Annotated in this window: 117 protein-coding genes and 2 tRNA genes (1 of these 119 cut by a window edge); 66 read left to right on the top strand and 53 right to left on the bottom strand. The window is 71.7% G+C overall.

All coding sequences use genetic code 11. The features are described from left to right. The 3 genes in view from BAY60_RS01320 to BAY60_RS01310 are tightly spaced (at most 33 nt apart) and all read left to right on the top strand, a layout consistent with a single transcriptional unit that may run on beyond the window. Positions 1-341: the end of an isocitrate lyase/PEP mutase family protein gene (locus BAY60_RS01320; protein ID WP_112278988.1), read on the top strand. Its footprint begins 442 nt before the window's first position; only the last 341 of its 783 coding nucleotides appear in the window; its start codon lies off the left edge, out of view; the stop codon is at positions 339-341. Between the two features lie 14 nt (positions 342-355). Then, entirely contained in the window at positions 356-790 is a 435-nt protein-coding gene (locus tag BAY60_RS01315; RefSeq protein ID WP_112278987.1) for a MarR family winged helix-turn-helix transcriptional regulator, read from the top strand. A 33-nt stretch (positions 791-823) separates the two neighbouring features. After that, on the top strand, positions 824-2,128 hold the full coding sequence (locus tag BAY60_RS01310) for an MFS transporter (protein WP_112278986.1): 1,305 nt from the start codon (positions 824-826) through the stop codon (positions 2,126-2,128). Positions 2,129-2,255: 127 nt separating this feature from the next. On the opposite strand, the gene BAY60_RS01305 is transcribed toward BAY60_RS01310, so the two are convergent. From BAY60_RS01305 to BAY60_RS01290, 4 genes are all read right to left on the bottom strand, one after another. Beyond that, positions 2,256-2,879, bottom strand: coding sequence for a superoxide dismutase (locus tag BAY60_RS01305; RefSeq protein ID WP_112278985.1), 624 nt, complete (start codon positions 2,877-2,879; stop codon positions 2,256-2,258). Between the two features lie 175 nt (positions 2,880-3,054). After that, entirely contained in the window at positions 3,055-3,711 is a 657-nt protein-coding gene (locus BAY60_RS01300) for a biliverdin-producing heme oxygenase (protein WP_112278984.1), read from the bottom strand. 64 nt (positions 3,712-3,775) lie between these two features. Then, positions 3,776-4,393 carry a TetR/AcrR family transcriptional regulator gene (locus BAY60_RS01295; protein WP_112278983.1) on the bottom strand — a complete coding sequence of 206 codons (618 nt, stop codon included), beginning with the start codon at positions 4,391-4,393 and terminating at the stop codon, positions 3,776-3,778. Between the two features lie 43 nt (positions 4,394-4,436). Continuing rightward, positions 4,437-5,933 carry a glutamate-cysteine ligase family protein gene (locus BAY60_RS01290; RefSeq protein ID WP_112280636.1) on the bottom strand — a complete coding sequence of 499 codons (1,497 nt, stop codon included), beginning with the start codon at positions 5,931-5,933 and terminating at the stop codon, positions 4,437-4,439. A 224-nt stretch (positions 5,934-6,157) separates the two neighbouring features. Between BAY60_RS01290 and BAY60_RS01285 the strand changes: the two genes are divergently transcribed. The 5 genes from BAY60_RS01285 (at position 6,158) to BAY60_RS01265 (ending at position 11,380) form a co-directional block, all read left to right on the top strand. Continuing rightward, a complete protein-coding gene (locus tag BAY60_RS01285; RefSeq protein WP_112278982.1) occupies positions 6,158-6,961 on the top strand; it encodes a TrmH family RNA methyltransferase in 804 nt (267 codons plus the stop codon). Positions 6,962-6,969: 8 nt separating this feature from the next. Next, positions 6,970-7,596 (top strand): DUF2537 domain-containing protein, encoded by a 627-nt coding sequence (locus BAY60_RS01280; RefSeq protein WP_425466433.1) that lies wholly within the window; start codon positions 6,970-6,972, stop codon positions 7,594-7,596. Between the two features lie 55 nt (positions 7,597-7,651). Further along, a complete protein-coding gene (locus BAY60_RS01275) occupies positions 7,652-8,038 on the top strand; it encodes an MmcQ/YjbR family DNA-binding protein (protein WP_211330160.1) in 387 nt (128 codons plus the stop codon). A gap of 76 nt (positions 8,039-8,114) precedes the next feature. After that, positions 8,115-9,062, top strand: coding sequence for an NAD-dependent epimerase/dehydratase family protein (locus tag BAY60_RS01270; protein ID WP_112278980.1), 948 nt, complete (start codon positions 8,115-8,117; stop codon positions 9,060-9,062). Beyond that, positions 9,059-11,380, top strand: coding sequence for a glycosyltransferase family 2 protein (locus BAY60_RS01265; protein ID WP_112278979.1), 2,322 nt, complete (start codon positions 9,059-9,061; stop codon positions 11,378-11,380). Before BAY60_RS01270 ends, BAY60_RS01265 begins: the two co-directional genes overlap by 4 nt. Positions 11,381-11,462: 82 nt before the next feature. Here BAY60_RS01265 and BAY60_RS01260 read toward each other — a convergent pair whose 3' ends face one another. The 5 genes from BAY60_RS01260 to BAY60_RS01240 form a co-directional block, all read right to left on the bottom strand. Next, positions 11,463-11,963: a GtrA family protein gene (locus BAY60_RS01260; protein WP_112278978.1), complete on the bottom strand. Its 501-nt coding sequence runs from the start codon at positions 11,961-11,963 to the stop codon at positions 11,463-11,465. Between the two features lie 268 nt (positions 11,964-12,231). Next, positions 12,232-13,428 carry an NAD-dependent epimerase/dehydratase family protein gene (locus tag BAY60_RS01255; RefSeq protein WP_112278977.1) on the bottom strand — a complete coding sequence of 399 codons (1,197 nt, stop codon included), beginning with the start codon at positions 13,426-13,428 and terminating at the stop codon, positions 12,232-12,234. Between the two features lie 275 nt (positions 13,429-13,703). Next, the gene (gene sepH, locus BAY60_RS01250) at positions 13,704-14,588 is read right to left on the bottom strand and encodes a septation protein SepH (RefSeq protein WP_112278976.1); all 885 of its coding nucleotides are present in this window, start codon (positions 14,586-14,588) and stop codon (positions 13,704-13,706) included. A gap of 253 nt (positions 14,589-14,841) precedes the next feature. Then, positions 14,842-15,972, bottom strand: coding sequence for a phosphoserine transaminase (gene serC / locus BAY60_RS01245; protein WP_112278975.1), 1,131 nt, complete (start codon positions 15,970-15,972; stop codon positions 14,842-14,844). 44 nt (positions 15,973-16,016) lie between these two features. Further along, a complete protein-coding gene (locus tag BAY60_RS01240; protein WP_112278974.1) occupies positions 16,017-17,384 on the bottom strand; it encodes a serine hydrolase domain-containing protein in 1,368 nt (455 codons plus the stop codon). Positions 17,385-17,514: 130 nt separating this feature from the next. Between BAY60_RS01240 and BAY60_RS01235 the strand changes: the two genes are divergently transcribed. Genes BAY60_RS01235 through BAY60_RS01225 form a run of 3 tightly spaced genes read left to right on the top strand, consistent with a single transcriptional unit; the run spans position 17,515 to position 21,373 of the window. Then, the gene (locus BAY60_RS01235; RefSeq protein WP_245992256.1) at positions 17,515-19,041 is read left to right on the top strand and encodes an MFS transporter; all 1,527 of its coding nucleotides are present in this window, start codon (positions 17,515-17,517) and stop codon (positions 19,039-19,041) included. Next, complete coding sequence (locus tag BAY60_RS01230; protein WP_245992254.1) at positions 19,023-20,735, top strand: SDR family oxidoreductase; 1,713 nt, start codon at positions 19,023-19,025, stop codon at positions 20,733-20,735. The genes BAY60_RS01235 and BAY60_RS01230 overlap by 19 nt, the downstream gene beginning before the upstream one ends. Before the next feature lie 20 nt (positions 20,736-20,755). After that, complete coding sequence (locus tag BAY60_RS01225) at positions 20,756-21,373, top strand: TetR/AcrR family transcriptional regulator (RefSeq protein ID WP_112278972.1); 618 nt, start codon at positions 20,756-20,758, stop codon at positions 21,371-21,373. Here BAY60_RS01225 and BAY60_RS01220 read toward each other — a convergent pair. Further along, a complete protein-coding gene (locus BAY60_RS01220) occupies positions 21,333-21,653 on the bottom strand; it encodes a DUF4333 domain-containing protein (RefSeq protein ID WP_112278971.1) in 321 nt (106 codons plus the stop codon). The genes BAY60_RS01225 and BAY60_RS01220 overlap by 41 nt on opposite strands. A gap of 112 nt (positions 21,654-21,765) precedes the next feature. On the opposite strand from BAY60_RS01220, the gene BAY60_RS01215 reads away from it, so the two are divergent. Genes BAY60_RS01215 through BAY60_RS01205 form a run of 3 tightly spaced genes read left to right on the top strand, consistent with a single transcriptional unit; the run spans position 21,766 to position 23,977 of the window. Beyond that, entirely contained in the window at positions 21,766-22,083 is a 318-nt protein-coding gene (locus BAY60_RS01215; protein ID WP_112278970.1) for a hypothetical protein, read from the top strand. Further along, entirely contained in the window at positions 22,083-23,456 is a 1,374-nt protein-coding gene (locus tag BAY60_RS01210; protein WP_112278969.1) for a putative T7SS-secreted protein, read from the top strand. The genes BAY60_RS01215 and BAY60_RS01210 overlap by 1 nt, the downstream gene beginning before the upstream one ends. Before the next feature lie 23 nt (positions 23,457-23,479). Continuing rightward, on the top strand, positions 23,480-23,977 hold the full coding sequence (locus BAY60_RS01205) for a hypothetical protein (RefSeq protein WP_112278968.1): 498 nt from the start codon (positions 23,480-23,482) through the stop codon (positions 23,975-23,977). A gap of 29 nt (positions 23,978-24,006) precedes the next feature. On the opposite strand, the gene BAY60_RS01200 is transcribed toward BAY60_RS01205, so the two are convergent. Further along, on the bottom strand, positions 24,007-24,651 hold the full coding sequence (locus tag BAY60_RS01200) for a hypothetical protein (RefSeq protein ID WP_112278967.1): 645 nt from the start codon (positions 24,649-24,651) through the stop codon (positions 24,007-24,009). Positions 24,652-24,701: 50 nt separating this feature from the next. Then, positions 24,702-25,853: a citrate synthase 2 gene (locus BAY60_RS01195; RefSeq protein WP_112278966.1), complete on the bottom strand. Its 1,152-nt coding sequence runs from the start codon at positions 25,851-25,853 to the stop codon at positions 24,702-24,704. 284 nt (positions 25,854-26,137) lie between these two features. Between BAY60_RS01195 and BAY60_RS01190 the strand changes: the two genes are divergently transcribed. From BAY60_RS01190 to BAY60_RS01150, 9 genes are all read left to right on the top strand, one after another. Beyond that, positions 26,138-26,440, top strand: coding sequence for an urease subunit gamma (locus BAY60_RS01190; protein ID WP_112278965.1), 303 nt, complete (start codon positions 26,138-26,140; stop codon positions 26,438-26,440). A gap of 11 nt (positions 26,441-26,451) precedes the next feature. Then, positions 26,452-26,745 (top strand): urease subunit beta, encoded by a 294-nt coding sequence (locus BAY60_RS01185; RefSeq protein ID WP_112278964.1) that lies wholly within the window; start codon positions 26,452-26,454, stop codon positions 26,743-26,745. Beyond that, entirely contained in the window at positions 26,742-28,457 is a 1,716-nt protein-coding gene (locus BAY60_RS01180; RefSeq protein ID WP_112278963.1) for an urease subunit alpha, read from the top strand. Before BAY60_RS01185 ends, BAY60_RS01180 begins: the two co-directional genes overlap by 4 nt. Continuing rightward, positions 28,457-29,143: an urease accessory protein UreF gene (locus BAY60_RS01175; RefSeq protein WP_112278962.1), complete on the top strand. Its 687-nt coding sequence runs from the start codon at positions 28,457-28,459 to the stop codon at positions 29,141-29,143. The genes BAY60_RS01180 and BAY60_RS01175 overlap by 1 nt, the downstream gene beginning before the upstream one ends. Then, positions 29,133-29,843 carry an urease accessory protein UreG gene (ureG, locus tag BAY60_RS01170; RefSeq protein ID WP_112278961.1) on the top strand — a complete coding sequence of 237 codons (711 nt, stop codon included), beginning with the start codon at positions 29,133-29,135 and terminating at the stop codon, positions 29,841-29,843. The genes BAY60_RS01175 and ureG overlap by 11 nt, the downstream gene beginning before the upstream one ends. Continuing rightward, on the top strand, positions 29,840-30,580 hold the full coding sequence (locus tag BAY60_RS01165; RefSeq protein WP_112280634.1) for an urease accessory protein UreD: 741 nt from the start codon (positions 29,840-29,842) through the stop codon (positions 30,578-30,580). Before ureG ends, BAY60_RS01165 begins: the two co-directional genes overlap by 4 nt. A 108-nt stretch (positions 30,581-30,688) precedes the next feature. Beyond that, positions 30,689-31,384, top strand: coding sequence for a pyridoxamine 5'-phosphate oxidase (gene pdxH / locus BAY60_RS01160; protein WP_211330158.1), 696 nt, complete (start codon positions 30,689-30,691; stop codon positions 31,382-31,384). 124 nt (positions 31,385-31,508) lie between these two features. Further along, positions 31,509-32,795 carry an MFS transporter gene (locus tag BAY60_RS01155; protein WP_112278960.1) on the top strand — a complete coding sequence of 429 codons (1,287 nt, stop codon included), beginning with the start codon at positions 31,509-31,511 and terminating at the stop codon, positions 32,793-32,795. Between the two features lie 58 nt (positions 32,796-32,853). Next, positions 32,854-34,218: an APC family permease gene (locus BAY60_RS01150; protein WP_112280632.1), complete on the top strand. Its 1,365-nt coding sequence runs from the start codon at positions 32,854-32,856 to the stop codon at positions 34,216-34,218. Here BAY60_RS01150 and BAY60_RS01145 read toward each other — a convergent pair. Both BAY60_RS01145 and BAY60_RS01140 read right to left on the bottom strand, forming a co-directional pair. Further along, the gene (locus tag BAY60_RS01145; RefSeq protein WP_112278959.1) at positions 34,207-35,031 is read right to left on the bottom strand and encodes an MBL fold metallo-hydrolase; all 825 of its coding nucleotides are present in this window, start codon (positions 35,029-35,031) and stop codon (positions 34,207-34,209) included. The genes BAY60_RS01150 and BAY60_RS01145 overlap by 12 nt on opposite strands. 1 nt (position 35,032) lies before the next feature. After that, complete coding sequence (locus BAY60_RS01140) at positions 35,033-35,623, bottom strand: TetR/AcrR family transcriptional regulator (RefSeq protein ID WP_112278958.1); 591 nt, start codon at positions 35,621-35,623, stop codon at positions 35,033-35,035. A gap of 64 nt (positions 35,624-35,687) precedes the next feature. Between BAY60_RS01140 and BAY60_RS01135 the strand changes: the two genes are divergently transcribed. Together BAY60_RS01135 and BAY60_RS01130 are read left to right on the top strand one after the other, a co-directional pair. Continuing rightward, positions 35,688-36,599, top strand: coding sequence for an aldose 1-epimerase family protein (locus BAY60_RS01135; protein ID WP_112278957.1), 912 nt, complete (start codon positions 35,688-35,690; stop codon positions 36,597-36,599). An 11-nt stretch (positions 36,600-36,610) separates the two neighbouring features. Beyond that, a complete protein-coding gene (locus BAY60_RS01130) occupies positions 36,611-37,825 on the top strand; it encodes an amidohydrolase (RefSeq protein ID WP_112278956.1) in 1,215 nt (404 codons plus the stop codon). Between the two features lie 4 nt (positions 37,826-37,829). On the opposite strand, the gene BAY60_RS01125 is transcribed toward BAY60_RS01130, so the two are convergent. Then, positions 37,830-38,975, bottom strand: coding sequence for an acyl-CoA dehydrogenase family protein (locus BAY60_RS01125; protein WP_112278955.1), 1,146 nt, complete (start codon positions 38,973-38,975; stop codon positions 37,830-37,832). 70 nt (positions 38,976-39,045) lie between these two features. Here BAY60_RS01125 and BAY60_RS01120 point away from each other — a divergent pair, with 70 nt between their 5' ends. The 3 genes from BAY60_RS01120 to BAY60_RS01110 all read left to right on the top strand — a co-directional run bounded on the left by BAY60_RS01120 (position 39,046) and on the right by BAY60_RS01110 (position 42,065). Beyond that, on the top strand, positions 39,046-39,642 hold the full coding sequence (locus tag BAY60_RS01120; protein ID WP_245992252.1) for a TetR/AcrR family transcriptional regulator: 597 nt from the start codon (positions 39,046-39,048) through the stop codon (positions 39,640-39,642). Continuing rightward, positions 39,639-40,559 (top strand): carbohydrate kinase family protein, encoded by a 921-nt coding sequence (locus BAY60_RS01115; RefSeq protein ID WP_112278954.1) that lies wholly within the window; start codon positions 39,639-39,641, stop codon positions 40,557-40,559. The genes BAY60_RS01120 and BAY60_RS01115 overlap by 4 nt, the downstream gene beginning before the upstream one ends. A 192-nt stretch (positions 40,560-40,751) precedes the next feature. Beyond that, on the top strand, positions 40,752-42,065 hold the full coding sequence (locus BAY60_RS01110) for a citrate synthase (protein WP_112278953.1): 1,314 nt from the start codon (positions 40,752-40,754) through the stop codon (positions 42,063-42,065). A gap of 127 nt (positions 42,066-42,192) precedes the next feature. Here BAY60_RS01110 and BAY60_RS01105 read toward each other — a convergent pair whose 3' ends face one another. The 4 genes from BAY60_RS01105 to BAY60_RS01090 form a co-directional block, all read right to left on the bottom strand. After that, positions 42,193-43,392 (bottom strand): ABC transporter permease, encoded by a 1,200-nt coding sequence (locus BAY60_RS01105; protein WP_112278952.1) that lies wholly within the window; start codon positions 43,390-43,392, stop codon positions 42,193-42,195. After that, positions 43,389-44,300, bottom strand: a complete 912-nt coding sequence (locus BAY60_RS01100; RefSeq protein ID WP_112278951.1) for an ABC transporter ATP-binding protein — start codon at positions 44,298-44,300, stop codon at positions 43,389-43,391. The genes BAY60_RS01105 and BAY60_RS01100 overlap by 4 nt, the downstream gene beginning before the upstream one ends. Positions 44,301-44,369: 69 nt before the next feature. Beyond that, complete coding sequence (locus BAY60_RS01095; RefSeq protein WP_112278950.1) at positions 44,370-45,923, bottom strand: glycerol-3-phosphate dehydrogenase/oxidase; 1,554 nt, start codon at positions 45,921-45,923, stop codon at positions 44,370-44,372. Next, a complete protein-coding gene (locus BAY60_RS01090; RefSeq protein ID WP_112278949.1) occupies positions 45,920-46,561 on the bottom strand; it encodes a TetR/AcrR family transcriptional regulator in 642 nt (213 codons plus the stop codon). The genes BAY60_RS01095 and BAY60_RS01090 overlap by 4 nt, the downstream gene beginning before the upstream one ends. A gap of 16 nt (positions 46,562-46,577) precedes the next feature. Here BAY60_RS01090 and BAY60_RS01085 point away from each other — a divergent pair, with 16 nt between their 5' ends. Then, positions 46,578-48,197: an FAD-binding oxidoreductase gene (locus BAY60_RS01085; protein WP_112280630.1), complete on the top strand. Its 1,620-nt coding sequence runs from the start codon at positions 46,578-46,580 to the stop codon at positions 48,195-48,197. A gap of 73 nt (positions 48,198-48,270) precedes the next feature. Here BAY60_RS01085 and BAY60_RS01080 read toward each other — a convergent pair whose 3' ends face one another. From BAY60_RS01080 to BAY60_RS01060, 5 genes are all read right to left on the bottom strand, one after another. Further along, positions 48,271-48,840 (bottom strand): gamma-glutamylcyclotransferase family protein, encoded by a 570-nt coding sequence (locus BAY60_RS01080; RefSeq protein ID WP_245992402.1) that lies wholly within the window; start codon positions 48,838-48,840, stop codon positions 48,271-48,273. Positions 48,841-48,908: 68 nt separating this feature from the next. Continuing rightward, positions 48,909-50,009: an S-(hydroxymethyl)mycothiol dehydrogenase gene (locus tag BAY60_RS01075; protein WP_112280629.1), complete on the bottom strand. Its 1,101-nt coding sequence runs from the start codon at positions 50,007-50,009 to the stop codon at positions 48,909-48,911. Between the two features lie 124 nt (positions 50,010-50,133). Then, positions 50,134-51,204: a C39 family peptidase gene (locus BAY60_RS01070; protein WP_112278947.1), complete on the bottom strand. Its 1,071-nt coding sequence runs from the start codon at positions 51,202-51,204 to the stop codon at positions 50,134-50,136. A gap of 8 nt (positions 51,205-51,212) precedes the next feature. Further along, positions 51,213-51,611, bottom strand: coding sequence for a PaaI family thioesterase (locus tag BAY60_RS01065; protein ID WP_112278946.1), 399 nt, complete (start codon positions 51,609-51,611; stop codon positions 51,213-51,215). A 135-nt stretch (positions 51,612-51,746) separates the two neighbouring features. After that, positions 51,747-53,369, bottom strand: a complete 1,623-nt coding sequence (locus BAY60_RS01060) for a long-chain fatty acid--CoA ligase (RefSeq protein ID WP_112278945.1) — start codon at positions 53,367-53,369, stop codon at positions 51,747-51,749. A gap of 326 nt (positions 53,370-53,695) precedes the next feature. Between BAY60_RS01060 and mihF the strand changes: the two genes are divergently transcribed. Continuing rightward, positions 53,696-54,007, top strand: coding sequence for an integration host factor, actinobacterial type (gene mihF, locus BAY60_RS01055; RefSeq protein WP_112278944.1), 312 nt, complete (start codon positions 53,696-53,698; stop codon positions 54,005-54,007). A gap of 30 nt (positions 54,008-54,037) precedes the next feature. On the opposite strand, the gene BAY60_RS01050 is transcribed toward mihF, so the two are convergent. Beyond that, positions 54,038-55,222, bottom strand: a complete 1,185-nt coding sequence (locus tag BAY60_RS01050; protein ID WP_170160292.1) for an isochorismate synthase — start codon at positions 55,220-55,222, stop codon at positions 54,038-54,040. A 131-nt stretch (positions 55,223-55,353) separates the two neighbouring features. Further along, the gene (locus tag BAY60_RS01045; RefSeq protein ID WP_112278942.1) at positions 55,354-56,055 is read right to left on the bottom strand and encodes a 4'-phosphopantetheinyl transferase family protein; all 702 of its coding nucleotides are present in this window, start codon (positions 56,053-56,055) and stop codon (positions 55,354-55,356) included. Between the two features lie 101 nt (positions 56,056-56,156). On the opposite strand from BAY60_RS01045, the gene BAY60_RS01040 reads away from it, so the two are divergent. Continuing rightward, positions 56,157-57,326, top strand: coding sequence for an acyl-CoA dehydrogenase family protein (locus BAY60_RS01040; RefSeq protein ID WP_112278941.1), 1,170 nt, complete (start codon positions 56,157-56,159; stop codon positions 57,324-57,326). On the opposite strand, the gene BAY60_RS01035 is transcribed toward BAY60_RS01040, so the two are convergent. Further along, complete coding sequence (locus BAY60_RS01035) at positions 57,323-57,934, bottom strand: TetR/AcrR family transcriptional regulator (protein WP_112278940.1); 612 nt, start codon at positions 57,932-57,934, stop codon at positions 57,323-57,325. The two genes, BAY60_RS01040 and BAY60_RS01035, sit on opposite strands and share 4 nt — an antisense overlap. Positions 57,935-58,031: 97 nt before the next feature. On the opposite strand from BAY60_RS01035, the gene BAY60_RS01030 reads away from it, so the two are divergent. Continuing rightward, positions 58,032-59,219, top strand: a complete 1,188-nt coding sequence (locus tag BAY60_RS01030) for an MFS transporter (protein ID WP_245992250.1) — start codon at positions 58,032-58,034, stop codon at positions 59,217-59,219. A 126-nt stretch (positions 59,220-59,345) separates the two neighbouring features. On the opposite strand, the gene BAY60_RS01025 is transcribed toward BAY60_RS01030, so the two are convergent. The 4 genes from BAY60_RS01025 to BAY60_RS01010 form a co-directional block, all read right to left on the bottom strand. After that, on the bottom strand, positions 59,346-59,684 hold the full coding sequence (locus BAY60_RS01025; RefSeq protein WP_112278938.1) for a hypothetical protein: 339 nt from the start codon (positions 59,682-59,684) through the stop codon (positions 59,346-59,348). 61 nt (positions 59,685-59,745) lie between these two features. Beyond that, positions 59,746-60,327, bottom strand: coding sequence for a TetR/AcrR family transcriptional regulator (locus BAY60_RS01020; protein ID WP_112278937.1), 582 nt, complete (start codon positions 60,325-60,327; stop codon positions 59,746-59,748). Next, complete coding sequence (locus BAY60_RS01015; RefSeq protein ID WP_112278936.1) at positions 60,318-61,841, bottom strand: AMP-binding protein; 1,524 nt, start codon at positions 61,839-61,841, stop codon at positions 60,318-60,320. The genes BAY60_RS01020 and BAY60_RS01015 overlap by 10 nt, the downstream gene beginning before the upstream one ends. Continuing rightward, positions 61,838-62,581 carry an enoyl-CoA hydratase/isomerase family protein gene (locus BAY60_RS01010; RefSeq protein ID WP_211330157.1) on the bottom strand — a complete coding sequence of 248 codons (744 nt, stop codon included), beginning with the start codon at positions 62,579-62,581 and terminating at the stop codon, positions 61,838-61,840. Before BAY60_RS01010 ends, BAY60_RS01015 begins: the two co-directional genes overlap by 4 nt. 48 nt (positions 62,582-62,629) lie before the next feature. On the opposite strand from BAY60_RS01010, the gene BAY60_RS01005 reads away from it, so the two are divergent. From BAY60_RS01005 to BAY60_RS00995, 3 genes are all read left to right on the top strand, one after another. After that, the gene (locus BAY60_RS01005; RefSeq protein ID WP_112278935.1) at positions 62,630-63,067 is read left to right on the top strand and encodes a GNAT family N-acetyltransferase; all 438 of its coding nucleotides are present in this window, start codon (positions 62,630-62,632) and stop codon (positions 63,065-63,067) included. A gap of 34 nt (positions 63,068-63,101) precedes the next feature. After that, positions 63,102-63,785: a metal-dependent transcriptional regulator gene (locus BAY60_RS01000; RefSeq protein WP_112278934.1), complete on the top strand. Its 684-nt coding sequence runs from the start codon at positions 63,102-63,104 to the stop codon at positions 63,783-63,785. A gap of 246 nt (positions 63,786-64,031) precedes the next feature. After that, positions 64,032-64,358: a transcriptional regulator gene (locus BAY60_RS00995; RefSeq protein WP_112278933.1), complete on the top strand. Its 327-nt coding sequence runs from the start codon at positions 64,032-64,034 to the stop codon at positions 64,356-64,358. A gap of 35 nt (positions 64,359-64,393) precedes the next feature. Here BAY60_RS00995 and BAY60_RS00990 read toward each other — a convergent pair whose 3' ends face one another. From BAY60_RS00990 to BAY60_RS00975, 4 genes are read right to left on the bottom strand one after another with little or no spacing between them, the layout of a single operon-like run. Further along, complete coding sequence (locus tag BAY60_RS00990; protein ID WP_112278932.1) at positions 64,394-65,545, bottom strand: sulfotransferase family protein; 1,152 nt, start codon at positions 65,543-65,545, stop codon at positions 64,394-64,396. 11 nt (positions 65,546-65,556) lie between these two features. Continuing rightward, positions 65,557-66,333 (bottom strand): SDR family oxidoreductase, encoded by a 777-nt coding sequence (locus BAY60_RS00985; RefSeq protein WP_112278931.1) that lies wholly within the window; start codon positions 66,331-66,333, stop codon positions 65,557-65,559. Continuing rightward, the gene (locus BAY60_RS00980; RefSeq protein ID WP_112278930.1) at positions 66,333-67,502 is read right to left on the bottom strand and encodes a hypothetical protein; all 1,170 of its coding nucleotides are present in this window, start codon (positions 67,500-67,502) and stop codon (positions 66,333-66,335) included. The genes BAY60_RS00985 and BAY60_RS00980 overlap by 1 nt, the downstream gene beginning before the upstream one ends. 21 nt (positions 67,503-67,523) lie before the next feature. Continuing rightward, positions 67,524-68,012: a nuclear transport factor 2 family protein gene (locus BAY60_RS00975; RefSeq protein WP_112278929.1), complete on the bottom strand. Its 489-nt coding sequence runs from the start codon at positions 68,010-68,012 to the stop codon at positions 67,524-67,526. A gap of 107 nt (positions 68,013-68,119) precedes the next feature. On the opposite strand from BAY60_RS00975, the gene BAY60_RS00970 reads away from it, so the two are divergent. Then, positions 68,120-68,863 (top strand): 3'(2'),5'-bisphosphate nucleotidase CysQ, encoded by a 744-nt coding sequence (locus BAY60_RS00970; protein ID WP_112278928.1) that lies wholly within the window; start codon positions 68,120-68,122, stop codon positions 68,861-68,863. A 79-nt stretch (positions 68,864-68,942) separates the two neighbouring features. On the opposite strand, the gene BAY60_RS00965 is transcribed toward BAY60_RS00970, so the two are convergent. Beyond that, a complete protein-coding gene (locus BAY60_RS00965; protein ID WP_112278927.1) occupies positions 68,943-69,245 on the bottom strand; it encodes a hypothetical protein in 303 nt (100 codons plus the stop codon). Positions 69,246-69,600: 355 nt separating this feature from the next. Here BAY60_RS00965 and BAY60_RS00960 point away from each other — a divergent pair, with 355 nt between their 5' ends. Together BAY60_RS00960 and BAY60_RS00955 are read left to right on the top strand one after the other, a co-directional pair. Continuing rightward, positions 69,601-70,218: a DedA family protein gene (locus tag BAY60_RS00960; RefSeq protein WP_342769738.1), complete on the top strand. Its 618-nt coding sequence runs from the start codon at positions 69,601-69,603 to the stop codon at positions 70,216-70,218. Positions 70,219-70,321: 103 nt separating this feature from the next. Continuing rightward, a complete protein-coding gene (locus BAY60_RS00955; protein ID WP_112278925.1) occupies positions 70,322-71,176 on the top strand; it encodes a glycerophosphodiester phosphodiesterase in 855 nt (284 codons plus the stop codon). Positions 71,177-71,286: 110 nt separating this feature from the next. Here the strand turns inward: BAY60_RS00955 and recQ are convergent, their stop codons facing one another. From recQ to BAY60_RS00940, 3 genes are read right to left on the bottom strand one after another with little or no spacing between them, the layout of a single operon-like run. Next, on the bottom strand, positions 71,287-73,098 hold the full coding sequence (gene recQ, locus BAY60_RS00950) for a DNA helicase RecQ (protein WP_112278924.1): 1,812 nt from the start codon (positions 73,096-73,098) through the stop codon (positions 71,287-71,289). 32 nt (positions 73,099-73,130) lie between these two features. Beyond that, positions 73,131-73,925 carry an alpha/beta fold hydrolase gene (locus BAY60_RS00945; protein ID WP_112278923.1) on the bottom strand — a complete coding sequence of 265 codons (795 nt, stop codon included), beginning with the start codon at positions 73,923-73,925 and terminating at the stop codon, positions 73,131-73,133. Then, on the bottom strand, positions 73,922-74,677 hold the full coding sequence (locus tag BAY60_RS00940) for an SRPBCC family protein (protein ID WP_112278922.1): 756 nt from the start codon (positions 74,675-74,677) through the stop codon (positions 73,922-73,924). Before BAY60_RS00940 ends, BAY60_RS00945 begins: the two co-directional genes overlap by 4 nt. Positions 74,678-74,911: 234 nt before the next feature. Here BAY60_RS00940 and BAY60_RS37765 point away from each other — a divergent pair, with 234 nt between their 5' ends. Then, entirely contained in the window at positions 74,912-75,121 is a 210-nt protein-coding gene (locus BAY60_RS37765; protein ID WP_281272711.1) for a LuxR C-terminal-related transcriptional regulator, read from the top strand. A gap of 48 nt (positions 75,122-75,169) precedes the next feature. After that, positions 75,170-76,087: an NAD-dependent epimerase/dehydratase family protein gene (locus BAY60_RS00930; protein WP_112278920.1), complete on the top strand. Its 918-nt coding sequence runs from the start codon at positions 75,170-75,172 to the stop codon at positions 76,085-76,087. Between the two features lie 137 nt (positions 76,088-76,224). On the opposite strand, the gene BAY60_RS00925 is transcribed toward BAY60_RS00930, so the two are convergent. Further along, positions 76,225-77,106 carry a Vgb family protein gene (locus BAY60_RS00925; RefSeq protein WP_112278919.1) on the bottom strand — a complete coding sequence of 294 codons (882 nt, stop codon included), beginning with the start codon at positions 77,104-77,106 and terminating at the stop codon, positions 76,225-76,227. A 74-nt stretch (positions 77,107-77,180) separates the two neighbouring features. Here BAY60_RS00925 and BAY60_RS00920 point away from each other — a divergent pair, with 74 nt between their 5' ends. Beyond that, a complete protein-coding gene (locus BAY60_RS00920) occupies positions 77,181-78,335 on the top strand; it encodes a CaiB/BaiF CoA transferase family protein (RefSeq protein ID WP_245992247.1) in 1,155 nt (384 codons plus the stop codon). 11 nt (positions 78,336-78,346) lie between these two features. Here BAY60_RS00920 and BAY60_RS00915 read toward each other — a convergent pair whose 3' ends face one another. Then, positions 78,347-79,381, bottom strand: coding sequence for a sigma-70 family RNA polymerase sigma factor (locus BAY60_RS00915; protein ID WP_112278918.1), 1,035 nt, complete (start codon positions 79,379-79,381; stop codon positions 78,347-78,349). A 78-nt stretch (positions 79,382-79,459) separates the two neighbouring features. On the opposite strand from BAY60_RS00915, the gene BAY60_RS00910 reads away from it, so the two are divergent. Continuing rightward, positions 79,460-80,290: an alpha/beta fold hydrolase gene (locus tag BAY60_RS00910; RefSeq protein WP_112278917.1), complete on the top strand. Its 831-nt coding sequence runs from the start codon at positions 79,460-79,462 to the stop codon at positions 80,288-80,290. 23 nt (positions 80,291-80,313) lie between these two features. On the opposite strand, the gene BAY60_RS00905 is transcribed toward BAY60_RS00910, so the two are convergent. Together BAY60_RS00905 and BAY60_RS00900 are read right to left on the bottom strand one after the other, a co-directional pair. Then, complete coding sequence (locus BAY60_RS00905; RefSeq protein WP_112278916.1) at positions 80,314-80,997, bottom strand: response regulator; 684 nt, start codon at positions 80,995-80,997, stop codon at positions 80,314-80,316. After that, the gene (locus BAY60_RS00900) at positions 80,951-82,246 is read right to left on the bottom strand and encodes a sensor histidine kinase (protein ID WP_112278915.1); all 1,296 of its coding nucleotides are present in this window, start codon (positions 82,244-82,246) and stop codon (positions 80,951-80,953) included. Before BAY60_RS00900 ends, BAY60_RS00905 begins: the two co-directional genes overlap by 47 nt. A gap of 157 nt (positions 82,247-82,403) precedes the next feature. Here BAY60_RS00900 and BAY60_RS00895 point away from each other — a divergent pair, with 157 nt between their 5' ends. The 6 genes from BAY60_RS00895 to BAY60_RS00870 all read left to right on the top strand — a co-directional run bounded on the left by BAY60_RS00895 (position 82,404) and on the right by BAY60_RS00870 (position 86,503). After that, a complete protein-coding gene (locus BAY60_RS00895; protein ID WP_211330156.1) occupies positions 82,404-83,120 on the top strand; it encodes a YqeB family protein in 717 nt (238 codons plus the stop codon). A gap of 88 nt (positions 83,121-83,208) precedes the next feature. After that, entirely contained in the window at positions 83,209-83,601 is a 393-nt protein-coding gene (locus tag BAY60_RS00890; RefSeq protein WP_112278914.1) for a hypothetical protein, read from the top strand. A 129-nt stretch (positions 83,602-83,730) separates the two neighbouring features. Next, positions 83,731-84,408, top strand: coding sequence for a DUF5684 domain-containing protein (locus BAY60_RS37495; RefSeq protein ID WP_211330155.1), 678 nt, complete (start codon positions 83,731-83,733; stop codon positions 84,406-84,408). 179 nt (positions 84,409-84,587) lie between these two features. Then, on the top strand, positions 84,588-85,469 hold the full coding sequence (locus BAY60_RS00880; RefSeq protein ID WP_112278913.1) for a sigma-70 family RNA polymerase sigma factor: 882 nt from the start codon (positions 84,588-84,590) through the stop codon (positions 85,467-85,469). A gap of 85 nt (positions 85,470-85,554) precedes the next feature. After that, positions 85,555-86,025, top strand: coding sequence for a carboxymuconolactone decarboxylase family protein (locus BAY60_RS00875; RefSeq protein WP_112278912.1), 471 nt, complete (start codon positions 85,555-85,557; stop codon positions 86,023-86,025). A gap of 91 nt (positions 86,026-86,116) precedes the next feature. After that, the gene (locus tag BAY60_RS00870) at positions 86,117-86,503 is read left to right on the top strand and encodes a DoxX family protein (protein WP_112278911.1); all 387 of its coding nucleotides are present in this window, start codon (positions 86,117-86,119) and stop codon (positions 86,501-86,503) included. A gap of 172 nt (positions 86,504-86,675) precedes the next feature. Here the strand turns inward: BAY60_RS00870 and BAY60_RS00865 are convergent, their stop codons facing one another. Then, positions 86,676-87,830 carry an epoxide hydrolase family protein gene (locus tag BAY60_RS00865; protein ID WP_112278910.1) on the bottom strand — a complete coding sequence of 385 codons (1,155 nt, stop codon included), beginning with the start codon at positions 87,828-87,830 and terminating at the stop codon, positions 86,676-86,678. A 63-nt stretch (positions 87,831-87,893) separates the two neighbouring features. On the opposite strand from BAY60_RS00865, the gene BAY60_RS00860 reads away from it, so the two are divergent. Beyond that, a complete protein-coding gene (locus tag BAY60_RS00860) occupies positions 87,894-88,844 on the top strand; it encodes a helix-turn-helix transcriptional regulator (RefSeq protein WP_112278909.1) in 951 nt (316 codons plus the stop codon). 40 nt (positions 88,845-88,884) lie between these two features. On the opposite strand, the gene BAY60_RS00855 is transcribed toward BAY60_RS00860, so the two are convergent. Further along, a tRNA-Arg gene (locus BAY60_RS00855) sits at positions 88,885-88,957 on the bottom strand. A 155-nt stretch (positions 88,958-89,112) separates the two neighbouring features. Here BAY60_RS00855 and BAY60_RS00850 point away from each other — a divergent pair. From BAY60_RS00850 to BAY60_RS00825, 6 genes are all read left to right on the top strand, one after another. Next, a complete protein-coding gene (locus tag BAY60_RS00850; RefSeq protein ID WP_112278908.1) occupies positions 89,113-89,763 on the top strand; it encodes a response regulator in 651 nt (216 codons plus the stop codon). Between the two features lie 61 nt (positions 89,764-89,824). Further along, complete coding sequence (locus BAY60_RS00845; RefSeq protein WP_112278907.1) at positions 89,825-90,520, top strand: response regulator transcription factor; 696 nt, start codon at positions 89,825-89,827, stop codon at positions 90,518-90,520. 110 nt (positions 90,521-90,630) lie between these two features. Then, positions 90,631-91,956 carry a sensor histidine kinase gene (locus tag BAY60_RS00840; protein WP_112280625.1) on the top strand — a complete coding sequence of 442 codons (1,326 nt, stop codon included), beginning with the start codon at positions 90,631-90,633 and terminating at the stop codon, positions 91,954-91,956. 145 nt (positions 91,957-92,101) lie between these two features. Continuing rightward, the gene (locus BAY60_RS00835) at positions 92,102-92,899 is read left to right on the top strand and encodes a DeoR/GlpR family DNA-binding transcription regulator (RefSeq protein WP_112278906.1); all 798 of its coding nucleotides are present in this window, start codon (positions 92,102-92,104) and stop codon (positions 92,897-92,899) included. Next, the gene (galT, locus tag BAY60_RS00830; RefSeq protein ID WP_112278905.1) at positions 92,896-94,014 is read left to right on the top strand and encodes a galactose-1-phosphate uridylyltransferase; all 1,119 of its coding nucleotides are present in this window, start codon (positions 92,896-92,898) and stop codon (positions 94,012-94,014) included. Before BAY60_RS00835 ends, galT begins: the two co-directional genes overlap by 4 nt. A gap of 50 nt (positions 94,015-94,064) precedes the next feature. Continuing rightward, positions 94,065-95,405 carry a S1C family serine protease gene (locus BAY60_RS00825; RefSeq protein ID WP_112278904.1) on the top strand — a complete coding sequence of 447 codons (1,341 nt, stop codon included), beginning with the start codon at positions 94,065-94,067 and terminating at the stop codon, positions 95,403-95,405. A 125-nt stretch (positions 95,406-95,530) separates the two neighbouring features. Here BAY60_RS00825 and BAY60_RS00820 read toward each other — a convergent pair whose 3' ends face one another. From BAY60_RS00820 to BAY60_RS00810, 3 genes are read right to left on the bottom strand one after another with little or no spacing between them, the layout of a single operon-like run. Next, a complete protein-coding gene (locus tag BAY60_RS00820) occupies positions 95,531-96,166 on the bottom strand; it encodes a class I SAM-dependent methyltransferase (RefSeq protein WP_245992245.1) in 636 nt (211 codons plus the stop codon). Beyond that, entirely contained in the window at positions 96,145-96,825 is a 681-nt protein-coding gene (locus tag BAY60_RS00815; RefSeq protein ID WP_112278903.1) for a TIGR04282 family arsenosugar biosynthesis glycosyltransferase, read from the bottom strand. Before BAY60_RS00815 ends, BAY60_RS00820 begins: the two co-directional genes overlap by 22 nt. Then, complete coding sequence (locus tag BAY60_RS00810; RefSeq protein WP_112280623.1) at positions 96,822-97,469, bottom strand: glycosyltransferase family 2 protein; 648 nt, start codon at positions 97,467-97,469, stop codon at positions 96,822-96,824. The genes BAY60_RS00815 and BAY60_RS00810 overlap by 4 nt, the downstream gene beginning before the upstream one ends. A gap of 157 nt (positions 97,470-97,626) precedes the next feature. On the opposite strand from BAY60_RS00810, the gene BAY60_RS00805 reads away from it, so the two are divergent. Genes BAY60_RS00805 through BAY60_RS00795 form a run of 3 tightly spaced genes read left to right on the top strand, consistent with a single transcriptional unit; the run spans position 97,627 to position 100,734 of the window. Next, positions 97,627-98,976 carry a hypothetical protein gene (locus tag BAY60_RS00805; RefSeq protein WP_170160290.1) on the top strand — a complete coding sequence of 450 codons (1,350 nt, stop codon included), beginning with the start codon at positions 97,627-97,629 and terminating at the stop codon, positions 98,974-98,976. 7 nt (positions 98,977-98,983) lie between these two features. Continuing rightward, complete coding sequence (locus BAY60_RS00800) at positions 98,984-99,688, top strand: response regulator transcription factor (RefSeq protein WP_112278902.1); 705 nt, start codon at positions 98,984-98,986, stop codon at positions 99,686-99,688. Beyond that, entirely contained in the window at positions 99,685-100,734 is a 1,050-nt protein-coding gene (locus BAY60_RS00795) for a sensor histidine kinase (protein ID WP_112278901.1), read from the top strand. Before BAY60_RS00800 ends, BAY60_RS00795 begins: the two co-directional genes overlap by 4 nt. A gap of 15 nt (positions 100,735-100,749) precedes the next feature. On the opposite strand, the gene BAY60_RS00790 is transcribed toward BAY60_RS00795, so the two are convergent. Beyond that, positions 100,750-101,835 carry an NAD-dependent epimerase/dehydratase family protein gene (locus BAY60_RS00790; protein WP_112278900.1) on the bottom strand — a complete coding sequence of 362 codons (1,086 nt, stop codon included), beginning with the start codon at positions 101,833-101,835 and terminating at the stop codon, positions 100,750-100,752. 133 nt (positions 101,836-101,968) lie between these two features. Between BAY60_RS00790 and BAY60_RS00785 the strand changes: the two genes are divergently transcribed. Continuing rightward, positions 101,969-102,469 (top strand): MogA/MoaB family molybdenum cofactor biosynthesis protein, encoded by a 501-nt coding sequence (locus tag BAY60_RS00785; RefSeq protein WP_112278899.1) that lies wholly within the window; start codon positions 101,969-101,971, stop codon positions 102,467-102,469. 12 nt (positions 102,470-102,481) lie between these two features. Next, positions 102,482-102,682, top strand: a complete 201-nt coding sequence (locus BAY60_RS00780; protein WP_112278898.1) for a hypothetical protein — start codon at positions 102,482-102,484, stop codon at positions 102,680-102,682. 21 nt (positions 102,683-102,703) lie between these two features. Here the strand turns inward: BAY60_RS00780 and mscL are convergent, their stop codons facing one another. The 4 genes from mscL to BAY60_RS00760 form a co-directional block, all read right to left on the bottom strand. Beyond that, positions 102,704-103,105, bottom strand: a complete 402-nt coding sequence (gene mscL / locus BAY60_RS00775; protein ID WP_112278897.1) for a large-conductance mechanosensitive channel protein MscL — start codon at positions 103,103-103,105, stop codon at positions 102,704-102,706. Positions 103,106-103,144: 39 nt separating this feature from the next. After that, on the bottom strand, positions 103,145-103,798 hold the full coding sequence (locus BAY60_RS00770) for an SAF domain-containing protein (protein WP_112278896.1): 654 nt from the start codon (positions 103,796-103,798) through the stop codon (positions 103,145-103,147). 136 nt (positions 103,799-103,934) lie between these two features. Then, positions 103,935-104,288: an FmdB family zinc ribbon protein gene (locus tag BAY60_RS00765; RefSeq protein ID WP_112278895.1), complete on the bottom strand. Its 354-nt coding sequence runs from the start codon at positions 104,286-104,288 to the stop codon at positions 103,935-103,937. A 100-nt stretch (positions 104,289-104,388) separates the two neighbouring features. Beyond that, entirely contained in the window at positions 104,389-105,048 is a 660-nt protein-coding gene (locus BAY60_RS00760) for a 5-formyltetrahydrofolate cyclo-ligase (protein WP_112278894.1), read from the bottom strand. 24 nt (positions 105,049-105,072) lie between these two features. On the opposite strand from BAY60_RS00760, the gene BAY60_RS00755 reads away from it, so the two are divergent. From BAY60_RS00755 to BAY60_RS36965, 6 genes are all read left to right on the top strand, one after another. Next, positions 105,073-105,978, top strand: coding sequence for a UTP--glucose-1-phosphate uridylyltransferase (locus tag BAY60_RS00755; RefSeq protein ID WP_112278893.1), 906 nt, complete (start codon positions 105,073-105,075; stop codon positions 105,976-105,978). After that, positions 105,975-107,246 carry a molybdotransferase-like divisome protein Glp gene (gene glp / locus BAY60_RS00750; RefSeq protein ID WP_112278892.1) on the top strand — a complete coding sequence of 424 codons (1,272 nt, stop codon included), beginning with the start codon at positions 105,975-105,977 and terminating at the stop codon, positions 107,244-107,246. Before BAY60_RS00755 ends, glp begins: the two co-directional genes overlap by 4 nt. A gap of 8 nt (positions 107,247-107,254) precedes the next feature. Then, a complete protein-coding gene (locus BAY60_RS00745; protein ID WP_112278891.1) occupies positions 107,255-107,935 on the top strand; it encodes a GNAT family N-acetyltransferase in 681 nt (226 codons plus the stop codon). Positions 107,936-108,130: 195 nt separating this feature from the next. Beyond that, the gene (gene sepX, locus BAY60_RS00740) at positions 108,131-108,958 is read left to right on the top strand and encodes a divisome protein SepX/GlpR (protein ID WP_112278890.1); all 828 of its coding nucleotides are present in this window, start codon (positions 108,131-108,133) and stop codon (positions 108,956-108,958) included. A 55-nt stretch (positions 108,959-109,013) separates the two neighbouring features. Then, positions 109,014-109,086 (top strand) — tRNA-Ala (locus BAY60_RS00735). 250 nt (positions 109,087-109,336) lie between these two features. Further along, a complete protein-coding gene (locus BAY60_RS36965; protein ID WP_170160289.1) occupies positions 109,337-109,591 on the top strand; it encodes a hypothetical protein in 255 nt (84 codons plus the stop codon). Positions 109,592-109,651: the final 60 nt, after the last annotated feature.

The following is a 109,651-nucleotide window of genomic DNA, read 5'->3' as shown; positions in this document are numbered from 1 at the left end:
TCGACGCACGACCTGGCCCAACGCTCGCGCGGCTCGAACGCTACGTGGCGGCAGGGGCGGACGGTGTCTTCGTGCCGGGCGTCCTGTCACCCGGCGACCTCCGCGCCGTCGCCGCCGGAGTCCCCGCGCCGCTCAACGTGCTCGCCGTGCCGGGCCTGCCGCCGCTCGCCGACCTCGCGGCACTGGGCGTGCGCCGGGTGAGCACCGGCTCGCTGCTGTTCCGCGCCGCGCTGCACGCGGCGGTCGAGGTGGCGGAGGCCGTCCGCGACGGCGGTCAGCTGCCGCGCGAGGTACCCGGCTATGCCGAGATTCAGCGGCTCAGCGCCTCGCCGGGATCGTAAGGTATGCTAAGCAAGTGTCCGACTCTGTGGCCGACAGGTCGCTGGCGAGCCGCCTGCGCCTCGCCGTGGTGCGCCTGAACCGCAGGCTCCGGGCACAACGAACCAGCGAGGACCTGTCGCTGACGCAGATCTCGGCGCTGTCGACCCTGCACAAGTGCGGGGCGATGACGCCGGGCAAGCTGGCGGCGAAGGAAGGCGTGCAGCCGCCGTCGATGACCAGGGTGATCGCGGCGCTCGACGAGGCAGGCTATGTCGAGCGCACCCCGCACCCCACCGACGGCAGGCAGGCGATCGTGTCGATCTCCGGCAAGGGGCTCGAGTACGTGCGCGCCACCATCTCCGCACGAGAGGCCTGGCTGGACGAACGGCTGGCGGAACTGAGCGGCGAGGAGCGCGAGGTGCTCGGCAGGGCCGCCGAGATCATCGATCGGATGGCGGGCCACGGCTGACGCCCCGGCGATCGCGGGAGGCGATTACACGGCGTGAGTATCACGGGTAGCGGCGCAGCGATTCCCCACAGGACCTCTGCTACCCGGGACCCGGTCGCCGGCTCGCCACCACGGCGGGGCACGTTCGCCTCGCTGCGCATCCGCAACTACCGGCTGTTCTTCGGCGGGCAGATCGTCTCCAACATCGGCACCTGGATGCAGCGCATCGCGCAGGACTGGCTGGTGTTCCAGCTCAGCGGCAACGACCCCGTCGCGCTCGGCATCGCCGTGGCCCTGCAGTTCGCGCCCACCGTGGTGCTCTCGCTGTGGGCGGGCGTGCTCGCCGACCGGGTGGACAAGCGCAAGCTGCTCATCGCCATCCAGACGGGCATGTGCGCACAGGCCGTGGTGCTGGGACTGCTCGACGTCACCGAGGTCGTCCTGCTGTGGCACGTCTACGTGCTGTGCGTGGTGCACGGCTGCCTTTCCGCGCTGGAGGTGCCCACCCGGCAGTCGTTCGTCGCCGAGATGGTCGGCCCCGGCCACGTGCCCAACGCGGTGGCGCTCAACTCCTCGATCTTCAACATGGCCCGCATCGTCGGCCCGGCCATCGCCGGGTTCACGATCGTGGCCATCGGCACCGGGTGGCTCTTTCTGGCCAACGCCGCCAGCACGGTCGCCGTCATCGCGGGCCTCGCGCTGATGCGGCCGGGGGAACTGCTGCGCGGGCCCGCCGTCGCGCGGGCGAAGGGCCAGCTCCGCGAGGGGTTGCGGTACGTGCGCGGCCGGTCGGACCTGATGACGGTGCTGGTGCTGGTGTTCTTCGTGAGCACGTTCGGCATCACGTTCTTCGCCTCGCTGGCCATCGTCGCCGCGAACGTGTTCGGCACGCAGGCCGACGGCTACGGGATGCTGTCCACGCTGCTCGCGGTGGGCACGTTCACCGGAGCGCTCGCGTCGGCCCGGCGCGGCAGCAGGAGCAGGCCGAGGGTGGGGGTGCTGCTGGGCTCGGCGCTCGCGCTCGGCGCGCTGGAGATCGGGGCCGCATTCATGCCGACCTACCTGGCGTTCGGCATCGCGCTCGTGCCGCTCGGCGTGGCCACCATCACGTTCCTGAACACGGCGAACGCGCTGGTGCAGACGTCGGTGAGCCCGGAGATGCGCGGCCGCGTGATGGGCCTGTACGTGCTGGTGCTGATGGGCGGGAACCCGATCGGCGGGCCGATGACCGGCTGGATGGCCGAGCAGTTCGGAGGCCGCTCGCCGTTCTACCTCGGCGGCGCCATCGCGGTGCTGGCCGTGGTCGTCTGCGCGCTGGTGCTCTACCGTGCGCGTCGGGACCCCTTGCGCGCCGTATGAGGTTAGGCTAACCTCATACACGTCCGCTTCGTGGTGGGAGCGGCAGTCAGTTCGGGAACGGACGAGGCCCCGCACCGGAGATCTCCGGCGCGGGGCCTCGTTCCTGTGTGGCTTTCCCCGCGCTCCCTCAGGACAGGAGCAGGCCGTTGCGGCCCGCCTTGGCGTCCTCGAAGCGCTTGCCGATCTCGGCCCAGTCGTAGACGTTCCACAGCGCCTTGACGTAGTCCGGCTTGACGTTCTTGTACTGCAGGTAGAACGCGTGCTCCCAGACGTCGGTCATCAGGATCGGCACGGTCGGCAGCACCAGGTTGTTGTGGTGGTCGCGCAGCTGCTGGATGATCAGCTTCTTGCCGATCGGGTCCCAGGAGAGGGCGGCCCAGCCGTTGCCCTGGATCGTGGTGGCCGCGGCCTCGTAGTGGGCCTGGAACTTGTCCCAGGAGCCGAAGCTGTCGTCGATCGCGGCGGCCAGCTCGCCGGTCGGCTTGTCGCCGCCGTTCGGGGACAGGATCTTCCACCACACGACGTGGTTCGCGTGACCGGCCAGGTTGAAGGCCAGCGTGGTCTCCAGGCCGACGATCGAGCCGAAGTCACCCGAGTCGCGGGCCGCGGCGAGCTTCTCCAGCGTCTGGTTGGCGCCGTTCACGTACGTCTGGTGGTGCTTCGAGTGGTGCAGCTCGTTGATCTCGCCGGAGATGTGCGGCTCGAGCGCACTGTAGTCGTAGTCGAGATCAGGGAGCTCGTACGTGGGCATTGGCTCTCCTTCTAGTCGTGTCGACACACAAGTCTCTTGACAGTCGTTGCCGTAGCCAAACCTAGTAGCCACCAGGAGCGCTGGCTAACCGGGGAGCTACGAGTTGACCTTGCTACGTCGAGCTAACTAGAGGTCAAGCCGGTGTTACCACGACCACATCGGCGCCGGGGCGGGCTCAGGCCGCGCGGTACGCGTCGAGGGTGTCGGCGAGGTCGCCGAGGACGTCGATGTTGAGCTCGAAAGCCACCAGCGTCTCGGAAACGACCCGCCGGCGCTCGGCCTCGTCCCACGGCGCGCCGTCCAGCAACGCGCGGTAGCGGGTCCGGAACGCCGAGGGACTGCCGAGGCGCGAGAAGTCGTAGAACAGCGCGCCCGGTCCGGTGATGCCGTGCTCACGCTGCAGCAGCTTGCCGACCACCTGGCCGCCTGCCAGATCGCCGAGGTAGCGCGTGTAGTGGTGCGCGACGAAGCCGCCAGGCCAGTCGAAGGCCACCTCCTCGAGCCTGCGGACGTACCGCAGCGTCGCGGGGACGGGCTCGATCACCGAGCGCCAGTCCGGGCCCGCCAGGAACTCCAGGTCCGCGACCAGGGCGGGGGTGCGGCGCAGTTCGTCCACGACGAACGGACCGCCCACGGGGTCGCCCGCCATCGCGTCACCCGCCCGCTCCAGCGCCGAGTAGATGAAGAAGTACTGCGCGGCCAGCCGCGTGTAGCCGGGCAGCGTGAGCGAACCGTCGAGCAGTGCGCTCAGGTAGCTGGAGTGGTGTGCCCGCTCGTGCACCTGCCGCGTCGACTCGCGCAGGATCTGCGAGAACGCCGTCGCCACCGCCATCACGCCCTCCCCGATGTTCGCGACACCGTGTCAGAAAGAGCGTAGGCCAGATCCGGCGGTTAGGCTACCCTAAATCAGCCGTACCGGCGGGTTTTACTCCAACCGCGCGAAGGACGAACTCCACGGCCGCGCCGATCGCGTCGTCGAGTCGCTCGGGCGGAACCTCCACCGCCTGCCGGGTGCTCAGTGCCGCCGTCACCATCGGTACCACGACGTCCAGGTCCTGCGGGGGCCACCGGCCCGCCTCGATGCCCTCGGCCAGGAGCTCCCGCAGCTGCCCGGCGATCGGGTCGCCGTGCGCGGCCACCCTGCGATACGTCGAGGGCGCGAGCGCCGACGCCAGCGCCGACCCTGGCGGCAGGTGGTACTCGGCCAGCGCGCGCAGCTGGAGCCTGCCGAAGGTCGCCAGTTTCTCCACCGGGTCGGCCACCGCCGCCACGGCGTCCCGCAGCCGCTCGACGTAGCGGGCGGCCTCGTGCTCCACGAAGGCGACGAGCAGATGTTCCTTGTCGGGGAAGTGGTTGTACATCGCCGTCCGGCCGACACCGGCCTGGGCGGCCACGCCGGTGAGCGTGACGGCGTCGAAGCCGCGCTCGTAGAGCTGCGTGCGCAGCACCTCGAACACGCGGGTACGCACCTGCTCCCTGTGCTCGTGCAGCGAGCTCCCGATGATCTTCGGCACGGCGGACCTCCCGGCTGCGGCGGCGCCGTCGGCGCCAGACCCGTCAGGTTACCGGCCAGGCATGCACCGGCTCGCCGGCTTTCGACAGCTCCAGGTAGCGCCCCAGCATCGAGGCCAGTGCCGAGTCGCGGTCGACACCGCGTTCCTCCGCCTGTGCCACCGTCTCCCGCTGCCAGACCGCGCCGTTGCGCCGGGCGAGGCAACGCCGCTCGATCACCCCCAGGTAGCGGTCGGCGGCCGTCTGCGAGACACCCGAGTCGCGCAGCCCCTCGTGTGCCAGCGGCAGCAGCACACGCAGCACCAGCTCGTCGGGCCGGATCCAGCCGATACCCGGCCAGTACAGCTGCGAGTCGAACCCGCGCCGCGCACCCGCGTACAGGTTCTCCTCCGCGGCCTGGAACGACATCTGCGTCCACACCGGCCGCTCCTGCTCCGCCAGTGCCCGCTGGGCCCCGTAGAAGAACGCCGCGTTGGACATCATGTCGAGCACCGTCGGCCCCGCGGGCAGCACCCGGTTCTCCACCCTCAGGTGCGGTGTGCCGTCCACCAGGTCGTAGACCGGCCGGTTCCAGCGCCAGACGGTGCCGTTGTGCAGCCGCAGCTCCGTCAGGCGGGGCACCTTGCCCGCCTCCAGCGCTTCCATCGGGTCCTCGTCGTCGGTCTCCGGCAGCAACCCGGGGAAATATCGGACGTTCTCCTCGAACAGGTCGAAAATGGATGTGATCCACCGCTCGCCGAACCACACCCTCGGCCGCACGCCCTGGTTCTTCAGCTCCTCGGGACGGGTGTCGGTGGCCTGCAGGAACAGCGGGATGCGCGTCTCGTGCCACATCGCCTTGCCGAGCAGGAACGGCGAGTTGGCCCCGAGCGCCACCTGCACGCCCGCCAGGCACTGGGCCGCGTTCCAGTGCGCCGCGAAGTCCTCGGGTCCCACCTGCAGATGCAGCTGGACCGACGTGCACGCCGCCTCGGGCAGGATCGACTCGGCGTAGGTGTGCAGCCGCTCGGGCTCCTGCCCCGGCAGCTCCGTGCCGTCCATCGACAGCAGCGTCTGCTCCCCGCGTGCCGCCAGGATCTGGTCGTTGAGCAGCGAGTACCGCGCGCTGTTGGTCAGCCACTTCTGGTCGAAGTGCTCCGGCGTGAGCGTCGGCAGCACGCCGATCACCGCGAGCACCGCGCCCGCCTGCTCCGCCTTGGCGCCCGCCTTGGCCAGGTAGGTGACGAGGTCGCGCTCCAGCTCCAGCGCCGAATCGCCGTCCAGCGGCCGCGGCGGCACGTTCAGCTCCAGGTTGTGCTGCGACAGCTCGGTCGTGAACGACGCGTCGTCGAGGGCCTCCAGCACGGCGGCGTTGGACATCGACGGCCGCATCGCCGCATCGACGAGGTTCAGCTCGACCTCCAGGCCGATGTGCTTGCGCGGGAACGAGAAGCTGCCCTCGGACAGCATCCGCGCGAGCGTGTCCAGGCACCGCTGAACCTTCCGGCGATACCGCCCCCTGTCCCGTGGATCGAAGGAGTCCGGTGACACGTCCTTACCCATGGCGCATCCCTTGCTGCTCTCCTGCCACGGCTCCCCGAACGCCTTGGCGTTGTCCCCTGCCAGGCCGAAACGGTGGCACACGCAGGGGGCCGGAGCTAGCGGCCAAACTGGTGCCGTCCGTCACCTGGACCTAACGGAGCGCAAGCAACGGCCCTTCGCAGCAAGGGTTACCCAGCATTCGGAGCACCGACTCCCCGGCACGCGGCGGATGGCAGACTCTCCGGGTGGCTGTGTTGATCTACACCGAGGACGTCGAGGACCCTCGGCTCGACGACTTCCGCGATCTCACGACGGCCGACCGCAGGCCCGACCGGCCCGGGGGCCGCGGTTTCGTCATCGCGGAGGGCACGGTCGTGGTGCGCAGGCTGCTCGCGTCGCGCTACCGCGTCCGCGCGCTACTGGGAGTAGAGCGTCGGCTGGCCGAGCTCGCCGACGACCTGCGCGGCGTGGACGTGCCCGCATACGTCACCTCGGCCGGCGTGATGGCCCGGGTCGTGGGGTTCCACCTCAACCGGGGCGTGCTGGCCGTCGCCGACCGCGTGCCGCAGCCGCCGGTGGCCGAGATCGTCGCGGGCGCGCGGCTGCTCGCCGTGCTGGAGGGTGTCGGGGACCACGAGAACCTCGGTGCGCTGTTCCGCAACGCCGCCGCACTCGGCGTCGGCGGGGTCCTGCTCGGGCCGGGCTGCTCCGATCCGCTGTACCGGCGCAGCGTGCGCGTGTCGATGGGTAACGTGCTGCGCGTGCCGTTCGCGCCGTTGCCCGGCTGGCCGGGCGCGCTGGAGGAGCTGCGTGCCGCCGGTTTCCACGTGGCGGCGCTGACGCCCCGTGCCGATGCGGTGGACCTGCGCGGGCTGCCGAACGCCGCCGGGGAGCGGATCGCGCTGCTGCTGGGCGCCGAGGGGCCGGGCCTTTCGGCCGCCGCGCTGGCCGCTGCGGACGTGGCGGTGCGGATCCCGATGGCGGGCGGCGTCGACTCGCTGAACGTCGCGACGGCGGGCGCGATCGCGTTCTACCAGCTCGGCGGGTGAGTTGAGGGGTGGCAGTGGTCGAGGTCGAGCTCAGGGTGCGGGACGAGCGTGCCGTGCTCGTGGGGGGACAGAACGGGCGGGAGGCCGACCCGCGCACCCTGCCGCTGGGCCCGGACCTGGTGGACGCCCTGCACGAGTGGGCACGGGTCGCCGCCGCCGTGCGGCGCAGCGGAGGCACGCGGGGCGGCGAGGTCGTCTCCCGCAGGGGCAGGCAGCTGGCCGTGCGCGTCGCCACGGCGCTGGACGTGCCGGTGAGCTACCACGACCCGCTGACCGAGGACGCGCTCGTGGTGACACCGCCGGAACCCCGGACGCGCGTGCCCGCCGCCGGGTGGCTGTTCGGCGACGAGCCGGAGGAGACCGGCCAGGACGAGCCGGTGCCGTGGGGCACCGGGCTGCTGGTGTCGCTGTTCATCTGCGTGTTCGTGGTCGTGGCGATGCTGGCGCTGGTGAGCGCGCTGGCGGCCGAGACGTCGGCCTGGATCGCGGTCGGGGCCGCGGTCGTGGTCAGCGCGGGGCTGGCCCCGTCGCTGTGGCTCGGGCGCAGGGTGCCGATCGTGCGCTGGATCGTGCTCGGCGCCGCGGCCGGTGTCGTCCTGTCCTGGATCGGCGTGCTGGTCATCGCCCTCGGCTGAACCGGCGGGCATGCGGCATCATCGCACCAGGGGCGGGGAGAGGACGGGTGCGGACATGGCTCAGGACACCACGGGCATCGCCGGCGGTTCCGGCCCGCTGGACCGGGTGCGGGCGCTGTGCCTCGCGCTGCCCGAGACCACCGAGCGGCTCAGCCACGGCGAGCCCACGTGGTTCGTCCGCGGCCGCAGGACCTTCGTGATGTACGCGGAGCGCCACCACGACGACCGCGTGGCGTTCTGGTGCGCGGCGCCTCCTGGCGCGCAGGAGGCCCTGGTCGCCGAGGCTCCCGGCCGGTTCTTCGTGCCGCCCTACGTGGGCCATCGCGGCTGGCTCGGCGTGTGGCTCGACGTGCCCGTCGACTGGGCCGAAATCACCGAGATCATCACCGACGCCTATTGTGTGGTGGCCCCGAAACGGTTGACCGCCGGATTGGGTGGTTGACCCGTTTTCGCAGGTCGGGGCCCAAGTCAGGAACTCACTGAAAGGCTCCATTCGGGGGACAGGTAGTTTGACCTCCATGGCTTCGTCGATCACACCAGACGTGTGTAATGTCGTGGTTACCGGTGGTAGCGGCTTCATCGGCCGCGCAGTCGTCGCGGCGTTCCGCGAGAGAGGCGCACGCGTCACCGTAGTCGACCGCGAGCCTGTGACCGTCCAGGACGAGGGCATCGTCGCCATCCAGGGCGATCTGGCCGACCCGGAGATCCGGGAGCGCGCCATCCTGCCCGGCACGGACGGCATCGTTCACCTGGCCGCCATCACGTCCGTGCTCAAGTCGCGCGAGATGCCGGCCAAGACGTACTCCGAGAACGTCGCCATCACGCACGAGCTGCTGGAACTGGCACGGATGCACGGGGTTCCCCGGTTCATCCTGGCCTCCACCAACGCCGTCGTTGGCGACGTGGGCGTCAGCACCATCACCGAGAACCTCGCTCTCGCCCCGCTGACACCGTACGGCGCCACCAAGGCCGCGTGCGAGATGCTCATGTCCGGCTACGCGGGCGCGTACGGCATGAAGACCTGCGCGCTGCGGTTCACCAACGTCTACGGGCCTGGCATGTCGCACAAGGACAGCTTCGTGCCCCGGCTGATGCGCGCGGCGCTGGCCGGGGAGGGCGTCAAGGTCTACGGCGACGGCCAGCAGCGCCGCGACCTGGTGTTCCTCGAAGACGTCGTGCGCGGCATCCTCGGAGCCTGGGACACCCAGCACGTCGGCAGGGCCATCGTGGGCGCGGGACGTTCGGTGTCGGTGCTCGAGCTCATCGAGACGGTCCGCTCGGTCACCGGCTGCCCGATCCCCGTCGAGCACATCCCGGCCCCGGGCGGGGAGATGCCCGCGGTGGTCGTCGACATCTCGCGCAGTGCCGAGACGATCGGCTACCGGCCCGCGTACGACCTGCCCGCGGGGCTGGCGGCCACCTGGCAGTACTTCCTCGACCACGACAGGCAGAAAGTCTTCGAGTGACCGGGCTGCTCCGTCGTCACTGGCTCCTGCTCGTGCTGCTCGCGGGCGGGATCACGCTGCGCGTGCTTACCTGGCTGGCCTACCAGCCTGCTCTGCTCTACATCGACACCTTCCGGTACCTGAGCAACCTCGAGCAGCTGCGGCCGACGGACCTCAACCCGCTCGGCTACACGGTCGTGCTCAAGGGGCTGCTCGGCCTCGGCGACCTGGCGTTCGTGGCGGCGGTGCAGCACGCCGTGGGCGTGCTCATGGCGCTCGCCCTCTATGCGCTCGCGCTGCGCTACACGAACCGCACCTGGCTGGCGGCGATCGTCACCGCGCCCGTGCTGCTGGACGCCTACCAGCTCCAGATCGAAGAGAACATCATGTCGGAGGTCCTGTTCCAGGTCCTCCTGGTGGGCTTTCTCTGGGCGCTGCTCGCCCGCCGCGAGCCCCGCTGGTGGGGCGCGGCCGCGGCCGGTGTGCTGCTGGCGTTCGCCATCGTCACCAGGACCATCGGCATCACGCTGGTGGTGCCACTGATGCTGCACCTGGTGTTCGCGGGCAGCGCCTGGCGCAGCTGGGCGGGCTGGCGGCGCATCGGGGTCCGGGTGCTGGCCGGTGTCGCCGGGCTGGCCGTGGTGCTGGTCTCCTACGCCGGTTACTTCAAGTCGCAGGCGGGCCACTGGGGGCTCACCGGGGCGCAGACCAGCGTGCTGTACGGGCGTGCGTCGGTCGTCGCGGACTGCTCCCAGCTGCCGCAGGACGACGAGGTGCTGCTGCGGTTCTGTCCCACGGAGCCGCTCGACCAGCGCAAGGGCATCGACTTCTACACCCACTTCCAGTACGGCGATCCGAACTGGCCCCCGGGCGAGCTGCCTCCGGGCAGAACCAAGAGTGAGCTCGCCAACGAGTTCGCCAAGACCGTGATGCTCACCCAGCCGGTGGACTTCACGCTGGCCATCCTCCGTGACTTCGCGAAGAACTTCGCGCCGATCAAGGAGACCTTGCCCAACGACGTGCCAGTCGAGCGCTGGCAGTTCCAGACGACGTACCCGTACTACAACATTGGGGAAGACAGCGTGGAGAGGTTGAACGCGGTCGCGCTCTACTACGACGGCATGCTGCCGGCGACCAACACCGAGCTTGCGGCCTTTCTCCGTGACTACCAGCTGAACGGCGGCTACACCTGGGGCCCTGCGCTGGGCATCTTCGCCCTGCTCGGTCTGCTCGGCGCCGCGGGCGTCGGCAAGGCCAGGCGCTCGGGGCTGCAGGGGGCCGCGTTCCTCGCGACGGCGAGCGGCGGCATCATCCTGCTCGGGTCGGCCGCCTTCGAGTTCTCCTGGCGTTACCAGTTGCCCGCACTGGTGCTGCTGCCCCTTGGCGGCGTGCTGGGCCTGGCGGCGATGCTGGGCTGGGCCAAGCGCAAGCCGGGTTCCACGGGCAGGCGGCCCAAGATGGCCGACTTCCCGGACGACACGGACGCCCAGGCCGTGGCCGACTTCCGGAAGCGCTACGGCGACAGCCCGCTGACGCCGCTCGTGGTCGTCATCGCGGCCTACAACGAGGCCGAGGGCATCGGTGCCGTGCTGCGGGAGATGCCGACCCACTGCGGCGACCTGCCGGTGTCCACACTGGTCGTGGTCGACGGCGCCACGGACGACACCGCCGAGGTGGCCGAGCGCAACGGCGCCTACGTGTGCGTGGCCCAGCAGAACCGGGGCCAGGGCGGCGCCCTGCGCCTCGGCTACCACCTGGCCGCCCTGTGCGGGGCCCGCTACATCGTCACGACCGACGCGGACGGCCAGTACGACAACGGCGAGATGCAGATGCTGGTCAAGCCGCTGCTCGACGGGTCCGCCGACTTCGTCACCGGCTCCCGCAGGCTGGGTTCCGGAGAGTACGACAGCAGCATGCGGTGGCTCGGCGTCCGCGTGTTCGCCTGGCTCGCGACGATTCTGACCATGCGGAAGATCACGGACACGTCGTTCGGTTTCCGGGCCATGCCTGCCGAGCTCGCGACGTCGGTGACGTTGCGGGAGCCGCAGTACCAGTCCTCCGAGCTGCTGCTCGGCGTGATGGCACGCGGCGCCAGGGTGCTCGAGGTGCCGATGAGCATGCGCCTGCGCAACAACGGCAAGAGCAAGAAGGGCCGCAGCCTCAAGTACGGCGCCAACTACGGACGGGTCATGACCGGGACCTGGCTGCGGGAGTACGTGCTGCGGGGCGGGCGTCACCGGCAGACGCCGTCGAAGGCTCTCGTTCCCGCGGACGATGCCGCCCGGCCCGCGGAGGGGGACGGCTCGGCGGGGTCACGCGCCGTGAACCCGCAGGCTTGAGCCGAGGTTGAGCCCCAACGAGAACGCGCCCGCCTGGATCGGCTGATCCGGGCGGGCGCGAACCGAAAGAACGGCGAGTGCGTCAGGTCTTTGCGGAGACGAGGGCGCGAGGACCGGAGTAGACGAACCGGTCGAGCAGCGTGAACTTGAGGATGAAGACCAGCGCGTAGCTGCTCAGGTACGCGACGTCGAGCACGATGATGCGGGTGAAGCCGGAGATCTTCAGCGGCTCCGTGATCATCCCGGCCAATGTCGTGAGGCCGACGGAGGCCAGCGCGCCCAGCCCGATGACGCACAGGTACGGCACGAGCTCGCGCTTGACGTGCGGCTTTCCCTGCCGTCCCCAGGCCCAGCGGCGCGCGATGAAGTAGTTCGGGACGGCACCGGCGACGAAGGCGACGGAGCTGGCGAGCGTCGGGCTCGCCCCGGTCGCCAGGAGGCCGATCAAGGTGACCTGGCTGAAGCCCGTGGCCACCACGGAGCTGGCCCCGGCGCGGAGCAGCCGGGCGAACAACCGCGGCCGTTTGGTGCCGGGCTGGCGCGGCTGAGGCGCGGTGTCGGTAACTGTGCTCACATCCGTCATTGTGCACACCGCCGTTCGAGTGGGTGCAGGCGCATCCCTGGTCTGGCCAATCTGATCACACTGCGCGATCGCATGGGGCGCGCCGCTCCGACCACGGAGGGGTACCCCGGTGTCCGGGCGGTGCAACCACGTGCCCGGCTTGTCCGAAATTCACCGATCGCGGGCCAGGATGGCGCGGGCCGGTGTGCGTGAACCGGAAGAAGAGTGGTCTGGACGTGCACGACTCGCCGGGCGGCTCGCGTGAGCCGCCCGGCGAGTCGCGCGACGGTCATGCTTCCGCCGGGGTGCCGACCTTCTCGGACTTGTCGCTGCTCCACGCCGAGACGCAGGGAATCTTCGACGTGTCACACCGATCGGCGTACTTCTTGGTGATGTCGGTGACCTCGCTCATCAGCCCCTCGCTCAACGTGACCGGGTTGAGTCCGAGGTGGAGGAAGCGGTCGTTGGCCACGTGCAACTCGTTCTCGTCAGCCTCGTTGCGCGGGTTCTCGACGTTCGCGATGGTGGCGCCGGTGCGCTCGGCGATCATCTTCGCCAGATCCCGGACCCGGTGGGTCTCGGTCATCTGGTTCAGGATCTGCACCCGGTCACCCTTCGCGGGCGGGTTGTCCAGCGCCAGCTCGATGCACTTCACGGTGTCCTGAATGTGAATGAATGCCCGGGTCTGGCCACCGGTGCCGTGCACGGTGAGCGGGTAGCCGACCCCGGCCTGCATCAGGAACCGGTTGAGCACGGTGCCGTAGTCGCCGTCGTAGTCGAACCGGTTGATGAGCCGCTCGTCGAGCTGGGTCTCCCTCGTCTGGGTGCCCCAGACAATGCCCTGGTGCAGGTCGGTGACCCGCACCTGGTCGTTCTTGTTGTAGTAGAAGAACAGCAGCTGGTCCTGCGTCTTCGTCATGTGGTAGATGCTGCCCGGGTTGGCCGGGTACAGGATCTCCTGCTCGATCAGGCCCTCACCGGTGTCGATCTTGACGTTGAGGTAGCCCTCGGGGATCTTCATGCCGGCCGTGCCGTAGCCGTAGACGCCCATGGTGCCCAGGTGGGCGACGTGGATGTCGAGGCCGCTCTCCACCACCGCGGCGAGCACGTTGTTGGTGGCGTTGAGGTTGTTGTCGACCGTGTAGCGCTTGTGCCAGCTGCTCTTCATCGAGTACGGCGCGGCCCGCTGCTCGGCGAAGTGCACGATGGCGTCCGGCTGCCAGTCCACGAGGAGGTCCAGGAAACGCTGGTAGTTGCTGGCGACGTTGATGTTGTGGAAGCCGATGTCCTTGCCGGACACCTCTTTCCAGGCGCGCAGCCGCTGGTTCATCGGCCGGATCGGCGTCAGCGACTCGCACTCGAGCTCGATGTCGATCTTGCGCCGCGACAGGTTGTCGACGATGGCGACCTCGTGCCCCTGTGCCGACAGGTGCAGGGAGGTCGGCCAGCCGCAGAAGCCGTCCCCGCCAAGGACCAGTACTCGCATGTTCTTCCTCCTGTTATTCATCCCCGTCGGGGTGGCAGACGCTACCGCTTCGGGTGATGGCGCTACCACCGGGCTATTCTGCGCGACGGCCCTGCCGCCTTGTCATCGCACCTGCCCTGGCCGCCGCAGCGGCCGGTTCGGGTCACGTGCGGGCGGCGGTTCTCAGCGGGGCTCCAAGCAGGACGGGATTGAGATGAGCAGCGCGATGCTAGCACTGCCCAGAGGGGTGGCTCGTGACCGGCCCGTGACCTGGGTAACGGCTGGTGGTGCGCCGGTCACCCGCGCTGGCTGCGGACTCCGAGCAGGACGTCCTCCCAGGCCGGGACGGCGGGGTGGCCCTTCTTCTTCGGCTTGGGCTTCGCGGTGCGTGCGGGCGGCTGCTCACCGGCCGCGCCGGGCTCCTCGGCGGGCACGCGCGGCATCTCGGTGGTGTCGTCCTCGTTGGGTTCCGGGATCGGTGCCTCGATGACGTTGCCGGCCTTGCCTGCGGCCTGCTCGGTGCCGTAGTCGAGCATCTGCTGCTCGTCGGCGGGTTCCTCACCGGCGTCCCTGCGCTGGTCGACGGCGCGCGGCACGCGGTGGGAGTTCGGGTCGAGCAGCGCTTCGGCCAGCTCGTCGAGTGCGGTCACCGTGCCGCCGTGCGCGCCGGGTGAGAACGCCCAGTGCGCGCGGTTCTGCGACCGGCCCGCGCTCCAGCGCAGGCAGACGACCCAGCGGTTGTCGTCGCCGCGCCAGGCGTCCCAGGTCGCCTGCGAGTAGTCCTGCCCGCGTGCCCCGAACGAGTAGGCGACCACCTCGCCGAGCGTCTGCACATCGGGACCGTCCTCGCGCACCGGGTGGGCCTGCTGGGCGAGTTCCGCGGTGCGCGAGCGCTCCAGCAGGACGGGGTAGGCGAAGCGTTCGACCCGCTGCTGGGGGACACCGGCCGCCGAGGCGACCTGCTCGACCGACTCGCCGGCCCGGATGCGGGCCTGGATCTCTCGTGGGCGCATCTGGCTCTCCAGCTCGATCTCGATCTGGCCGAGGCGGGTGGCATCCCCGCGGGCGGCCGCGCGCAGGCGTTCGTCGGCAGGCAGGAGGAACCGTTCGCGGCGCGCGGGGTCTTCGCACACGATGGACTTGCCGTCCTCGTGTAGCCCGACCACCCGTAGCGTTCGCATTCAGGCCTCCCAAGCGCGTTCACCTCTGTGGGTGTCCACGGTAGAGCGGCGCGTCGCCTTGACGGGCGAGGCGCGCCGACTTCTCCGCGTATCCCTTGATGATCTTGCTGGAGACGTCCGGCGACAATCGTGCCGACGCGCCGGGCTGCCCGCATCTCGATAAGGGGAATCTCCCCAATGCGGCATTCGTAGCGCTGAACGCTACGAATGCCGCATTGGGAGCGTTGAACGCTACCAATGCCACATTGGGGAGCTACTTGGCGAGGCGCTCCACGACCCACTCGATGCACTGGGTCAGCGCGGTGACGTCGTCCGGCTCGATGGCGGGGAACATGCCAACGCGCAGCTGGTTGCGGCCCAGCTTCCGGTACGGCTCCACGTCGACGATCCCGTTGGCGCGCAGTGTCTTCGCCACGGCCGAGGCGTCCACGTCGTCGGCGAAGTCGACGGTGCCGACGACCTGCGAGCGCAGCGCGGGGTCGGTGACGAACGGCGTGGTGTAGCCGGTCTTCTCGGCCCACTCGTACAGCCGGGTGGACGAGTCGCGGGTCCGCGAGGTGGTCCAGGAGAGTCCGCCGTTCGCGAGCATCCACTCGATCTGGTCGGCGAGCAGGAACAGCGTCGCCACGGCGGGCGTGTTGTACGTCTGGTCCTTGCGCGAGTTGTCCAGCGCCGTGGTCAGCGACAGGAACTCGGGAACCCAGCGGCCGGAGGAGCCGAGCTCGCCGACGCGGTCGAGCGCGGCGGGCGACATGAGCGCGATCCACAGCCCGCCGTCGGAGGCGAACGACTTCTGCGGCGCGAAGTAGTAGACGTCGAAGTCCTCGGCCTTGACGGGCAGACCGCCCGCGCCGGAGGTGGCGTCGATGGTGACGAGCGCGCCGTCGCTGCCCTCGGGACGGCGGACGGGCACGGCGACACCGGTGGAGGTCTCGTTGTGCGCCCACGCCACGATGTCGGCGCCCTGCTGGTAGGCGATCTCGGGGGCGGTGCCAGGGTCGGACTTGACGACGGTCGACTCGGCGAGGAAGGGCGCCTTGTCCGTGACGGTCGCGAACTTGGACGAGAACTCCCCGTAGGCGAAGTGCTGTGCACGCTCCCGCACGAGGCCGAAGGCGGCGGCGTCCCAGAACGCCGTCGTGCCGCCGTTGCCGAGCACCACCTCGTACCCGTCCGGCAGGCCGAACAGCTCGGCGAGCCCGGAGCGAACACGGCCGACCAGCGACTTCACCGGCTTCTGGCGGTGGGAGGTGCCGAGGACGTTGGCGCCCTCCTTGGCGAGGCTGGCCAGCTGCTCCTGGCGGACCTTGGACGGTCCGCAGCCGAACCGGCCGTCGGAGGGCTTGAGGTCTGCGGGAAGGGTCAACTCAGCGGCTTCGCTCATGCGGCCAGTGTTTCACGTGGCCGGCGGCCGCTGAATGGCGTGGGTCACCGTCCCACGTGGTGGTCGCCCCGCCAGCCCTTGTCGTCCACGCCGCCCGGAATCGGCGCCGCCGGGTCGTACGGCGTCCTGGTGAACACGAACGTCGCGACGTCGAGGTGCGCCGGCCTGCCGCCGCCGTCGCGGTGCACGGTCATCGTCTCGCCCGCGTAGTAGCCGTCGAGCCCGAGCCAGCGGTCGTCGCCGAGCGGGCGGAACCGTGATGCCCTGCCCTGGCCCGCGGCCGGGGTGAGGTCGAGCCAGCCGCTGGGCAGGATGCGCAGGTGGAACGGCGTGGGCCCCCAGTGCCACAGCCCGGTCAGCTCCAGCAGCGCCGGGTCGATCTCGGCGGGCCGCCACTCGCGCGGCAGCGGCGGCTCCTGGGTGTCGGCGATCGCGATGAGGTCGCTGACCAGGCCCAGGATGCTCACGCCCGACGTGGTGTTGGCGAACGCCACTGCGCCCGTCTGGGTGGCCGGGTCGATCAGCGTGCACGCCAGGAAGCCGGGCATCGAGCCGGTGTGGCCTGCCAGCCGCCTGCCGTCGATCTGGACGAGCTGCAGGCCGAGCCCGTATCCGGAGTTCCACGCGCCGCTGTCGTCGATGGCCGCCGCCTCGCGCATCTCCGCGACGGTGTCCGGGTGCAGCACGTCGCCGGTGCGGCCGCCGACGAACGCCGTCCAGCGGGCCAGGTCCGCGGTGCACGACCACAGCTGGCCGGCCGGGGCCATCGCGCCTGCGTCGTGCTCGGGTTCGGGCAGCACGACGTCGGCGAACGGATGCACCGCGCAGCCACGCGCGTGCCTGCCCGCGGGCCGCTCGGTGGTCCTGCTCATGCCGAGCGGGGTGAGCACCTCGGTGCGCAGCGCGTCCAGCCAGCTCGTGCCGCGCAGCCGGGCCACCAGCTCGCCGAGCACGCCGTAGCCGACGTTGGAGTAGTGGAACCTCCTGCCGGGCCGGTGCTTCCACTCCGCCTCGGTGAGGCCGGCGTTGAGGCCGGGCCAGTCGCCGCCTGGCGTGCGCTCCCACCACTGGCCCGGCGACTCCGCGGTCAGCCCTCCGGTGTGCGCCAGCAGCTGCGCGACGGTGACCCGCCCGAAGGCCGTCTCCGGCAGGTGCCGCTCCAGCGGGTCGGCGAGGTCCAGCCTGCCTTCGTCGCGCAGGCGCAGCACGAGCGCGGCCACGAGCGACTTGGTGATGGAGCCGATGCGGTACTGGGTGCGCTCGTCCGGCGGCGCGCCGTCGACGGAGCCACGCGCGCCCGACCAGACGATGTCGCCGTCGCGCACGAGCGTGGCCACCAGCGACGGCGCCCGGCCGTTCGACTGCTCGGTGGCGACGCGGCGAAGCAGGGCGAGCTCGGTGCTGGGCAACATGGACACATTCTGCCGCGCGGGTCGCCCGCCGGTCGGCCGGGAGGTGGACGCGCCGGTCCGACGAAAGGAGGACGCCACGGCGCCGCCCCGTCCCTACGCTCGGCGGAGAGGGAGACCGGGGGAGACGATGGTGAAGGCCGGCACGGCGCGGCGGCGCGGGCGGCAGGACGAGCTGGCGGCGGCGCTGACCCGTGGCCCGGCCGAGGTGCTGGACTTCTTCCTGCCACTCTGGGCGGGCAGCCGGCTCGGTGCCTCGGCCGCGGAGGTGGGCGCGCTCACGGCACTGGAGACACTGGTGTCGTTGCTGGTGCGGCCGCTGGCCGGTGTGCTGGCCGACCGGCTCGACCGCGGCAGGCTCGCCGCGGCCGGTGCCGTCCTCTATGGACTGTCGTTCGCCGGGTACGCCGCGACGCCCGGGCTGGGCCTTGCCTATGCCGCCGCCGTCGCCGGCGGCGCGGGCGGCGCGGTGTTCTGGGTCGCGCTGCGCGCCAGGGCCGGGGAACGGCTCGCCGTGGACAGCGGTGTCTACAGCAAACTGTTCGCCGCCGAGGGCGCGGGAACGTGGATGGCCTTCCTCGTCGCGATGCCGCTGGTGTCGCGCGTCGACTACCGCGGCGTGTTCTGGCTCGGCGCCGCGGCCTGCGCCGCCACGGCCGTCGTGCTCGTGGCCTCCCGGCCGGGGCCACCTCTGTCCACACCCGACGGTGCACGGCTGTCACAGCTGAGCCGCAGGATGCGGCCGGTGCTGCTGCTCGTGGTGCTCACGGCGCTGGCAGAGGGCGGCGTGGCGCTGCTGCTCCTGCTGCACCTCCAGCGTGGCTTCGAACTCCAGCTGGGTCAGATCGCCGCCGTGTTCCTGCCCGGGTTCATCGTCTACAGCACCCTGCCCGGCCACCTGCACGGCATCGTGCGCCGGATCGGCCGCACCCGGGTGCTCTCGCTGGCGCTGGTGTGCAGCGCCGCGTTCGCCGCCGGGTTGTCGGTCGCGCCGAACCCGTGGGTGATCGCGGGCATGTGGGTGTTCTCGGCGGTCGCGTTCGCCGCGGCCATCCCGGTGGAGCAGTCGATCGTCGCGGAGGCCGCGGGGGTGAGCCTCGGCCGCGCCATGGGCGTCTACGAGAGCGCGACCCTGCTCGGCGTCACGGTCGGCACGTTCTGCGCCGGGCTGCTCTACTCCTCGGGGGGAGGCTGGCGCTTCGCCTGCGTGGGCGCCGCCGGGTTGCTGCTCGCCGGTGCCGGGTTCGCGCGCACGGCGGTGCGGCGGGTCGGGGTGGCGGAGTACCCGTCCGAGCCCGCGCCGCCGGACGAACGTGAGCGGCCGGAACCCGAGCCCGAGCCGGTGCCGGAGCCACCGCAGGCGCGGAGCGAACGCCGGTGTCGGCCGGGGTGCGCACGTGGTCCCAGCACGTGGTCCTGTTCGTCGTGGTGCAGGCGGTGCTCGCGGTGCTGGGGTACAGCTGGCCGGTCGAGGCCGTGCTCGGCGGGCCGCACGAACTCTCGTGGCTGTGGAACGACAGCGGCCACTGGCTGCTCGACGCCGGCCGGATCTGGTGCCTCGTCCTGGTGGGTGACACCGTCTGGACCTGGGGAAAGCTGCTGCTGGCGCGCCGTCGTTGACAGTCTGTCTACGATGACAGGATGTCTCACAGCTGGGTGACGGCCACCGACGGCGTCCGGCTCGCGGTGCGGGTGCGCGGCCCGGAGGCGGCGCCGACGGTCGTCTGCGTGCACGGCTACCCCGACAACGCGTCCCTCTGGGACGGGGTGGCCGGCCTGCTCGCCGAGCGGTTCCGGGTGGTGACCTACGACGTGCGCGGCGCGGGCGCGTCCGGCAAGCCAGGGCAACGGACCGCCTACCGGCTCGACCAGCTCGCCGACGACCTCGCCACCGTGGTCGGCGCCGTGCAGGGCGAGGGCAGGGTGCACCTGCTGGCCCACGACTGGGGCGCGATCCAGACCTGGCACGCCGTCACCGGCGAGTGGCTGCGCGGCCGGGTCGCGTCGTTCACGTCGATCTCCGGACCCGACCTCGACCACGCCGCGCACTGGTTCCGGGCCCAGCTGCGCGGGCCGACGCCCCGCCGCCTGCGCCACGCGCTCGGCCAGCTGCTGCACTCCACCTACATCGCGTTCTTCCAGCTGCCTTTCGTGCCGGAGCTGGCCTGGCGCACCGGCCTGCTGCCCAGGGCCATCCGCAGGCTCGACCCAGCGGAGGCCGCGCCGGAGCTCGCCGACGGGCTGCACGGGCTGAACCTGTACCGGGCCAACATGCTGCCGAGGCTTAGCAGGCCGCAGCGCAGGCACACCGACGTGCCGGTTCAGGTGCTCGCCCCGCTGGCCGACCCGTTCGTCACCACGCCACTGCAGACCGAGATCGAGCGCTGGGTGCCCGACCTGTGCGTGCGCCCGGTCGCGGGCAGCCACTGGCTGCCGCGCGCCGACCCGGGTCTCGTCGCCCGCGCCACCACCGAGCTCGTCGACCACGTCGAGGGCGGGCCACAGGCGCGGGCACTGGTCCGCTCCCGCGTCGCGCCGCCGCCACGAGGGCGGTTCCCGGGCAGGCTCGCGGTGGTCACCGGCGCGGGCAGCGGCATCGGGCGTGCCACGGCCGTCGCCTTCGCCCAGCAGGGCGCCGACGTCGTGCTCGCCGACGTCAACCGCGAGGGCCTGGCAGGAACGGCCGAGCTCGTGCGCCGCAGCGGGGCGCGGGCCGCCGAGTACACAGTGGACGTCGCGGACGGCTCGGCGGTGCACGCGTTCGCCGAGGCGGTGCACGACGAGCACGGCGTGCCGGACATCCTCGTCAACAACGCGGGCATCGGGATGGCGGGCTCGTTCCTCGACACCGGCGTGGCCGACTGGCAGCGCATCCTCGACGTCAACCTGTGGGGCGTCATCCACGGCTGCCGCGCGTTCGCGCCACGGCTCGCCGAGCGCGCCGAGGGCGGGCACATCGTCAACGTCGCCTCGATGGCCGCCTACCTGCCGTCGAGGCTGCTGCCCGCCTACTCCACGACCAAGGCCGCGGTGCTCATGCTCAGCGAGTGCCTGCGCGCCGAGCTGGCGGGCAGGCGGATCGGGGTCAGCGCGGTGTGCCCCGGGATCGTGCGCACCGGCATCACGGCCACCACCCGGTTCGTCGGCGCGGACGAGGCCGAGCAGCGGCGCAGGCAGGAGCACAGCAGCAGGCTCTACGCCCGGCGGGGCTTCGGACCCGAGCGGGTGGCGCGTGACATCCTGCGCGCGGTGGAGCGGGACGTCCCGCTGGTGCCGTCCACTCCGGAGGCCAAGCTGACGCTGGCGTTGTCGCGGCTCACCCCGGCCCTGCTGCGGGCCGCCGCCGCCCGGTGAGCGAGCGCAGGCCTCGCCGCATGTCGCGCGAGGCACGCAGGGCGGACCTGATCTCCGCCGCGCTGGAGCTGTTCAGCACGCGCTCGCCCGAAGACGTCTCGGTGGACGACGTCACGGCGCGTGCCGACGTGTCCCGCCCGCTGTTCTACCGCTACTTCGCGGGTGTCCGCGAACTGCACGTCGCGGCCCTGCGGTCGGTGGTGGACGACCTGCTGGCTCGGCTCGACGAGCGCCCGGACGCCGAGCCCGTCGACCGGCTCCGGGCGGCGGTGCGGGCACTCGCCGACGTGGCCGAGCGGCACCGGGCCGGTTATGTCGCACTCGTGCGCAGCGGTTCGGTGATCGCCACCTCAGAGACCGGCGCCATTGTGGACGAGGTCCGCAACCGCGCGGTCGCCGTGATCCTGGAGGACCTGGACATCACCGAGCCGTCGCCGCTGGTGCTCACGACCGTGCGCTGCTGGACCGCCGTCGTGGAGGGCAGCCTGCTCACCTGGCTGCAGGAGCGCTCACTGCCGCGCGAACGTCTCGACGCGTGGCTGGTGGATCAGCTGCTGGCGATGCTGGACGCGACCGGGCGCCACGAGCCGGAAGCGCTCACTTCATCGGCTGGTCGTCCACCTGGACGTCGTACTTGACGTTGCCGCCTTCCGCGGAGGTGACGGTGACCGACACGCCGTAGCGCGTGCCCTGGTGCTCCAGCACGCAGCGTGCCTTCGCGCCCTGCTCGGCGTCGATCCCCTCTGGACAGTCGATGCTCTCCGGGCGCTGACCGACCTGCTTCTCCAGCGCGTCGGCGACGCTGGTCTGCAGGTTCTCCGGGGAAACCTTGTTCTCGGTCTTGACCTCGGCACTGCAGCCCGCGACGGCAAGAGCCACGAACACGGGAACGAGCAGCAGCCTTCGAGTGTCCAGCATGGAAATTACCAACAATCTTCTCGATCTTCGTGACGGGCGCTTGCCGCGGACGCTAGCATGCCCGCTCAGCCTGGGAACGACGTCACCGGAATCGACAGGGGGTGGGACGGGGATGACCGGCTATCGCGTCGACCCGCAGACGCTGCGCTCGGCGGCAGGCCAGATCGCGGACGCCATCGGCGGTGCGGACAAGCTGGAGCTGGAGAAGATCGCCGAGAACGGCAAGGTCTTCGGCAACGACGCGGTGTCCGGCTCGCTCTCGGCGTTCTGCACGACCTGGGAGCTGGCGAAGGGAATTCTGCAGCAGCGGTCGGCCTCGGCGGGTGAGGCACTTGACTCCGCCGCGACGGCGTACGAGAACAGAGAAGACCAGAACACGATGCCGCAGCCGTCGCCGAGTCCCGGCCCCGCGCCGCAGGAGGTGCCCTGATGGCCGAGCTCGGCAGCACCAAGGACCCGAAGGAGCTCGTCCCTGGCGACCCGGAGGCCGTCAACGCCGCCGCCGAGGAGCTGCGGGGCAAGGCGCGCGTCATGCGCACGGTGGCCGAGGACCTCGGCAACATCCGCATCGACGGCTGGGAGGGCCCGGCCAGCAGCGCCTTCTGGGACAAGTTCTCCGGCGAGAAACCCAACTGGATGCTCGGCCACGACGCGATGAACTCCGTGGCCGACACGCTGGGCAGCCATGCCGACACGCTCACCTGGGCGCAGGGCCAGGCAGCCGAGGCCATGGAGCTGTGGGAGCGCGGTGAGGCGGCAACGCGGGAGGCGAGGCAGGAGCACGATGCGCTGGTGGGTGCCGGCGGGCCCCCGGGGGCGGGCCCGGCAGGCCCGGTGCCGGCGTTCGAGGACCCCGGCGCCGGGCTGCGCAAACAGGCGCAGGACATCCTCGACCGCGCGCGCAGGCAGCTGGAGCAGGCGGGCACGAACAACGGCGAGGCCATCGACGCCCAGGGCGGCAAGGGCCCGGACGCGCCGAGCTGGCTGTCGGGACCGGCCGCCTACGTCGAGGAGGAGGGACCCCTCGCCACCTCGGCGAGCTGGGATCTGCGGGAGGGCGAGCAGATCACCGAGAAGGCGCAGCGCCAGCAGGACGAGGGCAGCCGGTTCGCCAGGTACCACCAGTTCGGGCACCAGTTCCCCGAGAACCAGCGCGGCGGCCCCGACGTCAGCGCCAAGCTCGGGTCGTGGCAGGGCGAGGCCAACCTGTTCAAGGCGGACGCCAAGGGCGCGACCCAGCTCGGTGACATCACGCTCGCCGGGTCGGCCGAGGCGAAGGTCGGCGCCGAGGCGCACGCGTCGGCGTCTCTCGGCAGGGACGGCCTGCAGGCCGAGGCGGGCGCCTCGGCAGGGGCCAGCGCGTCGGTCGACGGCTCGGCGCACTACGGTGTCGCCGAGGTCGGCGGCTCCGGCGAGGTGTTCGCGGGCGCCGAGGCCGAGGCGGAGTTGTCGGCGGGCCCGGACGGCCTGCACGCCGGCGCGGACGCGTTCGCGGGTGCCAAGGCCGAGGGCGAGGTCCACGCCGACGTCGGCGGCCTCGGGGCGGGGGCCACCGGGGAGGCGTGGGCCGGCATCGGCGCCGAGGCCAACGCGACCCTGGGCATGCACGACGGCAAGTTCACCATCGGCGGCGAGGCCGGCGTCGCCCTCGGCGTCGGCGGCAAGCTCGGCGGGGAGATCACGATCGACCCGGGCAAGGTCGTCGACACCGCGTCCGACGCAGCGGGGGCGATCGGCAACGCGGCGAGCGGTGCCGTCGACAAGGCCGGGGACATCGCGGGCACCCTGAACCCATTCGACTAGCGCGAGAGACGTGGAGCGTACCGATGGCCACCCAGCTACCCGTGCCGATCGAGTTCGAGCTGCCCGAGGGCTGGACACCGGCGCCGCCGGACGAGGTGAACGCGCCCGGTAGCGCCTTCGTGGCGCTGCACCCGGCCTCCATCGACGGGTTCACCGCGAACATCACGATCGCGGGGCAGCTCTACACCGACGGCACGTCGCTCGACGCCATCGCCGACGAGTCGCTGCGGCGGCTCGACGGCACCGCCGACGTCGTGACGCTGCGGCAGCGCGACATCGTGGGCTCCAAGGACGCCCCGGGCCGCACCCAGGTCGTCGACATCACCACCACGATCGACAACCGGCGGCTGCAGCTCGTGCAGTGCCAGGTGTACCTGGAGTTGCGCGACGAGAGCGACCCGCGGCGGCGCGCGGTGATCGAGCTGGCGCTGACCTGCCGGGACAGCCAGCTCGACGCCGTGCTCGGCGACTACCAGAAGTTCGTCGGCACCGTACGCCCGCAGGCGGGTTCCTCCACCTGACCCCGCGGCCAACACGCGGGCTGGCGCGGTCAGCGCAGGGCTTCGCGCGGCACGCGGTCCAGCAGGTCGCACAGGAAGTCCAGCCCCATGTCCAGCTCGGCCGGGGCGAACCGGTCCTTCTGCTCGTACCAGGCGATGAGCTCGTCGCGTTCGAACCGGACGCGGTAGCGCGGCGCGCGCGGGTCCTCGGCGAGCCAGCGCTTCACCGGCTCGGTGAGCACGTAGGCGGCGAACCGGTCGTCGTCGGTGTTGACCTTGTACTCGCCCGCGCCCTTCGGGGTGAGCTGCAGCGTCGGCCTCGGCGCGGGCAGCCGGATCGCGAACACGCGGAAGTACCGGAAGTACTGCTGCCGCTCGCCGGGATCCTGCATCGGCCTCGGGCTGTACTGGAAGGCGCCGAACTCCCAGCCCCGGTGGGTGCCCGTCACCAGCTCCCGGGACCGCCGCTCGCGCAGGTGCTGACTGAACGGGTAACCGGTGAAGCGGTCGGCGTAGCCGACGTTCTCCTGCTCGAAGATCCAGCCGCGTCCGGCGGCGAGCCGGGCCAGCTCGCCGCCGACCTCCTCGTCGCGCATCGTCTGCTCGCGCCGCCTGCTCCGCAGGAACAACCACGCCACCAGCCCGACGATCGCGGCGAACACCACCACGAACAGGATCGGCGCCAGGGTTTCCATCGCCCACACCCTCCGGCCTCGACATCACGTCACGTCCGGAGGTTAACGATTCACGGGCGGTCGGCCAATGCCGACCAACCCTCCACCTCCTGCGGCGAGCGCGGGCCGGGGCCGACGTACTTCGCCGACGGCCGGACGAGCCTGCCCGTCTTCTTCTGCTCCAGGATGTGGGCGGCCCAGCCCGCCGTGCGCGCCGAGGTGAACATCGCGGGCATCATGTGCGGCGGGACCTGGGCGAAGTCCAGGATCACGGCGGCCCAGAACTCCACGTTGGTCTCGATCGCGCGGTCCGGACGGCGCTCGCGCAGCTCGGTCAGCGCGGCCTGCTCCAGTGCCGCCGCCACCTCGTACCGCTCTGCGCCGAGTTCCTGGCAGGTGCGGCGCAGCACGCGGGCGCGGGGGTCCTCGGCGCGGTAGACGCGGTGGCCGAAGCCCATGAGCCGCTCCTTGCGGTCGAGCAGTCCCTTGACGTACGAGCGGGCGTCGCCGGTGCGCTCGACCTCCTCGATCATCGGAAGCACCCGCGCGGGGGCGCCGCCATGCAGCGGGCCGGACATCGCGCCGATCGCCCCGGACATCGCGGCGGCCACGTCGGCGCCGGTGGAGGCGATGACGCGCGCGGTGAAGGTGGAGGCGTTGAGACCGTGCTCGGCGGCCGACACCCAGTACGCGTCGACGGCCTTGACGTGAGCAGGGTCGGGCTCCCCGCGCCAGCGGATCATGAACCGCTCGGTGATGCTGCTCGCCTCGTCGACGCGCGACTGCGGCACGGCGGGCACGCCGATGCCGCGCGCGGACTGCGCGACGTAGGACAGGGCCATCACGGAGGCGCGGGCGAGCTGGTCGCGCGCGTCGTCGTCGGAGATGTCCAGCAGCGGCTGGTAGCCCCAGATGGGGGCGAGCATGGCGAGCGCGGCCTGCACGTCCACCCGGACGTCGCCGGTGTGCACCGGGATGGGGAACGGCTCGGCGGGCGGAAGGCCGCGGCCGAAGTGGCCGTCCACCAGCAGTCCCCACACGTCGCCGAAACCGACCTTGCCCGCGAGGTCCTCGATGTCGACGCCGCGGTACCGCAGCGCGCCACCGTCGCGGTCGGGTTCGGCGATCTCGGTGCGGAAGGCGACCACGCCCTCGAGGCCCGGCCGGAAACCGTCGTCCGGCTGCTCGGACGGTGTCTGGGTCTGGTTGATCGTCGATGTCACTGGAGTGGACCTTTCGATGCGCGTTCCCCGACAGCGGTCACCCCGTGCGAGGCCCACACGCACAGGTGCCTCTTTGCACGGTTTGCCAAGACTCTGCTCCTCCGGGCCCCGGGGAGCAATCGAAAGATGCGGTGGTTTCGGTCACGATTACGAGAACGATTCAGTGCAGGGCGCCGGGATGGCGAAGATTTTGCTTCCGCGGGCGTGTGCTCGTGTTCGTCAGGCAGGTAAATCCTGTGTTTCCGGCCCCGGTGACCCGCCGAGCGCGGTGATAGACATTCCCCATGCACCTGAGCCCTCAGGAACGGGACAAGCTGCTCGTCCACGTCGCCGCCGACGTGGCCCGGCGCAGGCTGGAGCGCGGCCTCCGGCTGAACCATCCGGAGGCGGTGGCGCTCATCACCGACCACGTCGTCGAGGGCGCGAGGGACGGCAGGACCGTCAGCGAGCTGATGTCGAGCGGCCGGTCGGTGCTCACGCGCGAGCAGGTGCTGGAAGGAGTGCCGGAGATGCTCGACTCGGTGCAGGTGGAGGCCACCTTCCCGGACGGGACGAAGCTCGTCACCGTCCACGACCCGATCGTCTAGGGGGCTGCGGCATGCGACCCGGCGAGATCATCCCGGCCACCGGGCCGGTGGAGTTGAACCCCGGGCGGCCACGCACCCGGCTGCGGGTGCGCAACACCGGCGACCGGCCCGTCCAGGTGGGCTCGCACTACCACTTCGCGGTGGTCAATCCGGCGCTGGAGTTCGACCGCGCCGCCGCCGAGGGCCTGCGGCTGGACGTGCCGGCCGGGACGGCCGTGCGCTTCGAGCCGGGGGTCGAGCGCGACGTCGACCTGGTGCCGCTGGCGGGCCGTCGCGTCGTGCCGGGACTGCGGAGGCACCCGTGACCGAGCTGAGCAGGCAGCGCTACGCGGAGCTGTTCGGGCCCACGACCGGCGACCGCGTGCGGCTGGCCGACACGGACCTGCTGATCGAGATCACCGAGGACCGCAGCGCGGGACCCGCACCGGGCGACGAGGTGATCTTCGGCGGCGGCAAGGTGATCCGCGAGTCCATGGGGCAGGGCATGGTCACGCGCGCGGAGGGCGCGCCGGACCTGGTCATCACCGGCGCGGTCGTGCTCGACCACTGGGGCGTGGTGAAGGCCGACGTCGGCGTGCGCGACGGCCGCATCGCCGGCATCGGCAAGGCGGGCAACCCGGACACGATGGACGGCGTGGATCCCGCGCTGGTCATCGGCCCTTCCACCGAGGTCGTCGCGGGCAACGGCAGGATCCTCACCGCGGGCGGCATCGACTGCCACGTGCACTTCGTCTGCCCGCAGCTCACCGAGACAGCGCTGGCCTCGGGGCTGACCACGATGATCGGCGGGGGGACGGGACCCGCCGAGGGCAGCAAGGCCACCACGGTGACGCCGGGCACGTGGAATCTCGGCCGGATGCTGCAGGCCATGGACGGCGAGCCGGTGAACGTGCTGCTGCTCGGCAAGGGCAACACGGTGCGTGCCGAGGCGCTGCACGAGCAGGTGGCGGCGGGCGCGGGCGGGTTCAAGCTGCACGAGGACTGGGGCACCACGCCCGCCGCGATCGACGCGTGCCTGACCGTGGCCGACGAGACCGGTGTGCAGGTGGCCATCCACACGGACACGCTCAACGAGGCCGGGTTCGTGGAGTCCACCATCGACGCGATCGGCGGCCGGTCGATCAACGCCTACCACACCGAGGGGGCAGGCGGCGGGCACGCGCCGGACATCATCCGGGTCGCGGGGCTGGCGAACGTGCTGCCGTCGTCGACGAACCCGACCCGCCCGCACACGGTGAACACCGTCGACGAGCACCTGGACATGCTCATCGTCTGCCACCACCTCAACCCTGCGGTGCCCGAGGACCTCGCGTTCGCGGAGAGCCGCATCCGGCCGAGCACCATCGCCGCCGAGGACGTGCTGCACGACGTCGGCGCGATCTCGATGATCGGCTCGGACGCGCAGGCGATGGGCCGCATCGGCGAGGTCGTGATCCGCACCTGGCAGACGGCGCACGTGATGAAGCGCAGGCGTGGGGCGCTGCCCGGCGACGGCGCAGCCGACAACCTGCGCGCCCGCCGCTACGTCGCGAAGTACACGATCAACCCGGCCATCGCCCACGGCATCGACCACGAGGTCGGCTCGGTCGAGGTGGGCAAGCTCGCCGACCTGGTGCTGTGGGAGCCGAAGTTCTTCGGCGTGCGCCCGCACGCCGTGCTCAAGGGCGGGTTCGTCGCGTGGGCCGCCATGGGCGACGCGAACGCCTCGATCCCGACGCCGCAGCCGGTGTACGCGCGGCCGATGTTCGGCGCGGCGCCCTCCGCCGCGGCCGCGAGCAGCCTGCACTTCGTCGCCGAGTCCGCGGGGCCGCGGCTCGGCGAGCGGCTCGGGCTCCGGCGCGCGCTCGCGCCGATCCGGGACACGCGTGGCCGCACGAAGGCCGACATGCTGCTCAACGACGCGACACCGGACATCCAGGTCGATCCGGACAGCTTCGCCGTGCACATCGACGGTGAGCTGATCGAACCCGCGCCCGTCACGGAGCTGCCGATGGCGCAGCGCTACTTCCTGTTCTGATGGACGCCCTCGCTCTGGCACTGGCCGACTCCCGCTTCCCCGGCGGCGGTCACGTGCACTCCGGCGGCCTGGAGGAGGTGGTGGCGCGGGGACGCCTCACGAGCGAGCGCGACCTACCGCTGTTCCTCAGTGGACGGTTGCGCGGGGCGGGCGAACTGGCCGCCGTGTTCGCGGCCGCCGCCGCGCACGCCGCGGCCCGGAGCGTCCACAACGGACATTGGACCATGCTCGACGCCGAGCTGGACGCCCGCACGCCCTCGCCCGCACAACGCGCGGCCTCGCGAGCGCAGGGCCGCGGCACCGCGCGCGCGGCCAGGGCGGCGTGGCCGTCGCCGGTGCTCGACGGCCTGGTGGCCGCCACCCCCCGCCCGCACCACCCGGTGATCCTCGGCGCGCTCGCCGGACTCGGCCGCAACCTGCCCCTCGACGCCGCGAGGGTGGCCGCGTACCTGGCGGTCAGCGGGCCCGCGAGCGCCGCCGTGCGGCTGCTCGGCCTGGACCCGCTCGCGGTGAACGCGGCCGTGGTCGCCCTCGCCCCGGCGATCGAGGTGGTGGCCGCGCGCGCCGCGCGGCTGGCGGGAACGGATCCGCGAACCCTGCCCGCGCCGGGGTCTCCGGCGCTCGACCTGCTCGCCGAGGCCCATGCCCGGCAGCACGAGAAAGAGGTGCGTCTGTTTGCCAGCTGAGGACACCGGCCACGGGCACGGCCACGCCCATCCCGTGAGCCTCGATCCGACCGCAGCCGGACCCGACCGGCACGAGGCCGCGCCGTCCGCGGGGCGCGCCTACCGCATCGGCATCGGCGGTCCGGTGGGCAGCGGCAAGACCGCGCTGGTCGCGGCACTGTGCCGCGCGCTGGGTGGCGAGCTGAACCTCGCGGTCGTCACCAACGACATCTACACGACCGAGGACGCCGACTTCCTGCGCAGGGCCGGGGTGCTCGACGCCGAGCGGATCGAGGCCGTGCAGACCGGCGCGTGCCCGCACACCGCGATCCGGGACGACATCACCGCCAACCTCGACGCCGTCGAGCGGCTGGAGGAGCGCTTCGCCGGACTCGAGCTGGTCATCATCGAAAGCGGCGGCGACAACCTGACCGCCGTCTTCAGCCGCGGCCTCGCCGACAGCCAGGTGTTCGTCGTGGACGTCGCGGGTGGCGACAAGGTGCCGCGCAAGGGCGGGCCCGGCGTGACCACCGCCGACCTGCTCGTCATCAACAAGATCGACATCGCGCACCTGGTTGGCGCGGACCTGGCCGTGATGACGGCCGACGCCCACCGTATGCGTGGCGATCTGCCGGTGGTCGCGCAGTCGCTCGTCGAGACGCCGGACGCCCCGGACGTGGCCGCGTGGGTGCGCTCGCTGCTGCCGGCCAGGGCCGGATGAGGGCTCACGCCCGGCTCTCCGCCGCGCTGGACGTCGCGACCGGGCGCACGGTCCTGCGGGAGCTGCACTCGATGGCGCCGCTGACACTGTTCCCCCGGCGCGGCGGCACGGGCGCGCACGTGTACCTCGTCAACGCGGCGACGACCCCGCTCGGCGGCGACGAACTCGCGCTGACGGTACGAGTCGGCCCCGGCGCGAGGTTGCGCCTGTCCGGTGTCGCGGCGACGCTGGCGCTGCCGGGCCCGCACGGCGAGGCCAGTTCGGCGACGTTCGACGTCGAGGTCGGTGAGGGCGGCTGCCTCGACTACCTGCCCGAGCCGACCGTCGTCACGGCCCGCGCCCGGCACACGGCCCTGCTGCGGGCCGACCTCGCCGCCGATGCCCGGTTCCGGGCCAGGGAGACGCTCGTGCTCGGCAGGGAGGGGGAGCGCCCCGGTCAGCTCACGACCTCCACGCGCATCACCCGGTCGGGTACGGCGCTGCTGCACCAGGACCTCGTCGTCGGCGATCCGGTCCTCGACGCGAGCGCCGCGTACCTGGCGGGCCGCCGGGTGCTGGCGACCGAGGTGCTCGTCGGCGGCGCCGACCCTCCGGCCGCCGTCGGCGGCGACTGGTGGGCGCTCACCCCGCTGGCCGCGGGCGGGGCGCTCGCCACGGCCCTCGCGGGCGACGCCGTCACCGCGGCCTCGGATCTGGATCGTGCCCGTGCACACCACCCCGGCTGGGCCCGGGTGTGACGCGTGGCGCCCGTCACCGATCAAGAGGTTTCGCGCGGAGGCCCGAACCCCTAACGTCGGCTGATAGGCGGGATAAGGCCCCACGAGGGCCAGGGCGCGGAGGTTGGTATGCCGGAACTCGACAAAATGGGCAACGGGGTAGCCGACACGGCGGCGGGCGTGGCCGTCCGGCTTCCCGGGATGCGGGTGGCTTACGACGGCGAGGCGTTCGACGAGTCCGCGCTCGCCGGGACCTGGACCGAGCAGCTTCAGCACTGGCTGGACCAGGCCGAGTCGGCAGGCCTTCCCGAGCCGAACGCGATGGTGCTGGCCACGGCCAACGCCGAGGGCCTTCCGTCGTCGCGCACGGTGCTGTGCAAGGGCCTCGACGCCCGCGGCGTCGTCTTCTACACCAACTACACCTCGGCCAAGAGCCACGACCTCACCGTCACCCGGTACGCGTCGGTGACGTTCCCCTGGTATGCGCTGCACCGGCAGGTGACCGTGCGCGGCGAGGTGGAGAAGGTCGGCGCCGAGGAGACGGCGGCCTACTGGGCGTCGCGGCCGCGGGGCTCGCAGCTGGGCGCGTGGGCGTCGCCGCAGTCCCGGGTCGTCGAGGGCAGGCGGGCGCTGGACAACGCGCTGCACGCGATCGAACGCCGATTCGCTGACGTGGACGAGGTGCCGGTGCCGCCGCACTGGGGTGGCTGGCGCATCCGTCCGGACACCGTGGAGTTCTGGCAGGGCAGGCAGGACCGCCTGCACGACCGGCTCCGCTACGTGCGAACCGAGGACGGCTGGCGCATCGACCGCGTAGCCCCCTGACCCGCCCCAAGCTCCCCAATGTGGCATTCGCTCCACTGGATGGAGCGAATGCCGCATTCGCTCCATCCAGTGGAACATATGTGGCATTGGGGAGCTTTCGTTAGCTGCGGTACGCTAACTATTTGTGGCTGAACGGACCGACGCCGGGAGATCGGGAGCACGCAAGGTACTCGGCTCGATCGTCGTCGACAGCAGGCCACTGCGGATACCCGGCTTCCGGCGGCTCTGGATCAGCTCGATGGCCACCGCCATCGGCAGCCAGCTCACGGCCGTCGCCGTGCCCAAGCAGGTCTTCGACCTCACCGGCTCCTCGGGCTACGTCGGGCTGACCGGCGCCTTCGCGCTCGTGCCGCTGCTGGTGTTCGGCCTGTGGGGTGGCGCCATCGCCGACACCGTGGACCGGCGCAAGCTGCTGCTCGTGTCCAACACCGGCATCGCGGTCACCGCCGCGCTGCTGTGGGCGCAGGCGTTCTTCGCACTGAACTCGGTGTGGGCCGTGCTCGTGCTGCTGGGCGTCAACCAGGCGTTCTTCGCGGTCAACATGCCGACGCGCAACGCCGTCGTCGCGCGGCTGGTGCCCGAGCACCTGCTGCCGTCGGCCGCGGCGCTCACCGGCACGATGATGACCTTCGGCGCGGTGTTCGGCCCGCTCGCCGCCGGCGCGCTCATGCCGGTCATCGGTTTGTCGACTCTGTACCTTGTCGACACGATCGCGCTCGCGGCCGTGCTGTGGGCCGTGTGGAAGCTGCCCGCGATGCCCCCGCTGTCCGGGCTCGTCCGCAGGGCCGGGCTGCGCGACGTCATCGACGGCTTCCGCTACATGGCCACCCAGAAGGTGCTGCTCGCGTCGTTCGTCGTGGACATCATCGCCATGGTCGCGGGCATGCCGCGCGCCCTGTTCCCGGAGATGGCCGAACGGACCTTCGGCGACCCGCCCGGCGGCGGGCTGGCACTGGGCTGGCTGTTCGCCGCCATCCCGATCGGCGCCATGCTCGTGGGGCTGATGTCCGGCTGGGTCGGGCGGGTGCGCCGCCAGGGCGTCGCCGTCGTGGTCGCCATCTGCGTGTGGGGAGCCGCGGTCGCGGGCTTCGGGCTGTCGTCGTCGCTGTGGCTGGCCGTGGTGTTCCTCGCCATCGGCGGCGCGGCGGACATGGTCAGCGCCGTCTACCGCATGGCGATCCTGCAGTCGGCGGCCACCGACGAGATGCGCGGCCGCACGCAGGGCGCGTTCACCGTGGTCGTGGCGGGCGGGCCGCGCCTTGCCGACCTGACCCACGGCTGGACGGCCGCGGGCGTCGGCACGGCCGCCGCGGCCACGGGCGGCGGTGTGCTCGTCATCGTGCTGGTCGTCCTCGCCGTGGTGCTGCTGCCCGCGTTCTGGCGCTACCGCGCGGCGTCGGTGAAGTCCTGACGACAGCGCCACCTATCCGGTGACCACCTGCCGGTGCTGGTACGGCACACTTCCCGGCATGGCGGACGCGACCACCTCGCCCGGCACCGAGACCGGGCAGCCCGCGCTGCGGCGCGTGATGGGCTCCAAGCTGCTGCTGTTCTTCGTCGTCGGCGACATCATCGGCACCGGCATCTACGCGCTCACCGGCCAGGTGGCCGGGCGTGTCGGCGGCGCGCTGTGGCTGCCGTTCCTGCTGGCGTTTCTCGTCGCGTTCATGACGGCGTTCAGCTACCTGGAACTCGTCGGCAAGTACCCGAGGGCCGCCGGCGCCGCGCTCTACACCCACCGGGCGTTCCGGACCCGCGTGCTGACGTTCCTCGTCGCGTTTGCGGTCATGTGTTCGGGCATCACGTCGGCGTCCTCGGCGGCGGTGGCCTTCGGCGAGACCTACCTCGCCGAGTTCCTGACCTCTCCGATGCCGCTCGTGGCGATCCTGTTCATCCTGCTGCTCGCGGCGATCAACTACCGCGGCGTCCGGGAGTCGGTCACCACGAACGTGGTCCTCACCTGTATCGAGCTGGCCGGCCTGCTCATCGTGATCGGCGTCGGCGTCTGGGCGGTTCTGGGCGGCGACGGCGAGCCCGCCCGGCTCACCGAGTTCAACACCGAGGACCAGACGTGGCTCGTGGCCATCACCTCGGCCACCTCGCTCGCGTTCTTCGCGATGGTGGGCTTCGAGGACTCGGTGAACATGGCCGAGGAGTGCAAGGACCCGGTGCGGATCTTCCCCAAGGCCATGCTGTGGGGCATGGTGATCGCCGCCACCATCTACATCCTCGTGTCGGTGACCTCGTCGCTGCTGGTGCCCGCAGGCGAGCTGGAGGCGGCCGAAAGCGGTGCACTGCTCAAGGTCATCGACGTCGGTGCGCCGGGGATGCCGAGGGAGATCTTCTCGGCCATCGGGCTGTTCGCGGTGATCAACTCGGCGCTCATCAACATGCTCATGGCCAGCAGGCTCGTGTACGGCATGGCCAACGAGGGCATCATTCCGAAGGCGCTGGGCGCCGTGCACCCGCTTCGCCGCAGCCCCTGGGTGGCGATCCTGTTCACCAGCGCCATCGCCATCGCTTTGGTGTCTACTGTGGACATCAGCGTGCTCGGTGGCACCACGGCGCTGCTGCTGCTCGTGGTGTTCTCCGTGGTCAACATCGCCGTGCTCGTGCTGCGCAGGGAGAAGGTGGAGCACCGGCACTTCCGCGCACCCACGGTGATCCCGGCGCTGGCGGCCGTGTTCTGCCTCTACCTGGCGAGCCCGCTGTCCGGGCGGCCCGCGCGCGACTACGTGGTCGCGGTGATCCTGCTCGGTGTCGGCTTCCTGCTCTGGCTGGTGAACTGGGCCGCCCTGCGGGCCACCGAATCCCGGCGGGCGTCAGCCGAGTGAGCGCCGCAGCTCCACGGGGTCGTGGGCGCAGAACACGCTGACCTCGTCACCGTGTCCTGCCGCCAGCTCGCGCAGGCGCTCCTGATTGCGCAGCCGCGCCTGCCTGTCCGTCTGCACCACGCGTTCGAACACCGCCAGCCCCGGCGGGCAGTGCGGCCGGGCGGCGTCGAGCTGGCCGTGGAAGAAGTACGCGTCGCCCGCGGCCAGCAGCCAGCCGTCGCCGGTGTCGATCGCGACGCCCGCGTGCCCGCGCGTGTGCCCGGCGAGCGGCACGAGCAGGATCTCCGGTGGCAGCCCGGTGAGCGACCGCACGGCGTCGAACCCGAACCACGGCTCGCCGTGGTCGGAGTAGGAGCTGAACTTCGGGCCGTGCGCGAACTGGATCCTGCGGTAGCGACTGCGTTCCCTGGCGTCGGCCGGCTGTTCCAGCGCCCGTAGTTCCCTGGCGTAGAGGTGCACGGTCGCGTCCGGGAAGTCGACGAGGCCGCCCGCGTGGTCGAGATCCAGGTGGGTGAGCACGATGTGCCGCACGTCGGCAGGGTCGAAGCCGAGCAGGCGCACCTGCGCGATCGCGGTCTCGGACTCGGCGGCCACCGGGTTGGTCAGGCGCACGAACGGTGCGCCGAGCCATTCGCGGGGCCGTGTGACGGCGGGCGTGCCCATACCCGTCTCGACCAGCACCAGTCCGGTGTCGGTCTCCAGCAGCAGGCAGTGGCAGATCATGTGCGCGCGGCGCGCCACGCTGCCGGCTCCGTCGATGAGGGCTCCGCCCGGCGGGCGCAGCGTGCCGCAGTTGAGGTGGTGAACGCGCATGTCAGCTCCCTGCTTGGTTCAGTTCCTCGGCGATCTGCGCGGCCAGGTGCTCGCCGACCTGGCGCAGCGGTTCGAGGTCCCGGCGGGTCCTGGCGAGCAGCAGCGCGCCCTCGAGGGAGGCGACGGCCAGGACGGCGAGTCGTGCCGCCCCCGGTGCGGGCACGCCCGCGCCGGTGAGCGCGTCCTCGATGGCCCGCTGCCACGAGGCGTAGCCGTCGGCGCAGGCCTTCCGGATCGGTTCGCTGTCGGCCGCCGCGTCGAGCGCCACCGTCGAGAGTGGACAGCCACGCCGGAAGCCCGATTCGGTCAGTGACTCCGCGAGGTGGTCGAGCACCGCGGCCAGCCCGGCCCCGGGGTCCGCTTCGCCTGCGAACGCCGAGCGCAGCACGGCGCACAGCCGCTGCCCGGAGAGCGCCACGGCCTCGGCGGCCAGCTGCTCCTTGCCGCCGGGGAAATGGAAGTACAGCGAGCCCTTGGGAGCCCCGCCCTCGATGAGCAGCTGGTTGAGCCCCGTGGCGTGGTAGCCCTGCGTGTGGAACAGCTCGGCGGCCGTGTCCAGCATGCGTTCCCGGGTCGCGGTACGTCTGGCCATGGACCACGCTAACGCTGACTATGGCGACCGGTCTAGTAAGTATTTGCTTCGGTACGTTGGCCCCATGGCGAATCCGACCGGGGAACAGTTCGAGCTCACCCGAGGCAGTGCCCGCGCGGTGGTCACGGAGATCGGCGCGGGCCTGCGCGCGTTCGAGATCGGCGGCGTGCCGTACGTGGAGTCCTTCGGCGAGGACGAGCAGCCGCCGAAGGCCGCGGGGCAGGTGCTCGTGCCGTGGCCGAACCGGACCAAGGCGGCGCGCTGGACGTTCGAGGGACAGCCGCAGGAGCTGGAGGTCACCGAGGCCAAACGCGGCAACGCCATCCACGGGCTGACCAGGAACCGGGAGTGGCAGCTGCTCGAACACGCCGAGTACGCCATCACGCTGGCCTGCGACATCGACGGCGAACCCGGCTGGCCGGTGCCGCTGCACACCAGCATCGTCTACGAGCTGGCCCCCCGGGAGCTGACCGTGACACACGCGGTGCGCAACGACGGCGAGCGGCCCATCGGCTTCGGCGTCGGCACCCACCCGTACCTGCGGATCGGCGACGTGCCGACCGACGAGCTGACCCTCACCCTGCCCGCCACCCGCGTGCGGCCCTACGTCGACGAGGCACAACTGCCCTACGCCGAGGAGCAGGACGTGGAGGGCACCGAGTACGACCTGCGCGACGGCAGGCTCGTCGGCACGCTCGAACTCGACACGACCTTCGGCGGGCTCGTGCCCTCCGGCGACGGCAGGCACCACGCGCTGCTCAGCCACGGCGACACCACGCTGGACGTGTGGAGCGAGCCCGACTTCCGGTGGGCGCAGGTCTTCACACCCGCGGAGCTGACCGGGAGGGAAAGGGCGATCGCGATCGAGCCGATGACCTGCCCCGCCGACGCGCTCAACTCGGGCACCGACCTCATCACGCTGGAACCCGGCGAGTCGTGGCGGGGCAGCTGGGGCATTGGCGTCCGGATTCGTTAGCGTAGCGAACCATGGCGAAGGCAATCATTGGCGGCTACGTGGTGCCCGTCGACGGGACCCCGGTCGACGGCGGCACGGTGCTCATCTCCGACGACGGCACCATCGCCGCGGTCGGCACGGAGGCGGACGTCGACATCCCCGACGGCGCCGAGCTGATCGACGCGGCGGGCTCGTGGGTGCTGCCCGGCTTCGTCGACGCACACGCTCACCTCGGCGTGCACGAGGAGGGCGAGGGCTGGTCGGGCAACGACACCAACGAGATGACCGATCCCAACGGCGCCCGCTTCCGCGCCATCGACGGCATCGACCCCTACGAGGTGGGCTTCGACGACGCGCTGGCGGGCGGCGTGACGAGCGTGGTCATCAAGCCGGGCTCGGGCAACCCGATCGGCGGCCAGACCGTGGGCGTCAAGACGTGGGGCCGCACGGTCCTCGACATGCTCTTCGCCGAGCAGGTCAGCGTGAAGAGCGCGCTCGGGGAGAACCCGAAGCGCGTCTACGGCGAGAAGGACAGGACACCGAGCACCCGGCTCGGGGTCGCCGCGGTGCTGCGGGAGGCGTTCACCAAAGCGCGCAACTACGCCGCGCAGCGCGACCACGCCCGCGCCGAGGGCAAGCCGTTCGACGTCGACCTCACCCTCGAACCGCTGACCAAGGTGCTCGACGGCGAGCTGTACTGGGACCAGCACACCCACCGTGCCGACGACATCGTCACCGCGGTGCGGCTTGCCGAGGAGTTCGGTTACAAGCTGGTGGTCAACCACGGCACGGAGGGCCACCTGATCGCCGACTTCCTCGCCGAGCGCGACGTCCCGGTGATCCTGGGCCCGCTGTTCACCACGCGGTCCAAGGTGGAGGTCCGCAACCGCACGCTGCGCTCGGCAGGCATCCTGGCGCGGGCCGGAGTCCGGCTGGCGATCACCACCGACCATCCGGTGATCCCCATCAACTTCCTCGTCTACCAGGCGGCGCTGGCGGTCAAGGACGGCCTCGACCCGGACACCGCGCTGCGGGCGCTGACCGTCAACCCGGCGCGGATCCTGGGCCTCGACGACCGGGTCGGCGCGCTGAAGCCGGGTCTCGACGCCGACGTGGTGGTGTGGTCGGGCGACCCGCTCGACGTGATGAACCGCGCCATGCGCGTGTTCGTGCGCGGCCGCGAGGTCTACCGGTTCGACGAGGCCGGCGGCGAGGGCATCGTGGCCGAGCGCCGCTACCGGGAGTGAGGCGTCACGCCGTGCGCAGCGCCCGCGCGATGACGAGCCGCTGGATCTGGTTGGTGCCCTCGAAGATCTGCGGCACCTTCGCCTCGCGCATGTAGCGCTCGACGGGGAAGTCGCGGGTGTAGCCCGCCCCGCCGAGCACCTGCACGGCATCGGTGGTGACCTTCATGGCGGCGTCGGTGGCGACGAGCTTGGCGATGGACGCCTGGCGCTGGAACGGCAGCCCGCGGTCGCGGCGCCGGGCGGCCTCCAGATACGTCGCCCGCGCCGACTCCACGGCCGCCGCCATGTCGGCGAGCAGGAACTCCACGCCCTGGAACTCGATGATCGGCGAGCCGAACTGCGTGCGCTGCTTGGCGTAGGCGACGGCCTCGTCGAGCGCGGCCTGCGCGAGGCCCACCGAGCACGCGGCGATGCCGAGCCTGCCCGAGTTCAGCGACTCGAGGGCGATCCGCAGCCCGGCCCCCTCCTCGCCGAGCAGCCGGTCGGCGTCGACGCGGGCGTTGTCGAAGAGCAGTTGCGTGGTGGTGGAGGCCGTCAGCCCCATCTTGCGCTCGGGCGGCGCGGCCGAGAGCCCGGGCGTGTCCCGGTCCACCAGCAGGCAGCTGATGCCCGTGCCGCCGTCGTCCGACGTGCGCACCATCGTGGTGTAGAAGTCGGCCTGCCCGCCGTGGGTGATCCAGGCCTTCGCGCCGGTGACGAGATAGGCATCCCCCTCGCGGCGGGCCCGCGTCGACAGCGCCGCCGCGTCGGAACCGGCGTGGCTCTCCGACAGCGCGTAGGCGCCGAGCAGGTCGCCGCCGAGCATCGCGGGCAGCCAGCGCTCGCGCTGGGCCTCGGTGCCGTGGTGGGCCAGCGCGAAGCACGACATCGTGTGCACCGACAGCCCCACGCCCACCGACATCCACGCGCTCGCGATCTCCTCGAGCACCTGCAGGTAGACCTCGTACGGCACGTCGCCGCCGCCCCAGCGCTCCGGGTAGGGCAGTCCGAGCAGCCCCGACTTGCCGAGCAGCCGGAACTGCTCGCGCGGGAAGCGCTCGGCCTCCTCGTACTCCGCCGCGAGCGGGGCCAGTTCCTCGCGGGCGAGCTCGCGGGTGAGTGCGAGCAGGTCCTCGGCCTCGGTGGTGGGCAGCAGTCGGTCCGCGGGCATCGTCGTCTCCGGGGTGAGTACTGAAAACAGTACTGTGGTGGCTTGGCGAGTACTATCATAGGCTAGCCGGGTGCCCGCCAACCAGTCCAGAGCCCGCAGGCAGCCGACCGCCCGGCAGCGGGCGCTGCTGCGGGAGCTGGAGGAGCTGTTCCTCGCCGAGGGGTTCGTCGAGTTCACCCTCGACGACCTGGCCGCGCGGCTGCGCTGCTCCAAGTCCACCCTGTACGCGCTGGCGGCGAGCAAGGAGCAGCTCGCGGTCAAGGTGGTCGCGCACTTCTTCAAGGGCGCGGCCGAGCGGATCGAGCAGCGCATCGAGGGCATCGGGGACGCGCGGAAGACCATCGAGGTGTACCTGGCGGGCGTCGCCGACGAGCTGAAGCGCGCCTCGGAGGCGTTCATGGCCGACGTGGCGGCGTTCGAGCCGGCCAGGGCGACCTACGAGCTGAACTCGCAGGCGGCCGCCCGGCGCATCCGCTCGTTCATCGCCAAGGGCGTCGACGACGGAGTGTTCCGGGATGTGCACTCGGCGCTCATCGCCGAGCTGGCGACGCTGCTCGTGGAGGCGATCCAGACCGGCGTGGTCCGGGCGCGGACCGGCGTCTCGGACGCGGAGGCGTTCACGGCTCTGTCAGGCCTGCTGCTCGAAGGGCTAGCATCGCGGCCGTGATTGTCTCCGGAGGCGAAGCCCTCGTCGATCTCGTTCCCGCCGAGTCCACTCCGGACCTGCTGGCACCGCGCCTCGGCGGAGGCCCGTACAACGTGGCGCTGGCCGCGGCCCGGCTCGGCGTGCCGACCGGCTTCCTGTCGCGGATCTCCACCGACCGTTTCGGCGACGCACTCGTGGAGCGGCTGCGCGCGTCCAACGTGGACCTCGCGCTCGTGCAGCGCGGCGAGCAGCCGACCACGCTGGCGGTCGTCGCGCTGGAGGAGGACTCCAGCGCGCGCTACAGCTTCTACACCGAGGGCACCGCCGACCGGCTCGTCGCCGATCCCGGTCCGCTGCCCGAGGCCGTCACGACACTCTGCGTCGGCACGCTCGGCATGGTGCTGGAGCCCGGCGCCGGCGTCTACGAGGCCGTGCTGCGCCGGGAGGCCGAGCGGGGCGTGCTCACCGCGCTCGACCCGAACATCCGGGCGGACATGATCGCCGACGCCGGCACCTACCGGGCGCGGTTCCTCTCTTGGCTGCCGCACGTGCGGCTGCTGAAGGTCTCGGTCGACGACGCCGAGTGGCTGGCGGCCGGTGCGGGTGTCGACGCGGCCGTGAAGGCGTGGCTGGAGGCCGGGGTGACGGCCGTCGTGCTCACCAGGGGCGCCGAGGGGCTCTCCGCGTGCACGGCCGCGGGCGAGGTGGCGAGCGTGCCGACCGTGCCGGTGGAGGTCGTCGACACGATCGGGGCGGGGGACACCGTGCAGGGTGCGCTGCTGGCCTGGCTCGAACAGCGCGGCGTGCGCGACCTCACGACGCTCGGTGCCGCCGACTGGGCCGAGGCGCTGCACTACGCCGCCGCCGCGGCGGCCGTCACCGTGTCCCGCAGCGGCGCCGAACCGCCGACGGCTGACGAACTCGCTCCGGGCGTGTGAACCTGATCGCAAACAGTTAGCTGTGGGTAACACCACGGCTGCGAAAAGGGCGCCTTCTGGACTAGCGTAAGGAGGAATTCATACCCCAGCGGGGCGGTGTGCGACGAGGTCCACGGGCCTCTCGCGTACGAACGCGGTGACCAGCGAAACCTGCGGTCACCACCGGCCCGTGTGACCGTGAGAGGCATTTGCATGTCCGACGCGACTGCGGCGCAGTCCGGGGGCGAGAACGTCGTACTCCGCCTGCCCAGCGGCGAGCACGAGTTGAAGGTCGTCCGTGCCGTCGAGGGTGCCCCCGGCATCGAACTCGGGAAGTTGCTGGCGCAGACCGGCTACATCACTTTCGACCCCGGTTTCGTCAACACCGGGGCGGCTGCCTCGGCCATCACCTACATCGACGGCGACCAGGGGGTGCTGCGCTACCGGGGCTACCCGATCGAGCAGCTGGCGCAGAATTCGACGTTCATCGAGGTCTCCTACCTGCTGATCTACGGCGAGCTGCCGACGCAGGCCCAGCTGGACGACTTCACGCAGAAGATCAACCGGCACACCCTGCTGCACGAGGACCTCAAGCGGTTCTTCGACGGCTTCCCGCGGGACGCGCACCCGATGCCGGTGCTCTCCAGCGCGGTGTCGGCACTGTCGACCTTCTACCAGGACTCGCTCAACCCGTTCGACGAGCCGAACGTGGAGCTGTCCACCGTCCGCCTGCTCGCCAAGATGCCGACGATCGCGGCCTACGCCTACAAGAAGTCGATCGGCCAGCCGTTCCTGTACCCGGACAACTCGCTCGGCCTCGTGGAGAACTTCCTCCGGATGACCTTCGGGCTGCCCGCGGAGCCGTACGAGATCGACCCGACCGTGGCCAAGGCGCTCGACCTGCTGTTCATCCTGCACGCCGACCACGAGCAGAACTGCTCCACGTCGACCGTGCGGCTCGTCGGCTCGTCGGAGGCCAACCTGTTCGCCAGCATCTCGGCGGGCATCATGGCCCTGTTCGGCCCGCTGCACGGCGGCGCCAACAGCGCGGTGCTGGAGATGCTGGAGGGCATCAAGGCCGACGGCGGCGACGTCAACAAGTTCGTCGAGCGGGTCAAGAACCGAGAGCAGGGCGTGCGCCTGATGGGCTTCGGGCACCGGGTCTACAAGAACTACGACCCGCGCGCGAAGATCATCAAGCAGACCGCGGACGAGATCCTGGCCAAGATCTCCGGTGGCGACGAACTGCTCGACATCGCGAAGCGGCTGGAGGAGCGGGCGCTGTCCGACGACTACTTCGTCGAGCGCAAGCTGTACCCGAACGTCGACTTCTACACCGGACTGATCTACCGGGCGATCGGTTTCCCGACGCAGTTCTTCACGGTGCTGTTCGCGCTGGGCCGGCTTCCCGGCTGGATCGCGCACTGGCGCGAGATGATCAACGACCCGGCCACCAAGATCGGCAGGCCGCGGCAGATCTACACCGGCGAGAAGCAGCGCGAGTACAAGCCCATCACGGAGCGCTGACCACGTACGAGCTGTGTTCCCGGCACAGGCCACCATCCCGTCTCGTGCGGGGTGGTGGCCTGTGTCACGAGCGCAGAACTCGCGGGCCTGGACGCAGGACTCGCGGGCCTGAGTGCAGGACTCGCGGTCAGCCGCGCAGGGCGTCGGTGAGCCGGACCCTGCTGCCGGTGCGCAGGACGGCCGCCCGGTAGACGCGGCCACCGAGCCACGTCAGCGCCGTGATGGCGGCGAGAGTGAGCACGAGCGCCACGGCGATCTCCAGCCCGCCCGCCGCGCCGGTGGCGATGCGGCCCGGCATCAGGATCGGCGAGAGCAGCGGCACGAGCGACAGCACCACCGCGAGCGTGCCGTCCGGCTCCTGGATCACCGTGAACCCGGTGATGAAACCGATCAGCAGCACGATCGTCACGGGCGTGAGCACCGCCTGCATGTCCTCCTGCCGCGACACGAGCGAGCCCGCCGCCGCGAAGACGGTGGCGTAGAGGAAGAAGCCGAGGATGTACCACAGCAGGCCCCACAGCAGGGTCGTCGTGGCCACACCGGTGATCGTCAGCACGCCCGTGGCGCTGGCCATCGCGAGCCCGGCCACCCCGATGATGAACAGCTGCGTGAGCCCGACGAGACCGAGCCCGATCACCTTGCCCAGCAGCAGGTGCCACGGCCGGACGGTGGACAGCAGGATCTCCACGACCCGGCTCGACTTCTCCTCCACGATGCCCTGCGCGACGAGCGAGCCGTAGCTCGTGATGCCCATGTAGAGCAGGAACAGCATCACCAGCGCCACCACGGTGCGCTGGCCGGGGGCGGGGTCCGGCTGTTCCAGGGTGGACACCTGGACCCGGGCGGCGTTGACCTCACTCATGACCTCGGCGGGCACCTGGCCTGCCTCCACGAGCTTGGCGTCCAGCACCTCCTGCCGTGAGATGCCGTTGAGCAGCGCGCGCAGCGGCGCGTCCAGCTCCGACTCGACGGTGACGCGCAGGTTCGCCGGGCTGCCCGCCACCAGCACGTCCAGCTCGCCCTCGGAAACCTGGGCACTGCCCTGCGCCGCGCTGGGCACGCGCTCCACCTGAAGCTCCATGCCGACCTGCCCGGCCCCGGCGCGCAGTGGCTCGGCGATGGCCGCGGCCTGCCCCGTGAGGCCGACCGTGGTGGTGTTCTCGCGGTTGAACAGGTTCGCCTGCAGCAGCAGGTAGCCGACCATGACGGCGAGGATGACGAGCGTGCCGACCACGAAGCCGCGAGTGCGCAGGCGGGTGTTCAGCTCCCGCTGCGCGACGAGTCGCACGGCGGTCGCGGGCGGGACGGAGCGCTGGTTGCCGTTCACTGCTCGCTCCCCTGGGTGACGGCGTTGCGGAACAGTTCGGTGAGCGGTGGCCTGCGGCGGGTGAACTCCCGCACCGGCCCGGTCGCCAGTGCCGCCTCGAGCACCGTCTGGTCGTCGGCCCCGGGGCTCAGCTCCACCACGGTGCTGGTCCCGTTTTCCGACACGACGTGCACCCCGGGCAGGGCGGCCGCCCAGCCGGGCGGTGCCTGGGGCGCGGTGACGGTGAGCTGCGTTGCGGCGCCCTCGGTGAGCTCGTCGACCGTGCCTGCCGCCACCATCCGTCCACTGCGGATGATGCCGACGCGGTCGCACAGGCGCTCCACCAGGTCGAGCTGGTGGCTGGAGAACACCACCGGCACCCCGGTGGCCGCCTTCTCCCGCAGCACCTGGCTCATCACGTCGACGGCGATGGGGTCGAGCCCGGAGAACGGCTCGTCGAGCACCAGCACGTCGGGGTCGTGCACGAGGGCGGCGGCGAGCTGCACCCGCTGCTGGTTGCCCAGCGAGAGCTTCTGCACCTCGTCGTGGCGCCGCTCGGCCAGCCCGAGCCTGGCGATCCACGTCTCCGCGCTGCGGTGTGCCTCGTTGGGCGCCAGCCCGTGCAGCTGGGCCAGGTAGACGAGCTGGTCGAGTACCTTCATCTTCGGGTACAGGCCCCGCTCCTCCGGCATGTAGCCGATGCGCGTGCGCATCTCGTACGTCACCGGGCGCCCGTCGAAGCGGACCTCGCCGGAGTCGGCGGCCAGCACGCCGAGCACGATCCGCATCGCGGTGGTCTTGCCTGCCCCGTTGCTGCCGACGAAGCCGAACAGCTCGCCCGGCCGGACGTCGAACGAGACCGCGTCCAGCGCGACGACCTCGCCGAACCGTTTGGAGAGCCGGTCCAGCACCAGCGTGCGGTCAAGCATGAAACCCCTCTTCGCTCAGGCGACCCCCAGACCTTAGCCCCGCGCGATGGCGCGGAACCGAACAACTCGTCACGGCGTGCCGACGAGCCCGTTCAGCGTGCGCTCGACCAGGTCGGTCACCGTGGCCCTGGCCGCCTCGGCGTGCTCGGGGACCAGGCCGAGGCGGGTCCTGCGGTGCAGCACGTCGTCGGCGTCGAGGGCGCCCTCGTGCCGCACGGCCCACACCACCTCCGCCGCCGTGACCTCGCAACCGGGAAACAGCGGGCGGCCCAGCTCGGGGTCGACCTCGCCCAGCGCGGCGACCCTGGGCGCCTCGGTGCCGTACCGGCCCACCAGCCGCGGCTCGGCCTCCACAACGGACAGTTCCGGGCGCGAAGCGGCGCCGAACAGCGGCAGCTGTGCCGTGCGGCACTCCCGCGCGGCCAGCCCCGCGGCCCGCACGGCCGCGTCCACCGCGTCCTGCGCCATCCTGCGGTAGGTGGTGAGCTTGCCGCCGACGATCGTGACCACGCCCGTGTGCTCGTCGGTGAGCACGGCGTGCTTGCGCGACAGGTCGGCCGTCCTGCCGGGCGAGTCCAGCAGCGGGCGAAGGCCCGCGAAGGTGCCCAGCACGTGGTCGCGGGTCAGGGGTGTGGCCAGCGCCGAGGATCCGACCTGCAGCAGGAAGTCCACATCGGACTCCGGTGCCGTCGGCACGTCGGGCGGCTCGTCGCCGCTCAGTGGTTCGTCGGTGATGCCGAGGTAGGTCACGCCGTGCGGCTGCGGCAGCAGGAACACGAACCGGTTGCGCTCACCGGGCACGGGGACCATCACCGCCGTCTCGCCGAGCCCGGTCCTGGCCGTGTCCAGCACCAGGTGGGAGCCGAGCGAAGGGCGCAGCCGCACCGACGGCACGAGCCTGCCCGCCCACACGCCCGCGGCGTTGACCACCTGCCTCGCCCGCAGTTCCACCCGTTCGCCGGTGAGCTCGTCGCGGGCGAGCACCCGGTCGGAGGCCACGTCCGTGGCGGTGAGCCGGGTGAGCACGCTGGCCCCGTGGGCCGCGGCCGTTCTGGCCAGTGCCACCACCAGCCGGGCGTCGTCGGTGAGCGCGCCGTCGAAGGACAGCAGCGCGCCACGCAGGCCCGCCGGGCGCAGACCGGGTGCCAGGGCGAGCGCCTCCGCGGCCGGGACCGAGCGGGGCCGGGGCAGCAGTGCCGACGGCGTGCCCGCCGCCCTGCGCAGTGCGTCGCCCGCGTGCAGCCCGGCGGCGGTGACCAGTCGTTCGGCCCTCGGTGTGTGGTCGTAGCAGGGGAACAGCTGCGCCAGCCCGCGGGTCAGGTGCGGCGCCGTGCGGGTGAGCAGGATGTGCCTCTCCGCGGCGCTCTCCCTGGCCAGGGCGACGTCGCCGTTGGCGAGGTAGCGCAGGCCGCCGTGCACGAGCTTGCTCGACCAGCGCGACGTGCCGAACGCCAGGTCGTGCGCCTCCACGAGCGCCACCGACAGCCCGCGGGAGGCGGCGTCGAGCGCGATACCCGCGCCCGTGACCCCGCCGCCCACCACGACGATGTCCACGCGCTCGCCCGAGGCCAGTGCGTCCAGCTCCCGCGCCCTCCTGCGGGCCGACAACGAGGCCCTGATCATGGCTTCAGCGCCCCGGTGAGCAGGTGCCGCAACTCGTCGAGCAGGGCATCCTCGCCGACGTCCGCGGTGGCGGGCCGCAGTGACAGCACGAAGGACTGCACCACGAGCAGCACCGCGCGCACCTGCGCGGCGACGTCGCCGCGCCGCACGGAGCCGTCCTGGTGTCCCGCCACGATGAGCGAACGCAGGACCTCCTCGGCGAGGCGCTGCGTCGCGCCGAGGCGCTGCGTGATGTAGGGCAGCACCAGCTCCGCGTCGACGTCGAGCACGGTGCGCATCAGCGGGTCGGCCACCAGGGCGCGCACTCCGGCGACCGCGCTGCGCACCAGCCGGTCCCGCGCGTCGCGGGCGGTCCGGACCTTCGAGGCGACGCCGCGCAGCAGCGAGCCGAACTCGCGGGTCATGAGCGCGGCCAGGATGCTGCGCACGTCCGGGAAGCGGCGGTACAGCGTCATCCGGCTGACCTTCGCGGTCCGCGCGATCTCGGCCAGGGTGGTACGCCGCACACCGGCCGTCAGCACGCACTGCCTGGCCGCGTCGAGCAGGACGTCGTCGGGGACGCGGCCGGGCGCGACCCGGTCCCGGCTGCCTGCGAGCGCGCTCTGCCGCCGCGGCGCGGTGTGACGTTCGGCTTGCATGTGTCACACTTTAGTGGTGAACGACATCGCCGACCACCGGATGCGGGCAGCGTGGACGCGCGACGGCGCCGCCGCGACCGAACTGGCCCCCAGGGCGGTGCGCTGGCTGACCCAGCGTATCGGCCGGTGCGTGCCCGGCGCTCCGGTCGCGCCCGACTCGGCTCTGCTGGTCACGCCGTCCCGGTTACCCGGCCCGGCCGCGGAGAAACTCGCCGTGATCGTCGGCCCCGAGCACGTGCTCGACGATCCCGGCGAGCGGCTCGCGCGCAGCGGGGGCCTTTCCTACCTCGACCTGCTGCGCCGCAGGCACCCCTCGGCGGGCCTCGACGTGCCCGACGCCGTCGTGCTGCCCGCCGACCCCGGGCAGGTGCAGCGGGTGCTGGACGTGTGCGTCGAGCACGACATCGCGGTGGTGCCGTTCGGCGGCGGCACGTCGGTCGTCGGTGGCGTCAACGCCCTGCGCGGCGGCAAGGACGCGGTGCTCGTGCTCGACCTGGAGCGGCTCGACCGGCTGGTGTCGGTGGACCCGGTGTCGCGGATCGCCGTGCTGCAGGCCGGGGTGCGCGGGCCGGACGCCGAGCGGATGCTGTCGCTGCACGGCCTGACACTCGGGCATGTCCCGCAGTCGTTCGAGCGCGCGACCATCGGCGGGTTCGCCGCCACGCGTTCCGCGGGGCAGGCGTCGTCCGGCTACGGCCGGTTCGAGGACATGGTCGAGAGCGTGCGGCTGGCCACCCCGAAGGGCGAGTGGCGGCTGGGGGTGGCCCCGGCCTCCGCCGCGGGGCCGGACCTGCGCCGGCTCGCGGTGGGCAGTGAGGGCACGCTCGGCGTCATCACCGAGGTCGCCCTGCGGGTGCGCCCGATCCCGGAGAGCGAGCGGTTCGAGGCGTTCGCGGTGGACGGCTGGGACCGTGGCCTTGCCGCCGTGCGGCATCTCGCCCAGCGCGGACTGCTCGCCGACGTCACGCGGCTGTCCGATGTGGACGAGACCGATTCGGCACTGGCACTGGCGGGGAACTGGAAGACGGCGCTGCTGCGCCGCTACCTCGCCGCCCGGGGTCTGGCCGAACCATGCCTGCTGGTCCTCGGCTGGTACGGCGAGTCGGTGCGCAGGCGCCGGGAGGCGGTCCGCAGCCTGCGTGCCGCCGGTGCCGTCGGGCTCGGCCGGGCGCCCGGCGAGGCGTGGCGGCGGAGCCGGTTCGCCGGCCCCCGGCAGCGGGACGCGCTGCTGGAACTGGGCGTGTGCGTCGAGACGCTGGAAACGGCGGCGCACTGGTCGGATCTGGGCGCGTTGTACGAGCGGGTGCGGGCCGCGCTGCGGGAGTCGCTGGACCGGCCGCTGGTGCTGTGCCACGTCTCGCACGCCTACGAGACCGGCGCCTCGCTCTACTTCACCGTGCTCGCGGCCCGCGACGAGGCCGACCCGATCGGCCAGTGGCAGCGCGCGAAACACGCGGCGAGCGCGGCGATCGCCGACAGCGGGCTGGGCACCATCTCGCACCACCACGCCGTCGGCGCCGACCACGCCCCGTACCTGGCCGCCGAGATCGGTGACCTGGGCGTGGCCGTCCTCACCGCCGCCAAGCGAGCCGTTGACCCCACCGGCATCCTCAACCCGGGCAAACTCCTCCCCTAACCACCGCCTCGCCCCAAGCTCCCCAATGCCACATTTGTTCCACTGGATGGAGCGAATGCGGCATTCGCTCCATTCAGTGGAGCGAATGCCGCATTGGGGAGCTTTGGACGTCGGTGTCGAGGCCGTGGGTGGTGGCTGGTTCCCCGGCGAGGTGGAGGGCTTCGTGCTGCGGCACGTCGGCGGTGCGCACCGGGGCGCCGTTCACGAGCAGGGGCATCCGTTCGGGACCCGCCGCCACGTAGGTGTACACCCGCTCGAGCCGGGTGCCGTCGTCCAGCCGGACGTCGCCGGTGCGCAGTTCGGCGAGGTCGTAGCGCACGCCGCGGCCCTCGCAGACGTCGAGCACCGCAAGCTGCTCCGGGGTCGCGAACCACACCGCGTGCCATTCGGTGATCCCGGGCGCCGCGGCGAGCGTCGCGGGCCGCTGGCCGTCCCGTGCCCGCAGCCCGCTCGCCCACACGGCGGCAACGCCCCGGCACCGCGCCCGCGCGACGACCACCTCGCCGGTCAGGCCGAGGTGCTCCCGCAGCCACGTGATCTTCGAAGGGCAGACGTTCGAGCCGTACGCGAGCACGGGGATCCGGGTGGCGCGCCAGCCTTCCGGCGCCGTGTCCAGGGGATGGCCCGCGCCGTCCCGGTGCACGAACGAGGTGTCCGGCCGCGCACCGGGATACGGATCCGCGGGGAACTCCGCGTCGGTGAACAGCACCGCTAGTCGAACACCACCACGCTGCGCAGCACGTCGCCGGTGTGCATCCGCTCGAAGGCCTGCTCGACGCCGCTCACCGGGATGCGCTCGGTGACGAACCTGTCCAGCGGCAGCCTGCCCTGCAGATAGAGGTCCACCAGCATCGGGAAGTCCCGCGACGGCAGGCAGTCGCCGTACCAGGACGACTTCAGCGAGCCACCCCGGGCGAAGAAGTCGATCAGCGGCATGTCGTCGAGTCGCATGTCGGGCGTCGGCACGCCGACGAGCACCACCGTTCCGGCGAGGTCGCGCGCGTAGAAGGCCTGCTTCCACGTCTCCGGCCTGCCCACGGCGTCGATCACCACGTCCGCGCCGAACGAGCCGGTCAGCTCCTGGATCGCCTCGACGATGTCGTCGTGGCTCCTGCCCCGCACGTTGAGCGTCGCCGTGGCCCCGAAGCCGGTGGCCCACTCGAGCTTGCGGTCGTCCATGTCGACGGCCACGATCGTCGTCGCGCCGGCAAGACGGGCGCCCGCGATGGCGGCGTCGCCGACGCCGCCGCAGCCGATGACGGCCACCGAGTCGCCCCGCGTGACCGCACCGGTGTTGATGGCCGCGCCGATGCCCGCCATCACCCCGCAGCCGAGCAGCCCGGCCACGGCGGGTTCCACGCGCGGGTCGACCTTGGTGCACTGTCCGCTGTGGACGAGGGTCTTCTCCAGAAACGCCCCGATGCCCAGCGCGGGGGAGAGCGCCGTGCCGTCGGCCAGCGTCATGGGCTGGGCCGCGTTGAACGTCGAGAAGCAGTACCAGGGCTTGCCCTTCTTGCACGCCCGGCAGGTTCCGCACACCGCGCGCCAGTTCAGGATCACGAAGTCACCCGGCTCCAGGTCCGTCACGCCCTCGCCGACCTGCTCGACATGGCCCGCCGCCTCGTGGCCGAGCAGGAACGGGAACTCGTCGTTGATGCCGCCCTCGCGGTAGTGCAGGTCGGTGTGGCACACCCCGCAGGCCTTGACCGACACCACCGCCTCGCCCGGCCCCGGATCGGGCACCCGCACCGTCTCCAGCGACACCGGCTCGCCCTTGGCGCGCGACACCACGCCCTGCACCTCGTACGGCAACTCCGCCACGTCCTTTCGGCCACACTGACGCTCCAGCCGCAGCTTGCCACGGACCATGCGGTCATGGCGACATCCGCATGGGTTTACCCACGCCCGTTGCGATCAGCGGAAACGACCTTGCGGGTCACGGGTGGATGAGGTAAACGACGCCGCCGGGTCCGCTCGCGACGCGGCCGTCGGCGGTGCGGCGCCTCGTGCGCTGCCAGACCGTCTCGAACCGTTCCCGCCGGTACACGGTGCGTACGGCGTCCACGGCCGGGTCGTTGACGATCACGTCGCCGTCCGCGGTGAACCCGGTGACCACCATCAGGTGACCCGCGGTGCCGTACGGCGCGCCCAGCTCGTCCGGCAGGAACGACTGGGAGGTGACCACCGGGACCCCGCGCGCGACCCAGGTCTCCAGCTCGGCCAGCGAACGCAGCCGCGTGACGTGCGCCCGCAGGCCGTGGTGCGCGGCATAGGCGGCGTTGAACGGCCAGTTGCCGGTGCCGCCGTAGGCGTGGTCGTAGGTGTGCCGGGCCGCGTGCGCGACGGCCGGGTCGGGATAGCCGTGGGGCAGCCACGCCAGCTCGCCCGCGCCGGGGCCCCGGCCCCAGTACCCGACGACCATCGCCGTCGCCGCCGGGCTGCACCAGCTCTCTCCGCCACCGCCGTACTCCGGGTAGGCGCCCCGGTGCACGTTCTGCGCGTACCGGGGCACGGCCAGCTCGACACCGCAGGCAGGCCCCGGCGGTGACACCGGCACCTCGAACCGTCCCGGCACCCGTGAGGTCATCGCGCCGGCGGCCCGCAGCACCGGCGTTGCCGCACTGCCCGGCGCGCGCAACAGGGTCACCCGCAGCTGGTAGGCGCGCAGTCCGGTGCCGGGCTTGGCGGTGAGCGTGTCCACGGTGACCGTGGCGTGCGCGTCGTCCTGGCCCGCGATGCTGGTGCGGGTGATGTCGCCGTCCCCGTAGGCCCACTCACCGAGCGCGTACCAGCCGGTGCGCTCGCCGGACGACGTGTCGGCCCGCGCCTCGACCCGCAGCCACGTGCCCGGGGGCGTCGTCGCGTTCCACGAGGCGATGAGCTCGGTGGCGTCGAAGCCCGGCGCGTGCACCGGCGAGGTCCATCGCCGGTGCTCCTCGCCGGGTGCGAGCGTCTCGCCCACGGTCCAGGCGTGGTCGTCGACGTGCGCGGGCTGCCGTTCGCTCAAGGCGGGTTCTACAGGACGGACTGGCTCTGCGTGACCTTGGCGGCCAGCCTGCCCGCGTCGTCGTGGATCTCGGTCTCCACGACGATCACCCGGCGGCCCGCATGCAGCGCGCGCGACGAGGCCGTGGCGTAGCCCTCACGGATCGGGCGCAGGAAGCTGGTCCGGGACTCGATGGTCGTGGTGCCCTGTGCACCTTCGGGCAGGTTGAGATACGCGCAGACGGCCGCCGTCGCGTCGGCGAGCGACATCAGAGTGCCGCCGTGCAGCACGCCGCCCTGCGTGCACAGGGACGGCTCCCAGGCGATGCGGCTGCGCACCACGTCCTTCGAGGCCTCCAGTGCCTCGACGCCGAGCCGCTCGGTGAGCGGCATGGTCCGGTGGAAGAGCTTGGTTGCCTCAGCGTCCATACCCAGACCTTGCCGCGTCCCGGGCGGCGAGTCGATGACCTGCCAGGTAATGGCGCACCGCCGCGTACCGAAGGGCACCTTCGGTACGTGGTGGGTACCCAGGGTGCCCTTCGGCTGCCGGCTCGTCGTGGCGCGTCAGAAGTGGGCGATGTCGAGCTTGCCCTCGGTGTGGGCCGCGCGCAGGCGCTTCTTGTCGAACTTGCCGACGCTGGTCTTCGGCACCTCGTCGACGAACGTCCAGTGCTCGGGCAGCTGCCACTTGGCGACCTTGTCCTTGAGGAACTCGCGCAGCTCCTCGGCGCTGACCTGCTGGCCCTCGCGCACCACCACCGCCACCAGCGGGCGCTCGTCCCACTTCTCGTCGGGCACGCCGATCACGGCGGCCTCGGCCACGGCCGGGTGCGACATCACCGTGTTCTCCAGGTCCACCGACGAGATCCACTCGCCGCCGGACTTGATGACGTCCTTGGCGCGGTCGGTGAGCGTGAGGAAGCCGTCCGGGGTGATCTTGCCGACGTCACCGGTGCGCAGCCAGCCGTCGCGGAACTTCTCCGGGTCGGCGTCGCCGTAGTAGGAGCCCGCGATCCACGGGCCCGCGACCTCCAGCTCGCCGACGCTCTCGCCGTCCCACGGCACCTCGTTGCCGTTGTCGTCGATCAGGCGGGCGCGCACCGACGCGGGGAAGCGGCCCTGCGTGTAGCGGTAGGCCCAGGCCTCGTCGCCGGTCACGCCAGCGGGTGTGCGCGCCACACTGCCCAGCGGCGAGGTCTCGGTCATGCCCCACGCGTGCAGGATCGGCACGCCGTAGCGCTCCTCGAACGCGTGCATCATCGCGGGCGGCGCCGCCGAGCCGCCGACCACGACCTCGCGCAGGTGGGAGATGTCCTGCGGGTTGGCATCCAGATACTGCAGCAGGCCCTGCCAGATGGTCGGCACCGCGCCCGCGAAGGTCGGCTTCTCCGCCGCGAGGATCTGGGCGATCGGCTCCGGCTGCAGGAACCGGTCCGGCATGACCATCGACGCGCCGACCATGAACGCCGCGTAGGGCATGCCCCACGACATCGCGTGGAACATCGGCACGATGACCAGCGACTTGTCGCTCTGGTCGATTCGCATGCTGTCGCTCATGCACACCTGCATCGAGTGCAGCCAGATCGAGCGGTGCGAGTACACGACGCCCTTCGGGTCGCCGGTGGTGCCGGACGTGTAGCACATCGCCGCGGCCGAGCGCTCGTCGACGACCGGCCAGTCGAACGTCTCCGGCTGCGCGGCCAGCAGCTCGTCGTAGGCGTGCACCTGCACGCCGTCGGGAGCGTCCAGCGCCGAGGCGTCGCCGTTCGCGACGATCACGTGCCGCACCGTCTTCATCTGCGGCAGCTGCTTGGCGAACAGCGGCACGAGCGTGCCGTCGACGATCACCACGTGGTCCTCGGCGTGGTTGGCCACGAACACCAGCTGCTCGGGAAACAGCCGGATGTTGAGGGTGTGCAGCACGGCGCCCATCGCCGGGATGGCGAGGTAGGCCGCCAGGTGCTCGGCGTTGTTCCACATGAACGTGCCGACCCGTTGGTCGCCGGTCACCCCGAGGCCGCGCAGCGCGTTCGCCAGCTGGGCGGCGCGCCTGCCGACCTCGCCGTAGGTCTGCCGCCTGGCTCCCGAACCGGTCCAGGTGATGACCTCGCTCTCCGCGTGCAGGGTCGAGCCGTGCCGCAGGAGGTGGGCGAGTGACAGCTGGTCGTCCTGCATCGTGCTCAACATCGTGGCTCCCGCTGGTGGTTCGGCTGTGAACTGGGTTACGCGCGACTTTAGTGGGGTGTCGGCGGGCTCGGCATGTGCTGAGTGCACAACCGTTACGCAGGGCGGTTGGGCTGTTCCGTGCCGTCCTGAGCGGCCCGGAACGGCCCTGACCTGCGTGGCCCGGTTGGGGGGTCATTGCGTGTCGATTTCGCGCAGCCGGGGGTGGTGGCGTTTACTGGTCCTCGTGGTAAGCGACGGCCTGGCCAGCGCTTGCTGTTGCAAGCACCTGGGGACCTGGGTTGTCGCCCGCGGTCACGCGGGACACCCGAGAAGAAAGGATTAGTACGTTGGCTCTGCCTACGTTGACTCCGGAACAGCGGGCGGAAGCCCTGGCCAAGGCGGCCGAGGCTCGCAAGGCGCGCTCGGAGCTGCTCGCGTCCATCAAGTCCGGCAAGGAGAGCATCGACAAGGTGCTCAAGCGTGCCAAGGACGACAAGACCGTCGGCAAGACGAAGGTCACCCAGCTGCTCAAGGCGGTGCCCGGTCTCGGGACGGTGAAGGTCGCCGCGCTCCTGGAGCAGGCGGGTATCGACCCCGACCGGCGGGCGGCCGGCCTCGGCGAGCGCCAGCGCGAAGCGCTCATCAACGCGCTCAAGTGAGTGCCACGCCCGTGAGGGGTTAGCCGGAGCTCACCCGCGTCCGGCGTGCGCCGGGCCGGCACTCGAGGACACCTCGGCTAACCACTCACGAGGCAGGCCCATCGCGCCGAACAGGGTCGCGAACTTGGCGGTCGTCTCGTCGAGCTCGGCCTGCGGGTCGGAGTCCGGCACGATGCCGCCGCCCGCGTACAGCCGCAGCGACCGCTCGGCCACCTCGGCGCAGCGGATGGACACCGCCCACTCGCCGTCCCCACCGGCATCCACCCAGCCGACGGCGCCCGCGTAGTACCCGCGCTGGAACGGTTCCAGCTCGGTCACCAGGGCGCGCGCCGAATCCGTCGGCGTTCCGCAGATCGCGGGCGTGGGGTGCAGCGCGGCCGCGAGCCGCAGAGCGGTGATGTCCGCGTCGATCAGCTCGCCGGTCACCGTGGTGCCCAGATGCCACATGGTCGGCGTCGACACCAGGTCCGGCACGGCGGGCACGTCCAGCTTCCGGCAGAACGGCCGCAGCGCCTCGGTGACGGCGTCGGTCAGCACGGCGTGCTCGATGTGGTCCTTGCGGGAGGCCAGCAGGGCCCTGCCGTTCTCCGCGTCCTCGACCGGGTCGGCCGAACGCGGCATCGACCCGGCGTGGGGGTGCGACACCACCTGGGTGCCCCGCCGCGACAGCAGGAGCTCGGGGCTCGATCCGACGAGGGTGCGCGCGCCGGGCAGTCCCGCGGCAAAGGTGTAGCCACGCGGGTTGTCCAGCACCAGGTTCACCAGGATGGCCTCGGGCGACACGCCGGTGTCGAACTCCAGGTCGAGTGCCCTGGCCAGCACCACCTTGCGCAGGCCGCGCTCGCCGAGTGCGGCGACGGCCCTGGCCACCGCGTCGCGGTGCAGGACGGGTTCGGGCACCGAGCGCACTCGCGACGGCGTGCCGACCTCCCTGCGCGGGAGCGTGGCCGCCGCGGGGTGCGCAGGGCCGGTGACGTGGGCCGTCGCGGGCACCACCATGCGTCCCGGCGTGCCCGCGCCGCTGTCGAAGGGCAGCACGCCCATCGCGATGGGCGGGTCCGACTCGGCGAGCACCGCGTGGACCCGCTCGCTGAGGGCGGCCTCGTCGGTGCCGGTCAGCTCCTGGGCCACGCCGGCGCCGGCCACGGTGCGCCGCTCCGTGGCGAGGAAGAAGTCGCCTCGCCGGTAGTCGTCGAGCAGTCGCACCGCGTTCATTGCCTCCATTGTCCGCCCGGGCGAGCGGGTACCCGCCGTTAGCCGCACCACACCCGGTGCCCGTCGCCGTCCGGTCGGTCCTTCTCGCGAGCGCGCGCGAGCGAGTCGTCCGGACTTCCGTACAGCACGTGTCACAGCCCCTGCTCAGGCTTCCACCAGCGCTCGCTGACGGTCAGCTCGTCGCCGGTCAGCACGGCCACGGCGGCCCGGTAGCCCTCGCCCGGGTCGAGGTCGGCCATCCGGGTCCTGCCCGGCGCCAGCGCGCGGTCCTCGGAACGGGTGAGCCGCGGCGGTTCGCCGGGGCCGGACATGGTGAGGCTGCGCAGCGGGATCCGCAGCCCGCGGCCGGTGGCCTTCATCACCGCCTCCTTGCGGGTCCAGTAGGTGAAGAAGGCGTCGGCGCGGGCGGCCGGGTCCAGGTGGGTGAGCGCGGCCCGCTCGGTGTCGTTCAGCGCGTAGCCGAGCAGCGAGTCGTCGGCTCGTCTGCTCGCGGTCTCCACGTCGAGACCGACGGCGGGCCCGCTGGTCAGGGCCACACCGATCCGCTCGCCGGAGTGCGAGATGGACAGCGTCAGCGGGGTGCCGGGCAGCCTGGGCGGGCCGTGCTGCCTGCCGCAGTCGGCGCACCGGGCGTCGAACTCGACCGCACCCGCCGCCAGCCCGAGCCGCTGCCCCGCGATCGTCTTGGCGAGCACCCGGCCGGTGAGGAACCGCCGCTGGTCGGGCTCCCTGCGATAGGTCTGGTACCGCTCGCGCTCGGCGTCGCTGAGCAGTGCCAGGAACTCGGCGGGCTCGGCGACGGGCTCGGCCCACCACACCTCGCAGTCGATCACGGCATCGAATCTACGGCCAGCCACAGGGGTGCCACCAGGGCCGCCGTGCGTTACCGTAGGACTAAGCAACCGCTTAGTAAGCCGAGGGAGTCTGTGCGGCGATGGATTTCAGCCTGAGCGTCGAAGAGCGCGAGATTCGTGACTGGGTGCGTACGTTCGTCCAGCGGGAACTGCTCCCGCGGGAGCAGGAGGTGCTGCGCAGGGAGCGTGCCGGGCAGCCCGGCCTGACCTCCGACGAGCTGGAGGAACTGCAGCTCAAGGCGCGCGACTCCGGCTTCTGGGGCGTGCAGACGCCGGAGGAGTACGGCGGCATGGGCCTGTCCGCCGTGATGACCGCCCTCCTCGAGGCGGAGCTGGGCCGGACGTTCGTGCCGTTCCGCTTCGGCGGCGCCGCCGACAACATCCTTTTCTACGCCAACGAGGAGCAGAAGCAGCGCTACCTGCTGCCCACCATCGAGGGCAAGCGCAAGTCGTGCTTCGCCATCACCGAGCCCGGCGCCGGGTCGGACGCCAAGGCCATCCGCACCACCGCGCGCAAGGACGGCGGCGACTGGGTCATCAACGGCGAGAAGACGTTCATCACCGGCGGCAACGAGGCCGACTTCGTGATGGTGTTCGCCATCACCGACCCGGAGAGGGGTGCCAACGGCGGCGTCACCTGCTTCCTCGTCGACCGCGACATGGGCTGGCGTTCCGAGTACATCGACACGATGGGCGAGTGGGGCCCCGCGGCGCTGGTCTTCGAGGACGTCCGGGTGCCGGAGAGCCAGATCCTCGGTGAGCTGGGCCAGGGCTTCAACCTCGCGATGCAGTGGATCGGGCGGGGCCGCTACCTGCTGCCCGCGCGTGCCATCGGCTCGTGCGAGCGGCTGCTGTCCATGGCCATCGAGCACGCGAACACGCGGGAGACCTTCGGGGCGCCGATCGCCGAGCGGCAGGCCATCCAGTGGATGATCGCCGACTCCGGTGTGGAGATTGAAGCCCTGCGCTGGCTGGTGTTGCACGCCGCATGGCAGGTCGACTCCGGAATGGACTCCCGGCACGCCCAGTCGATCGCCAAGCTCTACGGCGGCGTCAAGGCCAACGAGATCGTCGACCGCGTGCTGCAGATCCACGGCGGGATGGGTTACACGCGCGAGCTGCCCATCGAGCGCTGGTACCGCGAGCTGCGGCTGCTGCGCATCTACGAGGGCACCGACGAGATCCAGCGGCGCACCATCGCCCGCAACCTGCTCAAGGGCCACGCCAAGGTCGGCGGCGCCCTGGGCTAGGTTCCCGGCGAGTCTCCCCGGTCCGGGATCGGGCCCAGTGCGTCGATCGCGGCGTCGATGGTGCCGGCCAGCCGCGCGGGGTCGTGGCCGGCACGTTCGCGTACGCGCAGCCCGAGGACCGTCGTGAACAGCAGTTCCGTGGCCGCGTCGACATCGAGGTCGGCGGCGAGTTCACCGTCTCGGCAGCCGCGGCGCAGCACGGCCGCGATGGCCTGGCGGGTCACGTCGAACGCGGCTTCGGTCCGCCGTCGCACCTCCGGGTCTGTCGTGCCGAGTTCGGTCGTCGTGTTGACCACGAAGCAGCCGAGGCCGGTGTGCTGGTCGTCGCCGGTGACCAGCCACTGCAACCACGCTCGCAGGACGTCCCGGCAGGGTCCGGTGTCGTTCAGGCGGGCCTCGGCCTCCGCGGAATCCGTCGCGCGGTAGTGATCGAGCGCGCGGAGGAACAACGTGTGCTTGTCGCCGAAGGTGCGGTAGAGGCTGCTGGGTGTGAGCTGCAGTGCGCCGCCGAGGTCGCGGACCGAGGTGGCGTGATAGCCGAGGCGCCGGAACAGTGCGGTCGCCCGGGCCACCACTTCCTGCTCGTCGAACTCGCGTGGGCGTGGCATGCCCCACAGCCTACCAAGATTGTGGAGCGATCGTTCCCGTACTAGCGTCACCCCGCATATGGGAACGATCGTTCCCGAACCTGGAGGGAGAGCGCCGGTGACGACTACTTCCGACCCGACGGCCGGGGATCGGCAGACCGACAGCTGGCTCGCGGTGGGCGTGGTGGCCTTCGGGACGTTTCTGCTGGTGACTGCCGAGCAACTGCCGATCGGTCTGCTGATGCGGGTCGGTTCGGAGCTGGAGGTCTCCGCGGGTGCCGCCGGCCTGATGGTGACCGTGACCAGCATCGTCGCGGGGCTGGCCGCTCCGGTGATCCCGGTTGCCGTGGGCAGGATGGACCGGCGGTGGTTGCTCGTCGGGCTGATGGGCCTGATGACGCTGGCCAATGTGGTCTCCGGCGTCGCGCGGACCTTCGAGGTGCTCATCGCCTCCCGTGCCGTGGTGGGAGTGGCGATCGGCGGATTCTGGGCGGTCGCGGGCGGTCTGGCCGTCCGCCTGGTGACCGCTCGCCGGGTACCGCAGGCCACCGCCGTGATCTTCGGTGGAGTGGGAGCGGCGAACGTCTTCGGCGTGCCGATCGGCACGTTGCTCGGTGATCTCGCCGGATGGCGCGTCGCGTTCGCCACGCTGAGCGGCCTCGCGCTGGCCGCGTTGATCGCCCTGCTCGCGATGTTGCCGCCGCTGGCCGCGTTGGAACCGGTCCGACCCCGGCAGCTGGTCGGCCAGTTCCGCGATCGGGGCGTGCGCGTCGGCATCGTCGCGACGTTGCTCGTCGTGACGGCCCACTTCGCCGCTTACACGTTCGTGAGCCCTGTGCTGCAGGACCTGTCAGGCGTCCGTGCCGACCTTGTCGGGCCACTGCTGTTCGGGTTCGGCCTCGCCGGCATCGCAGGCAACTTCCTCGCCGGTGCCGCGGTGGCGCGCCGACTCCACCGGACGGTGCTGGCGATCGTCGGTGCGCTCGCCACGGTGCTGCTGCTGTTCCCCCTGCTGGGCGTGACGGTGGTGGGCGGGATCGTGCTGCTGATCGCCTGGGGGCTGGTGTACGGCGGGGTGTCCGTGAGCCTGCAGACGTGGATGATAAAAGCAGCGCCACGGGCCGTCGAAGCCGCGACCGCGCTGTGGGTGTCGGTGTTCAACCTGGCGATCGGTCTTGGCGCACTGTCCGGGGGCCTGGTCGTCGACGCTCTCGGCCTCGAGCGCGTGCTCTGGTTCGGCGGTGCGTGTTTCGTCGTGACCGGGCTCGCCGTGTGGACGGTTCGCACTGTGGACAGCCTCCGGTGAGGCCGCCGGGGCTCGCCCTCGGCCACCGGTGCGGACGTGCGCCGCCGGGTTTGCTGCTCGAATTTCGTGGGTCGCGCCGTGGGGGCACGCCGGTGCCTGCCCCCACGGCGAACTGCGTCTGCCGAATCAGGACGAGGACACCGGGCGGCGCTGCTCGCGCAGTGCGAGCGGCACGCCTGCCAGATCCTCCTCGTTGCACAGGATCTTCAGGTTGTAGTACGGGAACCCGTCCCGGTCGTCGTAGTCGAGGTGGACGGCGAGTACGTCCACGGGCTCGCCGAGCCACTGCTGGGCCTGCCTGAGCCAGCCTGCGCAGCGCTCGAGCGCTGACGGCAGATCGTCGTCGCGGAACTCGACCGGGCGATAGGGGACGTCCTGTACCTGGTCACGAGGGTCGGAGGGGAGTGGAAGGCCCGGGGCGACCCCCGCGTCGTTGAGTTCCAGCTTGATGGTTTCCTCACTCACCCCACGAGCGTCCCTCAGCAGCGGCGCGGGGGCAAGCGCGGGGTTCGCCACGACACAGGCCCTACCCCCGGTCGGGGGCGCCCAGCACGCGCATCGCCAGCTGGACGTAGTGGCCTGCGAGGTCGTCGAGCGTCAGCGCACCTCGCGGCGAGTACCACCTGGCCACGCCGTTGCACATCTCCAGCAGCGCGATCCTGGTGACGCCGGGCTGTTCGGTGTGGAAAAGGCCCGCCCGCAGCCCCTCGTCGATGGCATCGGACCACAGCTGCTCGTAGCTGTCGCGCAGCTGCACCACCGAGCGCCGCAGCCGTGGCGAGAGCACACCGATCTCGTTGTCCACCACCCGCGTCTCGTTGGGCTGCCGGGCGTGGGTCATGACATGCAGGGTGACCAGCCTCGTCAGCCGTTCCGCCGGATCGGTGACGCCGTCGATCGTCGCCTTCGCGGTCTCCAGCAGCCTGCCGAGGCAGTCCACCATGATCTCGGCGAGCAGTTCCTCCTTGGTGCCCATGTAGTGGTACAGACTGGCCGACGACAGCTTCGCGGCCTGCGCGAGGTCGCGGATGCCCGTGCCGTGGAAACCCTTGGTGGCGAACAGTTTCACCGCGGCTCTCCGGACGCGTTCCCGGCTCGCTACCGCCATCTGTCCTCCACCCGGTCGTAGGCGCCGTCGCGCAGGTCGGCGCCGGCCCTGCGCAGCTCGCCCTTGGCCACGCGCTCCGACGGCGTCATCGGCAGCGACTCCACGAAGGCCCAGTAGCGCGGCACCTTGAAGTAGGCCAGCTTGCTCGCGCAGAACTCGGCCAGCTCCCGCGGCGGCACGTCATCGTCACACACGACGTAGGCCTTGATCTCCTCGCCGCGCACCTCGTCGGGCACCGCCAGCACCGCGGCCGCGCGCACGGCAGGATGCAGCAGCAGGGCCCGCTCCACCTCGTCGGCGGAGACGTTCTCGCCGCTGCGCCGGATCATGTCCTTGGTCCGGCCCACGTAGAACACCCGCCCCTCGGTGTCCATTCTGGCCAGGTCCCCGGTGTGGAACCAGCCTCCCCGGAACGCGCGCGCCGTGGCCTCGGGGTCGGCGTGGTAGCCGTGCATCAGCCCGATGCCCCGGATGAGGAGCTCGCCGGTCTGCCCGCGCGGCACCGGGGCGCCGGACTCGTCGGCGATCATCACCTCGCGGTTGGCCGAGGGCCTGCCGATGCAGCCGCTGCCCACCAGTTCGTCGTGGTCGCCGGGGTACATGCGGATGTCTCCGCCGGTCTCGGTCATCCCGAACGCCTCGAACCACGGCACCCCCCAGCGGCGCTCCAGCTCCGCGTGCAGCTCCCTCGGGATGGCCGACGCCGTGATCGCACGCACCCGGTGCCGCCGGTCGTCGGCGGACTCGGGCATGCGCAGCAACAGGTTCGGCATCAGGCCGAGGCAGTAGAACCACGTGACGCCGTGTTCGCGGACCTTCGCCCAGAACGTCGAGGGGTGAAACCGGTCGAGCACCACCAGCGTGGCGCCCGAGGCCAGCCCCGCGGCGACGTTCCACTGCGGATCGATGTAGTGGAACGGTTGCGCGGTGAGCAGCACGTCACGGTCGGTGAGATGCGGGAACTCGGCGGTCAGATCGCCCGCGAGCGCCGTCCAGTACCGGTGCGGCAGCACGCAGCCCTTCGGCGCCCCGGTCGTGCCCGACGTGTACTGGATGTTGGTCGGCAGCTCCGGCGCGGGTTCGAACGCCGGGGCCTCGCCCGCGGGGGTGAGTTCGTCGACGGTGAGCACCCGCTCCAGCTCGGTCTGCGGGGCGATGCGGCCGAGCAGGCCGGTGAACTCCGCGGCTGCGACGGCGAACCGGGCACCGGAATGGCCGAGCACGTGGGCGCCGTCCAGTTCCTGGTAACCGGTGTTCACGGGCACCAGCACGGCGCCGAGCCGGGCCAGTGCCAGCCACAGCAAGGGGAACTCCGGCTGGTTGCGCAGCATCACCGCCACGCGGTCGCCGGGTCCGGCGCCCAGTGCGGCGAGTGCCGAGGCCAGCTCCTCGCTGCGCCGGCGCACCTCCGCGAAGGTGAGCCGCTGCCCGGTCTCGTCGAACACCCACGCGGTCCTGTCCGGCCAGCGGCGCGCGGCCTCGCGAACCAGGCCGGTGAGCGTCTGCGGGGTCATCCGGTGCGGAACCTCTCCGTGGCCTGCGCCACCTCGGGGGTGTGCTCGGTGAGCAGGGCGTGGCTGACCTCCAGCTCCAGCGCGGCGTCCACCGCGCTGTCGATGCCGCGGTCGAGGGCGCGTTTGGCCAGGGTCACCGCCGTCGAAGGGCGATCGGCGATCCGCTTGGCCCAGCTCACCGCCCGCTCCAGCAGGTCGTCGCGCGCCACGAGCGCGTTGACCAGGCCCATTCCCTCGGCGGTCTGCGCGTCGATCCGCTCGCCGAACAGCAGCAGCTCCTTGGCCCTGAGCGGCCCGACCAGCAGCGGCAGCAACCGCGAGGCCGCGCCGGTGACACTCAGCCCGAGGCCGGTCTCGGGAAAGGCGAACACCGCGTCGTCCGAGGCCAGCACGAGGTCGCAGCCCAGCGCGAACTCGGCGCCCGCGCCGATCGCGTAGCCGTGCACGGCGGCGATCACTGGCTGCGGGAGCGCGCGCAGAGCCCGTGTCACGTCCTGTAGCCGTTCGAGCCTGGCGCGTGAGTCGCCCTCGGGTTCGGGCGCCTTGAGGTCGTGTCCCGCGCAGAACGCCCGCCCTCTCCCCGCGAGAACCACGGCCCGCACGGAGCCGTCGTCGGCTACGGTTGCCAGCGCGGTGAGCAGGTCGTCGACCAGCTCCGGCGCCACGGCGTTGAGCCGGTCGGGCCGGTTGAGCCAGACGAGCGCGACGCCGTCGTCCACGGCGAGTTCCACGGTCCTCATGCGGGGCAGCCTAGACGACCCGATCGAACGATCGATAGGGTTCACGGCATGGTTCGTGACGCGGTGCCCGGCGACATCGACGAGATCTGCGCGCTCATCGAGGAGCACGCCCGGTACGAGGGCAACGACGAGCTGAAGCTCGACCGCGCCGAGATGGCGCGGCACCTGTTCGGTCCCGACCCCAAGGCGTGGGTGCTGATGGCCGAGCACGGTGGTGAGGTGGCGGGCATGGCGTTCTGTTCGTGGAGCTTCTCGACGTGGGAGGCACGGCCCGGGATCTGGCTGGACGACATCTTCGTGCGCCCCGCGTACCGGCGGCACGGCCTCGGCCGGGAACTGCTGCACGAGCTGCGGGCACGCACCACGGGCCGCATCGAGTGGGACATGCAGGAGGGCAACGAGCGGGCCGCGGCCTTCTACGCCCAGCTGGGCGCACGGCCGGTGCCGGGCTGGATCCGGTACCGGTGGCGCCCTGACGCACCGTGACCAGGCACGCGGCCGGACCCGTATCGTATGGCGTATGGCTGATGAGTCGAACCGGCGGTCGTCCTCGGTCGAGGACTACGTACGGGCGATCTACGGCCTGGCTGAGCGCGGTGAGGCCGTCACGAACACGTCACTGGCCAGCAGGCTGGAGGTGAGCCCGTCCTCGGCGTCCGGCATGGTGACGAAGCTGGCCCAGCAGGGCCTGGTGGCGCACGTGCCTTACCGCGGCATCGAGCTGACCCCCGAGGGGCGGCTGCTCGCGCGGGCCGTGCTGCGCAGGCACCGGCTGATCGAGTCCTACCTCGTGTCGGAGCTCGGCTACACGTGGGACGAGGTGCACTCCGAGGCCGACCTGCTGGAGCACGTGGTGTCCGACCGGCTGGTCGAGCGCATCGCGGCCAAGCTCGGCAACCCGGTGCGCGACCCGCACGGCGACCCGATCCCGGCCGTGGACGGCAGCGTCGAGGAGCTGTCGACGCGGCTGCTCGACGACCTGCCCGCCGGTGCGGTGGGGGAGATCGCGCGGGTGTGGGACACCGATCCCGAGCTGCTGCGATACCTGGCCGACCACGAGATCGAGCTGGGCAAGCGCATCGAGGTGGTGGAACGCCAGCCGTTCGGCGGACCCATCGTCGTGCGCATCGGCCAGCCCCCGGAGGACGCCACCCACGCTCTGGGCAAGGAGATCGCCCAGGCCCTGTCGGTCGCCCTCCGCTGACGTTCGCTCACCCACCGCCCGGCGAGCCGAAGGGCACCTTGGGTACACGTGCCGTACCCAAGGGCACCCTGGGCTCGGTGGCGGACTCGGCGAGTCCTGTGTGGACACTTTTCGGCGAGGTGCCGGTGGACCGCGTGTTTCATTGTCATGGCGCCGAATGTGCGACGCCAGGTGGGGTCCTTAGCCCCTTACGCTGCCGCCACCGCTCCCATACGCTGCTGCGGTCCCTCGATGGCGGGAGCGACGATGACCGGTCAGCCAACACAGCACACGGTCCGGGGGGAGCAGGCCGCGTACGAGCTCGAGTCGCTGCTGGCGACCGGGCCGTTCGCCGCGGCGTTGCGGGCGGCGATCCGAGCACGTGGCCTCGGACTCGAACGAATCCAGTACCGGCTGCGCCGCAGGGGTGTGCCGGTGAGCCTCGCGACACTGAGCCACTGGCAGTCGGGGCGGTGCCGCCCCGAGCGGCCCGGGTCCCTGGCCGCACTGCGGTACCTGGAGGAGGTGGTGGACGTTCCGCCGGGCTCGCTGCTGAGACTGCTGTCCGTGGACGAAGCCGAGGTGCGCCGATGAGGCGCTGCGCCGGTGTCACCGGCCTGCCCGGCCGTTCAGCGCCGGGCCCTCGCGCCGGGTGACGTGCCGGCGAAGCGTTCGCTCACCTGCTCCTCGGTGAGGCCGAAGTCGGCGAGCCGGTAGCTGTGCGAGGGCCGGGCCGTGCCCGTCGTGCTCGCCGCGTGCAGCCGGCGCATGGCGGTCGCGGCCTCGTCCGTGAGCGGGAGATCGAAGTGGTCGTAGATGGCGGTCACCGTGCCGATCGGGTCGGCGACGAAGTCGGAGTAGGCCACGTCGTAGAAGCGCGCCGGGTCGTGCCGCTGCCGCTGCTCGGTGAACGTCTCCAGCCCGCGCGCCCACAACTCCAGCTGGTCGGCCCCGACGACCTCGCCGCGGAACGTCTCCGACCAGCCCTGCGAGGCGCGCGCGTTGAGGCTGCAGACCGACGCGATGGCCGTGTGCGGCTCGCGGTGGGTCTGGATCACCAGCGCGTCCGGGTACACGGCGAGCAGGGCGTCGAGGGCGAACAGGTGGCTCGGGTTCTTCAGCACCCAGCGGCGGCCCGCGTCGGGAAGGCCGATGAGCTGCAGGTTGCGCCGGTGCCTGCGGTAGGCCGGTGTCCAGTCCTGCCCGGCCAGCCACGCCGAGTACGTGGAAACGTGGGCGAGGCACTCGAACGACACCGAGCGCAGCGACTGCCGCAGCAGCTGCCAGCACTCCTCGACCTGATCGGCCGACATCGCGTGCACGCCCATGAACTCGGGATGCTCGTCGTGGTAGCGCTCGTAGCCCTGCTGGATGCGCTGGAACACCGGGTTGTCCGGCCACGTCTCGCGCGGAGGGCGGGGCTGCGGGACCTCGGTGAGCCACACCTCGAGGCCCTGGTGCGCGGGGTCGGCGGTGAGCAGCCGGTGCAGTGCGGTGGTGCCGGTGCGTGGCAGACCGGTGACGAAGATGGGCCGCTCGATGGGCACGTCGGCGTGCTCGGGGTGGCGTTGCCACGCGGCCTCGCTGAGCAGCCGGGCTACCAGTGCGCCGCGCAGGAACGCCCGCTGCACCTTGGCGCCCAGCGGCGTCAGCCCTGCCTCGCGCTCGTAGGACTCCAGCAGCACGGCGAGCCCGTCGGTGTAGTCGTCGGGGCCGAAGTCGTCGAGCCCGGTGATCTTCGTCGCCGAGGCGTGCAGGTCCGCGACGGTGCCGACACCCATGTCCGCTCCCCTCAGTGGTGGTACTCGCCGCCGTTCACGTCGAGACACTGGCCCGTGACCGCGCGGGCCAGCGGAGAGGCGAGAAACACCACGGCGTCGGCGATCTCGTCCGGCTCCGGCAGCTTGCGCAGGTCGATCGTGGCGGCGGTCTCGTCGTAGACCTGCTGCGGCTCGACGCCGCGTTCCTTGGCGAGGTAGGCGAAGTACCACTTGAGGTGCCCGGCCCAGATGTAGCCGGGCGCCACCGAGTTCACACGCACGCCTTTCGGTCCGACCTCGGTGGCCAGGCTCTGCGCGAGCGCCAGCAGGCTGGACTTGGCCATCTTGTACGCGCCGAAGGTGCGGCGGGAATGCCGCAGCACCGCGGAGTTGATCATCACGACGGAGCCGCGGGACGCTTCGAGCGCGGGCACGAACAGCCTGCTCAGGCGCAGCGCGGCCAGCACGTTGGTCTCGAACCCGGTGCGGACGGCGTCCAGGTCCACGTCGAGCAGGTCGGTGATCGGCGGGATCGCGAACGCGTTGTTCACCAGAGCGTCCACCCGGCCGAAGGAGTCCAGTGTGGACTCCACGAGCCGGGTGCACGCGGTGTCGTCGGTGATGTCGGTGGGCACGGTGACCGCGCGCCTGCCCAGGTCGGTGACCTCCTTGGCCACCTTCTCCAGCCGAGACTCGGTGCGCGCGGCGAGTGCCACGTCGGCGCCCGCGCGGGCGCACTGCACGGCGATCGCCCTGCCCAGCCCCGCCCCGACGCCGGAGACCACAACCACCTTGTCCGCGAGCAACATCAGCCGAGCATCCTGTCGGCGACGGCCTCCTGCCGGGCCGCGATGCGGGCCGTCCACTCGTCGGCGGTGACGCGGGCGTGGTCGTAGTGCGGCAGCAGCCGGGGCAGGTCGGCGACGTTCACGATCTCGACGCGCGGGCCGTCCTCGGAGGTGAGGTCGCGGGAGAGCCGCTGCCAGCGGATCTGCACGTAGCCGCGCCGGTGGCCGAGCCGCTCCAGCCAGTTGGCCACGCCGGGGTCGCGCTCGCTGACGACGAACCGGAGCATGCCGTCGGGGTCGACGCGGGCCTGGTCGGCGGTGAGGCTCGTCTGGTGGTTGACGTAGTCGAGCGAGATGTACCACATGCTGCCGAGCTGGATGCCCTGGTACGGCGCGTCCGAGGCCGGCACGGTGACGATCATCGCCTGGTCGTCCGCCAGGTCGTAGTGGCCTGCGGAGGAGAACTGCGTGGCCAGCCCGCCCGGGGTCCTGCGCGGCTCGGTCATGGTGTTCACGGGCAGCTTCAGGTAGTACCACTCGGGGAACGCCAGGAACGTCCGCAGCCTGCTGAGCAGGATCTTGCCCGCGACGCCGAAGCGCTTCTCCAGCGTGTCCCTGCCGATGGGCGGCGGTGCGGTGCCCGCCCGGTCGGCGCGCCGGATGCGCAGCGTGCCCCGCCGTTCGCGACCCCAGTCGCTGTACACCTCGCGCACGACGAGCATCGCCGAGCCCTCGCCGAGCACGAAGTAGCCGGGGCCGGCCTTCGCCGCGTCCGGTCCGAACCGGATCTCGAACGTGCCGTCCCCGGCGATGTCGAACGCACGGTCGTCGAACGCGGTGAGACTGTCCGGCACCTCGACCGGCGAGTAGTCGCCGTTCAACACCTGGAAGCTCAGGTCGCGGGTGGTTCCCCGGGTGCCCGTGACGACGTACTCGGCGCTGTCGCGCAGGTAGGAGTGGAAGTACAGCGCGTCCGGATTGTCGAGGCCCATCTTGGTGTAGGGGCCGGTGGACTGGGTGAAGTACGGGTAGTCGCGCTCGTAGGCCCACGCCAGCTGCAGCGAGGCGCGGATGCTGCCCGCGAGGTAGTCGTAGCCCTCGAGAAGGTCCTGCTCGGTGCTGATGTGCGGTGCCTCGGCGATGACCTTCTCGGCCTCGACCACGGCGTCGGCGAACGGCTGAGTGAGCACCGCGCAAGACTAGAACGTGTTCTATCCGTTGGTCAACGTCGTGGAGGCCCACCGGTTGGCGGTGAGCTGAAAGCTCGGCAGGTCGTCGAGTGAGAGCATGGCCTCGTAGGTGCGCGTGTAGCCGGTGTGCGCGATCCGCCACGCGCCGTCGGAGCAGCGCCGGTAGCGGTCCTCGTAGAACGCCGCGCCCTTGATGACCACGCGGTGCTCGGTGGCGATCACCGTGTCCTCGAAGCACCAGGTGCCCTGCGCCGTGTCGCCGTCGATATCGATCTCCGGTTGGGCGGCCATGTGCACGGTGATGATGTCCGGGCCGAGCTTGTCGCGCAGGAAACCGAGGATCTCGTCGCGGCCGGTGAAGGTCAGCGGGTCGCCGTAGGTGGGCGTGCCGTAGCCGGCCGTCGCGTCGGGGGTGAGCGTGTCGGCCAGCTCGTCCCAGCGCTTGAGGTCGACGCAGCGCAGGTAGCGGTGCTTGACGCGTTTGATCTCTTCCAGTGCCGTGAGGTCCATGGCGTCCAGCTTCCGCCGAGAGCCTCCGCGTGGCAAGAACTTGTTCTATTTCGGTGCTCGATGCCCCCGGCGGTGGCCGTGGCGGCGCAGCTTGGTTTGCTTGACCGGTGAGCACCGACGCACGAATCGCAGCGCGGCTCGCCGAGGAAGCGGGACAGCTCCTGCTCCGGGTGCGTGCCGGCGCGAGCGACGACGACCCGAAAGCGCTCGGCAAGCGGGGCGACGCGGAGTCCAACGCGCTGCTGCTGGAGCGGCTCGCGGCCGAGCGGCCCGGCGACGCCGTGCTGTCCGAGGAGTCCGCGGACGACCCGGCGCGGCTCGGCGCCGAGCGGGTGTGGATCATCGACCCGCTCGACGGCACCCGGGAGTTCGGCATGCCCGGCCGGGTGGACTGGGCGGTGCACGTGGCGCTGTGGGAGCGCGGTCGCGGCATCACGGCCGCTGCGGTGGCGCAGCCTGCGCTCGACGCGGTCTACGCCAGCGACGATGCCAAGCCCGGCCCGCACCACGGGGGTCGCTCGCGCATCCTCGTCAGCGACAGCCGCCCGCCCGCGTTCGCCGACGGTGTGGCGCGGGCGCTGGATTCCGACCTGGTGCCGATGGGCTCCGCGGGGGCGAAGGCCATGGCGGTCCTGCGCGGGGAGGCCGACGCCTACGTCCACGCGGGCGGGCAGTGGGAGTGGGATTCGGCGGCTCCCGTCGGCGTCGTGCTCGCGGCAGGCCTGCACGCCTCGCGCGTCGACGGCTCCCCCCTGCGATACAACGAAAGCCATCCCTACCTGCCCGACCTGGTGATCTGCCGGCCGGATCTGGCCACCGCGCTGCTGGCCGCCATCGCCGACGCCTCCTGAGGGCCCCGTCACGGCGAGTGCCCCCAAGGCCGGGCGGCCTTGGGGGCACTCGCGGGAGTGTGTGCGAAGCGCTGCCGGATCAGTGACCCTGGACGGCGCAGATGTCCGGAGCGGTGGACTCCGCCTCGGTCGCGCCGCCGGGGGACAGCAGCGGGATGCCGAGGCCGTTCAGTGCGTCGGTGGCCTGCACGCCCAGCACGTTGACCTTGTTGTCGCAGACGCCGACGTTGTTGTCGTTGAGGACGTCGTTGACGTTGACCAGGCCGACCTGACCGCTGCCATCGCCGTGCCCGTCGTCGCCGCCAGTGGTGGCAAACGCCGGCGAGCCGAGCATCATCAGTCCAGCAGCGGCGGTCGCGACGAATGCAGTCTTCTTCAACACCTTTGTGGTTCCCCAATCGACTCGTTTTTCACTTCACGGTCGTGCGAAAAGCGCGACACGGCCGAAGCTACGCGCCTCGAGCCGGTTGTGAAGAGTTGTCAGTCGCGGCCCGCGTTCCCCCGGACCAGTGATGACGCACATCACGATGCCAGGAGGTTTGACACAGGGTGACTCGGTGATCTGCGACGACCATTTCCACTCGTTCACCTGACGTATCACCGTTCGCGGTGCGGAAAATGCTCCGGTGTTCACATTTCGTTTGTTTTCTGCGCATTCGGTGACGGGCGGAGCCCGGAACGAATGGCACGATAGGATGACGCCGAGGCCCCGAAATTGAAGGGAATTCGCAACCGTGGTGACGGATCTGCTCGAGTGGCTGAGAAGCCTGCCGCCCGGGGCCCTGCTGGCCGCCGCGGGCCTGCTCGTCTTCGGCGAGTGCACGGTCGGGCTGGGCTTCATCGCACCGGGCGAGACCGGCCTGTTCATCCTGGGCACCACGGTGACGAGCACGTCGGAGTTCCTGCTCATGTGGGGCGTCACCACCGCCTGCGCGGTGGCGGGCGACTCGGTCGGCTTCGTCATCGGCAGGGTGCTCGGCCCGAAGCTGCGCGAGACCCGGCTGGTCCGCAACCACGCCGCGAACGGCTGGGACCGGTCGATGGACGTGCTGCGCAGGCGGGGCACCTTCGCCGTCCTGATCGGGATCTTCCTTCCGCTGCTGCGCGCGGTCATGCCCGCCGCCGCGGGCGCGTCCCGGCTCGCACTGCGCAAGTTCCTGCCTGCCGTGGCGATCGGCGCGGCCGGATGGTGCGCGCTGCACGTGGCCCTCGGCATGGCGGCGGGCGCCGCCGCCCAGCAGATCGAGCAGGCCGTGGGCGCGGGAAGCTGGATAGTGCTCGGCCTGCTGGTGGCCGTGGTCGCCACCGTGGTGCTGGTCAAGCGAAGGCGGACCCGGCACACGGGCCGGAGCTGACGCCGGCGCGTCGGCGGCCCGACGGCTCGCGTTCGCCGGAGTGTCATCCGGCGCCGACATGCTCGGCGGGACCCGGTGTCCCGATTCGAGTGGAAGGTCCCCGATGCGAACTGCCGTCCTTGCCCGCCGAGCCCTGGCCTGCCTGCTGAGCCTGCCGATCGCCGCCGGACTGGCGGCCGTGCCCGCCGCGGCCGCCGACCCCGCCGGCGTGGAGGTCATCGCGCACCGCGGATCGTCGGGCATCGCCCCCGAGAACACGCGGGCCGCCATCCGCACCGCGATCAAGCAGCGTGCCGACTTCGTCGAGATCGACGTGCAGCGCAGCAAGGACGGGCGGCTCGTGAACTTCCACGACTGCACGCTGGAGCGCACCACGGACGTCGAGCAGCGCTTCCCCGGACGCGCGTCCTACCGGGTCTCGGACTTCACCTGGGCCGAGCTGCGCACGCTCGACGCGGGATCGTGGTTCAACGAGCGGTACGCGGGGGAACCGATCATCACCGTCCGGGAGGTCATCGAGCAGGTGCGTGGCAGGACGGGACTGCTCGCCGAGATCAGCCCGTGCGCCCACTACGACGGGCTCGCCGAGGACCTGGACGCCGAGCTCCGTTCGGTGCCCCGCTACCTGGAGCGTGCCGTCGCGAGTGGCGAGCTGGGCGTGCAGTCGTTCCTGGTCGAGGACGCGCGGCGGTTCGCGCAGCTGCGGCCCGAGGTTCCGGTGGGGCTGCTCGACGCCGACCGGCCCACCGAGGCCGAGCTGGTGGCCCTGGGCACGTGGGCCGACGCCGTCAACCCGCAGCACACGGTCACCGACCGGGCACTGGTCGACCGCATCCACGAGCTGGGCATGGAGATCAACGTGTGGACGGTCAACGAGCCGGGAGCCCTGCGCACGATGGCCGGGCTGGGCGTCGACGGCATCATCACCGACTATCCGCAGTTGCTGACACAGCGCTGACCGGGCGAACGTGCGACCCGGGCCCGCGAGCGCAGAACTCGCGGGCCTGAGTGCAGGACTCGCGGGCCTGAGTGCAGGACTCGCGGGCCTGAGTGCAGGACTCGCGGGCGTCAGCCCTGGACGGCTTCGAGTACCTGCTCGCCGTATCTGGCCAGCTTGTTCTCGCCGACGCCGCTCACCGAGCCCAGCTCCGACAGCGAGCCGGGGCACTCGGTGGCGATCTGGCGCAGCGTCGCGTCGTGGAAGATCACGTACGCGGGCACGCCCTGCTCCTTCGCCGTCGCCGCCCGCCAGGCGCGCAGGCGCTCGAACACGGGCCTGGCGTCGTCGGGCAGCTCGGTGCCCTCGGTACGGCGGGCCTTGGCGGTCCTGGCCCCGGCCTGCTTCTTCGGCTCCCTGCGCAGCAGCACCTTCCGCCCTCGGAAGAGCACCTCGTCGCTGGCCTCGGTGGTGACCAGGGTGCCGTAGTCACCCTCGACGGCCAGCAGCCCCTTCGCCAGCAGCTGGCGCACCACGCCGCGCCACTCGGGCTCGGAGAGATCGTCGCCGACGCCGAACACGCTGAGCGAGTCGTGGTCGTGCTGGATCACCTTGGGCGTCCTGCGGCCCAGCAGGATGTCGATGAGCTGGCCCGCGCCGAACTTCTGCCGCCGCTCGCGCCGCAGCCGCACCACGGTGGAGAGCAGCTTCTGCGCGGCGACCGTGCCGTCCCACGACTCGGGCGGCGACAGGCACGTGTCGCAGTTGCCGCAGGGCTCGCCGCTCTGCCCGAAGTAGGCGAGCAGCTGCACGCGGCGGCAGTCGACCGTCTCGCACAGGGCGAGCATCGCGTCGAGGTGCGCGCCCAGCTTGCGCCGGTGCGCCGCGTCGCCCTCCGAGGAGTCGATGAGCTTGCGCTGCTGCACGACGTCGGCGAGGCCGTACGCCAGCCACGCCGTGGAGGGCAGGCCGTCCCGGCCCGCGCGGCCGGTCTCCTGGTAGTAGCCCTCCACCGACTTGGGCAGGTCGAGGTGCGCGACGAACCGCACGTCCGGCTTGTCGATGCCCATGCCGAAGGCGATGGTGGCCACCACCACGAGCCCCTCCTCGCGCAGGAACCGCGCCTGGTGCTCGGTGCGGGTGCGCGCGTCCAGTCCCGCGTGGTAGGGCAGCGCCTCGATGCCGTTGCGGACCAGGAACTCCGCCGTCTCCTCCACCGAGCGGCGCGAGAGGCAGTAGACGATGCCCGCGTCGCCGTTGTGCTCGGTGCGCAGCAGGTCCAGCAGCTGCTTGCGCGGCTCGTTCTTCGGCACGATCCGGTACTGGATGTTCGGCCGGTCGAAGCTCGCCACGAAGTGCTTGGCGTCCTCGAGCTTCAGCCGCGACGCGATCTCGGCGTGGGTCGCCTTGGTGGCCGTGGCGGTGAGCGCGATGCGCGGCACCTCCGGCCAGCGTTCGTGCAGGCCCGACAGCGCGAGGTAGTCGGGGCGGAAGTCGTGGCCCCACTGCGACACGCAGTGCGCCTCGTCGATGGCGAACAGCGACACCGTGCCCCGGTCGAGCAGCCGCACGGTGGCGTCCACCTTCAGCCGTTCCGGTGCCAGGTACAGCAGGTCGAGCTCGCCCGCGAGGAACTCCGCCTCCACCATGCGCCGTTCGTCCGGGTCCTGTGTCGAGTTGAGGAACCCGGCGCGCACGCCAAGCGCGCGCAGCGCGTCCACCTGGTCCTGCATCAGCGCGATGAGCGGAGAGATCACCACGCCGACGCCGTCGCGGACGAGCGCGGGAATCTGGTAGCAGAGTGACTTGCCACCGCCGGTGGGCATCAGCACGAGTGCGTCGCCACCGGCGGTGACATGGTCGATGATCTCTTGCTGGCCGTCCCGGAACGAGTCGTACCCGAAGACCCGGTTCAGTACCTGCAGCGTCTCGGGGGAGGTCACCGGGCGATCCTAGCGAGCCGGCTCCGGCGCGGTCAGTCCCGAAAGAACCCGGCGATCACGGGCGCGTGGACCTTCGCCTTCACCATGTGGGTCTGTCCGGGCACCGTGCGGTACGTCGCGGTGGGCAGCACGTCCGCGAGTCCCTTGGCGCCGTTGCGGATCCACGCGGGGCTCTTGCCGCCGTCGGCCACGAGGACCGGCGCGGTGATCGAGGTCCACCGGTCGGCGGGCAGCGGCTTTCCGCGCTGGAAGTCCTGCACGAACGCCAGGTCGTAGGGCAGTGTGTGCGCGATGCGCTTGAGCTTGGGCCACACGGGTAGCAGCCGCATCAGCACGATCGCGAACGCGGGCACCTGCACCAGTTTCATGAACAGCGTCACCGCCTCCCCCGGCTTGCCTTCCGCGAGCGCCGTGTCCACCTGCTCGTCGAAGTCGTCGGGCGTCGGCGTGCGCGTGTCGTCGACGATGAACGGTGGCTCGTAGAGGGCGAGCTTGCGCACGGGCAGGCCGTGGTTGGCGGCCTCCAGCGCGAGCACGGCACCGGAGGAGGCGCCGAACACGGACGCCGAGCCGCCTGCCTCCTTGATGAGCGCGTCGAGGTCCTCGATCTCCCGCTCGATGGAGTACGGTCCGGTGTCGCCGCTGTCGCCCCGGCCCCTGCGGTCGTAGGTGTAGACGGTGAACTCGCTCGCGAGTTCCCTGGCCACGGCCGGCATCGGGCCCTGGCCCCGGTAGCACATGGCGCCGTCGACGAGGACCACCGCCGGGCCCTGCCCGATGCGGTCGTAGGCGATTCTGGTGCCGTCTGCGGAGGTCACGGTGTTCATCGGGAGTCCCTTCCGGAGAGTGTGTCGATGAGCCACGCCTGCCAGGCGCGCTCCGCGGTCGTGGTGTCCACAGTGGAAAAGAGGTGGTGTCCTGCCACCATCGGGCCGTGGAAGCCCTGCAGGAAGCGGTACATGCCCCCGGGTGCCACGATGCCCAGGGTCTGGGAGTTCACGGAGTAGACGTGGCCCTCGATGTGCTCGCCGTCCACAGTGAACCGAGCGGTGTCGCCCACCGCCGGGTCGTCGCCGAGGCCGACCGCGCGCCGCAGCGCCGTCCAGGCCGAGGTCCAGTCGGCGACCGGCGGCCCGAAGGCGGTGACGGGAGTGGCCGTGCGGCCCGCGAAGTGGCTGAGGTAGGTGGCGAGGGTGTGGAAGAACAGTGCGTTGCCCTTAGTCATGGCCTCGAACTCGTCGGCCCAGTCGTCGCCGGGGATGAAGCCGCTCGTCGCCAGGCGCAGGGCGGTGCTGCCGCCCGCCCTGCCCTCGATGAGGAACTCGAAGGCGACGAACCGCCCGTCCGGGGCTTCGGGCGAGCCGTAGGCGAGGCGCCTGCCTGGCTCCCAGGCGGTGACGGCGAACGACGGCGTGTACCCGCCGAAGAACGTGCGCACCGTCCCGCCCTGCCCGGGCTCGACCTCGTTGCGCCCCATGAACCACGAGTCGATGCCCGGGCCCGTGGCGATCGCGTCCCACACCTGCTCGGGGGTCGCGGCAACCTCGACCTCGTCCCGGCTTTCGAATGAGTGGCCCATCTGCGTCCTCTCCTTCAGCTGCTGACGGAACCCACTCTGCTACCGACAACTTTTTTTGTCAAGACTCGATCGGTTGTCGGTCGAACGATGTGCTGCACGCGGCTTGAAACGCTTCAGACTGTCGGTGCTTTCTGTCGGCTATCGGAGCTTGACAGTGGGCGGTCGAGGACGCAGGCTACTGGAAAGCGCGAGTTTGAAACGATTTATCGAGCTCGAGCCAGGGAGAGCGGCGTGGTGATTGCCAAAGAGGGCGTGGCGCTGAGCGAGGACGACATCGTCCTCCTCCGGATGCTGGCCAGCGGCCTGCCGATCGAGGCGATCGCCCGCCGGCTGGGGCTGTCCGAGCGGACCGTGCGCAGGCGGATGCGCGCCGTCTGCGACCAGCTCGGATTCCGGACCCCCATCGAAGCCGTCGTCTGGGCGGCCCGGCAGGGCCTGGTGTGACGCGAAAACGGCGGCACCGCACGGTTCGGCGGCTGTTACCGTCCGGTCATGAGGGTCTTCGTCACCGGCGGCACCGGGGCTATCGGCCGCCACGTCGTGCCGGAACTGCTCCGGCGGGGCCACGACGTGACCGCGCTGGCCCGCACCCCGGACAAGGCCGCCGCGCTGCGGGAGCAGGGCGCGGAGCCGGTCTCGGTGTCCCTGTTCGACCGCGAGGGGCTCACCGAGGCCTTCGCGGGCCACGATGCCGTGGTGAACCTGGCGTCGTCGTTGCCGTCCATGGTGAGGTTCCTCAGTCGCCGGGCCTGGGAGCCGAACAACCGGATCCGGCATGAGGGCTCGGCGACCGTCGTCGACGCCGCGCTGGCCGCCGGAGTGGGCCGGGTCGTGCAGGAATCGGTCAGCATGCTGTACCGGGACGGCGGCGCGGAGTGGGTGGACGAGGACTCGCCGGTCGACCGGTACCCGGCCGCGGTGGGCAACCACGCGGCCGAGGCGAGTGCCCGCCGGTTCACCGAAGCCGGCGGCACCGGCGTCGTCCTGCGGTTCGGCTGGTTCCTCGGACCGGGCGCCGCGCACAGCGAGCAACTGCTGGCGCTGGCGAGGCGGCACGTGGCCGCGAGCATCGGCCCGCCGCACACGTTCGTCTCCTCGATCCACGTCGCGGACGGGGCCACGGCGGTGGCCGCCGTGCTTGAGGCACCCGCGGGCACGTACAACGTCGTGGACGACGAACCGCTCACCAAGCGCGAGTACGCCGACGCACTGGCCCGGGCGGCGGGCGCGACGCCGTGGCTGCGGCCACCGGGCAGGGCGGCGCTGCTGCTCGGCGACCGGCTGACGTCGCTGACCCGGTCGCTGCGGGTCAGCAACGCCCGGCTGCGCTCGGCCACCGGCTGGCGGCCGAGCCATCCGAGCGCACGGGAGGGCCTGCTCGCCACGGCGCGCACGCTGTGGGCGGGTTAGCGAGGTGGCCAGACTGACCGTCGCGACGTGGCGGCGGCGAGCCGAAGGTGACCTTGGGTACGTGGTGTGTACCCAAGGTCACCTTCGGCTCGCTGGCCATCGTGCGGCCATGGCCGGCGAGGCACTCCCGCTGAGCGCTACCGGCGTTCGAGCCGGGCGAGCGCACCCGACTCCAGCGCCACCCACAGCGCGCCGTCCGGCCCGACGGCGATGCCGTGCGGCTCCGAGGAGGTGGCGGGCAGGCCGTACTCCTCGATGCGGCCGTCGGCGGTGACGCTGCCGACGCGGTTGGCGCCCCACTCGGTGAACCACACGGTGCCGTCCGGGGTGGTCACGAGGGCGTGCGGCCGGGAGGCACGGTCCGGCAGCGGGTACTCGGTGACCTCACCGTCCGGTGTGGACCGTCCGAGCTTGCCCGCGAGTATCTCGGCGAACCACACGGCGTCGCCGGGGCCGTGGGTGATGCCGACCGGGCCCGCCGACTCGGTGGGCAGCGGGTACAGGGTCACGTCGCCGTCGAGGGTGATGCGGCCGAGGGCGTTGCCCTGGTTCAGCGTGAACCACAGCGCCTCGCCGGGGCCCGCGGTGATCATGGCGGGGAACCCGCCCTCGCCGGGCAGCGGGAACTCGGTGACCTCGCCGCTGGTGGTGATGCGGCCGACGCGACCCGCGTTCATCTCCGTGAACCACAGCGCGCCGTCCGGACCGGGGGTGATCCCGAACGGCCCGGAGCCCTCGGCGGGCAGCGCGAACGCGCTCACCTCGCCACCGGTGGTGATCCGGCCGATGCGGCCCGCCTGCGTCTCGGTGAACCAGAGCGCGCCGTCCGGCCCCTCGACGATCACCGATGGCTGGCTGCCGGCCGGTTCGAGCTGGTAGCTGGTGTGCTCGCCGGTGGGGCTCATCCGCCCGACGCGGCCGCTGCGCGCCTGGGTGAACCACAGGGCGCCGTCCGGGCCCGTGGTGATGCCGTAGGGATCGGCGCCCTCGCCGCCGACGGGGTGCTCCGTGATCAACATGTCCGCCACGGTCTCACCCTAGGAATCGGGGCAACCGGATTTGCCGCGCCGGGGCCGGGCTAGCTTGGCCCACCGTGACCACGGGGAAGGATCGGCAGGGCCTGCCGCTGTCCGGTGTGCTGGTGGCCGACTTCGGCCGCGTGCTCGCCGCGCCGTACGCGACGATGCTGTTCGGAGACCTCGGTGCCGACGTCGTCAAGATCGAGGATCCAGCCACGGGCGACGACACCCGGGCGTGGGGGCCGCCGTTCGCCGGCGGCGAGGCGACGTACTTCCTCTCGGTGAACCGGAACAAGCGCTCCTACGCGGCCGACCTGCGCGACGAGCGCACCCGCGAGCGCGTGCGGGAACTCGTGCGCCGCGCCGACGTGCTGGTGGAGAACTTCCGGCCGGGCACCATGGCCCGCCACGGGCTGGCCTACGAGGACGTGCGCGCGCTCAACCCGCGGATCGTGTACTGCTCGGTGACCGGGTTCGGCGCGGGCAAGGGCGCGGCCCTGCCCGGCTACGACCTGCTGGTGCAGGCGGTCGGCGGCCTGATGAGCGTCACCGGTCCCGAGCCCGGCACGCCGGTGAAGGCGGGGGTGGCGCTGGTGGACGTGCTCACCGGGCTGCACGCCGCCGTCGGCGTGCTCGCGGCCCTGCGCGAGCGCGACGTCACCGGCGAGGGCCAGCACGTCGAGATCAACCTGCTCGCGACGCTGCTGTCGAGCATGGTCAACCAGAGCGCCGGCTACACCATGGCCGGGCAGGTGCCGGGCATCATGGGCAACCGGCACCCCTCGATCGCGCCGTACGAGGTGTTCGGCACGGCCGACCGGCCGCTGGTGGTCGCGGTCGGCAACGACCGGCAGTTCGCCGCGCTGTGCGAGGGCCTCGGCGTGCCGTTCCTGGCGCGCGATGCCCGGTTCGCCACCAACGCCGACCGGGTGGCGCACGTCGGGGAGCTGTCCGCGCTGCTCACCGAGCAACTCGCGCCGCGAACGGCCACCGCGTGGTTCGACATCCTCACCCCGCTCGGCGTGCCGTGCGGGCCGGTCAACGACCTGGCGTCGGCGTTCGAGCTGGCCGAGAGCCTGGGGCTGAACCCCCGGGTGCCGCTCGGGCCCGGCGGCCTGCCGGGCGTCGCGAACCCCATCGGGCTGTCCCGCACGCCCCCGGCCTACGACGCCGCACCGCCCGGCCTTGGCGAGCACACCCGCGAGATCGAGGACTGGCTGGACTCCTGAGCCCCGGCGGGTCAGGCCAGTGCGGCGGGCAGCGCGAACAGCGGAAACCACCCGGGATCGACGAACGACGTGATGCCCGCGATCCGCTCGCCGCGCACGGTGAACACGTTGATCGACCAGGCGGCGTGGGCGCCCGCGGCGTCGTTCCACAGGTAGCAGGCGACGGCGGGCTGGCCGTTGGCGCTCGTGGGCAGGTGCCGCCAGCTGCCGCAGCTGGTGAGCGGAACCTGGACGGCGAAGTCGGTGACCGCCTCGATGCCGCCGTACCAGTGCGGCATCGGGGGCATCGACCACGTGACGTCCTCGGTGAGCAGGGCGACCAGCGCGTCGGCGTCACCCCGCTCGAGCGCGGAGGCGTAGCCGCGCACGATCTCGCGCAGCCGCGTGTCGGGCAGCGTGCGCAGGGCCTGCTGCTGGGAGCGGGCGGGCACCCGGTCGGCGATGCCCTGGCGGGCCCGCTGGAGAGCGCTGTTCACCGACGCCGTGGTGGTGTCCATGATCGCGGCGATCTCGGCGACGGTGAAGCCGAGGACGTCGAAGAGCAGCAGCGACGCGCGCTGGTTGCCGGGCAGGTGCTGGCAGGCCGCGACGAACGCCAGCTCCACGGCCTCGCGCTGCTCGTAACGGGCGTCCGGGCGGTCACCGGGGAGCCCGGTGTCCGGGTACGGGCCCAGCCACGCCACGTCGTCGCGCCGCGCGGTGCCGGGCACCGCGCGCTCGCTGGCGGGCCCGAGGTCCATCGGCAGCGCCCGCCGCCCGCGGTGCTCGACGGCGTCCAGGCAGGTGCGGGTGGCCACCGTGTACAGCCACGAGCGCAGCGAGGCACGGCCCTCGAACCGGGCGAGGCCCCGCCAGGCGCGCAGCAGTGCCTCCTGCAGCGCGTCGTCGGCGTCGTGGGGCGAGCCGAGCATGCGGTAGCAGTGCGCGTGCAGCTCCCGGCGCAGCGGCTCGACGAGCCGGGTGAACGCCGACTCGTCGCCCTTCCGGGCGCGGTCGACGTCCGGGTCGGTGGCCGTGCCCGCGGGGCCGGAAGAAACATCGCTCACAGCCGATGATTCTGCCCCACGAGGGGAGTCACTTCCCGCGAGAACGCACGAATCTGCCCGTTCACCTGGAGGGATCCCATGAACCAGCCGCCGAGCGCCACCGTCACCGCGTCCACCCTGGCCGTCCCCGGAGCCGAGCTGTACTACGAGGTGCGGGGCGAGGGGCCGCTGGTCGTGCTCGTCGCCGCGCCGATGGACGCCACGGCGTTCGCGCCGCTGGCCGACCTGCTCGCCACCGACCACACGGTGCTCACCACCGACCCGCGGGGCATCAACCGCAGCTCCGTGGACGACCGTGACCAGGACGCGACGCCGGAACTGCGCGCCGACGACCTCGCGCGGCTCATCACCCACCTCGACCGGGGTCCCGCGGTGGTGCTCGGCTCCAGCGGGGGCGCGGTGAGCGTGCTGGCGCTCGCGCAGCGGCATCCGGAGACCGTGCACACCGTCATCGCGCACGAGCCGCCGCTGAACGAGCTGCTGGACAACCGCGAGGAACTGCGGGCGAAGGAGGAGGACATCATCGCGACGTACTTCGCGGGCGACGTCCTCGGCGCGACGAAGAAGTTCCTCGCCCTCGCCAGGATCGAGCTGCCGGACGAGGTGGTCGAGCAGATGTTCGGCGGCCAGCGGTCGCCGCAGCAGGTCGCCGACGACGACTTCCAGTACGCGCACATGCTGCGCCCGACGGTGCTGTGGCGGCCCGACATCACCGCGTTGCGGGAGGGGCCGGTGCGGGTTCTCGTCGGCATCGGGGAGGAGTCGGCCGGCCAGCACTGCGAGGACACGTCGAAGGCCCTCGCGGCGCTGCTCGGCATCGAGCCGACGATGTTTCCCGGCGACCACATCGGCTTCGCCGAGAACCCGGACGCCTTCGCCGTTCGCCTGCGCGAGGTGCTGCCGGACTGAGCCGGGCCGGGATCGCCGGCGGCTCAGTGGCCTGCCGGGTCGGCGTCGTGCACGAGCAGGGCGAGCTGGATCCGGTTGGTCAGGTCCAGTTTGGCCAGTGCGCTGGAGATGTGCGCCTTGACCGTGCCGACGGACAGGTAGAGGCGCTCGGCGATCGCGGCGTTGGACAGCCCCTCGGCCACGGCGACGGCCACCTCGCGCTCCCGCTCGCCCAGCAGGGCCAGGCGCCGCCGCGCGCGTTCGGTGCGCTCGTCGGCGCCGGTCGCGGCGACGCGGTCGATCAGCGTCCGCAGCACCGACGGCGACACCACCGGCTCACCGGCCGCGGCGCGCCGTACGGCGTCGACAAGCTGCTCGGGGTCCGTGTGCTTGAGCAGGTAACCGGCCGCACCGGCCCGCAGCGCGTCCACGACCGTGGTGTCGGTGTCGAACGTCGTCAGTACCAGCACGGCGGGACCGCCCTGCTCGTCGCGGGAACGCACCGCCCTTGTCGCGGCGATACCGTCCACATAGGGCATGCGCACGTCCATGAGGACCACGTCGGGAGCGAGCCTGGTCACGGCGTCGGGGACGTCCGCGCCGTCGCCGATCTCGCCGGCCACCTCGATGTCGCCCGCGCCCCGGAACAGCAGTCGCAGCCCGGTGCAGACCAGCGGGTCGTCATCGACGAGCAGCACCCGGACCGGCGTGGTCCTCGGCTCGGTCATGCGGCCATGGTAGCCAGGCGCGCAGCACGAACCGGCCCTGCCTCGGGCCGTGCGTCAGCGTCCCTCCGTCGAGGTTCACCCGCTCGGCCAGCCCGGCCAGCCCCACCCCGGCCCCGGCACCACCGGTCGCGGGCGTGCCCTCGGGCAGCGTGTTGGTGACCTCCACCTCGAGCCCGTCGCCGGGGGCGCCGGCCACGCGGACCGTCACCTCACCGCCGGGCGCGTGCTTGCGGGCGTTGGTCAGCCCCTCCTGCACGAGCCGGTAGGCGGTGCGCTGCACCTGCGGCCGCAATGACCCGGTGCCGGTGGGCAGCGGTGTCTCGAACGTGACCAGCTGGCCCGCCGCCCGCGCCTCCTCGACGAGGCGGGGCAGCTCGCGCAGCCGTGGTTGCGGCGTCAGCGTGTCCTCGGGGTCGCCCGAGCGCAGCACGTTCAGCACGTCGCCGAGCTCGGTGAGGGCCTGGTTGGCGTTGTCCCGCATCACCGACACCGCCTCGCCCATCTCGGCGGGGTCGAGCGCAGGGCCGGTGCCGGTCTCGGCCTGCGCCGTGCGGTACGCGAGCGCGCCCGCGTGCACGGACAGCAGCGAGATGCGGTGGGCCAGCACGTCGTGCATCTCGCGTGCGATGCGCTCGCGCTCGGCGCGCCGCACGTCGGCCAGCCGCAGCTCGTGCTCGCGCCGCTGCCGTTCGGCGTCGCGGTGCAGGCTCACCATGAGCTGCCGCCTGCTGCGGATGGCCACCCCCCACACCAGCGGGGTGAGGAACATCAGCAGGACCACCGCCACCGTGGCCGGCCGCGACATCCCGGGCTCGGGGTTCAGGTACCCGAACGGCACCGAGGCAGCCAGATACGGGGCGGTGGCCAGCGCGGCGACCTGCCAGCGGCGGTGGATCGCGACCGTGAGAATGGCGGCCAGCGTCGCGCCGGTCGCCGTTCCGGAGATCAGCAGCGCGGGCAGCAGCGCCCACACGAGCGCGACGGGAAACCGGCGGCGCCACCACAGCGCCAGGCAGGCGGCCAGCCCGATCCACGGATCCACGTCGAGAAACCACGCGGGCTGCTGATCGGCGTAGGAGGGCGGGTAGCCGCTCCACTCGACCGCCCAGAACGCCAGTGCGCCGGCGAACAGGGCCGCATCGGCCACCCGGTCGCGGGCCGTGTGGCCGGGCCGGACCGCGCCCGGGTCGCGGAACACGGCCAGCTCACCGGGCAGCCAGCGTGCGGAGTGCCCTCTGTCCGGACTCATGTCTCGGCAGCCTATGGGGTGTGCGTCGCCGACGTCGCCTGCCGATCGGCCGGGAGACGTGGCCACCCGGCCAGGTCCGCTGGCCGGGTGACGGATGTGCCGGGCCGCCTCGCCCGGCGAGGCTCACCGCATGGTCGACGGTGAGGGGAGCAGCCTGATGACGTCAGCGGGGAAGCCGGGCCGGGAGGTGACCGTGATCGCGCCGAGCCCGGTGCTGCGCGTCGTGTACTGGACGGGGTTCCCGCTCGCGGGCGCCGGAGTGGGCTGGCTGCTCACGTGGCTTGCGAGCTGGGCGGCGACGCTGGAGTGGGTGCCGTTCCAGGGACCGCTGCGCCTGCTCGACTCCCTGGCCGACCCGCTCGCGCTCGCCGGTGCCCTCCTGCTGGGCGGCGGCGCCGGGCTGGTGGTGGCCTACCTCGGGGACCGGGAACTGCTGGCGGTGACCGTGAGCGGGCAGGAGGCCGTGCTCGGGGCGGGGGCCTCGGCCCGGCGCGTGTCCCGTGGCGAGGCGAGCGCGGTGTTCTTCGACGGCAAGGATCTCGTGGTGCTGGACCGGTCGACGGCCGAGCTCGCCCGGGTGAAGGGCGACCTGGGGCGCCGCGAGCGGGCGAAGGTGGCGGACGCGTTCCGCGCGCACGGCTGGCCGTGGCACGCCGAGGGCGACCCGCACCGGCCTGCCTACCGGCGCTGGGTGGAGGACATGCCGGAGCTCTCGGCGAGCGCGCATGCGCTGTTCCGGGCGCGGCAGCGGGCACTCGAACGCCGGGACGCCGACGACGCCGCGCAGCTGCGAGCCGAGCTCGGCAGGCTCGACCTCGTGGTCACCGACGAAGGGCAGCGGCAGTTCTGGCGGCGGGCGGACGGCGGGCGGTGAGACTTCTCCGCCGGAGGTGTCGATTTCAGCGGTCGCGGTTCGACGTACCGGTGACGGCATCACACAGCCGTACCGGGAGGAGACGACGATGTCCGAGCAGATCACCGCAACCGTGCAGGCCCTGCCCGCCGCCGTCCACCCGGACTACGCCGACGTGCGCGATCGCAGGCTGGCCGAGACACTGACCGCCGAGGACGCCGCCGAGCTGACCGGTTTCGACCCGCTGGAGCGGCTGACCTGCCGCACGCACCGGCGTTGGGTGCACGAGTGCATCTCCAGCAGGCTGCACGTCTTCGCGGTGACGGGGCATCGCTGGTGCCGCCGGTGCGCGAGCGAGGCGAGTGTCGCCGTCGACGAGCTGACCTGGCAGGTGCGGGTGAGTTGTCAGCGGTGCGGTCAGGCCCCCGAGGGCGCGGCTACCCGGCAGATCGTGCGCACCTGCCGGGCGAGCATGGCCGCCGCACGGGGCTGTGCCGCCTGAGTCGGCGGGCCGGCCGCGGTGGCGTTGATGACGAGATCGTGATCGGAGATTCCGCCCATCGGCACGTGCCGAGTGGACAGAGCCGTTACCCTGGTGCGTCGTTCGACGTCGAGGCGGGGGAAGCACCTGATGCAGCAGTACGAGTACGAGGTGAGCGCGGAGCTGAGCACCGGCGCTCTGATCGCGATCATCGTGGTCAGCCTGGCCATCACGGTGTTCATGATCGCCGCGATGTGGCGGCTGTTCACCAAGGCGGGGCAGCCGGGCTGGGCGGCGATCGTGCCCATCTACAACACGATCGTGCTGCTGCGCATCGTCGGCAGGCCATGGTGGTGGTTGCTGCTGATGCTCATCCCGCTGGTCAACTTCATCATCCTGATCATCGTCTACATCGACCTGGCGAGGTCTTTCGGCAAGGGCACCGGCTTCGGTGTGCTGATGGTCTTCTTTTCCTACGTCTGCATTCCGATTCTCGCCTTCGGCAGTGCCCGTTACGTCGGCCCCGCGGGCGGTGACGGCGGCGGCCAGCCCCGTGTTCCCGAGCCGCCCTACCCGCCGCAGCAGTACCCCGGTGGGCCCTACCAGCAGCAGTACCCGGGTCAGCCGTATCCGGGACAGCCATACCCCCAGGGTCAGCAGTACCCACAGGGACAGTATCCGCAGGGGCAGTATCCGCAGGGCCAGCAGTATCCGGGCCAGGGTTACCCGCCGCCGCAGTACCCGGGCCAGCAGCCGTACCCCGGCCAGCCGCAGCCGGGGCAGTATCCCGGTCAGCAGTATCCGGGACAGCAGAACACCGGCCAGTGAGCCTATGAGATCGGTCCGTCCGAAAACGACGGATGATCGGAGCCCCGGAACCGACGCCGCGCTTGCGGCTTCGACGCCTGCCCAGGCTGTGGACCCGTCAGGATGGTCGCCGAGCGGTTACCTTTGCGCCTGCGGGCCCGTCATCTGCATGACGGAGTTCGCGCAGGGAAGGTAACGACATGACCGGATCGGGTATGCACGAAACGCTGGCGGGGGCGTTCGAACAGCAGCGCGGGCGCCTGGTGGCGGTCGCCTTCCGGATGCTTGGGTCGCGCGCGGACGCCGAGGACGCGGTGCAGGAGGCGTGGATCCGGTTGGCGCGGCAGGACGCGGCCGAGATCGACAACCTGGCCGGCTGGCTGACCACCGTGGTGGGCCGGGTCTGTATCGACGTGCTTCGCTCCCGCAAGGCCCGGCCCGAGCTGTCGTATGAGGACCGGCTGCCCGAGCTGGTGGTGGCCGTGGACGACGGGGCGGCACCCGAGGACGACGCGATGCTCGCCGAGTCGGTCAGTATGGCACTGCTGGTGGTCCTCGAGACGCTCACACCCATCGAACGGATGGCGTTCGTGCTGCATGACATGTTCGCCGTGCCGTTCGCCGAGATCGGCGAGATCATCGGCCGGTCCGCCAGTGCGTCCAAGATGCTCGCCAGCCGGGCCCGCCGGAAGGTGCGGGGCGCGTCGCTGCCGTCCGAGCAGCGGCGGCACCAGCGCGCCGTGGTCGACACCTTTCTCGCCGCGGCGCGCGAGGGGGACTTCGAAGGGCTCCTGCGGCTGCTCGATCCGGACGTGACCTGGCGGACGCTGCACCCGCAGGGCGTGCTGACCACGGTCGGGGCGGCCGAGGTGGCCGAGGCGGTCGTGCGCGGTATGAAGGCGATGACCTCGTCGCTGGCGGTCCTGGTCAACGGTGAGCCCGGTTTCGTGGCCTGGGGTGCGAACGGCAAGGTGCTCGGCGTGGCGGCGTGCACCGTGATCGACGGCCGGATCGTCGAACTGTTCACCGTGAGCGACCGTAAGCGCCTCGACGCCATGGGCCTGCCCGCCCGACCCGAGTAGTGCACATCGCGCACAGGAGTCGTTACCTCTTGCCGGAGTACTTCGTCGTAGCGGTGCAAGCAACCGAAGGCGAAGGAGACCCAGGATGGAACAACGGATCAACCCCATGGCCAACGAGCTCGGAGCCACGGTCGCCAAGTACGTCATCTCGGCGAACAAGGTCATCACCGACTCCGCGCTGCCGAACACCGTGCAGGAGCTGGTGAACATCCGCGCCAGCCAGATCAACGGCTGCGGCGGCTGCCTCGACATGCACACCAAGGACCTCGCGGCCGCCGGTGAGAGCACGGTGCGGATCAACCTGGTCGGCGCGTGGCGGGAGACGACGGTCTACACCGAGGCCGAGCGGGCAGCACTGGAACTCACCGAGCAGGGCACCCGCCTCGCCGACTCCAGCGGCGTCACCGACCAGGCGTGGGCCAACGCGGCCAAGCACTTCGACGAAGACCAGCTCATGGCCCTGGTCGCCCAGATCTGCCTGATCAACGCCTTCAACCGGCTGAACGTGATCACCCGCACGCCCGGCGGCGACTACCAGCCCGGACAGTACGCCTGACCCGGGCATCCACCCCAAGCTGCGGGCGGGCCAAGGACCTGGGTCCGCCCGCGGCCGCCAGCCCCCAGGCAATCTGCGCAGGAGACGACTCATGAACATGGCATTGTGGATCGCCGCAGGCCTGATGGCCGCGGTCTACCTGGTTTCCGGCTTCGGGAAACTGCTCGTCCCAAGGGAGAAGATGGCCGCGATGGGTAACGCCTCGCGCTGGGTCCTCGACTTCCAGCCCGCCACCCTCAAGACCATCGGGACACTCGAGATTTTCGGCGCGGTCGGGCTGATCCTGCCCGCCCTGCTCGACGTCGCGCCGATCCTGGTACCACTGGCGGCCAGTGGCCTGGTGCTGATCATGACCGGTGCCGTGATCGTGAGGGTCCGCCGCGGCGAGACCAAAGCCGCACTGGGCGACGGGGTCTACCTCGCACTGACCGCCTTCGTGGCGATCGGCCGCTTCGCAGTGGAACCCTTCACCGGCTGACCAGCACAACGCCCGGTCGAGGCGCGACGAGAGTGGGCTGGCGGACTCGCCCAGGCGACGCTTCGGCCGAGTCTCAAGGGTGTCCAGGACTGCCGGAGTCGGTCCTGTGGAACCCGGCGGGGACGAGCCGGACCGCGGCGCCGACCTGACCGAATCGGCGCCGCGGGTGGTGTCAGCGCAGCTTGCCGAAGAACTCCCGGACGTCGTTCACGAGCAGATCGGGGGCTTCCATGGCGGCGAAGTGGCCGCCACGGTCGAACTCGGACCAGTGCACGATCGTGTGTTCGCGTTCGAGCGTGCGGCGGATGGACACATCCAGGGGGAACACCGCGACGCCGGTCGGCACGGTGGAACGCTCGCGCGCACTCCAGGCTCCGGCGTGCGCGGTCTCGTAGTAGCTGTTGGCCGAGGAGCCGGCGGTGCCGGTCAGCCAGTACACCATCACGTTGGTGAGCAACTGGTCCCGATCCACCGCCTCCTCGGGCAGTTCCGAGGCCGGATCGGTCCACTCCTTGAACTTCTCGACGATCCAGGCCAACTGCCCCACCGGGGAGTCGTGCAGCCCGTGCGCCAGGGTCTGCGGCCGGCTGATCTGGATCATCGCGTAGCCGGACCCCTCGGTCTTCAGATACGCCAGGTGCTCGAGCCGGGCTCGCTCCGCCGCGGTCAACTCGCCCACCTCGGGTGGGCCGACCTCGGCGAACGCGGAGAGCCCGTTCGCGTGCACGCCGACGACGTTGCCGGGGTTGAGGCGGCCGAGCCCGGGGCCGATGACCGCGCCGGTGTCGCCGCCCTGCACGCCGTAGCGGTCGTAGCCGAGCCGGTGCATCAGCTCGGCGAACGCCCCGGTCGCCCGGTTGATGTCCCAGCCGGCCTCGCGGGTCGGTCCGGAGAAGCCGCTGCCGGGGTTCGACGGGATCACCAGGTGGAACGCATCCGCCGGGTCGCCGCCGTGTGCCCTGGGGTTGGTCAGCGGGCCGATGACGTTCAGGAACTCCACGATCGAACCGGGCCAGCCGTGGATCAGGATCAGCGGCAGCGCGTCCGGCTCGGGCGAGCGCACGTGCAGGAAGTGGATGTTCTGCCCGTCGATCTCGGTGGTGAACTGCGGGTAGGAGTTCAGCTCCCGCTCGTGGACTCGCCAGTCGTAGCCGTCGCGCCAGTACTCGGCCAGACCCTTGAGGTAGCTCACCGGCACCCCGCGGCTCCAGCCCACATCGGGCAGATCCGCGGCCCACCGGGTCCTGGCGAGCCGGTCGCGGAGGTCGTCCAGGTCGGACTGGGGAATGTCGATGGTGAAAGGCCGGATCTCACTGTCGTGTGTCATGCCGACAACGCTAGAAGCCGGTTAGGTCAATTTCGGTCCTAGGTGCATGACAGACTTCAGGCCATGCGGGAAACCTCGGCACGACTGCTGCGACTGCTCTCCCTCCTGCAGGCTCGACGCGACTGGTCCGGCGCTGAACTGGCCGGGCGCCTGGAGGTCACTCCACGCACCGTGCGCCGCGACGTCGACCGGCTGCGAGACCTCGGCTACCCGGTGCACGCGACCGCGGGCACCGCCGGCTACCGGCTCGGGGCCGGCGCGGACCTGCCGCCGCTCCTGCTCGACGACGACGAGGCCGTCGCCGTCGCGATGGGCCTGCGCACGGCCGCCGGTGGTTCGATCACCGGCATCGAGGAGACCTCGGTGCGCGCACTGGCCAAACTCGAACAGGTACTGCCCTCCCGGCTACGCCACCGGATCAACGCTCTGCAGACGATGACCGTGCCGATGACCAACACCGGCCCCACCGTCGACCCGAGCACCCTCACCGCCGTCGCCGCCGCCTGCCGTGACTCGCAGCGCCTGCGCTTCGACTACCGCACCCATGACGGAACCAGCGCCATGCGCACCACCGAGCCGCACCGGCTCGTGCACGCGGGCCGGCGCTGGTACCTCATCGGCTGGGACCTCGACCGACAGGACTGGCGCACCTACCGTGTGGACCGCCTCGAACCGCGCACGCCCACCGGTCCCCGGTTCACGCCACGCACGCCGCCAGACCCCGACCTCAGCGGCTACACCTCGCGGGCGATCTCCACCGCTGCCTACCGCTACCAAGCCCGATTCACCCTGCATGTCAGCGCGGAAACCGCGGCAGAGCGCATCGCTCCCACCACCGCGACGCTGGAGCCGATCGACGAGCACAGCTGCACCCTGCGAGCCGGATCCAACTCGCTCGACGAGTTGGCCATCTACGTCGTGACCAAGGGGTTCGACTTCCAGGTGCACGAACCCCCGGAACTCGTCGAGCACATCAGGACGCTGACGACCCGCCTCGCCCGCGCGACGGACTAGGACCGCTGCCGGGTCGGGGCCAAAGCGTGACCAGGGTTTGCGCCCCCGGGAGGATTCGAACCTCCGACACCCGCTTTAGGAGAGCGGTGCTCTATCCCCTGAGCTACGAGGGCTGGTGTTGTACCCCGACAGCTTAACCCGTTGCCTCCGGCGAGGGTGAGGCAGACCTTGACTCCGGGCGCGTTGCTCACTGTAATACCCCCACTACCAATGGGTAACTTGAATCGGATGCGGTGATCCCGCTCCGCAGGCAGCCGGAGGCGATCGTGTGATCAAGGTGATGCTTGCCGACGACGAGGAGCTTGTGCGCTCGGGCCTGCGCGCCATGATGTCGGTCGCGCCGGACATCGAGGTCGTCGGCGAGGCCGTCGACGGCCGGTCGGCGGTCGAGATCGCGCGCCGGTCGGCCCCCGACGTCGCGCTGCTGGACATCCGCATGCGCGCTCCGGACGACGGCATCCGGGCGCTCCGCGCACTGCAGGCGCTGCCCGAGCCGCCGGTGGCCGCGATGCTCACCACTTTCGACATCGACGAGTACGTCAGCCTCGCCCTGCGCTTCGGCGCGAACGGATTCCTGCTCAAGGACATCGAGCCCGCCGTGCTGGTGCGGGCGGTGCGCGACCTGGCCCGGGGCGGGGCCGTGCTGGATCCCAGCGTGGCCGCCCGCATGGTCAACGCCCACCGCGACGAGCAGCGTGCCGCCGCCCCCGCGCGCAAGCTGCTCGCCTCGCTCTCCGAACGCGAGCGCGAGGTCGTCGGGCTCATCGGGCAGGGCCTGTCCAACGCCGAGATCGGCGGCACGCTGCACCTGTCCGAGGCCACCGTCAAGGGCTACGTCTCCGCCGTGCTGTCCAAGATCGGCGCCGCCAACCGCGTGCAGGCCGCCCTCCTCGCCTACCGGGGCGGCCTGGTCGACTGAGCGGGTGACGGCGTGGCCACGCGTTAAGGCCCGTCTCAGCTCACCAGGTAAGACTGGTGGCATGCGCATTCTCGTTGTCGACGACGACCGGGCGGTCCGGGAGTCCCTGCGGCGCTCCCTGGAGTTCAACGGTTACCGCGTCGAGGTCGCCAGCGACGGGGCGCAGGCCTTGGAGAAGGTGGCCGCCGACCGGCCGGACGCGATGGTCCTCGACGTCATGATGCCGCGGCTCGACGGGCTGGAGGTGGCGCGACGGCTGCGCAGCACCGGCGACGACCTGCCGATTCTCGTGCTCACGGCACGCGACACCGTCTCCGACCGGGTGTCCGGGCTGGACGCGGGCGCCGACGACTACCTGCCGAAGCCGTTCGCCCTCGAGGAGCTGCTCGCTCGCCTGCGGGCGCTGCTGCGCAGGGCCAACGCCGAGGCGCAGGCCGCCGCACAGGGGTCGGAGACGCTCACCTTCGGCGACCTCAGCCTCGATCCGGGCACCAGGGAGGTCAAGCGCGGTGACCGGTCGATCAGCCTGACCCGCACCGAGTTCGCCCTGCTCGAACTGTTCATGTCCTACCCGAAGCACGTGCTCACGCGGGGCCGGATCCTCGAGGAGGTGTGGGGCTACGACTTTCCGACCTCGGGTAACGCGCTCGAGGTCTACGTCGGCTACCTGCGCCGCAAGACCGAGGCCGACGGCGAGCCGCGGCTGATCCACACGGTGCGTGGCGTGGGCTACGTGCTGCGGGAGACGCCGCCGTGACGGAAGCTCCGACCGCCCCGGGGGGCTCCGTATCCGGGCATCCCGCGGGCGACGGCGCCGGGCCCGCCCCCGGCGGCACCGCGCGGCGGTTCTCCCTGCGTACGCGGGTGATGCTGTTCGCGGCCATCTGCGTCGGCTGTGCGGTGGCGCTCGTGTCGCTCGGCGCCTACCTGACCGTGCGCGGCAACCTCTACCAGCAGTTCGACGACAACCTCATCGAGCGGGCCACCGCCGCCGCCCGCAGCCCCATGGTCAGCGACGAGTTCCAGCGCATCCCGAGCGCCTTCCTGGTGAGCAGCGACATCGAGATCGGCGTGCTCACGGCGACGGGGCGGATGATCCACCCGGACAACAGCAGCCCGCCGCCCTTCGGCGACCGCGAGCTGGCCGTGGCCGTGGGCTCGGCCGAGTCGTCGCTGCGCACGGACCAGGCGACGGACACGCGGGTCATCGCACTGCGGTGGGGTCCGGGCCAGGCGTTGGTGCTCGCGCAGTCGCTCGGCCCGCTGAAGCAGACGCTCGGTGACCTCTCGCTCGTGCTGTTCTTCTTCGGCGGCGCGGGCATCGTCGTGGCCACCGCCGCGGGCACGGCGGTCGCCCGCGCCGCCCTGCGCCCCGTCGAGCGGCTGACCTCGGCCACGGAGCGGGTGGCACGCACCATGGACCTGCGGCCGATCCCGGTCAGTGGTGACGACGAGCTGGCTCGCCTGACGCACAGCTTCAACACCATGCTGGCCGCGGTCGCCGAGTCGCAGGAACGCCAGCGCAGGCTCGTCGCCGACGCGGGTCACGAGCTGAGGACCCCGCTGACGTCGATGCGGACGAACCTCGAGTTGCTGCTCGCCGCCAGCCGCGAGGGCGCGCCGGCGCTGCCGGAGGAGGACCGCAGGGAGATCGAGGCCGACATCCGGGGCCAGCTCGACGAGCTGACCCAGCTCATCGGCGACCTGGTCGAGCTGGCGCGCGAGGACGAGCCGCGCACGGAGGCCGAGCGGGTCGACCTGCTCGACGTCGTGGAGCGCGCGCTCGACCGGGCGCGTCGCAGGGCTGGGGAGATCGAGTTCGAGACCAGCCTCCAGCCGTGGGTGCTCGCCGGCGACCCGGCCGCACTGGAGCGGGCCGTGCTCAACCTGCTGGACAACGCGGTGAAGTTCTCCCCCGAGGGTTCGAAGGTTCGCCTGGCGCTGCGCCAGCTCGGTGACGGCACCGCCGTGGTGGAGGTGGCCGACGCGGGCCCCGGCATCGCCGACGAGGATCTGCCGAAGGTGTTCGACCGGTTCTACCGCTCCTCCGAGGCGCGCACCCTGCCCGGCTCCGGCCTGGGCCTGGCGATCGTCAAGCAGGCCGCCGAACGGCACGGCGGCACCGTCTACGCGGGCCGCAGCCCCGAGGGCGGCGCGTTGATGACCATCCGGCTGCCCGGCCTCCCCGGCTGACCCGGTAGCGAGCAAGGGACCTTTACTCCCGCCAACCGAGAGTAAAGGTCCCTTGCTCCCGCTCCGGGGTGGGCGCAGGGGCGGGGGGATGTTTGTTCGTGTAGGATTTTGTGTAGTTGAGGTGTGGTCGCGGGACGGAGTTAGCGTGCTGGCGCGGCAGCGGCAAGCAGTCATCCTGGAGGAGGCGCGGCGGACCGGAGCGGTCCGGGTGAGCGACCTGGTCCAGCGGCTGGGTGTCTCCGACATGACCGTGCGCCGTGACCTCGACGTCCTCGCCAGCCGGGGGCTGGTGGAGAAGGTCTACGGCGGCGCCACGTCCGTGGCCGCGCCCAGCACCGACGAGCCCGGCTTCGAGGCCAAGTCCGTCCGCCAGCGCGCGCAGAAGGAAGCCATCGCCTCCGTCGCGGCCGGGCTGGTCCGGCCGGGCACGGCCATCGGCATCTCCGCCGGCACCACCACGTGGACCCTGGCCCGCGCGATCGAGGGCATCCCCGACCTGACCGTCGTCACCAATTCCATCCGCGTCGCCGACGTCCTGCGTGGCTCCGGCCGGCACGACCGCACCGTGGTGCTCACCGGCGGCGTCCGCACGCCCTCCGACGCGCTCGTCGGCCCGGTCGCCGTGCACAGCCTGCGCAGCCTGCACCTGGACGTCGTCTTCCTCGGCGTGCACGGCATGGCCGAGGGCCCTGGCTTCACCACGCCGAACCTCACCGAGGGCGAGACCAACCGCGCACTGGTCGAGTCCGGCCGCAGGCTGGTCGTGCTCGCCGACAACACCAAGTGGGGCACCGTCGGCATCTCCACCATCGCCGACCTCGACGAGGCCAGTGTCGTCGTCAGCGACGACGGGCTGCCCGACGACGCGTGCCGTGCCCTGTCCGACCACGTGGGCGAGCTGATGATCGCGCCCGTGAGCAAACCGTCCGGAGTCGACGCGTGAACACGAACAAGACCGTCCGCAAGACCGTTCGCCACCTTGCCGACGGCCGCGAGATCCTGTATTTCGACGACAGCCCCCATCCGCCGCCGCGCGACGCGGTGGACGAGCGCGACCTGCCGACCGTCGCCGCGGCCTCGGAGATCCGCCGCGACCCGCTGACCGGTGAATGGGTCGCCATGGCCGCCCACCGGCAGACCCGCACCTACAAGCCCCCCGCCGACCTGTGCCCGCTGTGCCCCACGCGGCCCGGCAAGCCCAGCGAGGTGCCCGAGCCCGACTACGACGTGGTCGTGTTCGAGAACCGCTTCCCGTCCTTCGCCCAGGCCGTGCACGGCGAGCGCACCACCGTCGACGGCGCGGGCATCGTGCCCCTCGCGCCCGGCAAGGGACGGTGCGAGGTGGTGTGCTTCACCAGTGACCACGACCGCTCGTTCGCCCGGCTGAGCCCCGCCCGCGTGCGCACCGTCGTCGACGTCTGGGCCGACCGCACCGCCGATCTGTCCACACTGGATGGTGTCGAGCAGGTCTTCCCGTTCGAGAACAGGGGAGAGGAGATCGGTGTCACGCTGCACCATCCGCACGGGCAGATCTACGCCTACCCGTTCGTGACGCCCAAGACCGAGCTCATGCTGCGGACGGCGAGCGCCTACCGCGCCGAGCACGGGCGGCACGTGCTGGGCGACGTGCTCGCCGCCGAGCGCCGCTCGGGCAGCCGGATCGTCGCCGAGGGCGGACACTGGACGGCCTTCGTGCCGCCCGCCGCGCGCTGGCCGGTGCAGGTGCTGGTGGTGCCGCACCGTCAGGTCGCAGACCTCACCGAGCTCTCCGCTGTCGAGCGCGACGACTTCGCCGACGTCTACCTGCGCGTGCTGCGCGGCTGCGACGCCCTCTACGGCAGGCCGCTGCCCTACGTCGCGGGCTGGCACCAGGCGCCCGTGCACGGCGACCGCGAGCTCAGCTGGCTGCACCTCGAACTGTTCTCCGTGCTGCGCGCCAAGGACAAACTCAAGTACCTCGCGGGCTCCGAGTCCGGCATGGCGGTGTGGGTGAACGACGCCACACCGGAGCAGATCGCCGAGCGGCTGCGCGCGGCGGCCGAGCCTCTCACGCGGTAACCACAGCAACGGTTCAGGCTGTTCTCAGGCGGGTGTCGCATGATGAGGTCATGACCGAGAACGACCCCAACGCTGCGGACAAGCCCGGAACCCCGCCCTCCGGAACCCCGGAGCAGGGCGGCTGGCCGGCACAGGAGCCGAGCCCGTGGTCGGCGCAGGGCCAGGCGACCCAGCCGGGCCAGACCCCTCAGGGCGGTCAGACGGGCTACGCGTACTCCGGCTACCCGTACCAGCAGGGCCAGGCCGGCTATCCCACAGCCATGTACCCGGTGCAGACCGAGGCCGCGAGACAGGACAAGCAGCGCGGCGGACCGGCCAAGCTGGTCGCCGGGGTCGCGCTCCTCGCGCTGCTGGTCGGCGGCGGCGCCGGTGTCGCAGGCGGGTACCTCGCCGCCGAGAACACCTCCGGCGGAGGCAACACCGTCAACGCGCTCGACACCACCGCACCGGCCAAACAGACCAACAACGCTCCCGAGGGCAGCGTCCAGTCGGTCGCCCAGAAGCTCACCCCGAGCGTGGTGCAGCTGCAGGTTCAGGGCGCGGGCGGCGGCTCGGAAGGGTCCGGCTTCATCATCAGCAGCGACGGCTACATCCTGACGAACAACCACGTCATCGAGAGTGCCGCGCAGGGCGGCAACATCACCGTGGTGTTCCAGAACGGGGACAAGGCCGAGGCCAAGGTGATCGGCCGCGACCCCACCACCGACATCGCCGTCGTGCAGGCCCAGGACGTGCGCGACCTGCCCACCGTGGAGCTGGGTCGCTCCGACGACCTGCAGGTCGGTGAGCAGGTGGTCGCCGTGGGTTCGCCGTTCGAACTGGCCGGCACCGTCACCGCCGGCATCGTCAGCTCGCTGCACCGGCCCGTCACCGCGGGCGGCCAGGGCGACCAGACCACGGTGATGGACGCCATCCAGACCGACGCCGCGATCAACCCCGGCAATTCGGGCGGCCCGCTGGCCAACATGGCCGGGCAGGTCATCGGCATCAACTCGGTGATCTACAGCCCCGGCTCGTCCTCGGGACTCGGCCAGTCGGAGGCAGGCAACGTCGGCATCGGTTTCGCCATCCCGATCGACCAGGCCCGCAGGACCGCCGACGACATCATCAAGTCGGGCCACGCCACGCAGACCTACATCGGCGCCACCGTGGGCGACAGCCCCTCCGGCGGTGCGGCCATCGGCGAGGTCCAGCCCGGCAGCCCCGCGGAGAAGGCCGGACTGAAGGCCGGCGACGTCATCACCAAGATGGACGACCGGGTCATCGACGACGCCAACACGCTCGTCGCCGCGGTCCGCACCAGGGCCCCCGGCGAAAAGGTGACCTTCACCCTGCAGGGCGGCAAGACCATCGAGGTCACCCTCGGCGGCCAGCCGGTGCCCAGCAACTAGCGACACCGCAGACGCTCGGCCGCGGGACGCGGCCGAGACCAGCTCGAGCCGGGGAGACCCGGTGACACCGGCCACGCGCAACCGTGTCCCACCGGTTGCGCGTGGCCTTTTTCGCCTCGCGCCGTTCACGCGTGGGTGAGTTCGGCGAACCAGCGGCGGCCGTGCGGCGCCGACCAGCGCACCGTGAGCCCCGCCCGGCCGGCGGTCTCGTCGACCGCGTCGGCCCCCAGCCAGGCCCAGCGGAACCAGCCGCTTCCGCCGCCGCTGCTGCCCACCCGCACACGTTCCGTGCGCAGGCCCCGCCCCGGCGGCTCCAGCTCCACGACTGCCGTGCCCCCCGCGGCCAGCAGCTCCGCGGCGCGGCGCAGCAGGCGTGCCGGCTCGCCGCCGATGCCGATGTTGCCGTCGGCCAGCAGCAGGTGCCGCCACCGGCCCTGGCCCGGCACGTGGCCGAACACGTCGCGGCGCAGTGCCACCGCGCCCCGCCGCACGGCCAGCCGCACCGCGGTCGGGGAGCTGTCGATGCCCAGCGCGGCCACGCCCCGCTCGCCGAGAGCGGTCGTCAGCCGCCCGGGGCCGCACCCGACATCGAGCGTCGGGCCCGTGCACCGGTCGAGCAGCATCTCGTCGCCGCTGCCGGGGTCGCGCCGCCAGCGTTGGACGGGCAGTTCGATCCGCTCCCCGCCCGGCAGCTCGAGCCAGCACCGCACGCCGAGCAGTCCCGCGTCGAACTCGCCGCTCACCGGGTCACGGCCTGCCACGACACCGCCCGCAGGGCCGCGGCGAACCGGCCGTCCGGCGCGGCGGCGGCCACGAGCTCGGCGTCGGCGATCGTGTCGACGTCACGCAGTCGTGGCGCCTCGCTCAGCCGCAGCCCGGAGCCCTCCAGCGCCGCGCGGGTGCGTGCGGCGGTGTCCCGCCGCGACATGGGCACCCGATCCAGCACCGAGGCCCGCGCCGGGTCACGCAGGCCCAGCGCCCACCAGCCGCCGTCGGCCGCGGGGCCGAGCACGCCGTCGGCGCTGACCAGCTCGTGGGCGACGCTCGCGAGAAGCCGGCCGGTGACCTGCGGGGTGTCCATCCCGATCTGCACCACAGGCAGGCCCGGCAGGGCGGCCGCCGTGTCGGCGTGCGCGTGCGCGAGCCTGGCTCCGAAGCCCTCGCCCCGCTGTGGCAGCACGGTGCACCGCGCCAGCGCCCGTCCCACCTCGTCGCGCCGCGCCGCGGAGTCCAGCGCGCCGGCCAGCGCGATCACCGGGGCGGCGTCCGGCAGCGCGAGCACCGCATCCAGCGTGTCCAGCAGCGACGCGGCGGCCAGGTCGGCGGCCTGCCGCGGTGTCACGGGCGGGCACAGGCGCGTCTTCGCCTCCCCGGGCACCGGCGCCTTCGCGACCACGAGCACGGCGTAGCGGGCGCTCATGCGCGCCAGACCCGGGCCATGTCCCTGGCCGCGCGGGCCGTGCCGCGCAGGGACCCGGACACCTTGGATACGGTCCCGTCGGCGCGCGGACCGTAGGCGACCTCGAATTCCCGCACGCGCCAGCCCGCGTCGGCCGCCCGCACGAGCAGTTCGAGCGGGTAGCCGAAACCACGGTCGGCGACGCCCAGCTCCAGCAGGGCGTCGCGGCGCACGGCCCGCATGGGCGCGATGTCGTGCACGCCGAGTCCACGACCGCGCAGCAGCGCCGAGAGCAGCACGTTGCCCGCCCTGGCGTGCCACGGCCACACCCCGCGGGCCGTCGGCCTCCGCCTGCCCGCTGCCAGCTCCGCCTCGCCCGCGCGGACCGGCTCGGCCAGCCGGGGCAGCTGCGCCGGGTCGAGCGAGCCATCCGCGTCGAGGAAACACACCACGTCCGTGGCGGCCGCTTCGAGCCCGGTGTGGACAGCGGCGCCATACCCGCGGTGTGGCTCGGTGAGCACCGTCGCGCCCAGTTCCGCGGCCACCTCCGGGGAACCGTCGGTGGAGCCGTTGTCCACCACGATCGCCCGGAAACCGGGTGGCAGTGCCCTCAGCACGCACGGCAGGGCGGCCGCCTCGTCGAGACAGGGCAGGATGACGTCGATCGGATCAGCCCTCACCCGATCCAGGCTAGGTCCACGGTGGACAGTCGGAAACCCCGCGACGCTTACGAAATTCTGACGAGCGCGGCAGACCTTACCGAGTTCTGACGGTCTGCTCTACCCGGCTGCGGTCCCGGCTGTGCCGGGCTATCGTGCGGCGGTGGTCGACACCTCCACGGCACCGTCCCCTGCCCGCAGAACGCTGCGCCCGCGCGGTGATCTGCTCGCCGTCGGGCTGGTGGCGCTGCTGGTGGCCGCGGCGATCGTGGTCGGGCACGTGCTCAACCGCCCCGGTTCCGGCGTGGTCCTGTGGGCGAAGGCGGCGCCGTTGTACGGCGGCTGGGTCGAGCACTACGGCCCGGGCACGGTTCCCGCCGTCCTCGTCGCCGCCGCTGTCGTGCTGTGGGGTCCCACGCTGGCGCAGCGGCTCGGGTTCGGGCGGCTGCTCGCCGCCGGTTACCTCGGCGCGCTCGCCTGGATGTTCGCCCTGGCGCTGATCGATGGATGGACCCGCGGGTTCGCCAAGCGGATGGCGACCCCGCACGAGTACCTCCACGAGGTGCCGCGCATCACCGACATCCCGGCGATGCTGGAACAGTTCTCCAGCCGCATCCTCACCAGCACGCCAGGGCACTGGACGACGCACGTCGCCGGGCACCCGCCGGGTGCCACGCTCGTGTTCGTGTGGCTCGACCGGCTCGGGCTCTCGGGGGGCACGTGGGCGGCGGTGTTCTGCGTGGCCGTGGGCGCGCTCGTGGCGGTCGCCGTACCCGGGACGCTGGCCGCGCTGGGCCGCACCGAGGCCGCCAGGGCCTGCTGGCCGTTCGTGGTGCTCTTCCCCGGTGCCGTGTGGATGGCGGTGTCGGCCGACGGCATGTTCGCCGGCATCACCGCGTGTGGCATCGCCCTGCTCGCCTGCGCTGTGCGCTGGTTCGGGCAGGGCCACCGGGCGGCGGTTCCCGCGGCACTCGGGGCGGGGATCATCCTCGGCTTCGGTCTGTTTCTCTCCTACGGGCTGCTGCTGCTCGGTGCCGTCGCGCTCGGGGTGGTCGTGGCGGGCCGCAGCGTGAAGGCGCTGGTCTGGGCCGCGGCCGGGGCGGCCGCGGTGGTGGCGACGTTCGCGCTGTCCGGGTTCTGGTGGCTCGACGGCTACCACCTGGTCGTCGAGCGGTACTACGAGGGCATCGCCTCGCGCAGGCCGTACGCGTACTGGGTCTGGGCCAACATCGCGGCGGTCGCCATCGCGGCCGGGCCTGCCGTGGTGGCGGGTGTGCGCAGGCTCCGCGGGTGGACACCGGTCGTCGCTCTGGCTGGTGCCGCGCTGCTCGCGATCGCGGCCGCCGACCTTTCCGGGCTTTCCAAGGCCGAGGTGGAGCGAATCTGGCTACCGTTCGCGGTGTGGCTGCTGCCCGCCACGGCACTGCTGCCACCCGCGTCGCGCCGGTGGTGGCTCGCGGGACAGGCGGCGACCGCGCTGCTGGTGAACCATCTGGTGCTGACGATCTGGTGAGGGCGTGATGACCGAGCAGGGTGGCCTCGTGCTCGTCGTCGACGACGACGAGACGGTGCGCGACGTGGTGCGGCGGTATCTGGAGGTCTCGGGCTTCACGGTGGAGCTGGCCGGAGACGGCGCCGAGGCGCTGGAGCGGTTCGCCGCGCGGCGGCCGGACCTCGTGGTGCTCGACGTGATGATGCCCGGCATGAGCGGGCTCGACGTGTGCCGCACGCTGCGGCAGAGCAGCGAGGTGCCGGTGGTGATGCTGACCGCGCTCGGCGAGGAGGAGAACCGGATCGCGGGCCTGCAGCTCGGCGCCGACGACTACGTGACCAAGCCGTTCAGCCCGAGGGAGCTGGCGCTGCGGGTGGCCTCGGTGCTGCGCCGCGCCCGGATGACCGCGCTGGAGCCGCCGGGCGCGGCCCTCACCGACGGTGAGCTGCGGCTGGACCCGGCCGCCAGGAGCGCGACGTTGCGCGGGGCGGAGCTGGCGCTGACCGCCCGCGAGTTCGACCTGCTGGCCTTCTTCCTCGCCCACCCCGGCACGGCGTATTCCAGGACCGACCTGCTGGAACGGGTGTGGGGCTGGGACTTCGGCGACCAGTCCACGGTGACCGTCCATGTGCGGCGGCTGCGGGAGAAGATCGAACGCGATCCGGCCAACCCGGAGCGCGTCACGACGGTGTGGGGCGTCGGCTACCGCTACAACCCGGTCGTGGCGTCATGATCGAGCCCGACGAATCCTTCGCGGCGATGCTGGAGCACGCCTGGCACATCCTGCCGGTCGCGCTCCTGTTCGCCATGCCGGTCGCCGTGGCAGGCGGCCTCGTCCTCTACTGGCTGCGGAAGGGCTCGCTGGCCAGCACGCTCACCGTGCTGGTGCTCGTGCCGCTGCTGGCGACGCTCACCGGCGTGCTCGGGGTCAGCGGGTTCATGTTCGACACGGCGCTCACCACGATGCTGCTGGTGTGCGTGCTGGTCGCGCTCGTGACGGTGCCCGCCGCGATCGTGCTCGGCCGGGTGATCGCCCGGCGCAGCGTGTGGGAGCGGGAGGCGCGCGAGCGGGAACGCGCTGCCGAGGCGTCGCGCAGGGAACTCGTGGCGTGGATCAGTCACGACCTGCGGAGCCCGCTCTCGGGCATCCGGGCGATGGCGGAGGCCCTTGCCGACGGTGTGGTCGCCGAGCCGGACGAGGTCGCAGGCTACGCGCAGCGCATCAACGCCGAGGCCACGCGGCTGTCGGTCATGGTGGACGACCTGTTCGAGCTGTCCCGGATCACGGCCGGCGCGCTGCGGCTGAACCTGACGGCGGTGCCGCTGCGCGAGGTCGTGAGCGACGCGCTGGCCGCGCAGACCCCGGTCGCCGAGCGCAAGCGCGTGACGGTGCGCGCGGACGCCAGCGAATGGCCCGTCGTCGCCGGGAGCGACCCGGAGCTGACGCGGATCGTGCGCAACCTCATCTCCAACGCCATCCGGCACACCCCGCCCGACGGCACGGTCGCCGTGCAGATCGGTGTGGACGGCCGCGAGGCGCTGCTCGCCGTGGACGACGGCTGCGGCGGCATCCCCGAGGACGAGATCGGGCGCGTGTTCGACGTCGCCTACCGTGGCACGCAGGCGCGCACCCCCGAGCCCGCGGGGACGTCAGCAGGCGGCGGGCTGGGCCTGGCCATCGTGAAGGGTCTCGTCGAGGCCCACCGCGGCCGCATCGGGGTGCACAACCACGGCCGGGGCTGCCGGTTCGAGGTGCGCCTGCCGCTGGCCGTGCCCTGACGGGGCCGGGCCTGCTCAGGCCGTGACCGGACGCGCCCGGGCCGAGGTGACCGGCTCCCGCAGCGCCGCCGTGGCGAACTCCGCGATGCCCTCGGCGAACCCGGTCCGGGCCGTGAACCCGAGCAGGGTCGACGCCCGGGCGGGGTCGGCCACCACGTGCCGTACGTCGGCCGGGCGCGCACCGCCCACCACCCGTGGCGCTGGACCACCGCAGGCCTCGGCAAGCGCGGTGGCGAGGTCGCCCACGGTGCGCGGTTCGCCGGAGCACACGTTCACCGGCGTCGGCTCACCCGGCGTACCTTCGGCACGCAGCGCCAGCAGGTTCGCCCGCGCCACGTCACCGACGTGCACGAAGTCGCGCAGCTGCCTGCCGTCCTCCAGCACGGTCGGCGCCTCCCCGCGGCGCAGCGCCGAGCGGAACAGCGAGGCCACACCCGCGTACGGGGTGTTCTGCGGCATTCGCGGTCCGTACACGTTGTGGTAGCGCAGTGCCCACACCGTGCCGCCGGTCTGCCTGACCCACGCCGCCGCCAGGTGTTCCTGGGCGAGCTTGGTGGCCGCGTAGGTGCTGCGAGGCCGCAGTGGCGCGTCCTCGGGCACCAGCTCCCAGCCGAGCGGCCGGCCGCACTCCGGGCATCCGGGATCGAAGCGCCCGGCGTCCACATCGGATCGCCGCCGGGCCGCGGGCGGCACGATGCCGTGCCGTGCACACGCGTACCTGCCCTCGCCGTACACCACCATCGACGACGCCAGCACGAGCTTGCGCACGCCCGCCTCGAACATCGCCGCGAGCAGCACGGCTGTGCCGTAGTCGTTGTGCCAGGCGTAGGACGGCGCGTCGCCCGGATCCACGCCGTGCCCCACGACCGCCGCCTGATGGCAGACGGCGTCGACCCCGGTGAGCAGCTCCCGCAGCAGCGCGCCGTCGGTGACCTCTCCGTGGACGAACCTGTGGGCGCCGGTGTAACCGGGCGCTGCGCCGTCTCCGTGGGCCGTGGGCACCAGCCCGTCGAGGATGATGGGCTCGCAGCCGGACTCGGCGAGCAGGTCGGCGACGTGGGATCCGATGAACCCGGCTCCGCCGGTGACGAGAACGCGCACGGAGCCGACGTTAGGCCCGGTCAGCCGGACCCGCAGCCCGGCGGGAGCGGCCGTAAGCGTTCGGTCACATCTGTCGTCTCACCTCCCCTGTGCCGCCGCGATCCTGCGTGACGGCTCCACTACGGTGTTGCTCATGGAACGGAGTGCACAGCGGCTCGGCCGCGCTCTCGTGGTGATCGTCGACGACCGTGCGGCCCAGGGTGAGAACGAGGACACCGCGGGTCCGCTCGTGACCGAGCTCCTGGAGGAGAACGGCTTCATCGTCGACGGCACGGTGGTGGTTCGCGCGGACACGGTGGAGATCCGCAACGCGCTCAACACGGCCGTCATCGGCGGGGTGGACCTGGTCATCACCGTCGGGGCCACCGGCGTCTCGCCCAGGGACGTCACCCCGGACGCCACGGCGGGCGTGCTCGACCGGCCCATCCCCGGCATCGGCGAGGCCATCCGTTCCTCGGGCCTTGCCGCGGGCGCCGTCGACGCGGGCATCTCGCGCGGGCTCGTCGGCGTCTCCGGCAGCACCCTTGTGGTCAACCTGGCGGGCTCGCGGGCCGCGGTCCGCGACGGCATGGCCACCCTCTCCTCACTCGTGCCGCACGTCATCGACGAGCTGTCCGGCCTCGACGAGAGCTGAGGACCGCGCCGGATGACCAGCGACCGGAGGGACCAACGCGGGCGCGACGACGAGCCCGCGCGGCCCTCCCGCCGTCCGGACAGGACCAGCCTCGACGACGTCTTCGGCGACGTGCTGCCCGACACCACGTCGGACGAGCGCGGGCCCGCTCCGGACCGGCGGGCCACCGACGACTGGTACCTGGAGAACCGCCCGCCCCACCACGGCGGCTGAACGGGCGAACCCCCGGCACGCTCAGTCCCGGACGCGCTGTTCGCGCAGCAGGTCCCTGATCTCGGTGAGCAGTTCGACGTCCGTCGGCTCCGCGGGACCCGGCTCCTCGCCGCGCTTGCGACGATCCTGCAGCTTCTGCAACGGCAGCACGAAGGCGAAGTACACGACCGCGGCGATGATGACGAAGTTGATCGCCGCGTTGATGACGTTGCCGAAGTCGAGGAACGTCGAGTCGTTGCCGCTCAGCAGGTTGAAGCCGAGCCCGTTGGCCGCGTCCGAACCGCCGATCGCGTTGATCAACGGCTGGATCAACCCTTCCGTGAACGCCGTGACGATCGCCGTGAACGCGGTGCCGATCACCACGGCCACCGCGAGCTCCACGACGTTGCCCCGCATCAGGAAGTCCTTGAAGCCCTTCAGCACACGCACTCCTCTCCACAAAGGACACCGGCAGCCCCGGCGCTAGCGGAGGGTAACGGTCAGAGGTTGCGCGAGTGAAACCGCCGCCAGCGTGGCGGCATCGTCGGCGGGCACGGCCAGGAGCACGAGCGGGCCCTCGTCCCCGGACGCGGGGCCGGCCCTCGCGGCTGGCGCGCCGTCCACCACCGTGAGCACGGTGGCGGCGCCGCCCAGCACCTGATCGCCCTGCTCGGCGGCATCGAGCGTGACCACATGGACCTCGGTGCCAGCGTGCAGCAGGCGTGCGACGCCGGGATCGGCGAGCCGGACCGGCACGGTCGTGGTACCCGGTGGCGCCGACCGTGGGCCGAGCAGCCGGGCATCGGACAGGAGTTCACCCGTACGGGCGAGGCCGGCGAGTGTGCGGCCCTCGACCGCGGTGGGATCGGTCAGCGCGCCTGCCGGGCGCAGCGACCGCGGCACCTGGATGATCTTGACGTCGGACCGGGTCAGCGTGGCGCCGAGCGGCAGATCTCGCGTGGCGGCGAGCGCCGGAGCACGGGGTTCGCCGCCAGCTGCAGCGGGATGGGCCGCGAGCACGGCCGCGGCCAGTAATAGGACGACAGCGAGCGCCCTGCGTGCGAGCGTGGCCGGATGGCCGCGGCGCAGTGGCAGGAAACGGTGTTGCCCACGGTGTCGGCGCGGCGAGTCGTTCATCGCTTCCCCCTCGTCGGCTGAGCGAGGGCGGACTGTCCGCTCCTCGCTCAGCCGACGCTAGGAGTGCCGATGTGAGCCGGGAAAGCGACGAACCGCAGACCTGTGGACAACCGGGGGCCTGTGGACAACTCCGGGATCAGGACGCCGCCGCGCTCGCGGTGGTGCTAGACGTGGAGGAGGTCGACGACGAACCGGAGTCGGAGGACCCGGAGGAACTGGAGGTGGTGCTGGACGACGAGTCCGACTTCGCCGAGCTGTCCTCGCTCTTGGCGGAGCCGTTCGAGCTGGCGGAGGAGCTCGACGACTTCTTGTCGGAGCGCGAGTCGGTGCGGTAGAAGCCGCTGCCCTTGAAGATGACGCCGACGGATCCGAACAGCTTGCGGAGCCGGCCGTGGCATTCGGGGCACTCGGTCAAGCTCGGGTCAGAGAAAGACTGGACCACCTCGAACTGGTGGTCGCACTCCTTGCAGGCGTACTGGTAGGTCGGCACAGGGGCTCCTTCAGGCGTTGGCACTCGACTCCTAAGAGTGCTAACCCAATTTTGCGGGATGACATTCCCTTCGCGCAATCGAGGTGGATCTCACATCTGATCAGGCGGTGGCGCCGTCGCCGGCCAGGCGGACCACGCCGTACCCGGGGGTGAGGGCGGCCGTCATCCGCACGTCGTGGGGGTCGGCGGGCAGTCGTTCCACCAGCTCGTCGTCGCGTACCGCGGCCATCAGCTCCGTGCCCGGCGACGCCAGTACCAGCGACCGGTCGTAGTAGCCGCCGCCACGGCCGAGCCGCACGCCGCGCCGGTCGACACCGAGCGCGGGTACGAGAACGAGCCCAGCCTCGGCCACCCCGGCCGGCCCGAGCCGGGGTCCGGAGGGCTCCAGCACGCCCCGGTAGGGGCCCGCGACGAGAGAGGAGGTGCCCGTGTACTCGGCCCAGTCCAGCGGGCCCGGCGTGTCCGGAATCACCGGAAGCAACACCCGCGCGCCCCCGGAACGGAGCACGTCGAGCAGGGCGATCGAGCCGGGTTCCGGCCCGAACGGCACGTAACAGCACACGGTGAGTCCGGCACGTTCCGTCACCAGTCCGGCCGCGGTGTCGGCCAGTGCGCGGGCCTCGACCACCTGCTGCTGGGCGGTGATCGCGCTCCTGCCCGCCGTCAGCCGAGCCCGCCATTGCCTCTTGTCGAGCTGGTCGGTGGCACCCCCGGGTGTGTCCGAGCCCTCCGGTGGTCTGTCATTGCCTGTCTCACCCATCGGACCAGGCTAGGCTTTGCGGCCATGACGGGCGCTACGAGTGACGAGACGTTCCGAACCGCCATCGTTCCGGCCGCCGGCCTCGGCACCAGATTCCTGCCGACCACGAAGGCCGTGCCGAAGGAACTGCTGCCGGTGGTGGACACGCCGGGCATCGAGCTGGTCGCGGCCGAGGCTGCCGAGGCCGGCGCCAAGCGCATGGTGATCGTCACGTCGCCGGAGAAGAAGTCGGTCGTCGACTACTTCCAGCGGCAGCCGGAGCTGGAGGACACGCTCGAGCGCAAGGGCAAGAGCGCGCTGGTGGAGAAGGTCCGCCGCGGCCCCGGCCTGCTGGACGTCGAGGTCGCCATCCAGGAGCAGGCGCTCGGGCTCGGCCACGCCGTCGCGCAGGCGGAGCCGAACCTGACCGACGAGGACACCGCGGTCGCCGTGCTGCTGCCCGACGACCTCGTGCTGCCCACCGGCGTGCTCAAGCGGATGGCCGCCGTCCGGGCCCGCCACGGCGGCAGCGTGCTGTGCGCGTTCGACATCCCGAAGGAGCAGATCTCGCCCTACGGCGTGTTCGACGTGTCCGGCACCGATGACGAGGACGTCAAGCGGGTGCACGGCATGGTCGAAAAGCCGGCGCCCGAAGAAGCGCCCTCGACGTTCGCGGCGGCGGGCCGGTACCTGCTCGACCGGGCGGTCTTCGACGCGCTCGGCAGGATCACACCGGGCTCGGGCGGGGAACTGCAGCTCACCGACGCCGTGGCCCTGCTGATCCAGGAAGGGCACCCGGTGCACATCGTCGTCCACCGCGGCGGCAGGCACGACCTCGGCAACCCGGGCGGGTTCCTGCGGGCGGCCGTGGACTTCGCGCTGAGTGACCCGGACTACGGCCCGGCGCTGCGCGACTGGTTGACCGAACGAATCGAGAACTCCGACTCATGACCGAGCGCGATCCGACCACCGCCGAGGCCCCGGAGGCGACCGACTTCCGGTCGGTCGAGGCGCAGGTCGCCCTCACGCTGGATGCCGCGGTCAGGCCGCGCCCGGTGCGGGTGGCGATCTCCGAGGCGCAGGGGCTGCTCTGCGCGGAGGAGGTCGTCGCCGAACACGCCCTGCCGGGCTTCGACCAGGCCGCGGTGGACGGCTACGCGGTCCGCAGCGTCGATGTCCGCACGGCGGGGCAGGAGCCGGTGCAGCTGCCGGTCGTCGGGGAGATCCCGGCGGGGTCCCGGCAGCCGCGCAGGCTGCAGCCCGGCCAGGCGGTGCGGGTGGCGACCGGCGCGCCGCTGCCGACGCTCGCCGACGCCGTGGTGCCCACGGCCTTCACCGACGGGCACCAGGCCAAGGTCACCGTGCATCGCGCGGTGCCCTCGGCCGGATACGTGCGCCGTACCGGCGAGGACGTCCAGATCGGCGACGTCGCCGTGCGCACCGGCGACACGATCGGCGCCGCACAGGTCGGCCTCCTGGCTGCGGTCGGCAGGTCGAAGGTGCTGGTCTACCCGCGTCCGAGGGTGTCCATCATCTCCGTCGGCGACGAGCTGGTGGACGTCGACCGCACGCCGTCGGTCGGCCAGGTCTACGACGTCAACTCCTATGCGCTGGCCGCCGCGGCCCGCGACGCGGGCGCCGAGGTCAGCAGGGTCGGCATCGTGCCGCTGGATCCCAAGCGTCTGCGGGAGACCGTCGAGGGCAGGCTGCTGATGTCCGAGGTCGTCGTGGTGGCCGGTGGCGCGGGCGGCAGCGTCGGCGACGAGGTGCACGCCGCGCTGGCCGACCTCGGCGAGATCGACCTCGCCCGCGTCGCGATGCATCCCGGTTCGGTGCAGGGCTTCGGCAGGCTCGGCCCGGATTCGGTGCCGACGTTTCTGATCCCGGCGAATCCCATGAGCGCCCTCGTGGTGTTCGAGGTGCTGATCCGGCCGCTGATCAGGGCGGCGAGGGGCACCCGCAACCCGCACCGACGGATCGTCGAAGCCCGCCTGCTGTCCCCGATCACCTCGACCAAGGGCCGCCGCGGGTTCCTGCGGGGGCAGTTGCTGCGCGACGAGAGCAACGGCGAGTACCTCGTGCAGCCGCTGGGCACGTCGGGCGCACATCTGCTCGCCTCTCTTGCCGAGGCGAACTGCCTGATCAACGTGGACGAGGACCTTGTCGAGGTCGCGGCGGGAGAGCAGGTCAAGGTGACGTTCCTGGCTCAGCGCGCGTAGCGGTCGCGATGGCCTCGCAGGTGTACGGCGCGGCGTACGGTGCCGAGCCCCGTCATCCCGGCTGGCCGGCGAAGCTCGGTCCGCTCGTGGTCCGAGCCGGGACCGTCGCGCTCCGCGCCGTCCGCCTGCGCGACGGCGGCGAGTGGAGCCGGATCCGGCTGCGCGACCGCGAGTACCTCGAGAAGTGGGAACCAACCGCGCCCGGACCGTGGGCCGAGCGCAACGCGCAGTGGTCGTGGCCTGCCCAGTGGGCCTCGTTGCGTGCGCTGGCCCGGCGCGGGCAGTGCCTGCCGTTCGTGATCACCGTGGACGGGGCGTTCGCCGGGCAGATCACCATCGGCAACGTCATCCGGGCCTCGCTGCGCTCGGCCTGGGTGGGTTACTGGGTGTCGTCCGAGCTGGCCGGGGGAGGCGTCGCGACGGCGGCGGTGGCGCTGGTGACCGACCACGCCTTCGCGGCCGCCGGTCTGCACCGGCTGGAGGCGACCGTCCGCCCGGAGAATGGTGCGAGCCTGCGTGTGCTCAGAAAGGCCGGATACCGGCAGGAAGGGTTGTTCCTGCGTTATCTCGACGTCGCCGGGGACTGGCGTGACCACCTCAGTTTCGCCATCACAGCAGAGGAAACCGGCGCAGGTCTGGCCGAGAAACTCGTCGCGGAGGGGCTGGCCCACCGCCCGAATCCGCGTTAACACCGCGTGAGTTTTTCCCCTGATTTAGTGAACGTTTTCGCGGATCCACCCGGCGAGCCTCCGGGTTTTCTGTTACTCCTGTGACTAGCGTGACGACAGTCAGAGTGAGAACGGGAGTGGGGCGGCCACCTGAGACGACCTCGGCCGCGCGGTTCCACGACGACGGAGAGCAGTAGTCGGGGGAGGTGACGGGAGATGCCCAGCTCGTTGATCATCGTGGCGCTCGCCGCGGCCTGGCTTGTCGTCCTCGTTCCCATGATCGCGCGTAAGCGCCAGGAAGTAACGCAGACCACCGATTCGGCCCTGGCCGCCCGGGTCGTGCGGAGCGGGAGTGCGCGCAGCGAGAGGCGGAAGGAGTTCGCCGTGTCCCGAGACACGATGCCAGCCGACGAGCTGCCCGACGAGGACGAGGACCTGATCGACTCCGACTACGACGAGGACCTCGACGACGAGTTCGACGAGCCGGAGCCGGAGCCGGAGCCGGAGCGCCACCCCGAGCCCGGGCGCGAGCCGGTCGCCGAGGAGGGCCCCGCCCGCCCGTACCGGCCTGGCCGCGGTGGGTTCGACCCCGAGGCCGCGGAGATCGCCGCGCGCGCCAAGTACGCCTTCCGGCAGCGGGTCGTGCTCGGTCTGTTGCTGGTCGTCGTGGTGACCGCCGTCGTCGCCGGGTTCGTGCTGCCCGTGGTGTGGTGGGCGCACGGTCTCGTCGACGTCTGCCTGATCGGCTACCTCGGCTACCTGCGCAGGCAGGTGCGGATCGAGGAGGAGATCCGCCAGCGCAGGCTCGCGCGGCTCAACAGCGCGACGCAGACCCGCCGCGCGCCGCGCCGCCCCGAGCCGGTGGAGGACATCGAGGTCAAGACCCCGCCGCCGCGCAGCGTCGTGGGCGCCGAGCGCAAGCCCGTGCCGACCTCCCGAATCCGCAGGTCCGCCGTGGTGGTCGATCTGGAGGACGAGGACCCGGCCTTCCACGAGCTGGACGACCCCGGCCAGCTGCCGTATCGCAGGGCGGCCGGGGAGTAGGACCCCCCGCTCGATGGGCATGGCATGATTGCTATGCTCATCGAGCAACCAGCAAGGGGCTGTAGCGCAGTTGGTAGCGCGTCTCGTTCGCATCGAGAAGGTCAGGGGTTCGATTCCCCTCAGCTCCACCCTAGGGGTCTTACTAGAACAAGTGCCTGAATGAAGGCCACGAAGTAGGACCGCGACGCCTGAAGGCGAGCAAGGACCACCCGCATTGCGGGTGGTCCTTTTGATTGTGCCCTCCGCGCTGGTTGCTGCGGTCCGCTGACCTTGGATGGCGTGGAGCTCGGCGAAGGGCTCACGGAGCTCACCCTCTGTGATCTTGTCGTCCTCGATGTAGAGGGTGTGGAAGATAGCTTGGTTGAGTAGGCGGCGCTGTTGGTCGTTGCAGCGTCGGTACAGCTGGTCGGGCTGTTCGAGGAGGGCAAGGCCGGCGTTGACGAGCTGGGCGCTGTCGGTGAGGTCGGCGTTGGCTGTGTGCAGGCGCTCCTCCAGCCGGCGGCGCTCGCGGGCGATGTCGCGCAGCTTCTCCTTGACTTTGGTCTGCGGCAGCGTGCTGTCGGCTGCGAGGTCGATCAAGTTCTCCTCCTTCGTGTCGAGTTCCTTGAGTTGTGCGGTGATCTGCTTGCGTAGCAGGCGTGCGGACTTTTCCTGCTCGCCGAGCACGGCATCGATCTGGTCGCGCATGTCAGT

This window comes from Prauserella muralis, assembly GCF_003202285.1.
Taxonomy (GTDB): Bacteria; Actinomycetota; Actinomycetes; order Mycobacteriales; family Pseudonocardiaceae; genus Prauserella_B; species Prauserella_B muralis.
This window is presented reverse-complemented; position numbering and strand designations above follow the sequence as displayed.

What these genes read in the sequence shown, in the direction of transcription:
- BAY60_RS01305 (WP_112278985.1), bottom strand. Translation starts at nt 2,879, where the DNA reads ATGCCCACGTACGAGCTCCCTGATCTCGACTACGACTACAGTGCGCTC.
- BAY60_RS01300 (WP_112278984.1), bottom strand. Translation starts at nt 3,711, where the DNA reads ATGGCGGTGGCGACGGCGTTCTCGCAGATCCTGCGCGAGTCGACGCGG.
- BAY60_RS01290 (WP_112280636.1), bottom strand. Translation starts at nt 5,933, where the DNA reads ATGGGTAAGGACGTGTCACCGGACTCCTTCGATCCACGGGACAGGGGG.
- BAY60_RS01275 (WP_211330160.1), top strand. Translation starts at nt 7,652, where the DNA reads ATGGCTCAGGACACCACGGGCATCGCCGGCGGTTCCGGCCCGCTGGAC.
- BAY60_RS01270 (WP_112278980.1), top strand. Translation starts at nt 8,115, where the DNA reads ATGGCTTCGTCGATCACACCAGACGTGTGTAATGTCGTGGTTACCGGT.
- BAY60_RS01260 (WP_112278978.1), bottom strand. Translation starts at nt 11,963, where the DNA reads ATGACGGATGTGAGCACAGTTACCGACACCGCGCCTCAGCCGCGCCAG.
- BAY60_RS01255 (WP_112278977.1), bottom strand. Translation starts at nt 13,428, where the DNA reads ATGCGAGTACTGGTCCTTGGCGGGGACGGCTTCTGCGGCTGGCCGACC.
- sepH (WP_112278976.1), bottom strand. Translation starts at nt 14,588, where the DNA reads ATGCGAACGCTACGGGTGGTCGGGCTACACGAGGACGGCAAGTCCATC.
- serC (WP_112278975.1), bottom strand. Translation starts at nt 15,972, where the DNA reads ATGAGCGAAGCCGCTGAGTTGACCCTTCCCGCAGACCTCAAGCCCTCC.
- BAY60_RS01240 (WP_112278974.1), bottom strand. Translation starts at nt 17,384, where the DNA reads ATGTTGCCCAGCACCGAGCTCGCCCTGCTTCGCCGCGTCGCCACCGAG.
- BAY60_RS01230 (WP_245992254.1), top strand. Translation starts at nt 19,023, where the DNA reads ATGTCTCACAGCTGGGTGACGGCCACCGACGGCGTCCGGCTCGCGGTG.
- BAY60_RS01225 (WP_112278972.1), top strand. Translation starts at nt 20,756, where the DNA reads ATGTCGCGCGAGGCACGCAGGGCGGACCTGATCTCCGCCGCGCTGGAG.
- BAY60_RS01220 (WP_112278971.1), bottom strand. Translation starts at nt 21,653, where the DNA reads ATGCTGGACACTCGAAGGCTGCTGCTCGTTCCCGTGTTCGTGGCTCTT.
- BAY60_RS01215 (WP_112278970.1), top strand. Translation starts at nt 21,766, where the DNA reads ATGACCGGCTATCGCGTCGACCCGCAGACGCTGCGCTCGGCGGCAGGC.
- BAY60_RS01210 (WP_112278969.1), top strand. Translation starts at nt 22,083, where the DNA reads ATGGCCGAGCTCGGCAGCACCAAGGACCCGAAGGAGCTCGTCCCTGGC.
- BAY60_RS01205 (WP_112278968.1), top strand. Translation starts at nt 23,480, where the DNA reads ATGGCCACCCAGCTACCCGTGCCGATCGAGTTCGAGCTGCCCGAGGGC.
- BAY60_RS01200 (WP_112278967.1), bottom strand. Translation starts at nt 24,651, where the DNA reads ATGGAAACCCTGGCGCCGATCCTGTTCGTGGTGGTGTTCGCCGCGATC.
- BAY60_RS01190 (WP_112278965.1), top strand. Translation starts at nt 26,138, where the DNA reads ATGCACCTGAGCCCTCAGGAACGGGACAAGCTGCTCGTCCACGTCGCC.
- BAY60_RS01185 (WP_112278964.1), top strand. Translation starts at nt 26,452, where the DNA reads ATGCGACCCGGCGAGATCATCCCGGCCACCGGGCCGGTGGAGTTGAAC.
- BAY60_RS01175 (WP_112278962.1), top strand. Translation starts at nt 28,457, where the DNA reads ATGGACGCCCTCGCTCTGGCACTGGCCGACTCCCGCTTCCCCGGCGGC.
- BAY60_RS01165 (WP_112280634.1), top strand. Translation starts at nt 29,840, where the DNA reads ATGAGGGCTCACGCCCGGCTCTCCGCCGCGCTGGACGTCGCGACCGGG.
- pdxH (WP_211330158.1), top strand. Translation starts at nt 30,689, where the DNA reads ATGCCGGAACTCGACAAAATGGGCAACGGGGTAGCCGACACGGCGGCG.
- BAY60_RS01150 (WP_112280632.1), top strand. Translation starts at nt 32,854, where the DNA reads ATGGCGGACGCGACCACCTCGCCCGGCACCGAGACCGGGCAGCCCGCG.
- BAY60_RS01145 (WP_112278959.1), bottom strand. Translation starts at nt 35,031, where the DNA reads ATGCGCGTTCACCACCTCAACTGCGGCACGCTGCGCCCGCCGGGCGGA.
- BAY60_RS01140 (WP_112278958.1), bottom strand. Translation starts at nt 35,623, where the DNA reads ATGGCCAGACGTACCGCGACCCGGGAACGCATGCTGGACACGGCCGCC.
- BAY60_RS01135 (WP_112278957.1), top strand. Translation starts at nt 35,688, where the DNA reads ATGGCGAATCCGACCGGGGAACAGTTCGAGCTCACCCGAGGCAGTGCC.
- BAY60_RS01130 (WP_112278956.1), top strand. Translation starts at nt 36,611, where the DNA reads ATGGCGAAGGCAATCATTGGCGGCTACGTGGTGCCCGTCGACGGGACC.
- BAY60_RS01125 (WP_112278955.1), bottom strand. Translation starts at nt 38,975, where the DNA reads ATGCCCGCGGACCGACTGCTGCCCACCACCGAGGCCGAGGACCTGCTC.
- BAY60_RS01110 (WP_112278953.1), top strand. Translation starts at nt 40,752, where the DNA reads ATGTCCGACGCGACTGCGGCGCAGTCCGGGGGCGAGAACGTCGTACTC.
- BAY60_RS01100 (WP_112278951.1), bottom strand. Translation starts at nt 44,300, where the DNA reads ATGCTTGACCGCACGCTGGTGCTGGACCGGCTCTCCAAACGGTTCGGC.
- BAY60_RS01095 (WP_112278950.1), bottom strand. Translation starts at nt 45,923, where the DNA reads ATGATCAGGGCCTCGTTGTCGGCCCGCAGGAGGGCGCGGGAGCTGGAC.
- BAY60_RS01090 (WP_112278949.1), bottom strand. Translation starts at nt 46,561, where the DNA reads ATGCAAGCCGAACGTCACACCGCGCCGCGGCGGCAGAGCGCGCTCGCA.
- BAY60_RS01065 (WP_112278946.1), bottom strand. Translation starts at nt 51,611, where the DNA reads ATGGACGCTGAGGCAACCAAGCTCTTCCACCGGACCATGCCGCTCACC.
- BAY60_RS01060 (WP_112278945.1), bottom strand. Translation starts at nt 53,369, where the DNA reads ATGTTGAGCACGATGCAGGACGACCAGCTGTCACTCGCCCACCTCCTG.
- BAY60_RS01050 (WP_170160292.1), bottom strand. Translation starts at nt 55,222, where the DNA reads ATGAACGCGGTGCGACTGCTCGACGACTACCGGCGAGGCGACTTCTTC.
- BAY60_RS01040 (WP_112278941.1), top strand. Translation starts at nt 56,157, where the DNA reads ATGGATTTCAGCCTGAGCGTCGAAGAGCGCGAGATTCGTGACTGGGTG.
- BAY60_RS01035 (WP_112278940.1), bottom strand. Translation starts at nt 57,934, where the DNA reads ATGCCACGCCCACGCGAGTTCGACGAGCAGGAAGTGGTGGCCCGGGCG.
- BAY60_RS01020 (WP_112278937.1), bottom strand. Translation starts at nt 60,327, where the DNA reads ATGGCGGTAGCGAGCCGGGAACGCGTCCGGAGAGCCGCGGTGAAACTG.
- BAY60_RS01015 (WP_112278936.1), bottom strand. Translation starts at nt 61,841, where the DNA reads ATGACCCCGCAGACGCTCACCGGCCTGGTTCGCGAGGCCGCGCGCCGC.
- BAY60_RS01010 (WP_211330157.1), bottom strand. Translation starts at nt 62,581, where the DNA reads ATGAGGACCGTGGAACTCGCCGTGGACGACGGCGTCGCGCTCGTCTGG.
- BAY60_RS01005 (WP_112278935.1), top strand. Translation starts at nt 62,630, where the DNA reads ATGGTTCGTGACGCGGTGCCCGGCGACATCGACGAGATCTGCGCGCTC.
- BAY60_RS01000 (WP_112278934.1), top strand. Translation starts at nt 63,102, where the DNA reads ATGGCTGATGAGTCGAACCGGCGGTCGTCCTCGGTCGAGGACTACGTA.
- BAY60_RS00995 (WP_112278933.1), top strand. Translation starts at nt 64,032, where the DNA reads ATGACCGGTCAGCCAACACAGCACACGGTCCGGGGGGAGCAGGCCGCG.
- BAY60_RS00990 (WP_112278932.1), bottom strand. Translation starts at nt 65,545, where the DNA reads ATGGGTGTCGGCACCGTCGCGGACCTGCACGCCTCGGCGACGAAGATC.
- BAY60_RS00985 (WP_112278931.1), bottom strand. Translation starts at nt 66,333, where the DNA reads ATGTTGCTCGCGGACAAGGTGGTTGTGGTCTCCGGCGTCGGGGCGGGG.
- BAY60_RS00975 (WP_112278929.1), bottom strand. Translation starts at nt 68,012, where the DNA reads ATGGACCTCACGGCACTGGAAGAGATCAAACGCGTCAAGCACCGCTAC.
- BAY60_RS00955 (WP_112278925.1), top strand. Translation starts at nt 70,322, where the DNA reads ATGCGAACTGCCGTCCTTGCCCGCCGAGCCCTGGCCTGCCTGCTGAGC.
- BAY60_RS00945 (WP_112278923.1), bottom strand. Translation starts at nt 73,925, where the DNA reads ATGAACACCGTGACCTCCGCAGACGGCACCAGAATCGCCTACGACCGC.
- BAY60_RS00940 (WP_112278922.1), bottom strand. Translation starts at nt 74,677, where the DNA reads ATGGGCCACTCATTCGAAAGCCGGGACGAGGTCGAGGTTGCCGCGACC.
- BAY60_RS00930 (WP_112278920.1), top strand. Translation starts at nt 75,170, where the DNA reads ATGAGGGTCTTCGTCACCGGCGGCACCGGGGCTATCGGCCGCCACGTC.
- BAY60_RS00925 (WP_112278919.1), bottom strand. Translation starts at nt 77,106, where the DNA reads ATGTTGATCACGGAGCACCCCGTCGGCGGCGAGGGCGCCGATCCCTAC.
- BAY60_RS00910 (WP_112278917.1), top strand. Translation starts at nt 79,460, where the DNA reads ATGAACCAGCCGCCGAGCGCCACCGTCACCGCGTCCACCCTGGCCGTC.
- BAY60_RS00905 (WP_112278916.1), bottom strand. Translation starts at nt 80,997, where the DNA reads ATGACCGAGCCGAGGACCACGCCGGTCCGGGTGCTGCTCGTCGATGAC.
- BAY60_RS00900 (WP_112278915.1), bottom strand. Translation starts at nt 82,246, where the DNA reads ATGAGTCCGGACAGAGGGCACTCCGCACGCTGGCTGCCCGGTGAGCTG.
- BAY60_RS00895 (WP_211330156.1), top strand. Translation starts at nt 82,404, where the DNA reads ATGACGTCAGCGGGGAAGCCGGGCCGGGAGGTGACCGTGATCGCGCCG.
- BAY60_RS00890 (WP_112278914.1), top strand. Translation starts at nt 83,209, where the DNA reads ATGTCCGAGCAGATCACCGCAACCGTGCAGGCCCTGCCCGCCGCCGTC.
- BAY60_RS37495 (WP_211330155.1), top strand. Translation starts at nt 83,731, where the DNA reads ATGCAGCAGTACGAGTACGAGGTGAGCGCGGAGCTGAGCACCGGCGCT.
- BAY60_RS00880 (WP_112278913.1), top strand. Translation starts at nt 84,588, where the DNA reads ATGACCGGATCGGGTATGCACGAAACGCTGGCGGGGGCGTTCGAACAG.
- BAY60_RS00875 (WP_112278912.1), top strand. Translation starts at nt 85,555, where the DNA reads ATGGAACAACGGATCAACCCCATGGCCAACGAGCTCGGAGCCACGGTC.
- BAY60_RS00870 (WP_112278911.1), top strand. Translation starts at nt 86,117, where the DNA reads ATGAACATGGCATTGTGGATCGCCGCAGGCCTGATGGCCGCGGTCTAC.
- BAY60_RS00865 (WP_112278910.1), bottom strand. Translation starts at nt 87,830, where the DNA reads ATGACACACGACAGTGAGATCCGGCCTTTCACCATCGACATTCCCCAG.
- BAY60_RS00860 (WP_112278909.1), top strand. Translation starts at nt 87,894, where the DNA reads ATGCGGGAAACCTCGGCACGACTGCTGCGACTGCTCTCCCTCCTGCAG.
- BAY60_RS00845 (WP_112278907.1), top strand. Translation starts at nt 89,825, where the DNA reads ATGCGCATTCTCGTTGTCGACGACGACCGGGCGGTCCGGGAGTCCCTG.
- BAY60_RS00840 (WP_112280625.1), top strand. Translation starts at nt 90,631, where the DNA reads ATGCTGTTCGCGGCCATCTGCGTCGGCTGTGCGGTGGCGCTCGTGTCG.
- BAY60_RS00825 (WP_112278904.1), top strand. Translation starts at nt 94,065, where the DNA reads ATGACCGAGAACGACCCCAACGCTGCGGACAAGCCCGGAACCCCGCCC.
- BAY60_RS00815 (WP_112278903.1), bottom strand. Translation starts at nt 96,825, where the DNA reads ATGAGCGCCCGCTACGCCGTGCTCGTGGTCGCGAAGGCGCCGGTGCCC.
- BAY60_RS00800 (WP_112278902.1), top strand. Translation starts at nt 98,984, where the DNA reads ATGACCGAGCAGGGTGGCCTCGTGCTCGTCGTCGACGACGACGAGACG.
- BAY60_RS00795 (WP_112278901.1), top strand. Translation starts at nt 99,685, where the DNA reads ATGATCGAGCCCGACGAATCCTTCGCGGCGATGCTGGAGCACGCCTGG.
- BAY60_RS00785 (WP_112278899.1), top strand. Translation starts at nt 101,969, where the DNA reads ATGGAACGGAGTGCACAGCGGCTCGGCCGCGCTCTCGTGGTGATCGTC.
- BAY60_RS00780 (WP_112278898.1), top strand. Translation starts at nt 102,482, where the DNA reads ATGACCAGCGACCGGAGGGACCAACGCGGGCGCGACGACGAGCCCGCG.
- BAY60_RS00770 (WP_112278896.1), bottom strand. Translation starts at nt 103,798, where the DNA reads ATGAACGACTCGCCGCGCCGACACCGTGGGCAACACCGTTTCCTGCCA.
- BAY60_RS00760 (WP_112278894.1), bottom strand. Translation starts at nt 105,048, where the DNA reads ATGGGTGAGACAGGCAATGACAGACCACCGGAGGGCTCGGACACACCC.
- BAY60_RS00755 (WP_112278893.1), top strand. Translation starts at nt 105,073, where the DNA reads ATGACGGGCGCTACGAGTGACGAGACGTTCCGAACCGCCATCGTTCCG.
- glp (WP_112278892.1), top strand. Translation starts at nt 105,975, where the DNA reads ATGACCGAGCGCGATCCGACCACCGCCGAGGCCCCGGAGGCGACCGAC.
- BAY60_RS00745 (WP_112278891.1), top strand. Translation starts at nt 107,255, where the DNA reads ATGGCCTCGCAGGTGTACGGCGCGGCGTACGGTGCCGAGCCCCGTCAT.
- sepX (WP_112278890.1), top strand. Translation starts at nt 108,131, where the DNA reads ATGCCCAGCTCGTTGATCATCGTGGCGCTCGCCGCGGCCTGGCTTGTC.